Annotated in this window: 115 protein-coding genes and 1 pseudogene (2 of these 116 cut by a window edge); 64 read left to right on the top strand and 52 right to left on the bottom strand. The window is 73.4% G+C overall.

What is annotated here, in order from left to right:
• From AC2A1K_RS05205 to AC2A1K_RS05180, 6 genes are all read right to left on the bottom strand, one after another.
• Positions 1 to 273: the 5' end (the start) of a FadR/GntR family transcriptional regulator gene (locus AC2A1K_RS05205; protein WP_483895262.1), read on the bottom strand. 450 nt of this gene lie to the left of the window's left edge; only the first 273 of its 723 coding nucleotides appear in the window; the start codon lies at positions 271 to 273; its stop codon lies off the left edge, out of view.
• A gap of 4 nt (positions 274 to 277) precedes the next feature.
• Positions 278 to 1,573: an enolase C-terminal domain-like protein gene (locus AC2A1K_RS05200; protein WP_483895261.1), complete on the bottom strand. Its 1,296-nt coding sequence runs from the start codon at positions 1,571 to 1,573 to the stop codon at positions 278 to 280.
• 128 nt (positions 1,574 to 1,701) lie between these two features.
• Positions 1,702 to 3,258 (bottom strand): acetolactate synthase large subunit, encoded by a 1,557-nt coding sequence (locus AC2A1K_RS05195; RefSeq protein WP_483895260.1) that lies wholly within the window; start codon positions 3,256 to 3,258, stop codon positions 1,702 to 1,704.
• 102 nt (positions 3,259 to 3,360) lie between these two features.
• Positions 3,361 to 3,564 (bottom strand): hypothetical protein, encoded by a 204-nt coding sequence (locus AC2A1K_RS05190; RefSeq protein ID WP_483895259.1) that lies wholly within the window; start codon positions 3,562 to 3,564, stop codon positions 3,361 to 3,363.
• 46 nt (positions 3,565 to 3,610) lie between these two features.
• Positions 3,611 to 5,020 carry a cytochrome P450 gene (locus AC2A1K_RS05185; protein ID WP_483895258.1) on the bottom strand — a complete coding sequence of 470 codons (1,410 nt, stop codon included), beginning with the start codon at positions 5,018 to 5,020 and terminating at the stop codon, positions 3,611 to 3,613.
• Entirely contained in the window at positions 5,017 to 5,646 is a 630-nt protein-coding gene (locus tag AC2A1K_RS05180) for a TetR/AcrR family transcriptional regulator (RefSeq protein WP_483895257.1), read from the bottom strand. Before AC2A1K_RS05180 ends, AC2A1K_RS05185 begins: the two co-directional genes overlap by 4 nt.
• Before the next feature lie 118 nt (positions 5,647 to 5,764).
• Here AC2A1K_RS05180 and AC2A1K_RS05175 point away from each other — a divergent pair, with 118 nt between their 5' ends.
• Positions 5,765 to 6,034 carry a DUF2277 domain-containing protein gene (locus tag AC2A1K_RS05175; protein WP_483895256.1) on the top strand — a complete coding sequence of 90 codons (270 nt, stop codon included), beginning with the start codon at positions 5,765 to 5,767 and terminating at the stop codon, positions 6,032 to 6,034.
• A 73-nt stretch (positions 6,035 to 6,107) separates the two neighbouring features.
• Here AC2A1K_RS05175 and arr read toward each other — a convergent pair whose 3' ends face one another.
• From arr to AC2A1K_RS05160, 3 genes are all read right to left on the bottom strand, one after another.
• Positions 6,108 to 6,536, bottom strand: a complete 429-nt coding sequence (arr, locus tag AC2A1K_RS05170) for an NAD(+)--rifampin ADP-ribosyltransferase (protein WP_483895255.1) — start codon at positions 6,534 to 6,536, stop codon at positions 6,108 to 6,110.
• 14 nt (positions 6,537 to 6,550) lie between these two features.
• Positions 6,551 to 9,010 carry an ATP-dependent helicase HrpB gene (gene hrpB / locus AC2A1K_RS05165; RefSeq protein ID WP_483895254.1) on the bottom strand — a complete coding sequence of 820 codons (2,460 nt, stop codon included), beginning with the start codon at positions 9,008 to 9,010 and terminating at the stop codon, positions 6,551 to 6,553.
• Between the two features lie 425 nt (positions 9,011 to 9,435).
• Entirely contained in the window at positions 9,436 to 10,107 is a 672-nt protein-coding gene (locus AC2A1K_RS05160) for a winged helix-turn-helix transcriptional regulator (protein ID WP_483895253.1), read from the bottom strand.
• Positions 10,108 to 10,218: 111 nt separating this feature from the next.
• Here AC2A1K_RS05160 and AC2A1K_RS05155 point away from each other — a divergent pair, with 111 nt between their 5' ends.
• The gene (locus tag AC2A1K_RS05155; RefSeq protein WP_483895252.1) at positions 10,219 to 11,193 is read left to right on the top strand and encodes an ATP-binding cassette domain-containing protein; all 975 of its coding nucleotides are present in this window, start codon (positions 10,219 to 10,221) and stop codon (positions 11,191 to 11,193) included.
• A complete protein-coding gene (locus tag AC2A1K_RS05150) occupies positions 11,190 to 12,035 on the top strand; it encodes an ABC transporter permease (RefSeq protein WP_483895251.1) in 846 nt (281 codons plus the stop codon). The genes AC2A1K_RS05155 and AC2A1K_RS05150 overlap by 4 nt, the downstream gene beginning before the upstream one ends.
• 322 nt (positions 12,036 to 12,357) lie before the next feature.
• On the opposite strand, the gene AC2A1K_RS05145 is transcribed toward AC2A1K_RS05150, so the two are convergent.
• Together AC2A1K_RS05145 and AC2A1K_RS05140 are read right to left on the bottom strand one after the other, a co-directional pair.
• Positions 12,358 to 12,753, bottom strand: coding sequence for a Tn3 family transposase (locus tag AC2A1K_RS05145; protein ID WP_483895250.1), 396 nt, complete (start codon positions 12,751 to 12,753; stop codon positions 12,358 to 12,360).
• 65 nt (positions 12,754 to 12,818) lie between these two features.
• Positions 12,819 to 12,950, bottom strand: a pseudogene (locus AC2A1K_RS05140) (Tn3 family transposase); the annotation flags it as partial.
• Between the two features lie 567 nt (positions 12,951 to 13,517).
• Here AC2A1K_RS05140 and AC2A1K_RS05135 point away from each other — a divergent pair.
• Both AC2A1K_RS05135 and AC2A1K_RS05130 read left to right on the top strand, forming a co-directional pair.
• On the top strand, positions 13,518 to 13,724 hold the full coding sequence (locus tag AC2A1K_RS05135; protein ID WP_483895249.1) for a hypothetical protein: 207 nt from the start codon (positions 13,518 to 13,520) through the stop codon (positions 13,722 to 13,724).
• 686 nt (positions 13,725 to 14,410) lie between these two features.
• Complete coding sequence (locus AC2A1K_RS05130; RefSeq protein ID WP_483895248.1) at positions 14,411 to 16,762, top strand: HNH endonuclease signature motif containing protein; 2,352 nt, start codon at positions 14,411 to 14,413, stop codon at positions 16,760 to 16,762.
• A 369-nt stretch (positions 16,763 to 17,131) separates the two neighbouring features.
• Here AC2A1K_RS05130 and AC2A1K_RS05125 read toward each other — a convergent pair whose 3' ends face one another.
• From AC2A1K_RS05125 to AC2A1K_RS05100, 6 genes are all read right to left on the bottom strand, one after another.
• Positions 17,132 to 17,725 carry a dihydrofolate reductase family protein gene (locus tag AC2A1K_RS05125; RefSeq protein WP_483895247.1) on the bottom strand — a complete coding sequence of 198 codons (594 nt, stop codon included), beginning with the start codon at positions 17,723 to 17,725 and terminating at the stop codon, positions 17,132 to 17,134.
• A gap of 283 nt (positions 17,726 to 18,008) precedes the next feature.
• Positions 18,009 to 18,335 carry a YnfA family protein gene (locus AC2A1K_RS05120; RefSeq protein WP_483895246.1) on the bottom strand — a complete coding sequence of 109 codons (327 nt, stop codon included), beginning with the start codon at positions 18,333 to 18,335 and terminating at the stop codon, positions 18,009 to 18,011.
• A complete protein-coding gene (locus tag AC2A1K_RS05115; protein WP_483895245.1) occupies positions 18,332 to 19,072 on the bottom strand; it encodes a MerR family transcriptional regulator in 741 nt (246 codons plus the stop codon). The genes AC2A1K_RS05120 and AC2A1K_RS05115 overlap by 4 nt, the downstream gene beginning before the upstream one ends.
• A 35-nt stretch (positions 19,073 to 19,107) precedes the next feature.
• Positions 19,108 to 20,247 (bottom strand): MFS transporter, encoded by a 1,140-nt coding sequence (locus AC2A1K_RS05110; RefSeq protein ID WP_483895244.1) that lies wholly within the window; start codon positions 20,245 to 20,247, stop codon positions 19,108 to 19,110.
• 17 nt (positions 20,248 to 20,264) lie between these two features.
• Positions 20,265 to 20,390: a hypothetical protein gene (locus tag AC2A1K_RS05105; RefSeq protein ID WP_483895243.1), complete on the bottom strand. Its 126-nt coding sequence runs from the start codon at positions 20,388 to 20,390 to the stop codon at positions 20,265 to 20,267.
• Positions 20,383 to 20,763 carry an ArsR/SmtB family transcription factor gene (locus AC2A1K_RS05100; protein ID WP_483895242.1) on the bottom strand — a complete coding sequence of 127 codons (381 nt, stop codon included), beginning with the start codon at positions 20,761 to 20,763 and terminating at the stop codon, positions 20,383 to 20,385. The genes AC2A1K_RS05105 and AC2A1K_RS05100 overlap by 8 nt, the downstream gene beginning before the upstream one ends.
• 72 nt (positions 20,764 to 20,835) lie before the next feature.
• Here AC2A1K_RS05100 and AC2A1K_RS05095 point away from each other — a divergent pair, with 72 nt between their 5' ends.
• The 3 genes from AC2A1K_RS05095 (at position 20,836) to AC2A1K_RS05085 (ending at position 22,065) form a co-directional block, all read left to right on the top strand.
• Positions 20,836 to 21,273, top strand: a complete 438-nt coding sequence (locus AC2A1K_RS05095) for an ArsI/CadI family heavy metal resistance metalloenzyme (protein WP_483895241.1) — start codon at positions 20,836 to 20,838, stop codon at positions 21,271 to 21,273.
• Positions 21,274 to 21,364: 91 nt separating this feature from the next.
• Positions 21,365 to 21,664 (top strand): hypothetical protein, encoded by a 300-nt coding sequence (locus AC2A1K_RS05090; RefSeq protein WP_483895240.1) that lies wholly within the window; start codon positions 21,365 to 21,367, stop codon positions 21,662 to 21,664.
• The gene (locus tag AC2A1K_RS05085; RefSeq protein ID WP_483895239.1) at positions 21,631 to 22,065 is read left to right on the top strand and encodes a hypothetical protein; all 435 of its coding nucleotides are present in this window, start codon (positions 21,631 to 21,633) and stop codon (positions 22,063 to 22,065) included. Before AC2A1K_RS05090 ends, AC2A1K_RS05085 begins: the two co-directional genes overlap by 34 nt.
• 136 nt (positions 22,066 to 22,201) lie before the next feature.
• On the opposite strand, the gene AC2A1K_RS05080 is transcribed toward AC2A1K_RS05085, so the two are convergent.
• Positions 22,202 to 23,296, bottom strand: coding sequence for a CHAD domain-containing protein (locus AC2A1K_RS05080; protein ID WP_483895238.1), 1,095 nt, complete (start codon positions 23,294 to 23,296; stop codon positions 22,202 to 22,204).
• Between the two features lie 183 nt (positions 23,297 to 23,479).
• Between AC2A1K_RS05080 and AC2A1K_RS05075 the strand changes: the two genes are divergently transcribed.
• Positions 23,480 to 23,794, top strand: a complete 315-nt coding sequence (locus AC2A1K_RS05075; protein ID WP_483895237.1) for a hypothetical protein — start codon at positions 23,480 to 23,482, stop codon at positions 23,792 to 23,794.
• A 429-nt stretch (positions 23,795 to 24,223) separates the two neighbouring features.
• A complete protein-coding gene (locus AC2A1K_RS05070; protein WP_483895236.1) occupies positions 24,224 to 24,949 on the top strand; it encodes a PIG-L deacetylase family protein in 726 nt (241 codons plus the stop codon).
• A gap of 64 nt (positions 24,950 to 25,013) precedes the next feature.
• Here the strand turns inward: AC2A1K_RS05070 and AC2A1K_RS05065 are convergent, their stop codons facing one another.
• The 5 genes from AC2A1K_RS05065 to AC2A1K_RS05045 form a co-directional block, all read right to left on the bottom strand.
• Positions 25,014 to 25,916: an NADP-dependent oxidoreductase gene (locus tag AC2A1K_RS05065; RefSeq protein ID WP_483895478.1), complete on the bottom strand. Its 903-nt coding sequence runs from the start codon at positions 25,914 to 25,916 to the stop codon at positions 25,014 to 25,016.
• Positions 25,917 to 26,187: 271 nt separating this feature from the next.
• A complete protein-coding gene (locus AC2A1K_RS05060) occupies positions 26,188 to 26,547 on the bottom strand; it encodes a hypothetical protein (RefSeq protein WP_483895235.1) in 360 nt (119 codons plus the stop codon).
• Positions 26,548 to 26,604: 57 nt separating this feature from the next.
• Positions 26,605 to 27,054: a hypothetical protein gene (locus tag AC2A1K_RS05055; protein ID WP_483895234.1), complete on the bottom strand. Its 450-nt coding sequence runs from the start codon at positions 27,052 to 27,054 to the stop codon at positions 26,605 to 26,607.
• Between the two features lie 39 nt (positions 27,055 to 27,093).
• Entirely contained in the window at positions 27,094 to 29,001 is a 1,908-nt protein-coding gene (locus tag AC2A1K_RS05050; protein WP_483895477.1) for a CheR family methyltransferase, read from the bottom strand.
• 59 nt (positions 29,002 to 29,060) lie between these two features.
• Positions 29,061 to 30,086, bottom strand: a complete 1,026-nt coding sequence (locus tag AC2A1K_RS05045) for a chemotaxis protein CheB (protein ID WP_483895233.1) — start codon at positions 30,084 to 30,086, stop codon at positions 29,061 to 29,063.
• A 102-nt stretch (positions 30,087 to 30,188) separates the two neighbouring features.
• On the opposite strand from AC2A1K_RS05045, the gene AC2A1K_RS05040 reads away from it, so the two are divergent.
• The 3 genes from AC2A1K_RS05040 (at position 30,189) to AC2A1K_RS05030 (ending at position 34,476) form a co-directional block, all read left to right on the top strand.
• A complete protein-coding gene (locus tag AC2A1K_RS05040; protein WP_483895232.1) occupies positions 30,189 to 30,458 on the top strand; it encodes a hypothetical protein in 270 nt (89 codons plus the stop codon).
• Positions 30,459 to 30,556: 98 nt separating this feature from the next.
• Positions 30,557 to 33,370: a chemotaxis protein CheB gene (locus AC2A1K_RS05035; protein ID WP_483895231.1), complete on the top strand. Its 2,814-nt coding sequence runs from the start codon at positions 30,557 to 30,559 to the stop codon at positions 33,368 to 33,370.
• Between the two features lie 149 nt (positions 33,371 to 33,519).
• Positions 33,520 to 34,476 (top strand): helix-turn-helix transcriptional regulator, encoded by a 957-nt coding sequence (locus AC2A1K_RS05030; RefSeq protein ID WP_483895230.1) that lies wholly within the window; start codon positions 33,520 to 33,522, stop codon positions 34,474 to 34,476.
• Here AC2A1K_RS05030 and AC2A1K_RS05025 read toward each other — a convergent pair.
• The 3 genes from AC2A1K_RS05025 to AC2A1K_RS05015 are packed head-to-tail and all read right to left on the bottom strand — an operon-like array spanning position 34,440 to position 36,459.
• On the bottom strand, positions 34,440 to 35,660 hold the full coding sequence (locus AC2A1K_RS05025) for an RNA polymerase sigma factor (RefSeq protein ID WP_483895229.1): 1,221 nt from the start codon (positions 35,658 to 35,660) through the stop codon (positions 34,440 to 34,442). The two genes, AC2A1K_RS05030 and AC2A1K_RS05025, sit on opposite strands and share 37 nt — an antisense overlap.
• Before the next feature lie 7 nt (positions 35,661 to 35,667).
• Positions 35,668 to 36,015, bottom strand: coding sequence for a YciI family protein (locus tag AC2A1K_RS05020; RefSeq protein ID WP_483895228.1), 348 nt, complete (start codon positions 36,013 to 36,015; stop codon positions 35,668 to 35,670).
• Positions 36,016 to 36,045: 30 nt separating this feature from the next.
• Entirely contained in the window at positions 36,046 to 36,459 is a 414-nt protein-coding gene (locus tag AC2A1K_RS05015) for a DUF6069 family protein (RefSeq protein ID WP_483895227.1), read from the bottom strand.
• Positions 36,460 to 36,665: 206 nt separating this feature from the next.
• Between AC2A1K_RS05015 and AC2A1K_RS05010 the strand changes: the two genes are divergently transcribed.
• The 11 genes from AC2A1K_RS05010 (at position 36,666) to AC2A1K_RS04960 (ending at position 47,350) form a co-directional block, all read left to right on the top strand.
• Entirely contained in the window at positions 36,666 to 37,670 is a 1,005-nt protein-coding gene (locus tag AC2A1K_RS05010; protein ID WP_483895226.1) for a molybdopterin-dependent oxidoreductase, read from the top strand.
• A 101-nt stretch (positions 37,671 to 37,771) separates the two neighbouring features.
• Positions 37,772 to 37,963: a rhodanese-like domain-containing protein gene (locus AC2A1K_RS05005; RefSeq protein WP_483895225.1), complete on the top strand. Its 192-nt coding sequence runs from the start codon at positions 37,772 to 37,774 to the stop codon at positions 37,961 to 37,963.
• 144 nt (positions 37,964 to 38,107) lie between these two features.
• Entirely contained in the window at positions 38,108 to 40,480 is a 2,373-nt protein-coding gene (locus AC2A1K_RS05000) for a xanthine dehydrogenase family protein molybdopterin-binding subunit (RefSeq protein WP_483895224.1), read from the top strand.
• Between the two features lie 10 nt (positions 40,481 to 40,490).
• Positions 40,491 to 40,970 carry a (2Fe-2S)-binding protein gene (locus tag AC2A1K_RS04995; RefSeq protein WP_483895223.1) on the top strand — a complete coding sequence of 160 codons (480 nt, stop codon included), beginning with the start codon at positions 40,491 to 40,493 and terminating at the stop codon, positions 40,968 to 40,970.
• Positions 40,971 to 41,000: 30 nt separating this feature from the next.
• On the top strand, positions 41,001 to 41,318 hold the full coding sequence (locus AC2A1K_RS04990; protein ID WP_483895222.1) for a hypothetical protein: 318 nt from the start codon (positions 41,001 to 41,003) through the stop codon (positions 41,316 to 41,318).
• 145 nt (positions 41,319 to 41,463) lie between these two features.
• The gene (locus AC2A1K_RS04985; RefSeq protein WP_483895221.1) at positions 41,464 to 41,679 is read left to right on the top strand and encodes a hypothetical protein; all 216 of its coding nucleotides are present in this window, start codon (positions 41,464 to 41,466) and stop codon (positions 41,677 to 41,679) included.
• 462 nt (positions 41,680 to 42,141) lie between these two features.
• Positions 42,142 to 43,446, top strand: a complete 1,305-nt coding sequence (locus AC2A1K_RS04980; protein ID WP_483895220.1) for a PP2C family protein-serine/threonine phosphatase — start codon at positions 42,142 to 42,144, stop codon at positions 43,444 to 43,446.
• A 108-nt stretch (positions 43,447 to 43,554) separates the two neighbouring features.
• Positions 43,555 to 43,857, top strand: coding sequence for an urease subunit gamma (locus tag AC2A1K_RS04975; protein WP_483895219.1), 303 nt, complete (start codon positions 43,555 to 43,557; stop codon positions 43,855 to 43,857).
• The gene (locus tag AC2A1K_RS04970; protein ID WP_483895218.1) at positions 43,854 to 45,923 is read left to right on the top strand and encodes an urease subunit alpha; all 2,070 of its coding nucleotides are present in this window, start codon (positions 43,854 to 43,856) and stop codon (positions 45,921 to 45,923) included. Before AC2A1K_RS04975 ends, AC2A1K_RS04970 begins: the two co-directional genes overlap by 4 nt.
• 1 nt (position 45,924) lies before the next feature.
• Positions 45,925 to 46,602 (top strand): urease accessory protein UreF, encoded by a 678-nt coding sequence (locus AC2A1K_RS04965; RefSeq protein ID WP_483895217.1) that lies wholly within the window; start codon positions 45,925 to 45,927, stop codon positions 46,600 to 46,602.
• On the top strand, positions 46,592 to 47,350 hold the full coding sequence (locus AC2A1K_RS04960; RefSeq protein ID WP_483895216.1) for an urease accessory protein UreD: 759 nt from the start codon (positions 46,592 to 46,594) through the stop codon (positions 47,348 to 47,350). The genes AC2A1K_RS04965 and AC2A1K_RS04960 overlap by 11 nt, the downstream gene beginning before the upstream one ends.
• Here AC2A1K_RS04960 and AC2A1K_RS04955 read toward each other — a convergent pair.
• Positions 47,329 to 48,996, bottom strand: coding sequence for a purine-cytosine permease family protein (locus AC2A1K_RS04955; RefSeq protein WP_483895215.1), 1,668 nt, complete (start codon positions 48,994 to 48,996; stop codon positions 47,329 to 47,331). The two genes, AC2A1K_RS04960 and AC2A1K_RS04955, sit on opposite strands and share 22 nt — an antisense overlap.
• Positions 48,997 to 49,097: 101 nt before the next feature.
• Between AC2A1K_RS04955 and ureG the strand changes: the two genes are divergently transcribed.
• From ureG to AC2A1K_RS04910, 9 genes are all read left to right on the top strand, one after another.
• Positions 49,098 to 49,766, top strand: a complete 669-nt coding sequence (gene ureG / locus AC2A1K_RS04950) for an urease accessory protein UreG (RefSeq protein WP_483895214.1) — start codon at positions 49,098 to 49,100, stop codon at positions 49,764 to 49,766.
• Between the two features lie 110 nt (positions 49,767 to 49,876).
• On the top strand, positions 49,877 to 50,443 hold the full coding sequence (locus AC2A1K_RS04945; protein ID WP_483895213.1) for a dihydrofolate reductase family protein: 567 nt from the start codon (positions 49,877 to 49,879) through the stop codon (positions 50,441 to 50,443).
• A gap of 140 nt (positions 50,444 to 50,583) precedes the next feature.
• Positions 50,584 to 50,889: a hypothetical protein gene (locus tag AC2A1K_RS04940; RefSeq protein WP_483895212.1), complete on the top strand. Its 306-nt coding sequence runs from the start codon at positions 50,584 to 50,586 to the stop codon at positions 50,887 to 50,889.
• A gap of 37 nt (positions 50,890 to 50,926) precedes the next feature.
• Complete coding sequence (locus AC2A1K_RS04935; protein WP_483895476.1) at positions 50,927 to 51,553, top strand: ribonuclease H family protein; 627 nt, start codon at positions 50,927 to 50,929, stop codon at positions 51,551 to 51,553.
• Positions 51,554 to 51,777: 224 nt separating this feature from the next.
• Positions 51,778 to 51,975: a DUF7455 domain-containing protein gene (locus AC2A1K_RS04930; RefSeq protein WP_483895211.1), complete on the top strand. Its 198-nt coding sequence runs from the start codon at positions 51,778 to 51,780 to the stop codon at positions 51,973 to 51,975.
• Positions 51,976 to 52,030: 55 nt separating this feature from the next.
• Positions 52,031 to 53,260, top strand: coding sequence for an MFS transporter (locus tag AC2A1K_RS04925; protein WP_483895210.1), 1,230 nt, complete (start codon positions 52,031 to 52,033; stop codon positions 53,258 to 53,260).
• 44 nt (positions 53,261 to 53,304) lie between these two features.
• A complete protein-coding gene (locus AC2A1K_RS04920) occupies positions 53,305 to 53,793 on the top strand; it encodes a hypothetical protein (protein WP_483895209.1) in 489 nt (162 codons plus the stop codon).
• Between the two features lie 100 nt (positions 53,794 to 53,893).
• Positions 53,894 to 55,219: an MFS transporter gene (locus tag AC2A1K_RS04915; protein WP_483895208.1), complete on the top strand. Its 1,326-nt coding sequence runs from the start codon at positions 53,894 to 53,896 to the stop codon at positions 55,217 to 55,219.
• A gap of 126 nt (positions 55,220 to 55,345) precedes the next feature.
• On the top strand, positions 55,346 to 57,175 hold the full coding sequence (locus AC2A1K_RS04910; protein ID WP_483895207.1) for a glycosyltransferase: 1,830 nt from the start codon (positions 55,346 to 55,348) through the stop codon (positions 57,173 to 57,175).
• A gap of 142 nt (positions 57,176 to 57,317) precedes the next feature.
• On the opposite strand, the gene AC2A1K_RS04905 is transcribed toward AC2A1K_RS04910, so the two are convergent.
• A complete protein-coding gene (locus AC2A1K_RS04905; RefSeq protein ID WP_483895206.1) occupies positions 57,318 to 58,355 on the bottom strand; it encodes a DUF2332 domain-containing protein in 1,038 nt (345 codons plus the stop codon).
• A gap of 74 nt (positions 58,356 to 58,429) precedes the next feature.
• Entirely contained in the window at positions 58,430 to 58,564 is a 135-nt protein-coding gene (locus AC2A1K_RS04900) for a hypothetical protein (protein WP_483895205.1), read from the bottom strand.
• A 352-nt stretch (positions 58,565 to 58,916) separates the two neighbouring features.
• Between AC2A1K_RS04900 and AC2A1K_RS04895 the strand changes: the two genes are divergently transcribed.
• Together AC2A1K_RS04895 and AC2A1K_RS04890 are read left to right on the top strand one after the other, a co-directional pair.
• Positions 58,917 to 59,795, top strand: coding sequence for a bile acid:sodium symporter family protein (locus AC2A1K_RS04895; protein ID WP_483895204.1), 879 nt, complete (start codon positions 58,917 to 58,919; stop codon positions 59,793 to 59,795).
• Between the two features lie 202 nt (positions 59,796 to 59,997).
• On the top strand, positions 59,998 to 61,182 hold the full coding sequence (locus tag AC2A1K_RS04890; protein ID WP_483895203.1) for a uroporphyrinogen decarboxylase/cobalamine-independent methonine synthase family protein: 1,185 nt from the start codon (positions 59,998 to 60,000) through the stop codon (positions 61,180 to 61,182).
• Positions 61,183 to 61,588: 406 nt separating this feature from the next.
• Here AC2A1K_RS04890 and AC2A1K_RS04885 read toward each other — a convergent pair whose 3' ends face one another.
• A complete protein-coding gene (locus AC2A1K_RS04885) occupies positions 61,589 to 62,872 on the bottom strand; it encodes an alpha-amylase family protein (RefSeq protein WP_483895202.1) in 1,284 nt (427 codons plus the stop codon).
• Positions 62,873 to 63,119: 247 nt separating this feature from the next.
• Entirely contained in the window at positions 63,120 to 64,043 is a 924-nt protein-coding gene (locus tag AC2A1K_RS04880; protein WP_483895201.1) for a LysR family transcriptional regulator, read from the bottom strand.
• 72 nt (positions 64,044 to 64,115) lie between these two features.
• On the opposite strand from AC2A1K_RS04880, the gene AC2A1K_RS04875 reads away from it, so the two are divergent.
• Positions 64,116 to 66,470 carry an arylsulfatase gene (locus AC2A1K_RS04875; protein ID WP_483895200.1) on the top strand — a complete coding sequence of 785 codons (2,355 nt, stop codon included), beginning with the start codon at positions 64,116 to 64,118 and terminating at the stop codon, positions 66,468 to 66,470.
• On the opposite strand, the gene AC2A1K_RS04870 is transcribed toward AC2A1K_RS04875, so the two are convergent.
• From AC2A1K_RS04870 to AC2A1K_RS04860, 3 genes are read right to left on the bottom strand one after another with little or no spacing between them, the layout of a single operon-like run.
• A complete protein-coding gene (locus AC2A1K_RS04870; RefSeq protein WP_483895475.1) occupies positions 66,462 to 67,340 on the bottom strand; it encodes a formylglycine-generating enzyme family protein in 879 nt (292 codons plus the stop codon). The genes AC2A1K_RS04875 and AC2A1K_RS04870 overlap by 9 nt on opposite strands.
• The gene (locus tag AC2A1K_RS04865; RefSeq protein WP_483895199.1) at positions 67,340 to 68,122 is read right to left on the bottom strand and encodes an SGNH/GDSL hydrolase family protein; all 783 of its coding nucleotides are present in this window, start codon (positions 68,120 to 68,122) and stop codon (positions 67,340 to 67,342) included. The genes AC2A1K_RS04870 and AC2A1K_RS04865 overlap by 1 nt, the downstream gene beginning before the upstream one ends.
• A 10-nt stretch (positions 68,123 to 68,132) precedes the next feature.
• Positions 68,133 to 68,957, bottom strand: a complete 825-nt coding sequence (locus AC2A1K_RS04860) for a TSUP family transporter (RefSeq protein ID WP_483895198.1) — start codon at positions 68,955 to 68,957, stop codon at positions 68,133 to 68,135.
• A 146-nt stretch (positions 68,958 to 69,103) separates the two neighbouring features.
• On the opposite strand from AC2A1K_RS04860, the gene AC2A1K_RS04855 reads away from it, so the two are divergent.
• The 5 genes from AC2A1K_RS04855 to AC2A1K_RS04835 all read left to right on the top strand — a co-directional run bounded on the left by AC2A1K_RS04855 (position 69,104) and on the right by AC2A1K_RS04835 (position 73,110).
• Positions 69,104 to 70,189 (top strand): methylenetetrahydrofolate reductase, encoded by a 1,086-nt coding sequence (locus AC2A1K_RS04855; RefSeq protein ID WP_483895197.1) that lies wholly within the window; start codon positions 69,104 to 69,106, stop codon positions 70,187 to 70,189.
• A complete protein-coding gene (locus AC2A1K_RS04850) occupies positions 70,186 to 70,974 on the top strand; it encodes a methyltransferase domain-containing protein (protein WP_483895196.1) in 789 nt (262 codons plus the stop codon). The genes AC2A1K_RS04855 and AC2A1K_RS04850 overlap by 4 nt, the downstream gene beginning before the upstream one ends.
• A gap of 75 nt (positions 70,975 to 71,049) precedes the next feature.
• Positions 71,050 to 71,373 carry a putative quinol monooxygenase gene (locus tag AC2A1K_RS04845; protein WP_483895195.1) on the top strand — a complete coding sequence of 108 codons (324 nt, stop codon included), beginning with the start codon at positions 71,050 to 71,052 and terminating at the stop codon, positions 71,371 to 71,373.
• Between the two features lie 150 nt (positions 71,374 to 71,523).
• Positions 71,524 to 72,282: an ANTAR domain-containing protein gene (locus AC2A1K_RS04840; RefSeq protein WP_483895194.1), complete on the top strand. Its 759-nt coding sequence runs from the start codon at positions 71,524 to 71,526 to the stop codon at positions 72,280 to 72,282.
• A gap of 84 nt (positions 72,283 to 72,366) precedes the next feature.
• Positions 72,367 to 73,110, top strand: a complete 744-nt coding sequence (locus tag AC2A1K_RS04835) for a GAF and ANTAR domain-containing protein (RefSeq protein ID WP_483895193.1) — start codon at positions 72,367 to 72,369, stop codon at positions 73,108 to 73,110.
• A 47-nt stretch (positions 73,111 to 73,157) separates the two neighbouring features.
• Here the strand turns inward: AC2A1K_RS04835 and AC2A1K_RS04830 are convergent, their stop codons facing one another.
• A complete protein-coding gene (locus tag AC2A1K_RS04830) occupies positions 73,158 to 73,652 on the bottom strand; it encodes an N-acetyltransferase family protein (protein WP_483895192.1) in 495 nt (164 codons plus the stop codon).
• Positions 73,653 to 73,723: 71 nt separating this feature from the next.
• Here AC2A1K_RS04830 and AC2A1K_RS04825 point away from each other — a divergent pair, with 71 nt between their 5' ends.
• The 10 genes from AC2A1K_RS04825 (at position 73,724) to AC2A1K_RS04780 (ending at position 82,833) form a co-directional block, all read left to right on the top strand.
• Positions 73,724 to 74,077, top strand: coding sequence for an ArsR/SmtB family transcription factor (locus AC2A1K_RS04825; RefSeq protein WP_483895191.1), 354 nt, complete (start codon positions 73,724 to 73,726; stop codon positions 74,075 to 74,077).
• Between the two features lie 18 nt (positions 74,078 to 74,095).
• Positions 74,096 to 75,532: an ABC transporter substrate-binding protein gene (locus tag AC2A1K_RS04820; RefSeq protein ID WP_483895190.1), complete on the top strand. Its 1,437-nt coding sequence runs from the start codon at positions 74,096 to 74,098 to the stop codon at positions 75,530 to 75,532.
• 131 nt (positions 75,533 to 75,663) lie between these two features.
• Positions 75,664 to 77,208 carry an amidase gene (locus tag AC2A1K_RS04815; RefSeq protein WP_483895189.1) on the top strand — a complete coding sequence of 515 codons (1,545 nt, stop codon included), beginning with the start codon at positions 75,664 to 75,666 and terminating at the stop codon, positions 77,206 to 77,208.
• 20 nt (positions 77,209 to 77,228) lie between these two features.
• Entirely contained in the window at positions 77,229 to 77,918 is a 690-nt protein-coding gene (gene nthB, locus AC2A1K_RS04810; protein WP_483895188.1) for a nitrile hydratase subunit beta, read from the top strand.
• Between the two features lie 23 nt (positions 77,919 to 77,941).
• Positions 77,942 to 78,586, top strand: a complete 645-nt coding sequence (gene nthA / locus AC2A1K_RS04805; RefSeq protein WP_483895474.1) for a nitrile hydratase subunit alpha — start codon at positions 77,942 to 77,944, stop codon at positions 78,584 to 78,586.
• A gap of 11 nt (positions 78,587 to 78,597) precedes the next feature.
• Positions 78,598 to 79,011 (top strand): nitrile hydratase accessory protein, encoded by a 414-nt coding sequence (locus AC2A1K_RS04800; RefSeq protein WP_483895187.1) that lies wholly within the window; start codon positions 78,598 to 78,600, stop codon positions 79,009 to 79,011.
• The gene (locus AC2A1K_RS04795) at positions 79,008 to 79,211 is read left to right on the top strand and encodes a hypothetical protein (protein WP_483895186.1); all 204 of its coding nucleotides are present in this window, start codon (positions 79,008 to 79,010) and stop codon (positions 79,209 to 79,211) included. The genes AC2A1K_RS04800 and AC2A1K_RS04795 overlap by 4 nt, the downstream gene beginning before the upstream one ends.
• Positions 79,208 to 80,620, top strand: coding sequence for an amidase (locus AC2A1K_RS04790; RefSeq protein ID WP_483895185.1), 1,413 nt, complete (start codon positions 79,208 to 79,210; stop codon positions 80,618 to 80,620). The genes AC2A1K_RS04795 and AC2A1K_RS04790 overlap by 4 nt, the downstream gene beginning before the upstream one ends.
• A 57-nt stretch (positions 80,621 to 80,677) precedes the next feature.
• Positions 80,678 to 81,667 carry a hypothetical protein gene (locus AC2A1K_RS04785; RefSeq protein WP_483895184.1) on the top strand — a complete coding sequence of 330 codons (990 nt, stop codon included), beginning with the start codon at positions 80,678 to 80,680 and terminating at the stop codon, positions 81,665 to 81,667.
• 209 nt (positions 81,668 to 81,876) lie between these two features.
• A complete protein-coding gene (locus AC2A1K_RS04780) occupies positions 81,877 to 82,833 on the top strand; it encodes a helix-turn-helix transcriptional regulator (RefSeq protein ID WP_483895183.1) in 957 nt (318 codons plus the stop codon).
• On the opposite strand, the gene AC2A1K_RS04775 is transcribed toward AC2A1K_RS04780, so the two are convergent.
• From AC2A1K_RS04775 to AC2A1K_RS04755, 5 genes are all read right to left on the bottom strand, one after another.
• Complete coding sequence (locus tag AC2A1K_RS04775) at positions 82,797 to 84,389, bottom strand: FAD-dependent monooxygenase (protein WP_483895182.1); 1,593 nt, start codon at positions 84,387 to 84,389, stop codon at positions 82,797 to 82,799. The two genes, AC2A1K_RS04780 and AC2A1K_RS04775, sit on opposite strands and share 37 nt — an antisense overlap.
• 14 nt (positions 84,390 to 84,403) lie before the next feature.
• Positions 84,404 to 85,012: a VOC family protein gene (locus AC2A1K_RS04770; RefSeq protein WP_483895181.1), complete on the bottom strand. Its 609-nt coding sequence runs from the start codon at positions 85,010 to 85,012 to the stop codon at positions 84,404 to 84,406.
• Positions 85,009 to 85,995, bottom strand: a complete 987-nt coding sequence (locus AC2A1K_RS04765) for an alpha/beta fold hydrolase (protein WP_483895180.1) — start codon at positions 85,993 to 85,995, stop codon at positions 85,009 to 85,011. The genes AC2A1K_RS04770 and AC2A1K_RS04765 overlap by 4 nt, the downstream gene beginning before the upstream one ends.
• A complete protein-coding gene (locus tag AC2A1K_RS04760) occupies positions 85,992 to 86,870 on the bottom strand; it encodes a fumarylacetoacetate hydrolase family protein (RefSeq protein ID WP_483895179.1) in 879 nt (292 codons plus the stop codon). Before AC2A1K_RS04760 ends, AC2A1K_RS04765 begins: the two co-directional genes overlap by 4 nt.
• A gap of 93 nt (positions 86,871 to 86,963) precedes the next feature.
• The gene (locus tag AC2A1K_RS04755; RefSeq protein ID WP_483895178.1) at positions 86,964 to 88,271 is read right to left on the bottom strand and encodes an acyl-CoA dehydrogenase family protein; all 1,308 of its coding nucleotides are present in this window, start codon (positions 88,269 to 88,271) and stop codon (positions 86,964 to 86,966) included.
• 101 nt (positions 88,272 to 88,372) lie between these two features.
• Here AC2A1K_RS04755 and AC2A1K_RS04750 point away from each other — a divergent pair, with 101 nt between their 5' ends.
• A complete protein-coding gene (locus AC2A1K_RS04750; RefSeq protein WP_483895177.1) occupies positions 88,373 to 89,137 on the top strand; it encodes a GntR family transcriptional regulator in 765 nt (254 codons plus the stop codon).
• On the opposite strand, the gene phtC is transcribed toward AC2A1K_RS04750, so the two are convergent.
• From phtC to AC2A1K_RS04715, 7 genes are all read right to left on the bottom strand, one after another.
• The gene (phtC, locus tag AC2A1K_RS04745; RefSeq protein WP_483895176.1) at positions 89,104 to 89,835 is read right to left on the bottom strand and encodes a 3,4-dihydroxyphthalate decarboxylase; all 732 of its coding nucleotides are present in this window, start codon (positions 89,833 to 89,835) and stop codon (positions 89,104 to 89,106) included. The two genes, AC2A1K_RS04750 and phtC, sit on opposite strands and share 34 nt — an antisense overlap.
• Positions 89,832 to 90,611 carry a 3-(cis-5,6-dihydroxycyclohexa-1,3-dien-1-yl)propanoate dehydrogenase gene (gene hcaB / locus AC2A1K_RS04740; protein WP_483895175.1) on the bottom strand — a complete coding sequence of 260 codons (780 nt, stop codon included), beginning with the start codon at positions 90,609 to 90,611 and terminating at the stop codon, positions 89,832 to 89,834. Before hcaB ends, phtC begins: the two co-directional genes overlap by 4 nt.
• Positions 90,604 to 90,831: a dihydrodiol dehydrogenase gene (locus tag AC2A1K_RS04735; RefSeq protein WP_483895174.1), complete on the bottom strand. Its 228-nt coding sequence runs from the start codon at positions 90,829 to 90,831 to the stop codon at positions 90,604 to 90,606. Before AC2A1K_RS04735 ends, hcaB begins: the two co-directional genes overlap by 8 nt.
• Positions 90,828 to 91,394: a 3-phenylpropionate/cinnamic acid dioxygenase subunit beta gene (locus AC2A1K_RS04730; protein ID WP_483895173.1), complete on the bottom strand. Its 567-nt coding sequence runs from the start codon at positions 91,392 to 91,394 to the stop codon at positions 90,828 to 90,830. Before AC2A1K_RS04730 ends, AC2A1K_RS04735 begins: the two co-directional genes overlap by 4 nt.
• Entirely contained in the window at positions 91,391 to 92,782 is a 1,392-nt protein-coding gene (locus AC2A1K_RS04725) for a Rieske 2Fe-2S domain-containing protein (RefSeq protein ID WP_483895172.1), read from the bottom strand. The genes AC2A1K_RS04730 and AC2A1K_RS04725 overlap by 4 nt, the downstream gene beginning before the upstream one ends.
• A gap of 84 nt (positions 92,783 to 92,866) precedes the next feature.
• On the bottom strand, positions 92,867 to 93,652 hold the full coding sequence (locus AC2A1K_RS04720; RefSeq protein ID WP_483895171.1) for an IclR family transcriptional regulator: 786 nt from the start codon (positions 93,650 to 93,652) through the stop codon (positions 92,867 to 92,869).
• Between the two features lie 52 nt (positions 93,653 to 93,704).
• Entirely contained in the window at positions 93,705 to 95,072 is a 1,368-nt protein-coding gene (locus tag AC2A1K_RS04715) for an SLC13 family permease (protein ID WP_483895170.1), read from the bottom strand.
• A gap of 66 nt (positions 95,073 to 95,138) precedes the next feature.
• Here AC2A1K_RS04715 and AC2A1K_RS04710 point away from each other — a divergent pair, with 66 nt between their 5' ends.
• Both AC2A1K_RS04710 and AC2A1K_RS04705 read left to right on the top strand, forming a co-directional pair.
• The gene (locus AC2A1K_RS04710) at positions 95,139 to 96,824 is read left to right on the top strand and encodes a thiamine pyrophosphate-binding protein (RefSeq protein WP_483895169.1); all 1,686 of its coding nucleotides are present in this window, start codon (positions 95,139 to 95,141) and stop codon (positions 96,822 to 96,824) included.
• 19 nt (positions 96,825 to 96,843) lie between these two features.
• Positions 96,844 to 97,836, top strand: coding sequence for a substrate-binding domain-containing protein (locus AC2A1K_RS04705; protein ID WP_483895168.1), 993 nt, complete (start codon positions 96,844 to 96,846; stop codon positions 97,834 to 97,836).
• A gap of 42 nt (positions 97,837 to 97,878) precedes the next feature.
• On the opposite strand, the gene AC2A1K_RS04700 is transcribed toward AC2A1K_RS04705, so the two are convergent.
• Together AC2A1K_RS04700 and AC2A1K_RS04695 are read right to left on the bottom strand one after the other, a co-directional pair.
• The gene (locus AC2A1K_RS04700; RefSeq protein ID WP_483895473.1) at positions 97,879 to 98,286 is read right to left on the bottom strand and encodes a MarR family winged helix-turn-helix transcriptional regulator; all 408 of its coding nucleotides are present in this window, start codon (positions 98,284 to 98,286) and stop codon (positions 97,879 to 97,881) included.
• Positions 98,287 to 98,430: 144 nt separating this feature from the next.
• Positions 98,431 to 99,936, bottom strand: a complete 1,506-nt coding sequence (locus AC2A1K_RS04695; RefSeq protein WP_483895167.1) for a S10 family peptidase — start codon at positions 99,934 to 99,936, stop codon at positions 98,431 to 98,433.
• Between the two features lie 170 nt (positions 99,937 to 100,106).
• Here AC2A1K_RS04695 and AC2A1K_RS04690 point away from each other — a divergent pair, with 170 nt between their 5' ends.
• The 10 genes from AC2A1K_RS04690 to AC2A1K_RS04645 all read left to right on the top strand — a co-directional run bounded on the left by AC2A1K_RS04690 (position 100,107) and on the right by AC2A1K_RS04645 (position 108,393).
• Positions 100,107 to 100,523, top strand: coding sequence for a cupin domain-containing protein (locus tag AC2A1K_RS04690; protein ID WP_483895166.1), 417 nt, complete (start codon positions 100,107 to 100,109; stop codon positions 100,521 to 100,523).
• A gap of 309 nt (positions 100,524 to 100,832) precedes the next feature.
• On the top strand, positions 100,833 to 101,612 hold the full coding sequence (locus tag AC2A1K_RS04685; protein WP_483895165.1) for a FadR/GntR family transcriptional regulator: 780 nt from the start codon (positions 100,833 to 100,835) through the stop codon (positions 101,610 to 101,612).
• Between the two features lie 33 nt (positions 101,613 to 101,645).
• Positions 101,646 to 102,167: a MaoC family dehydratase gene (locus AC2A1K_RS04680; protein WP_483895164.1), complete on the top strand. Its 522-nt coding sequence runs from the start codon at positions 101,646 to 101,648 to the stop codon at positions 102,165 to 102,167.
• 66 nt (positions 102,168 to 102,233) lie between these two features.
• Complete coding sequence (locus AC2A1K_RS04675; protein ID WP_483895163.1) at positions 102,234 to 103,433, top strand: CaiB/BaiF CoA transferase family protein; 1,200 nt, start codon at positions 102,234 to 102,236, stop codon at positions 103,431 to 103,433.
• Positions 103,434 to 103,443: 10 nt separating this feature from the next.
• The gene (locus AC2A1K_RS04670) at positions 103,444 to 104,310 is read left to right on the top strand and encodes an SDR family NAD(P)-dependent oxidoreductase (protein ID WP_483895162.1); all 867 of its coding nucleotides are present in this window, start codon (positions 103,444 to 103,446) and stop codon (positions 104,308 to 104,310) included.
• Between the two features lie 70 nt (positions 104,311 to 104,380).
• Positions 104,381 to 105,487 (top strand): amidohydrolase family protein, encoded by a 1,107-nt coding sequence (locus AC2A1K_RS04665; RefSeq protein WP_483895161.1) that lies wholly within the window; start codon positions 104,381 to 104,383, stop codon positions 105,485 to 105,487.
• A 36-nt stretch (positions 105,488 to 105,523) separates the two neighbouring features.
• The gene (locus AC2A1K_RS04660; protein WP_483895160.1) at positions 105,524 to 106,546 is read left to right on the top strand and encodes an amidohydrolase family protein; all 1,023 of its coding nucleotides are present in this window, start codon (positions 105,524 to 105,526) and stop codon (positions 106,544 to 106,546) included.
• On the top strand, positions 106,543 to 106,950 hold the full coding sequence (locus AC2A1K_RS04655) for a Rieske (2Fe-2S) protein (RefSeq protein WP_483895159.1): 408 nt from the start codon (positions 106,543 to 106,545) through the stop codon (positions 106,948 to 106,950). Before AC2A1K_RS04660 ends, AC2A1K_RS04655 begins: the two co-directional genes overlap by 4 nt.
• Complete coding sequence (locus AC2A1K_RS04650; protein WP_483895158.1) at positions 106,947 to 107,189, top strand: ferredoxin; 243 nt, start codon at positions 106,947 to 106,949, stop codon at positions 107,187 to 107,189. The genes AC2A1K_RS04655 and AC2A1K_RS04650 overlap by 4 nt, the downstream gene beginning before the upstream one ends.
• Positions 107,190 to 107,217: 28 nt before the next feature.
• Positions 107,218 to 108,393, top strand: coding sequence for an acyl-CoA dehydrogenase family protein (locus AC2A1K_RS04645; protein ID WP_483895157.1), 1,176 nt, complete (start codon positions 107,218 to 107,220; stop codon positions 108,391 to 108,393).
• 78 nt (positions 108,394 to 108,471) lie between these two features.
• On the opposite strand, the gene AC2A1K_RS04640 is transcribed toward AC2A1K_RS04645, so the two are convergent.
• From AC2A1K_RS04640 to AC2A1K_RS04630, 3 genes are all read right to left on the bottom strand, one after another.
• Positions 108,472 to 109,746 (bottom strand): acetyl-CoA hydrolase/transferase C-terminal domain-containing protein, encoded by a 1,275-nt coding sequence (locus tag AC2A1K_RS04640; RefSeq protein WP_483895156.1) that lies wholly within the window; start codon positions 109,744 to 109,746, stop codon positions 108,472 to 108,474.
• Positions 109,747 to 109,825: 79 nt separating this feature from the next.
• Positions 109,826 to 111,310 (bottom strand): aldehyde dehydrogenase family protein, encoded by a 1,485-nt coding sequence (locus AC2A1K_RS04635; protein ID WP_483895155.1) that lies wholly within the window; start codon positions 111,308 to 111,310, stop codon positions 109,826 to 109,828.
• Positions 111,311 to 111,352: 42 nt separating this feature from the next.
• A protein-coding gene (locus tag AC2A1K_RS04630) for a mycofactocin-coupled SDR family oxidoreductase (RefSeq protein ID WP_483895154.1) crosses the window boundary here: on the bottom strand, positions 111,353 to 111,932 show its 3' portion. It continues 233 nt past the right edge of the window; only the last 580 of its 813 coding nucleotides appear in the window; its start codon lies beyond the right edge, outside the window; the stop codon is at positions 111,353 to 111,355.

Here is a 111,932-nt window from a genome sequence, read left to right as displayed (position 1 = left end):
AAACGTCCCGGTGGCCCGGACGAGCCGGTCGGGGCGGAGGTCGGAGACGAACGTGCCGTCCCCCCGGCGCACCTCGAGCACGCCTGCCCCGGCGAGGGCGCGCACGGCCTCGCGCAGCGACAGGCGGGACACGTCGAGCTGAGCCGCCAGGTCCGCCTCCGGCGGCAGCCGCTCCCCCGCCGAGAACTCCCCGTTCTCCACGCGGGCGACCAGTGCCCCGATCACCCGGTCGACGACGCTGTCGGTCCGGTCGGGCCTCGCTGTCCGTGTCACGGGCTCACCCCGTCCAGGCCGAGCCGTGGGGGAAGGAGTACGCGGCCCGGGACTCCGGGAGGATCTCCGCGCTGTAGCCCGGCCGGCTCGGCGGGAGGTAGGACGCGCCACGCATCCGGACCGGGTCCACGAAGTGCTCGTGGAGGTGATCGACGTACTCGATCATCCGGTCCTCACGGGAGCCGCTGACGGCGACGTAGTCGACCATCGACAGGTGCTGCACCAGCTCGCACAGCCCGACGCCCCCGGCGTGCGGGCAGACGGGGACGTCGTGCGCGGCGGCGAGCAGCAGGACCGCGACGGCCTCGTCGACACCGCCCGGCCGTGCCGCGTCCAGCTGGCAGACCCCCATGGCGCCCGCGGCGAGGAACTGCTTGAACATGACCGCGTTGTGCGCGTGCTCGCCGGTGGCGACCCGGGTGGGAGCGATCGCGCGGGCGATCGCCGCGTGGGCGAGGACGTCGTCGGGACTCGTCGGTTCCTCGAACCACCAGATGTCGTAGGGCGCGAGCGCCTCGGACCAGCGCACCGCGTCGGCGGCTCCGAGCATCTGATTGGCGTCGATCATCAGGCGGCGTCCGGGCCCGATCACCTCGCGCGCGAGTGCGCAGCGCCGCACGTCGTCGGCGAGGTCCTTGCCGACCTTGAGCTTGACCGCGTCCCACCCTGCCTCCACGACCTCCTTGCACAGGCGGGCCAGCTTGTCGTCGTCGTAGCCGAGCCAGCCTGCGCTGGTCGTGTAGGCCGGGTAGCCCTCCTCGCGGAGCCGGACCTCGCGCTCCCCGCGGCCGGGGACCTGCTTCTCGAGCATCTCGATCGCGGCCTCCGGGGTGAGCACGTCGCGCAGGTAGCGCCAGTCGACGAGGTCGACCAGCTGCTGCGGGGTCATGTCGGCGAGGACCTTCCACACCGGCTCGCCGACGACCTTGCCGATGAGGTCCCACGCGGCGTTGACGACCGCGGCGAGCCCGAGCTGGATGGTGCCCTTGGCCGGCCCGAGCCAGCGCAACTGGCTGTCGGCCTGCAGGTGCCGGGAGAAGCCGCCCGGGTCGGCGACGAGCTCGTCGATCGACCATCCCCGCGCCCGGTGGCCGATCGCGTCCGCCGCGGCGACCGCGAGCTCGTTGCCGCGACCGATCGTGAACGTGAACCCGTGCCCCTCCAGCCCGACATCGGTGTGCAGCACGACGTAGGCCGCCGAGTAGTCCGGCGCCTCGTTCATGGCGTCGGACCCGTCGAGCGCGCGTGAGGTCGGAAAGCGGAGATCGACGGTCTCCACGTCAACGATGACGCCGGACATCTCGGTCCTCTGATCTCTCGACCCTGAAGCGGCGCGCCGAGTCAAGCGATCGGCGCGAATCTCACCGTGCCAGGGCGAGACGTCAGATGTCTAGCCGCGGCTGCGGGGCAACGTCCGGCGTCCCGGCGCTACCCCAGCGCCGGGACGATCGCCTCGATCAGGTGCGGGCCCGGCTCGCGCCGTGCCCACCGCAGGGCGTCCAGCAGGCCCTCGGTCGTGTCCACCCGCCGCGCCGGCACGCCGTACCCGGTCGCCAGGGCGACGAAGTCCGGCGTCGGGTCGGTCAGGGTCAGCATCCGTCCCGCCCGTCCCGAGTGGGCGGTTTCGCCCGCCCCGGTGCGGGCCAGCTCCACCCGCAGGATCGCGTACGCCGAGTTGTTGATCAGCACCGTCGTCACGTCGAGCTGCTCACGGGCCTGGGTCCACAGCGCCTGCAGGGTGTAGAGCGCGCTGCCGTCGGCCTGCACGGCGATCACCGGACGGTCCGGCGCCGCGATCGCCGCGCCCAGGGCGGCGGGCGGGCCCTGCCCGATCGCGCCCCCGGTCAGCGCGAGCTGGGTGTGCGGGGCCGCCGTCTGCAGCGCGGGCGCCAGCAGGGCGGCGGCGGTCAGCGACTCGTCGACCACGATCGCGTCCTCGGGCAGCGTCGCCGCGACCGCGGCGCACAGCGACCGCACGTCCAGCGGCCCCGGCGGGGGCACGGGCGCGTCCCACGGTGCCGGGACGGGCACGGAGTCCGGGGCCACCTCCTCGGCCAGGGCCTCCAGGGCGGCGGCCGCGTCGGACGCCGCGTCGGCCAGCCCGACGACCGCGCACTTCTCCGGCACGAGGTCGCCGGGGACCCCGGGGTAGCCGAAGAACGACACCGGCGAGCGGGCGCCCGCCAGCACCAGCGACGACGCCCCGTCGAGCTGCTCGAGCGCCTGCTCCGCGAAGTAGGCCAGCTTGTCCGCCCGCGGGCGGCCGGCGCCGGTGTCCCACGTGCGCGGGAACGTCTCCACCAGCAGCCGGGCCCCGGTGGCGGCGGCGACGCGGCCGGCGGCGTCCATCGCCGCCGCGGTGAGCGCCGGGCCGCCCAGCAGGATCACCGCGCCGGGCTCGCGCACGGCCGCCGCGGCCGCGGCCACTCGCGAGGCCGCCGGCGCGAACGGTGTCGCGACCGGCAGCGCGGGGGCGGGCGCACCGCCCTCGGACCACGACACGTCCGCCGGCAGCACCAGGGTCGCCACCTGCCCGCCGCGCTCGGAGGTCGCCGCCACCGCGCGCACCGCGTCGTCGGCGACGTCCCGGACGTCACCGCAGACGTGCACCCATCCCGAGACGGTCCGCGCGAGCGCCGTGATGTCGGACTCGAGCGGCGCGTCGTGGCGGACGTGGTCGGTGGCGTGGGCACCGACCACGCACAGCAGCGGGCTCCGGGCACGGCGGGCGTTGTGCAGGTTCGCCATCCCGTTGCCCAGCCCCGGCCCCAGGTGCAGCAGCACCGCCGCCGGCCCGCCGGCGAGGCGGGCGTAGGCGTCGGCGGCACCGGTCGCGACCCCCTCGAACAGGGTCAGCACACCGCGCATCTCCGGCACCGAGTCGAGCGCCTGCACGAAGTGCATCTCGGAAGTGCCGGGGTTCATGAAGCACACGTCGACGCCCGCCCCGACCAGGGAGCCGACCAGCGCCTCGGCGCCCCTCACGCGAGGCCTCCGAGCGGCGACGACGGACCGGGCGGGGAGAACGACGAGGTCGGCATGGTCCCACTCCACACGGTCGGACCGGGTGGGCGCGACGCGGGGCGGCTACTCCGGCCCGTGGAGGAAGACGCCGAGGGACGTGCTGCCGCTGTCGTCCCCGGACAGGGTGTGCCCGAGCACGACCTCGATCCCGGTGATCAGCAACAGGGCCAGCAGGAAGATGGCGAGGGCCGTGAGGACCGCGTGCGCGAGGGCGACCGTCCGGCCGCGCGGACGACCGTGCGGGGGCTCGCGTGTCGTCCGGTCCATACCAGGGATTACCCCCGTCGCCCCGCGACGACTCCCCGTCCCCTCGTCAGAGCCGATCGAGGCGCAGCGGCAGGTGGTCGGCCGGCGTCGGGCCCGTCGTCAGGCCGATCGGCATCACGTAGTCCGCCGGGACCGACCAGCGGAAACGCCGCAGCATCGCGTGCATGATCGCCTTGACCTCCATGCCGCCGAAGTGCAGGCCGATGCACTTGTGCACCCCGCCGCCGAACGGCATCCAGGCGAACCGGTGCGACTTGTCCTCGGCGCGCTCGGGGGCGAAGCGGTCGGGGTCGAACTCGTCGGGGCGGGCCCACCACGGCTCCATGCGCTGCGACGCGTGGATGCCCAGCGACATCAGGGTGCCGGCGGGGATGTGGAAGCCCTGCAGGTCCGCGTCGCGCACCGTGATGCGCGCGAGCTGGCCCACCGGCGCGTACATCCGCAGGGTCTCGCGCATCGCCAGGTCCAGTGAGACCAGCGAGTCGAGCTCCTGGTTCGTCAGCTCGTCGCCGTCGAGGGCCAGCGACTCCGCGCGCAGCTTCTCCTGCCACTCCGGGTGCTTCGCCAGCAGGTAGCACATCATCGACAGCGTGATCGTCGACGTGTCGTGCGCCGCCATGAGCAGGAAGATCATGTGGTTGACGACGTCGTCGTCGGAGAACGTCTCCCCCTCGTCGCTGCGGGCCCGGCACAGCACGCTGAACATGTCGCGCCCGGCGCCCGCGCGCTTGGCGGGGATCTGCTCGGCGAAGTAGCGCTCGAGGACCTTGCGGGAGTCGAGCCCGCGCTTCCAGGAGCCGCCGGGCACCGGCGCGCGCACCACCGCGACGCCGGCGTGCACGGTGTCGACGAAGGCGCGGTTGACGCGGTCGGCGCGCGGGCCGAGCTCGTCGCCGACGAACACCTCGGTGCCGATGTCGAGGGTCATCTGCTTGATGCGGTCGTAGATGCGGATGCCGTCGCCGGTGGACCAGTCGTCGAGGCTGCGCCGGATGCGCGGGTTCATGACCTCGAGGTACTCGGCGAGCCGGTCGCGGGTGAACGCCTCCTGCAGGATGCGCCGGTGGGTTCGGTGCTCCTCGAAGTCGAGCAGCATCACGCCGCGGCGGAAGAACGGCCCGATGAAGAAGCCCCAGCCGTCGGCGCTGCCGAAGTACTTGTCCTTGTTGACGAGCACCTGGCCCAGCGCCTCGGGCCCGAGCACCGCGACCATGGGCCGGCCGAACGCCCCGGTCCACGACACCGGCCCGTACTTCTCGTACCGCTGGCGGGCGAACCCGAGCATGTCGGCCGCGAACTCCAGGGACCGCCCGACCAGCGGTGCGCCGAAGTCGCCCCGCACCGGCGCCAGGTCGCTGCCCGGGGGCGGCGGGGCGAGCGGCCCGGACCGCGCCGGCACCCGGCCGATGGCGTTCGCGAGGTACTGCTGGACGCGGTGCTGCAGCAGGGACGTCATCGTTCCCCCGTCTCGGTGTGGTGCTGGTCGGCGGCGGCCACCACGAGGCGGGCGCAGCGGGTCAGGAGCGCGTCGACGTCCGCGTCCAGGCGGCCGTCGAGCCAGAAGCCGACGGCGTCGATCACGCCGCCGGTGAGCACGACCGTGCTGAGCTGCAGATCCTCGGCGCGCAGCGGGGGACGGGCGTCGGTGATCAGGCGCCCCAGGAGCGCGGCGAAGGACGCGATCGTGTCCTGGCGGCGCCCGGCGAGCTCGGGGTGACCGATCGCCTCCCGGTAGAGGCGGGCGACCCGCGGGTCCTCGCCGAGCAGCGTGGTCGTCGCGCCGATCGCCGCGCGGGCCCGGGCCTCGAGGTCTGCCGGTGGGACGGCGTCGGCGGCGCGGACGGCGAGGGCGAGCGCGTCGCCGGCGACGGTGTCGAAGAGCGCCTCGAGCAGGTCCTCGCGGCGGGCGAACGACTCGTAGAAGTAGCGCTCGGTGAGCCCCGCCGCGCGGCACACCGCGGTCATCGTGAAGTCCCGGACCCCCCGCTCGCCGACCACGTCGAGCGCCGCCGCGAGTAGGCGCGTCCGCCGCTCGGCGACGCGCTCCGCCGCGCTCGCGCCCTGCACGGTCCGGGTGACCACACCCGCATCCTGACAGGACGTCCTGTCAGAAAGGAAGAGCTGCGGACCGGACCACCTGTCAGGAGGGCGCCGTGCGGCGGGCTCCCCTCGATGGGACACGGTGGGGCACGATCGCAGCATGTGCCGCAACATCCGGGTCCTCCACAACTTCGAGCCCCCGGCCACCGACCACGAGGTGCACGAGGCCGCGCTGCAGTTCGTGCGCAAGATCAGCGGTGCGGCGAAGCCGTCGAAGGCCAACGAGGACGCCTTCGCCCGGGCCGTCGCCGAGATCACCGCGAGCACCCGCACGCTCCTCGACGAGCTGGTCACCACCGCTCCGCCCAAGGACCGCGAGGTCGAGGCGGAGAAGGCGCGAGAGCGGGCCCGCGAGCGCTACGCCCGCTGACGCCCGCTGACGCCCGCTGACCGGCGCAACCGCCGCGGCCAGCGCAGCTCGCCACCGGTCAGGTCGGATCACGCTAGTCGTAGATCACCGCGGCGCCGCGACGCCGGAGGTCGGCCAGGCCGTCGGTCATCGCCTGCAGCTGGTCGGGGGTGTGCCCCGTCCAGTCCTCCAGCTCGCCGACCACGCGGACGGGCTCGCGGGTCCGATACGACCGGGTCGGGTTGCCGGGCATCTTCTTGTCGGTGACGTTGGGGTCGTCCTCGATCGGACCGGTCGGCTCCACGATGTAGATGCGGCCGGGGCCGTCGCCGGCGGCCAGCTCGGCGCCCCAGGTCGCGGCGTCGAGCGTCTCGGTGACGTAGACGTGGTTCATCACCCGCCCCTCCTCGAAGTTGGAGAGGCGGCCGGGCACCAGCAGGTCGCCCACGGCGAGGTCCGCCTTGGTCCCGTGCAGCAGGACTCCCGGCTCGTAGACCTCGTACGGCGTCGGTCCGGTCGTCATGTCCTCTCCTCCTGTCACGGTCCCGTGGGACGTCGGCGTCGCGGGTCCTCCGGCCACGCGTGCTTCGGGTACCGGCCCCGCAGCTCCGCACGCACCTGCGGGTAGCCCGTGTCCCAGAACGACGCCAGGTCGGCGGTCACCGCCGCCGGGCGCCCCGCCGGCGAGAGCAGGTGGACGACGACGGGGACCCCGGCCAGGACGGGCGCCCGCTCCCAGCCGAACGCCTGCTGGACCGTCAGCGCGACGACCGGCGCCGCGGGGTCGGTGTAGTCGACGCGGACGCGGCGCCCCGACGGGGCCGTGACTGCGGGCGGCGCCAGCTCGTCCAGCCGGCCGGCCTCCGACCACGGCACGAGGTGGCGCAGCGCGGAGGCGACCGTCACCCGCGCGAGGTCGGCCCGGCGGCGGACCCGCGAGAGGTCGAGCCACTCGTCGAGACGTGAGAGCAGGGCCTCGTCGTCGACCGCGGGCCACGGCTCGCCGCGCGCCAGGTGCAGGAACGCCAGCCGGGCGCGCAGCGTCGTCGCCGCGTCGTCCCAGCGCAGCAGCCCGAGCCCGTCGGTGGCGAGGCCGTCGCGCACCGCGGCCGCGACCGCCGCCGGGTCGGGGTGGGCCAACGGCCGGCGGGCCAGCACGATCGCGCCGAGGCGCTCGCGGCGCTCCGCCACCACGTCGCCCTCCTCCCAGGCCACCACCGCGTCGTCGTGCCACCAGCCGGCGGCGGCCTCCCGGGCCCGGTCCTCGTCGACGGGCACGGCGAGCCGCACGCGCGCCACCCGGTCGCCCGGACCGCGCACGGCGTCGGCGACCGCGATCCACGGGCTGCCCCGCAGCCGCGACCCCGCGGCGAGCTCGACCCCGGTGCCACCGGTCGTCAGGTACTCGCGGGCGTCGTCGCCCCGGGCCCGCGCGATCCGGTCGGGGTACGCGAGGGCCACGACCGTCGCCGCGTCCTGCGTACCCGGACCCCCACGAGGGGTCACCTGACGGAGCCTGCGCACCTCCGCCCGCCACCGCGGGTCGTTCGACGCCCGGGCCGCGCGCCGGCGTTCCTCGAGGTCGTCGGAGTCGCCCGGGACGTCGGCGGTGAGCAGCGCCACGACCTCGGTGGCGGTGTCCGCCCCGACGGTCTCCGCGCCGTCGAGCAGCGCGCGCCCGAGCCGGGGGTGCACACCGGCCGTCGCCACGGACCGTCCCCGCTCGCTGATGTGCCCGCCGTCGTCCGGACTTCCTCCCGTCGCTGCGCTCGCCCCGATCAGCCCGAGCCCCCACAGCACCGTCCGTGCAGCATCGAACGCCGCGACCGGCGGCGGGTCGAGCAGGGCGAGCCCCGCGGCGGCCGGCGTGCCCCACCGCGCGAGCTGCAGCGCGAAGCCCGCGAGGTCGGCGTGCGCCACCTCCGGAGCGTCGACGCGGTCGCGGTGCGTGTGCTCGGCCTCCGACCAGCAGCGGAACACCGTCCCGGGCGCCTCGCGACCGGCGCGTCCGGCGCGCTGGGTCGCCGACGCCTGGGAGGCGACCACGGTGACCAGGGCGTCCAGCCCGCGGGCGTGGTCGGTCCACGGCCGCCGCGAGAGCCCCGCGTCGACGACGACCCGCACACCGGGCACCGTCAGGCTCGTCTCGGCGATCGCGGTCGTCAGGACGACACGGCGGCCGTCAGCGGACCCACCCAGCACCCGGTCCTGCTGCGCCGCGTCCTGCCCGCCGTGCAGCGTGAGGACCTCGGCGTCGACGGCACCGAGCCGCCGGGCGACGTCGTCGATCTCCCGGCGTCCGGGCAGGAACACCAGGACGTCACCGGCGGCCTCGGCCAGCGCCCGGCGCACCACCGCGCCCACGTGGTCGAGCAGGTCCGGCTCCACCCGCATCCCGCGTGGTGGCGGGACCGGACGCGGCGGCGGGCTCCAGACGACGTCGACGGGGTGCAGCGGGTCGGGGGCCGTGACCACGGGGCCGTCGAGGGCGACCGCCAGGTCGTCGGCGGCGGCCGTGGCCGAGGTCGCCAGCAGCCGCAGGTCCGGGCGCAGCGCGGCGCGCGCGTCGACGGCGAAGGCCAGCGCGAGGTCGGTGTCGAGGTGGCGCTCGTGGCACTCGTCGAGGACGACGGCGTCGACACCCACGAGCTCCGGATCGCGCTGCAGCCGCGCCACGAGCAGCCCCGTCGTGACGACCTCGACCCGCGTGTCCGGACCGGTGCGCCGCTCGCCGCGGATCGCGTACCCGACCCGCCCGCCCACCGGCTCGCCGAGCAGCCACGCCATCCGGGCGGCCGCGGCGCGCACGGCGACGCGGCGCGGCTCGGCGACGAGGACCCGTCCGCCGACCGTCCCGGCGAGCGCGAGCGGCACCAGGGTCGTCTTGCCGGTGCCGGGCGGGGCGACGAGGACCGCCGCCCCTCGCTCGCCCAGCACCGCCTCGAGCTCCGGCAGCGCCGCGCGCACCGGAAGGTCGAGGTCGACCTCGTCGATCACACCTGTCGGTCTACCAGTCGCACAGCCCTCACCGGATCATGGCGGTCACCCGGATCTCGACCCGCATCGACTCGTGCCCGAGCACCGTCATCCCGGTCTCCGTGCTCCCTCGACGCCGAGCTGGCGACCGCCGTCGGGCGTCTCCAGCGGGCCCGCGCGGAGCTCCGCACCATCCGGCCGCACGCGGTCGCGACCGGCCGCCGCGATGGCCGCGTCCTCGACACACCGCGGCCTCCGGCCCGTTCACGAACGAGGAACCCCCACCGCGTGCCGGCACCCGGCACGACGAGACGCGGACACGCCTGGTCAGGACCTCACGGTCCCGCGGTGGTTCGACCGGGCACCAGGGCCATCAGCACCGCACCGATCACGGCCGGTGGAAGTGCACGGCGTGGCCGCTCCCGAGGGGAGGTGCGGCGCGCTGCTCAGGGCCCCTGAGTCGTGTTGACCGGGGCGGGACGGGGGAAGCAGTTCAGCACGCGGGCGGCCGTCTCGTCGTCACCGTAGAGCGTTGCCTCCCCTTCGGCGATGGTGGTGTGAAGTGAGCGCCCCGCGAAGACCAGTGCTCGGAGGATGTGCGGTTCAGTGGTGAGCACGGCGGTGGGCTCCTTGGCCGGTCCGCGTTGGATGGTGACCTGCTGCTCATCGACCGTGAGCGTGTACGCCTCAGGGGGGAGCCGTAGCTCGACCCGGGCGTTGAGGGCGTGGGCACGGTCCGGCGCGAACGTGGTCCGCAGTGCGAGCATGAGTGCGTCGGTGCTGAGTTCGCCGGCGACGGCGGGCGGGGTGCGACTGCCCCAACTTGCGAGGGCGAGCAGGACGGGTTCGAGCGCGGCGCCATCGCTGGTGAGCTCGTAGACCCGGCTACTGGCGGGAGGGCCGAGCGCGCGGCGACGCAGGACGCCGGCGGCCTCAAGCTCACGCAGCCGTGCGGACAGCACGTTCTCGCTCATCCCGGGCAGTCCGCGGACCAGGTCGCGGAAGCGTTTCGACCCCAATAGCAGCTCGCGGACCACGAGCAGCGCCCATCGGTCCCCGACCATGTCCAGCGCCCGTGCGACACCGCACGGGTCGTCGTAGCTGCGCTTCACCGGCACGACCACAGTCTAGCACTCGGACTTGCTCTTTCGCAGCTAACACTCCTATATTAGGAGAATTCGATAGACGGAGCTGGCCACCGTCACGACTGGACACACAGGAGAGCGTTCATGTGCTCGAGTACGGAGCTCGCGATCGAGACCAGAGGTTTGAAGAAGAGCTTCGGCAAGACCCGCGCGGTCGCCGGTGTGGACCTGGCCGTGAGCGCCGGGAGCGTGTACGGCGTGCTCGGTCCGAACGGGGCGGGCAAGACCACCGCGATCCGCATGCTGGCCACGTTGCTGCGCCCCGACGGCGGAGAGGCGCGAGTGCTCGGCTACGACGTCGTGCGTGATGCGCGTTCGGTACGGAGCCGGGTGGGCCTGACCGGACAGTTCGCGTCGGTCGATGAGGACCTCACCGGGGTGGAGAACCTCATGCTCCTCGCCAGGCTGCTCGGCTACTCGCGCCTGCGGGCCAAGCGGCGGGCAGCCGACCTGCTCGGCGCGTTCGGCCTTGCCGATGCCGCCGACCGGCAGGTCAAGAAGTACTCGGGCGGGATGCGCCGGCGCATCGACATCGCGGCCAGCCTCGTCGTCACCCCGGAACTGATCTTCCTCGACGAGCCGACGACCGGGCTCGACCCGCGCAGCAGGAACCAGGTCTGGGAGATCGTCCGCGGCATGGTCGCCGAAGGCACCACCGTGTTGCTCACCACGCAGTACCTCGACGAGGCCGACCAGCTGGCCGACCGCATCGCGGTGATCGACCACGGTAGGGTCATCGCCGAGGGCTCGAGCGGCCAGCTCAAGGCATCGGTCGGTGCCGGCTCGCTGGATGTACGCCTGCGTGCGCCCGAGCAGCGGGCCGAGGCCGTGCGTGCACTCGCCAGCGTTCTCGAGGTGCCGGTCGAACCGTCTGCGGACCCGGTCGCGCTCTCCGCGCGGATCTCCGACCCCGAACGGGTCGCCCGGTCCCTGGCCGAGCTGTCCCGCTGCGGCATAGACGTCGCCGAGTTCGCGCTCGGCCAGCCGAGCCTGGACGAGGTGTTCCTCGCCCTGACCGGGCACCCGGCCGAGGGGACACCCGAGGAGGATGCCGCATGACGGCCACGTCCGCGGAGCAAGCGCCGGCGCCGGTCACCGAGGACGCGCTGCGCGGTGTGCTGTTGGCCGGCGAGCGGCCGTCACAACCCGGTCCGGTGCGCACCTCGTTGACCTTCGGCTGGCGGGCGCTGCTGAAGATCAAGCACGTGCCCGAACAGCTCGTCGACGTGACCATGTTCCCGATCATGTTCACGCTGATGTTCACCTACCTGTTCGGCGGGGCGCTCGCCGGGTCGACACAGGCGTACCTGCAGTTCCTGCTGCCCGGCATCTTGGTGCAGGCGAACGTCATGATCACCATGAACACTGGCATTACGCTGAACACGGACATTCAGAAGGGCGTGTTCGACAGATTCAGGTCACTTCCGGTGTGGCGACCATCCCCGCTGGTCGGCGCCCTGCTCGGCGATGTGATGCGCTACTCGATCGGGTCGGTGATCGTCATCGCGCTCGGCCTGGTCCTCGGGTTCCGGCCGGAGGGTGGCGCCGTCGGGGTGGTGCTGTCGGTGGCGCTACTGCTGGTGTTCTCGTTCTGCCTGTCGTGGCTGTGGACGATGCTCAGCCTGATCCTGCGCACGCCGAACTCGGTGGCGGGGGTCAGCATGATGCTGATGTTCCCGCTGACGTTCGTGAGCAACATCTTCGTGGACCCGAAGACGATGCCCGGGTGGTTGCAGGCGGTCGTCGAGGTCAACCCGATCACCCACCTGGCAACCGTGGTACGCGGCCTGATACACGGCTCGGTGCCCAGCGGGGAAATCGGCTGGGTGCTGGTGTCGTCCGTACTTCTCGTCGCGGTGTTCGGTCCCATCACCATGGTCCTCTACCGCAACAAGAAGTAGACGCCGCTACAGTTCGCGCTGGACCGCGAGCACTTGGTCGATATCAACTCCGATAATCCGGCCTGCTCGGCCAGCGCCATCACCGGTACCAGGCCGGACACGACACCAGGCTCTCGTCATCGAACAGTGGCTGCGCTCGCGACCAACCATCAGATGGCGTCATTCTCAGTGGTTTTCTGGATCGCGTGAATCGGAATGTAGACAACCCCGTTCTCTTGATCCAGAAGGCACTCCCTCGTTCAACGCACCGCCCCTCGCCCTACCAGTCCATTGGTAGTCAGGGGGCGCGGTGCCCGGGGTGCGGGTCCGTTTCCCCATCCGCTTACGGGACGGTCTCGTCCGGGACCGTGGTGGGGGCGGCGAGGTCAAGGCGGGTGTCCATGTCGAGGCTGAACCGGCCGTACGGGTTGATGTTCGACCAGCACAGCGGAGACAGGCCGCGCTGGTCGTCGACCCCGAGCCGGGCGGCCCAGATCGGGTCGTCGAGCACACGTTGGAGCAGCAGGGTGTTGACATGCACCAGCGCGGGTTGGAGCAGGTGTAGCGCGAGCATCGACACCTCGGCGTGCTCGCGGTCGGGTCCGGCGAGGTCGCCGTCGTTGCCGTAGCGGATGACCCCGTTACCGGAGTTCCACTGCTCGACGACCTGCAGCCCGCCGTGGACCTCGTGCCGCAGGTCGGGGTCGGCGAGGTAGTCGCAGGCGAAGATGGTGCGCACCGCCCCCGGCCGAGCTCCTCGAGCGCGGCGTAGGTGGGGTGCTTGGGCCCGCCCCGGGTGAACCGACGCAGGATCGACTCCGACTCCGCGGTCCCAAGCCGCAGCGCGGTGGCGTACGTGACCATCTGGTCGTACTGCTGGGCGATCAGCTCCCAGCGGATCGGGCGGGTCACCACGTCCCCGAGATGCGCGTACATGGCGGTGTCGTCGGGGCGGTAGAGCCGGACAGAGCCGATGTTCTTGAGCCACCGAGCCCGACCGCTCCGGAGGGCCCGACCGCTCCGGAGGGAAGGACATCTGCGGATCATGCGGCACCTCGGGCGAGGACGAGTCGAGAAGCACCGAGGTCGACCGCACCAGGCCCAGCTGGGTCGTCTGCCGGCCCAGGACGGCGTCGTGGAGCCAGCCCGAGGCCGTGCGCACGCGGTCCCGGGCATCGAGAGCAGGTGGTGACCGCGCGTGATCACCTTCGCAGGGGAGGCCGGCGAGACGCAGGCACAGTGGGTTGGCCGCGGCGTCGGTGCTGCCGAGGTCCCGCGCCGGTAGGAGCGAGGCCTGCCGCGCCCGAGCGACGCGGTGACGTTGCGCCCCGCGAGCCTGCCCCGGCGGTCGGCGTGCTGGGCGGTCATCGCCGTGTGGCGATCCGGCTGCTTCGGGTCGGGGACGGCGGCGGCGTCGGCAAGCGCTTACGGCGTCACCCAGCACGCGTTGCTCGATGGTATTGAGGTGGTTCGCCGGATACGCAGCGTGCATGCTTCTCCACCATGACCGCAGCGCCGCACGACGCCGAGGTCCCTCGCGAGCAGGGCTCGGAGGCCGCTCGCCCGCAGGTCCATCTCGACGGGACGTACGACAACCCGGTCCTGCGGGTCTTCCGCACCGCCGAGTGGGTGCCGCCGGCGTACCGGCAGGCCTACCTCGACGGCGCCGCGGCCGTCCTCGGCACCGAGCGCTTCAGCAGCGACGGCTGACGCGGCGGGCGTACGCGGTCCGGGCGACGACGGTTCTCACGATCTGACGCGAACGGGCAGGGCCCGTCCCCATCGGTCCACTCGAGGGGAGACGCCGAGGGCCCGTCCCGACCGAGCGGCCCTCGCCCTGGGGCGAGCGCAGGCGGTGACTACGGCCGCCCGGGCCGCCCGCGAGCGCAGCGTGGAGGGACGGCTGCGGCGGTGGCGGCAGCGACGGGACGAGCGCCGGTCACCGAGATCTCCCCCGAGACCGAGGCGGTCCTGCGGGAGCGCCTCGTCACCCCGCGGGGTGCCGTCGACGCCCGTCCGGGCCGATACTGAGGTGGGTGGAGCCCCTCCACGGCGGCGGAGACCCGGGCGCCGACCGGTTCGCCACGCTGCAACGCGCCCGGCCGGTTCTGGCCCGGGCCGGGGCGACGCGGGAGCGGGCCCGCGAGCTGCAGGCCCAGGCGATGCTCCGCTCCCTGCTCGGCTGGGTCGCCGGGTGCGACCGGCATGGTCGGCATGGTCGGCGTGGTCGGCATGGTCGGCATGGCGCGGGTGTGTCGGCGTGGCGGTCGCTCCGGTGTCGAACCTCGGGATCGCCACCAGCTCGGTTGCGCGACAGGCCGGGGCCGCGATCGTGGTCGTGACCTGGGGTTCTTGATCCACTAAGGCTGTCGGGGGTCGGGTCTAGCGTGCAACTCGTGAGCATCGAGGAGCGCCGCACCGGCCCGTCGGTGCCGTCCGACGTCCTCGATGCGGTCGAGCTCGCCGATCTGACCGGGGCCGAGGTCGTGGAGCACGCGCGGGCGTGTTTCCGGTCCCGCAACCGCGCCACCGCCCGGTTGCTGGTCGCGCTGCACGAGACCGGTCGCGCGGTCGAGGGGCGCAAGGGCCGCCGGGCGCTGCTCGACGAGTTCTCCGCCGACGAGCCCGCCGCGGCGTTGGGCTGGTCGCGGGCGATGGCGACGCGCTGGCTCGACCTGGCCGACGACCTGCTGGGCCGGCTGCCCGAGGTCCACGCCGCCCTGCGCGGCGGCGACCTCGACGACACCAAGGCCCGAGTGATCAGCGACTGGACCCGCGACCTGACCGACGACCACGCCCACCGCGTGTGCGAGGTGGTGCTGCCCGAGGCGCCCGAGCTGCCGGTGGGGGCGCTGATCGAGCGACTCCAGCAGGTCGCGGGCGCGCTGGACCCGGAATGGGCCGCGCGGCGCGAGAGCAACGCCGAGAAGCGCGCGCGGGTGCTCGCCTCGCGCAACCCCTCGGGCACCGCGAACGTGTGCGGCTACGACCTGCCCCTGGAGCGTTCCGCGGTCGCGATGGCGCGCATGGAGGCGATCGCGGCGGCGCTGCGTCGCCGCGGGGTCACGATGAAGATCGAAACGCTGCGCGCGCACGTCTACCTGGCGCTGTTCGACGGCACCGCCGCCGGCCTCGACGACGACACCCTGATCGACCTGCTCGCCGCCGACCTCCAACCCCCTGACACCGACCCCGACGGGCCAGACAACGACGGGCCCGACCACCACGGGCCGGACAGCGACGGGCCAGCCGACAGGCCGACCGACGGGCCAGACGACGGGCCGACCGACAGGCCAGCCGACAGGCCAGACAACAGGCCAGACAACAGGCCAGACAACGGCCCAGACGACGGGCCAGACGACGGGCCGACCGACGGGCCGGACGACGGGCCGGACGACGGGCCGACCGACGGGCCGACCGACGGGCCGACCGACGGGCCGACCGACGGGCCGACCGACGGGCCGACCGACGGGCTGGACGACGGGCCAGTCGGGCTCGACGGCGACCGCCCGGACAGCGAGCCGGACGAGCACACCCCGAGCGAGACCCATTGCGATGGCGACGAGCCCGACTGGCCCGGTGACGACGCCGAGGGGCAGGCGCCGCGAGCGTCGCGGGTCCGCGATGGCACCCTGGAGATCCGGCTGCGGTTGAGCACCGCGCTCGGGCTCGACGATCTGCCCGCCCAGATCCCCTTCTGGGGCACCATCACCGCCCCGACCGCCCGATCCATGATCGAGCGCTACCGCCGCGGCTCCTGGCACATCGTGCTCACCGACCCCGACGGACGCCTCGAACACATCCTGCTCGCCCGCCGCCGACCCACGCCAGCCCCACCACCAGCCCCGCCGCCAGCCCAGCCGCTCGGGATCGGTCGACCACCCGGCCCCCGCCGCCACCAGCGGCGGGGGCGAGCCGGACCAGCCATCGTCGAACTCCAGGTTCCGACGACGCTGCTCGCCGCCCTCGACCCCGACGACCACCCCGCCTGGGCACCCCTGCTCACCGAGCTGCGCCACCGCCTGGTCGAGATCACCGACCCTGACACCGGCCGGCCCCCCGGCGCACCCGACCAGCACATCGCGCCCGCCGACGCCCGCCACCGCCGCCCCAGCGCCGAGATCGCCCGCTGGGTCCGCACCCGCGACCGCCACTGCGTCGCGCCCTGCTGCCGCCGCGCCGCCCACGGCAGCGACCTCGACCACACCATCGACCACGCCCGCGGCGGGCCCACCCTCAGCCGCTCCCTCGGCGCCTGGTGCCGCCACCACCACCGCGCCAAACACGACGCCGGCTGGCGCGTCACCCAACCCGAACCCGGCCGCTTCCTGATCACCACCCGCGCCGGCGCCCGCTACCGAACCCCACCCCGCCGCATCACCGACCCACTCCCGGCACCCTGCCCCGCCGCCACACCCCGCCCGCTACCACCCCGCGAGGTGAACCACGACCCCGACCCCGACCCCGATGGCGACCCGGACGACGACCCGTTCCTCAGCGACCTCCTGCGCGGCCACCGACCGCCCCCACCGACCGACCCCGACCCCGACGTCCACGACCACGACCACGACCACGACCACGACCACGACAAGGGCGACGACCAGAGCGACGCCGCCCCGAACCCCCCGCCGAAACCCACCACCCTGCGCGCCCTCCTGCGCCAGGCACGCGACGACGCTCAGACACGTCGCCGGACACCGACCCGCACGGCGTCGACCGAGCCCGACCTCGACCCACCGCCCTTCTGAGGCCGCGGCTGCTCCAGCTGTTGCCACTGCTCCCGGCCGTTGCCACTGCTCCCGGCCGTTGCCGCTGCTCCCGGCCGTCGCCGCTGCTCCAGGCGGTTGCCACCTCCCGCTGGCCCGTTCCTCGCTGCCCTGTGAGCGACCGACCAGACCGGCTAGGGCCACCGATCGGTAGTCGGTCGGGTCGGTCGAGGAGGCGGCGGCACGAACCGCCGCGCGTCGTCCACCGAGCAGGTAGAGGCCTCGACGGCCACCCCGCGGGCCGCCAGTGTCTCGCTGAGCTCGTCGATGCCGTCCTCGCCCTGGTCGGCGGCCACGTGGTCGGAGGGCTCGGTCCCGTTGCTGACCGGCGGGCGGTCCGGAATGCTCGTCTCAGCCGCGGCTGACGTGCAGCGTCGGCCGGTAGACCAGCTCCTGGATGTCGCCGTCGAGCGTCCGGTGCTCGAGCAGCTCGAGGTCGAAGTCGTCCGCGCCGCCGAGTACCGGACCCTCGCCTGTCCTCCCGGTGATCACGGGGAAGAGCGTCACCTGGATGCGGTCGACCAGGCCGGCGGCCATGAGCGCCCAGTTCAGCGAGAGGCTGCCATGGGACCGCAGCGGCACGTCGGACTCCTGCTTGAGCCGACGCACGATGTCGATCGCGTCGCCGCTCGCGACGGTCGCGTCGGGCCACTCGAGCGGCTCCTGCAGCGTCGACGACACCACGGTCATGGGCATGCTGCGCATCCGGTCGACCCACGGGTCGCGCACGTCGGACTCGTCGGTGCTCTCGGCCAGCATGTCCACGAACTGCCGGAACGTGGTGGCCCCTAAGACCATCCGGTGCACGATGTCGAACGAGCGCAGGCGGTGCTCGAGCAGCTCGGGGCCCTGCTTGCCCCAGTAGCCACCCCAATCGCCGTCGCCCCCGTAGGAGCCGTAGCCGTCGAGGCTGGAGAAGACGTCGAAGGTGTACGTGGCGGTCATCGGGTCCTCCGTCAGGTGCCGACCGGCCCGTTGCCGGTCCCCTCACTGCGACGACGAACGGGCCGGGCGTCGTTTCGACACCCGCTGCGGGGAACCTCCGGCTGTCGGGTCCGCGACGCCGTGCCGGCGTCCGGCCGCCGCGAACCGCCGGACCTCGCCGGAGTCACGCGCCCACATCCGGGGGGACTGTGCGCACCACCCTCGCCGCACTCGCGGCCGCCCTGCTCGCGCCGGTGCCCTGGTCGTCCTGGTCGAGCGCGGCGCCTGCGCCCTCCGTCGCCGCTCACCGCGGGGCGTACATGATGATCCCGACGCCGACCAGGCAGACGAGGGCGCCGACGACGTCGAAGCGGTCGGGCCGGTAACCGTCGAGCACCATGCCCCAGGCCAGCGATCCGGCGACGAAGACGCCGCCGTAGGCCGCGAGGATGCGACCGAACTGCGCATCGGGCTGGAACGCGGCGGCGAAGCCGTAGAGCCCCAGCGCGAGGATGCCGAGCCCCGCCCACCACCAGGCGCGCCCTTCCCGGACGGCCTGCCAGACGAGCCAGGCGCCGCCGATCTCGAGGACGGCGGCGACGACGAACAGGGCGATGGACCGCAGGGTCACGCGTCGGGCTCCCCGAACAGCTCGTGGACCAGGACCAGGGCGTCGTCGGGTGCCCGCACCTCCATGGTGGGCGGATCGGTGAAGCGCAGGCCGATGTCGAGGAAGCGGCAGCACGCGGCCTCGGCGGCGGCGAGGTCGGCCAGCTCACCGAGGCGGACACCCGCTGGGTCGAACGTCAGCGCGACGCCTCCGGAGACGGCGGCCCGGGACGTCACGGCGCCCAGCGCCGAACGCCACCGGCCCAGGCGCTCGGTACGCTCCGAGCCGTTCAGCGTGCACGCGATGACCTGGTCGTCCGAGGGAGCGAGCGGGAGTTCGTGCAGCGTCGGGCGGGCCTGGCCGAGGAAGGCGCACGAGGGATCGCAGGGGCCGTCCCGGTCGATCGCCGCGAGCTGTTGCCGGGCTCGCCGCAGCCGCGCCGCGAAGTTCCGCAGCTGCTCGATGCGTTCCTCGGTGTCCGCGAGGTGACGTTCCAGCAGGGGGCCCAGCTCGCCCTGCACGTCGACGCACAGGCCGTGCTCCCACGGCTCGAGCAGGCGGCGGATCTCGGGCAGCGGCAGGCCGAGGCTCTTGGCGGTGCCGATGAAGGTCAGCCGCTCCACGGCCGTGTCGTCGAAGAGCCGGTAGCCCGAGGCCGATCGGCGCGCCGGGAGCAGGCCCTCGGTGTCGTAGTACCGCACGGTGCTCGCCGGCACGCCGGTGCGGGCCGCGAGCTCGGAGACCTTCAACCCGTCCACGCCCGAGAAGGTAGACCTGGCAGTGGGCTCGAAGGTCAAGCGCGCGAGCGGATGAGCACGGTGAAGGTACCGACGGACGCCCACGCCACGATCCCGACGGCGATGAAGGCGGCGTAGACCCCGGTGAAGCCGAGGGCCGGGGCGAGCGCGGCGGCGGCGACCGGGGCGAGCAGACCGGCGAGGCCCCACCCGGTGAAGACCAGCCCGAAGGTGGCGCCGAAGCACTCGGGCGGGGTGACGTCGGCGGTCGCGGCCGGTGTCAGCGTGGACAGAGCCCCGTACTGGGTCCCGAGCACGAGCAGGGCGACGAGGGCGACGGGACCGTCGACGCCGAGGGCGAGCGGGAGGCAGGCCAGGACCAGGAGCGCGGCGTTCGCGTGGAGGGCGGCCGGGCGGCCGATGCGGTCGGAGACCGGACCGGCGATCAGACGTCCGGCGAAGTTGCCGACGTTGAGGAGGGTGACGGCGAGCGCGACGCTCGAGGCCGTCCCCGCGAGCGCCCCCGCCTGGGCGAACGCGGCGAGCGCCGGCGCGCTCCCCAGCCCGAACGCCAGCCACAGGGCCACGGTCGGCGCCCTGCGAGGCCGGACTCCGTCGGACGCCGTGGCGGCCGCCCTCCGTTCGGGAGCGGCGCCGGGGACGAGGACCGCGGCGACGACCAGGAGGGCACCGAGGGCGACGGCGAGCAGGGCGAAGGTCGCCGGACGTCCCACGTCGTCGAGAAGGGTCGAGGCGACCGGCGCGAGCACGGCCGTACCGACCGCGTAGGCGCTGACCACGAGCCCCAGGGCGAGACCGCGTCCGGTCGCGACCGTGCCGGCCACGCGGACGGCGGTCACGTAGCCGACGCCGCTCGAAGCCCCGACGAGGACGCCGAACGCGAGCACCAGCGTCGCGACCGAGCCCGAGGCCGCGCTGCCGCACAGGCCGGCGACCATGCCGATCGCCGCCGCCACCGCGAGCCGGCGTGGCGGCACGCGATCCGCGACACGACCTCCGAGGACCACCGCCGTCATGAAGGCGACCAGACCGACGGAGAAGACCCCGGCCAGGGCGGTGTCGGTCGCGCCGAGCTCGCGGCCCAGGGCGTCGGTGAACACGTCCCACGCGAAGAGCGGGCTGACGGCGAGGTCGAGCAGCACCGCGCCCGTCAGCGCACGCTTCGTGCTGACCATCGCTCCGCCCGGACCGGCTACCGGGTCACACGGTGGTAGCCGCGACGAGCTCGCCGCGCACGGTCGGACTCGGTGCGGTCGACCTCCTCGGCGGGCGCGCAGCGCCCGCGGACGAACAGGACCTCGGGGCGATGGTCAGCCATGGCGGGCCTTCTCGGGCACGAGCACCGCGGACATCGCCGCGAGCAGTTCGGGACGGACCCGGTAGTAGACCCAGGTGCCGCGCCGCTCGCCGGTGATCAGGCCCGCCTCGCGCAGCACCTTGAGATGGTGCGAGATCGTCGGGCCGGACAGGTCGAACACGTCGGTCAGGTCGCAGACGCACGCCTCACCGCCGGCGTGGGAGGCGATCAGCGAGAGCAGGCGCAGGCGGACGGGGTCGCCCATCGCCTTGAACACCCGTGCCAGCTCGATCGACTGCTGCGCCGAGAGCGGCTCACGCGCCAGCGGTTCACCGCAGCCCACCAGCTCCGCGAGCTGGGTCGGCACCCGCTCCCCGCCCGCCTGATTCGACATACTTCTACCTTGACACTCGTCGAATCACGGAGCAACCTCTGTTTCGAGAAGCGTCGAAACAAGGAGGACGTCATGTCTCGTGTGCAGCTCGCCCTGCGGGTCTCCGACCTGGAGGGATCGATCCGCTTCTACTCCCGGCTCCTCGGCGTGGACCCGGCCAAGCGCCGACCCGGGTACGCCAATTTCGCGGTCGCCGAGCCGCCGCTGAAACTGGTCCTGCTCGAGGGCGAGCCCGACCGGCCGACGGTGATGGACCACCTGGGGGTCGAGGTCGAGACCACCGACGAGGTCGGCGACGCCACGGCGCGCCTGTCCGAGCTGGGACTGGTCACCCGGGTCGAGGACGACACCACCTGCTGCTACGCGCGTCAGGACAAGGTGTGGGTCCAAGGCCCGGGCCACGAGCCGTGGGAGGTCTACACCGTCACGGCGGACTCCCCGGTCTTCGGCCCCGAGGGGGTCGTCACGCCCCGGGCGGCGGTCGACGACGGGCCCACGGCACGCTGCTGATCGCCACCTCGAGGTGACCCCGAGGCGAACACCCGACGACGACACGCGCGCCGCACGACACGGGCATCGCGCGGGCCGCCATGCTCGGGCCGTGGTGCACCTGGTGCGCGTTCCGCACTCGGCCTCCGACAAGGTCCTGGTCTCGCTGCGCGCCGAGGAGGACGACGAGGAGACGATCGTCGCCGTGCGCGGACGGGTGCGCGTCGCCGAACCGGACGTGGCCGACCGTCTGGAGCAGCTGCTCCACGCCACCGTGGCCCACCGACGGGCCGCGGGGCTCCCGGTGACAGCAGATCTCGACGCACTGCTCGAGCGCGCGACGGGCGACGTGGCGGGGCGGCGGCCGCGACGCGAGAGGTGCCCGAGGAGACCGGGGTCGCCATCAGCGTGACCGCGGTCGCCTGGGTCGATCTCGACGACCGTGGACCGACCGGCCTGGTTGATCGACTCGGTGTGACCGACGAGGCCGTGCGGGGGCGGCGGATCGCCGGCCACGGCGAACTAGGCTCGGCAACCGTGAACGACACAGCGGTCGATCGGGAACGGCTCGCGATCACGGCTCGGTCCGTCGTGGCGAACCTGGAGCAGCTGGAGGACGGCCGGCTCGACGCCGACGGTCGCGCCCGGGTCGCGCGGCTGGCGGAGCAGCTGGCCGGCGAACCCGGTGGGGCGGACGAGTCCTCGGTGTCCGCGGCCGCCGGTGAGCTCCGGACCCTGCTGGCGTCCAGCGACGGGGACACCGAGCACACGTGGGTCGTGTGGCTCGACGACGCCCTCGCCGGGGGCGAGTGATCACGTGACCCGGCGTCGACGCCGTCCCGTTCCGCGCACGCTCGTCGGCCCGGTCAGCGCGACGACGGCGGTCGGCCGTGGAGTCGCCGCGGGCCGGGGAGCCCGGCTACCTCGAGGCGAGCTCGCCCGGGCCTGATCAGGCGGCGTCCGCCAGCCCCTTGCGCAGCTTGGGTCGGGTGTAGACCGCGACGGCAGCCGTCAGTGCCTCGTCGGCGATCACGCGGCGGGCGCCGGCCTCCGCGTGCAGTACGCCGTAGGTGAAGCTCGGCTCGCCGGCGCGATGGGCCAGGTCGGCCAGGTCGACCAGCCAGTGCGCGACGGCCTCGCTGCGGCGCCGCTGTTCGAGGGCGCCGGCCAGCGCGTCCGCCGCGTCGGCCAGCTTGCGGGCCTGCTTGCCCAGCACCGCGCGGGAGACCCGGGCGGTCGTCGCGACCGTGTGCGCCGCCGTCGCGACCGGGCCCAGCTCCGGGTCCTTCGCCTCGACGACGGCGTCGGCGGCCTCGCGCGCCGCGACGTCGGCGTCGGCGAGCACGCGGGCCAGGACGCGGACCGTCTGCTTCGGCTTGCGGCCGCCGATCGGCGCGGTGAGCACGAGCTGGTCGGCGTGCGCGAGCAGGCTCGTCCACTCGGGGCGGGTGAGCATCGCGGCGACGGCCTCACGGCGCTCGGTGGTGCGCGACGCGACGACGATCCCGACCCGTGCCTCCACCGGCCCCTGGCGCAGGGTGGGGTCGAGGTCTTCGAGGAGCTCGTCGAGCACGTCGACCGTGCCGTCGAGCGCCCGGGCCTCCTCGACCGTCGACCGCGCCCACGCGAGCTCCGCGCGCAGCGCCGGGAGCTCGCCGCCCTCGATGAGCGGCGCGAACCCGGTGACGACGGCCTCGAGGTCGGCCAGCGCCTCCGCGAGGCGCTCCACGTCCGGCTCGTCGGAACCGCGCCGCGGGACGACGGGCTCGTCGCCGTCCGGCGTCTCGTCCTCCGCGGCCGGCACCGTCACCGAGGTGCCGCCGGCGTCGCGGTTCTCGCCGTCGGTGTCGTCCTGTGTCTCCACCGCCTCGTCCACCGCCTCGTCCACGGCCTCGTCCACCGCCTCCTCCACGGCCTCCTCCACGGCCTCCTCCACGGCCTCGGCCGACGGCGTGGTCTCCGGTTCGACGGCCGCGTGGAGAGCGGCGACGCGGTCACGGATCGCGGCGAGGACGACGGTGGAAGCGGAGACGGTGTTCGACACGGCCCAGACATACCCCAACTGCTCGTGACCATCCCGGTCGACTCGACGGCGGCCCGACACACACCTGCAGCCCAGGATCGCGATCCTCGGCGGCCGGAGCGGTGGGTCGCCACGTTGCGGTGCCTGACAGGGTGGCGGCCGCACCGGGGTACTCCCCTGGTCCCGACGGCCCGAAGGAGCACCGTGTACCTCGATATCGCCACCGACGGAGTCGAGCTGCGCCAGCCCGAGAACGTGAAGGACCTGTACGCGTCCTACTGGGAGCGTCTCGGCCCGGACACGATCACCCGGCTGCTCGCCGAGAACGACGCGGGCGAGCTGTCCGAGGACCGCCAGCACATCATGATCCCCGTGGCGACACTGCGGCGGATGGCCGCCGGGCGCGTCCCCGAGGGCTGGGACGCCGAGTTCGACGGCATGCTCGAGAAGGCCCGGGAGCGCGGCTGGCTCAACGAGGCCGGCGACGCCGTCCAGGCGCACCTCGAGCGGGAGCGCTAGCGTCGGCGAGCGGTTCGAGAGCTGCTGCTGGCCCTGCCGCCCGTCGACCGTGCCGGAGAAGACCGTGGACGCGTCGACCCGCGCGGGCAGGTGCCGGCCCGGTCGCCTCCGCGGGCTCCTGCGCGGGCAGCTCCGCGGGCAGCTCCGCCGGCTCGGAGACGGACGATCGAGAGGAGCGCCATCGGGGTGTGGTCCCCGACCGCCCGTCCCGCCACGGCGGTGGCGGCCCGGAGGTCGCCGACGGGCGCAGCGTGACCGTCGGTGCATCGTCGTGCTGGTACGGCGGCTGCTGGCTCTTGCGCGGCGTCCTCGGCGGGAGCGATGTGGGCGGAGCGAACGCTACGACCGCGACGATCACCGGCAGAGGTCGGCGTGAGGGATGCAGGAGCGCGCCGGTCGGAAGCAGTAGTCGTGATCTAGGCTTCGGCCGTGACCGAGCCCGTGAGCCGCGCCCTGGCCGTCGTCGCGCATCCCGACGACGTCGACTTCGGTTCGGCCGGCACCGTCGCCGCCTGGACCGCGGCCGGGATCGCCGTGTCCTACTGCCTGGTGACCAGCGGGGACGCCGGCGGGTTCGACGACACCCCGCGCGATCAGATGGCCGGGCTGCGCGAGGACGAGCAGCGCGCCGCCGCCGCGGAGCTCGGCGTCACCGACCTGACCTTCCTGCGCTACGCGGACGGGGAGGTGACGCCGAGCCTCGCGCTGCGCCGCGACGTCAGCCGGGTGATCCGCCGGGTGCGCCCGCAGCGGGTGCTCACCCAGTCGCCCGAGTACTTCTGGGAGCGGCTCGGCGTCTCGCACCCGGACCATCGCGCGACGGGCGAGGCCGCCCTGGCCGCGGTCTACCCCGACGCGCGGAACCCGTTCGCGCACCCGGAGCTGCTCGCCGACGAGGGCCTCGAGGCGTGGACGGTGCCCGAGACCTGGCTCATGGGGTGCCCGCCGGAGCGCGTGAACCAGGTGGTCGACGTCGGCCCCACCCTGCCGTCCAAGATCGCCGCCCTGCGCGCGCACCGGTCCCAGACCGCCCACCGCGACGACCTCGAGACGTTGATCAGCGGCCTGCTCGCCCGCAACGCCGAGCGCTTCGCGTCCCTCGCCACCGGCGGCGAGAAGTACGTCGAGGCGTTCCAGGTGGTCGACACCGCCTGACTCCGGTCCGGTGCGGCGGCACCGGCTCGGCGTCGAGCAGCGGGCGCAGTCCGGACGGACACGCTCAGACAGCGGGCGCCAGGACCACGACCTTGCCGCGCAGGGTGCCCGCGTCCGCCTCGGCGTGGACCGCGCCCAGGTCGGCCAGCGGCACCCGCCGATCGACACCGATGCGGAGCTCACCGCGGTCGACCATCGTCACCAGCCGCGCGAGCTGCTCGGCGTCGCTGCGGACGAAGACGTCGACGGCACGCACGCCCCGGGCCTCGTCGGCGGGCGCGGGCGTGCGGGGCACCGTGTTCACGACGACGCCGCCGTCCCGCACCAGGGTGACGAGCGCGTTCAGCTGCTCCGGGGTGATCGTGGCCAGGTTGAGCAGCACGTCGACCGGCTCCCCCACCGCGGCGAGCACGTCCGTGGCGGTGTGGTCGACGACCTCGTCGGCACCGAGCGCCGTCAGCCGCTCGCGGCTGCCCGACCCGCCGACGGCGACGACGTGGGCGCCGGCGTTCTTCGCGAGCTGCACGGCGTACCCGCCGACCCCGCCGCTCGCGCCGTTGATCAGCACGCGCTGCCCGGTGGTCAGCTTCGCGTCGTCGACGAGCGCCTGCCACGCCGTGAGCCCCACCATCGGCAGCGCGGCGGCGTCGGCGAGCGGGACGCGGCGCGGCGCCGTCGCGAGGGTCTCCGCCGGCGCGACGACGTACTCCGCGGCCGCGCCGTCGGCCCGCATCGGGAGGAACCCGACGACCTGGTCGCCGACCTGGAAGGCGTCGACGCCCTCGCCCAGCGCGTCGACCGTGCCGGCGACCTCGACGCCGGGGGTGTGCGGCAGCGTCACCGGGAACGGGCCCTGCAGCCAGCCACCGCGGATGCCGTCGTCGACGAGGTTGAACGCCGACGCCGCGACGCGGACGCGCACCTGGCCGGCGGCGGGGACCGGCTGCTCGACGTCCTCGTACCGCAGGACCTCGGGGCCGCCGTACTCGTGCGCCCGACGACGACCGCAGCGTCACCGTCACCATCACCGATGCCGGGCGCGCGCTCATCGCGAAGGTCCTCCCCGGCCACGAGGAGGTCGTCAGCCAGCAGCTCTTCGAGCCGCTCTCACGTGACGACACCCGCACCCTCGCCGGCCTGCTCGAGCCGGTCCGCGACCACATGCGCGCGGCCCCGCCCCGGTCCGCGGCGACCCGTCGCCGCCGGACCACCCCCTAGCCGAGGCCGCCGCGGCTGACTCACGCCGTGGCCCGCGGCTCCCCGAGGTCGAGCTCCAGGATCTGCTGACAGCGCTGCCGGATGCGCTCGAGGTCCTCGCGGCCGCGGCCGGCCGCGGCCCGGAGCCGGTCCTGTCGCGGACCCGGCGAGACGGCGAGGGTCATGCGGTCCAGCTCCGCCACCGTCCGCTCGTAGTGGCGGCGCAGGTCGGTGAGCACCTGCAGGGTCTGGTCGCGCAGCGCACACGCCTCGCAGACCAGCGAGTTCTTGAAGTTGAGCTCCTCGCACACGAGCTCCAGCGCGCCCTTCGTCACGCGCGGCCGGGGGGAGCTGTCCGCGGAGCCGGTGCCGGCCGGCTCTCGCGGCGGGTCGTCGTCCACGGTGCACAGCATGGCCCGTCACGTCCTGCCGCCACCAGGTCGGTCCCGGGCACGGGATCAGGACCCGCCCTCGTCGTGCTCCGCGCTGGTCAGCGCGCTGGCGCCGGCCTGGCGGTCCACGTCGTGCTGCTCCCGCTGCTCCAGGGTCGTGAAGCGGCGCAGCGCGTCACGGGACCGTGCGATCCGTTCGCGCGCCCGCTCGATGGCCTGCTGGTCCCGGTCGAGCGCCCGCTCGGCCCGCTCGACGACGCCCGGAACGTTCGCGCCGAGCGTCCGGGCCGTGGCGTCCATCCGGGCCTCTCGCTCGTCGGCCCGCGCCTCCCGGGCGTCGGCGGCCCGCTCCCGACGGTCGGCCCGGGCCTCCCGGTGGTCGGCATCGACGTCACGACGATCGGCGGCCTCGTCCCGGGCGTCGGCCCGCGCCTCCTGCTCGGACAGGAGCTCGCGCCGCCGCGTCAGTGGGCCGTCCGCACCACCGCCGGGCCCCGCCGCAGACGTGTCACCCATGCACCGACTGTAGGACCCCGGACCACGTCACGTCACTGCTCAGGACGTCGACGGCAGGCCCTCCGGACCGACCCCGTCGCCCTGCTCCACCGCCTCCGCCGGATCCGCAGCCCCGTCCGCCTGGTCCGCCTGGTCCGCCTGGTCCATCAGCACGATCGCACCCGTCGGGCCTCTGTTGCGCAGCCGCAGCGGCGACGCCGACAGCGCGAGCTGCACCGTCCGGCCACGCCGGTTGATCGCCTCGAGACGCAGCGTGTCGTCGGACCCGCCGTTGAGCGCTCCGCGCACGAGCGGGCGGAGGCGTTCGGTGGGCAGTCCGATGTCGAGGTTGAGCAGGTGCTGGCCGATCGTCTCGTCGGCGCGCAGGCCCCAGAGGTCGTCGGCCTGCCCGTTCCAGGCCCGGACGATCAGCTCGGTGTCCACCACGACGACCGCGGTGCGCAGGCTGCCCAGCACCGATTCGAGGAAGTCGTTGGCCTCGTCGAGCTGGCTGGTGCGTTCGCGGAGCTCGTCGTTCATGGACTGGAGCTCGTCGTTGGTCGACTGCAGCTCCTCGTTGGTGGTCTCCAGCTCCTCCACCGTCGACTGGAGCTCCTCGTTGGTGGTCTCCAGCTCCTCCACCGTCGACTGCAGCTCCTCGTTGGTGGTCTCCAGCTCCTCCACCGTCGACTGCAGCTCCTCGTAGGCCGTCTCCACCTGCCGGTGCGCGGCCTGGAGCTCGCCGTTGAGGCGCTGGTAGCGGGTGACGTCGGAGAAGAACGCGGCGACCGCCGGGCCGCCGCCGTTCGCCTCGCTCTCCAGCGGCACGAGCTGGACGTCGAAGTAGAGCGTCTCGGTGGCCGAGCGGGAGAACTGCACCTCGTGCAGCCACATGGAGTTCCGGCTGCGGCGCACGTCGTCGTAGGCGCTGCGCAGCCCACCCACGCGCTGACAGAGGTCCAGGTCGGTGAAGTTGCGGCCGATCTCACGCTTGGTGACCCCGAGCTGGGCCTCGGCACGCTGGTTGGTCGTCGCCACGATCTGGTCGGAGTTGACGACGATCGTCGCCAGCGGGCTGTGCAGCAGCGTCTCGTCCTCGAGGCGCACCTCGCGGCCGTTGCGGCTCTCGTCGAGGCGAGCGGCGACGGCGAACCGCTGACCGGGGTCGACCTGCTCGGCCTTGCGGAAGAACCGCCGCTTGAGGTCGATCGGCAGGAACAGCCGGGCGTGGCTGAGCAGCATCTCGGCCTTCCCGAGGAACAGCACACCGGTCGGGTTGAGGGCGAAGTGGAAGCGGCGGAGCACCTGGGCCTGGGTCTCGGCGTTCAGGTACATCAGGGTGTTGCGGCAGACCAGCAGGTCCAGGCGCCCGATGGGCGCGTCCTGCACGAGGTCGTTGCGGCCGAAGATGACGCTGTGCCGCAGGTCGCCGCGGAAGGTGAAGCGGGAACCGTTGCGCTCGAAGTACTTGTCCCGCAGGTCCTCGGGCAGGGACTGGAGGTCCTTCTCGACGTAGGTCGCCTGCCGGGCCGTGGACAGGGCGTCCTCGTCGACGTCGGTCGCGTAGACCTTCACCCGCCGGCGGAACTCCTCGATGCCGACCTGCTCGGCGAGCAGGATCGCCAAGGCGTAAGCCTCCTCACCGCTCGCGCAACCCGCCGACCACACCCGGATGCTCTCGCCCCGCGTCTTGGGCGCCAGGAGGGCAGGCACCACCTCCTGCTGCAGCTCCCGCCACGCCTCCGGGTCCCGGAAGAACCCCGTGACGTTGATGAGGATGGTGTTGAAGAGCTGGGTGAACTCGTTCTGGTCCACCTGGAGGCGGTCGAGGTACTCCGTGAAGCTCTCGACCTCGACCTGCTGCATCCGTCGCTCGACGCGGCGTTGCACGCTGGAGCGCTTGTAGCCGGTGAAGTCGAAGCCCCGGCTCTCCTTGATGAACTCGAGCAGGTTCTCGAAGTCGGTGATGCCCTTGCTCGTGCCCTCGCCGCCGCCCTCGCCACGGCCCTCGGAGTTCTCCTCCGTGCTCACCGCACGCTCCCGTCGTCACCGTCGGTCTCGTCCCCCGGGTGGGCGCCCCCGCCGGTCAGCAGGCGGCGCAGGACGGTCGCCGAGCGCAGGGCCTCCCGCGCCTTGTGCCGCGACCGATCGGCCACCCTGTCGGCGCCACTGCCCTCCGCGGACGTGGCCATCCGGCGGGCGAGCGCCATCTTGTCCTCCAGCGCCCGCAGTGCGGCATAGAGGGCACGCTCGACCGCCTCGTCCTGCTGCGCACCGAGGCTCACCGCGGACCAGGCGTGCCCCGTCCGGCACCGGTACCGCGGGCGGTCCTCGCTGCCCAGGTCGAACAGCGGCCCCGAGCAGTCGGGGCAGCTCAGCGCCGCCGGCTTGCCCGGGGGATCCTGCTCGGTCATCTCGGGCTCCTCGCCCCGGCTGATCCGCACCTCGTAGGTCAGCTGGGCGGACGGGCGCGCGGCCCCGAGCGGCGGCCGCGCGCTGATCTCGGCGAGCACCGGACCGATGTCGCGGGCCCGCCGCACGAGGGCCCCCGGCACCTGCCCGAGCGCGGCGGTCGGCATCCCGTCGTACAGGGCCTCGGTCGGCTCCTGCACGACCGCCGTCCCGCCGTGCCGGACGATGTCGAGCAGGCCCGCCGCGCCGTCGTCGAGCATGCCGCTGAGCACGACCCCGGTGGCCCGGGGTCCCGCCGCCAGCGCCAGCGACCGGAACAGCGGGTCGATCCCGGGACGGTGCCCGTTCTCCTTCGGACCCCGCGCCAGCCGGGCGTGACCGTCGACGACGTGCAGATGGCTGCCCGGCAGCGCTACGAGCACGCGTCCCGGCGCGAGCGCTTCGCCGTCCCGCGCGCCCGTCACCGGGAGAACGCACCGCGCGTCCAGCAGGCCCGCCAGCACGGTCGGAGCATCCGGAGCCTGGTGCACCACCACCAGCACGGTGGCGTCCAGGTCGGCGTCGAGCCCGGCGACCAGGTCGAACAGCGCCTCGATGCCTCCGGCCGAGGCGCCGATCCCGATCAGGCGCAGGTCGTTCATCGGAGGCCCCCAGGACCTGTGTGTCGTCGCGACCCGGTCGCCGCTGTGCGAGGGTAGCGGCAGGACCGCGGCAATCTCACTTCGCCGGTTCGGGAGGTCGTGGTGCACGAGGACGTCGACGCCGGGGCCGCCACGCGACGGGCGCACCGTCACAGCGCCGAGCTCACCGATCGACTCGCCCGGCTCGCCGACGAGGTGGCCGACTCGGAGGAGAAGGTGGCGGCGGCGTACGAGGAGGCCGCCCGCGTACGGCCCCATGCCGCGGAGCGCCTGCACGGCGCCGCGCAGGAGGCGCGCGACTTCGCCGAGCGGGAGCGCGAGCACGCCCGCCGGGTGCGCGAGCAGCACGAGAGCACCGACCAGGGGGCTTGAGCAGGCGCCGGACGCTGGTGGTCGGCCTCCCGCGGGGCCACAGTGGTGCGGTGGGTGGCTCGGCCCCGGATCGACCCCTCGCCAGGGTCGTGGTCCTCGTGGCGTCGGCGGGAGGCTTCGACGCGATCATCCGGGTGCTGGCCGGACTGCGCGCCGAGGCCCGCGTTCCCGTGGTCGTCGCCCAGCACCTCTCCGGACCGCACGAGAAGTACGTCGGCGTGCTCTCCCGGCGCGTCGGGCGTGTCTGCGTCTGGGCGGCGGAGGGCGACGCCCTGCAGGACGACCGGGTGACCGTCTGCCCACCCGGCTGCGCGCTGGAGGTGCTGCCGGACGGCTCGTGCAGTGTGCACCCGCTTGACGGTGCGCCCGGTCACCAGCGGTTCAACACCCTGCTCACCTCCACGGCCGACTCGTTCGGCTCGGGCACCGTCGCCGCCGTCCTGTCCGGCATGGGCAGCGACGGGACCACCGGCGCGCTCGCGGTCCGCGCGGCCGGCGGTGTCGTCCTGGCCCAGGACGAGGACAGCGCCGAGCAGTTCTCGATGCCGGGCTCGGTGGTCGGCGCCGACGCCGCCGACCGGGTCCTGCCGGTGGACGAGATCGGTGCCGTCATCGGCAACCTCGTCGGCGGGTTCGGGCTGCCGCCGTCCCGCGCGGAGCTCGACGCGGTGCGGACGGTCTTCGCCGGCCGGAGCGAGGTGGCGCGCCTCGCGCGGGGGACGGACTGGGAGTCGACGGCGCTCGGCGCGGTGAGCGGCTGGCCGTCCGTCCTGCAGACGATGGTGCGCCTCGCGCTCGGGTCACCCCTGGCGATGTGTCTTCGGTGGGGGCCGGACCGGGCCCGGATCGACAACGACGCCTACCGCCTGGTCATGGGCGACGCGCACCCGGCCGCGCTCGGTCGTCCGGACCGCGAGCTCGACGCGGACATCGAGCGGCGCGTCCACGCGGGCGAGTCCGTCGAGGTCCGCGAGGCGCGGTACGCCGTCACCCGGGACGGCGCCCCGCAGGACGCCTGGTTCGACCTGTTCTTCGTCCCGGTCGAGGACGCCGGCACGACCCGCGGGATCCTCGGCACAGCCGTGGAGCGCACGACGGAGGTGCTGGCGGCCCGCCGGCTGCGGACCCTGCACGAGCTCGCCGACCGCACGGCGGGCGCCGATGGCTGGCCCGAGGTCTTCGAGCGGACGATCGAGGTCCTCTCCCGCAACGACGGGGACGTCCCGTTCGCCCTCGGGTACCGGATCGACCCTCTCGAGGCGGTCGCCCGGCTGGTGGCGGGCACCGGCGCCGACGGGGTCCTCGCGCCGCCGCGGATGCCGATCGGGGAACGGTGGGGCTGGCCGCTCGCGCAGGCCGAGGCCATCGGGGAGCCGGTCCTCGTCGACGACGTCGGGGCGCGGTTCGGGGCGTCCGTCCGCGACGAGGACCGACCCTGCCGGCAGGCCCTGGTGCTCCCGCTCGCGCATCCGGACGGGGAGAGCAGCGCCCTCGTGCTCGGACTGTCGCCCCGGCTGCGGCGGGACGCACATTACGAGGAGTTCCTGCGGCTGGTGGGCACCGAGGTGGCGTTGCGTCTCGGGGCGGCGCGCACGCGGGAGAAGGACCGCGAGCGCATCGAGCGGGTCGCGGCCCTCGACCGGGCGAGGACGACCTTCTTCGCCAACGTGTCCCACGAGTTCCGGACACCCCTGACCCTGGTGCTCGCCCCGACCGAGGAAGTCCTCGCGCGCCGGGACCTTCCCGCGGACCTGCGCGCCGACGTCGAGCTGGTCCGGCGCAACGCGCGGCGCCTGCTTCGGCTGGTCGGGAGCCTGCTGGACCTCTCCCAGGTCCGGGCGGGCCGGCTCCGCGCCCGGTTCGAGCCCGCCGATCTCCCCGCGCTCACCGAGCGGATCGTCGCGGTCTTCCACGGAGCCGCCGAGCGCGCCGGCCTCGCGCTGCGGGTCGACGCCGCACCCCTGCCCGAACCCTTGTGGCTCGACCCGGAGCTGTGGGAGAAGATCCTCGCGAACCTGATCTCGAACGCCCTGAAGTTCACCTTCGAGGGGACGATCGACGTCCGCGTCCGAGCGCTGCCCCACCACGCCGAGGTCCAGGTCGCCGACACCGGGGTCGGCATCCCGAAGACCGAGCTGCCGCACGTGTTCCAGCGGTTCCACCGCGTCGCCACGACCGCTGCCCGCACGCACGACGGCGCCGGGATCGGCCTGTCGCTGACCGAGGAGCTCGTCCGTCGCCACCGCGGCCGGATCCGGGTGCGCAGCGAGGAGAAGGCCGGCACCACCGTCACGGTGTGGCTGCCCATGGGTTCCCGCGCCGACAGGGAGCAGACGGTCCCCGAGCGCTCGGACCACCCGCTCGACGTCGCGGAGGCGCTCGCGCAGGAGGCGGCGGCCTGGGTGCCGGTCGGCGGCGAGCAGGCCCTGCTGCACGAGACGACGCTGGCCGACGAGCCCCCGGGCGCGGGCGGCGATCCGGTCCGCAGCGGCCGCGTCCCGGGGGCGCGCGTGCTGGTGGTCGAGGACCACCCCGACCTGCGGCGCTACCTGCACCGCCTGCTCGGCGCGACGTGGGACGTCCGGACGGTGGCCGACGGCGCCGACGCCCTCGACGCCGCGCGCGATCACCGTCCCCACGCGGTGCTCGCCGACGTGACCTCGCCGGACGGCCCGGCGCTCGTGCGCCGCTTCCGGGCGGACCCGCAGCTCCGGGTGACGCCGGTCGTCCTGCTGACCACGCCGGCCGGTGAGGTTCCGGCCGTCGACGAGGCGCTCGCCGGGGCCGACGCCCTGCTCGCCAAGCCGTTCTCCGGCCGCGAGCTGGTCGGGCTGCTGGCGGCGCAGATCGAACTCGCCGGGGAGCGGTCTCGCGCTCCGGCCGCCGACCGGCGTCGAGAGGGCACCGACTGACCGGCCGGCACCCTCCTTGCCACCGGCCGGGTCCCGTGAAATGTTCGTGATGGACAGCAGTGCCTTTCCCGAAACAGATCCTTCGCGATTCCCGCCCGGGGGTAGTGGTGGTGGCCGAACTCCACACATCGGCGCCCGCGCCGTCCCCGGTGCAACGTGTCCGGTTCACGTCGACCGACCTCGACGAGGCGACCGCGCTGCTGCGTTCCCGGTACGCCGAGCACTCGCCGGAGTTCCACGGCTCGCGGGAGCGGTTCGCGTTCGAGCTCGCGGCCACCGCGGTCGCCGCGCCGTCCGGCACCGTGAGCGTGGACGGTCTCCGCCACAGCATGCGGGCGTCGGCGCTGGTCGAACCGTTCGCGGTGCCGACGGTCGTCGTCCCGCTCCGCGGGCGGGTGCGCCATGTGTGCGGGCGGCAGGAGGCCGGTACCGCGCCGACGCTCTGCCCCACCTGGGACCGGTTCCGGGTGGACTGGGACGACGTCGAGCTCGCCGTCGGCAGCGTCGACGCCGACGGGCTGGCCCGTGTCGCCGCCGAGATCCACGGCATCGAGCCCGACTCGGTCGCCTTCACCGGGATGACCGCGATCTCGGCGAGCCGGGCCCGCTACATCCACGCCCTGCTGCGCCACCTCGAACAGATCCTGCGCAGCCACGACGAGGTCATGGAGAGCCCGTTGGCGCGCGCGGAGACCTTCCGCCAGCTCGCCGTCGGCCTGCTGCAGGTCTTCCCGAACACCACCCACACCGCGGACGCCCCGCGCAGCCCCGGCGCCCCCGGCCCGGCCACGGTGCGCCGGGCGATCGCGTTCATCGACGGCCACGCCCACGAGGACATCAGCCTCACCGAGATCGCCCGGGCCGCCCGCCTCGGCCCCCGGGGCCTGCAGAGCGCGTTCCACCGCCATCTCGGGACGACCCCGCTGACCTACCTGCGCAAGGCGCGGATGGCGGGCGCCCACGCCGACCTGCAGGCCGGCGACCCGACCCGCGGCGACACGGTGGGCGCGATCGCCGCACGGTGGGGCTTCGCCAACGCCGGGCGGTTCTCGGTCGAGTACCGGCAGATCTACGCCCGCTCCCCCCGCGAGACGCTGCGGTCCTGATCGAGCTCCTCGCGCCGTCCCCGCAGGAACGCCCGCTCGGTGTCGTTGCCGACCAGCGCGAGGGCCTCGTCGTAGGCGTCGCGGGCCTCGTCGGTGCGGCCCAGCCGGGCCAGCAGGTCGGCGCGGGTGGCGGGCAGCAGGTGGTAGCCCGGGATGTCGAGCTCCTCGACGGCCGCGAGCGCCACCGCCGGCCCGCGCACCTCGGCGAGGGCGACGGCGCGGTTGAGCGCGACGATCGGTGTCGGCGAATGCGCCAGCAGCTGGTCGTAGAGCGCCAGCACCTGCGCCCAGTCGGTGGCGTCGCCGTCGGTGTGCACGGCGTTGATGGCGGCCTGGAGCTGGTACGGGCCGGGGCGGTCGCGGCGCAGGCAGCGGCGGACGAGCTCGTGGCCCTCGGCGACGAGCTCCCGGTCCCACCGGTCGCGGTCCTGCTCGGCCAGGGTCACCAGCTCGCCGCCCGGACCCACCCGGGCCGCGCGCCGCGCCTCGGTGAGCAGCAGCAGCGCGAGCAGGCCGAGCACCTCGGGCTCGTCGGGCATGAGATCGGCGAGCGCCCGGGCCAGACGCACCGCCTCCGCCGACAGGTCGATGCGCAACAACGGGCCGGTCGTCGCCGCGTAGCCCTCGTTGAAGATCAGGTACAGCACCGTGAGCACCGGCGGCAGCCGGTCGGGCAGCTCCGCCTCGCCCGGCACCCGGTACGGGATGGCGGCGTCACGGATCTTCTTCTTGGCACGCACGATGCGCTGGGAGATCGTGGCCTCGGGCACGACGTACGCCCGGGCGATCTCGGGCACCTCGAGCCCGCCGAGCAGGCGCAGCGTCAGCGCGGTCTGCGCGAGCGGGGAGAGCGCCGGGTGGCAGCAGGTGAAGATCAGGCGCAGCTGGTCGTCGCGCACCGGCCCGACCTCCTCGGTCTCGTCTGGCCCGTACAGCAGCAGGGCCTGCGCGTGGCGGGCCTCGCGGGTCGACTCCCGGCGCAGGCGGTCGAGGGCCCGGTTCCGCGCGGTGGTGACGATCCAGGCGCCCGGGTTGCGCGGCCGGCCGTCCGCGTCCCACCTCTCCAGGGCCACCGCGAACGCGTCCTGGACGGCCTCCTCGGCGAGCCCGATGTCGCCGAGGAGGCGCGTCAGGGTCGCGACGCAGCGGACGTACTCGTCGCGGTAGACGCTCGTCAGGTCCACCGGCGCGTCAGGCGATGCCGCCGAACGGGCGCACCTCGATCGGCACCTGGCAGGCCTCCGCGGCCTTCGCCGCCCAGTACAGCGCCGCGTCGAGGTCGTCGACCTCGATGACGTAGAAGCCGCCGAGCTGCTCTTTCGTCTCCGCGAACGGCCCGTCGGTCATGGCGGTGCTGCCGTTCTCCACGCGGACGACGGTGGCGCTGTCCGACGGCAGGAGCCCGCCGCCGAACACCCACACGCCTGCGGCCTTCATCTCGTCGTTGACCTTCCCGACCCGGGCGAAGCCGGCCTCCGTCTCCTCGTCGGAGGACGGGGGCACGCTCTCGTCGATCCGGACACCCATGAGGTAGTGCACGGCAGTGGTCCCTTCGGCTCGTGGTGTCGGTCAGGCCAGCTTGCGGGCGACGGCGGGGATCACGATCGCGGCGGCGACGACGTGGGTCAGCATCAGCAGCACCCTCGTCGCCACGGTGGCGTCCGCGAGCACGTCCGGGACGAAGGACAGCACGGTCAGGACGACGGTGGTGCGGATCCACGTCGTGCGCGGGGTCCGGGCGAACCGGCGCAGTCCGGTGGCGATGACCAGTCCGACGACGGAGAAGATCGCGGTCAGGACGGCGAAGCCGGACGCCGGGATCGTCGCGCCGGACACGGCGGTGCCGATGCCGACGGCCTGGCCGGCGGCGGCCACGGCGGCGGTGGCGACGGCCGCGGCGGCCGTGGCCGCGGCGCCGGTACGCAGGAGCGAACCGACGGTCGCGGTGTGCGTCGAGGCGGTGGGGACGGCGATCGTGGTCACGGGAACCTCCGGTGGTGCGGAGACCGGCTCGGTGCCGCTCTCTCATCCTGGCGACGAACGGGGACCGCACCGTTTCGACATGCTGCGCGACATTCTTCGGGGGACGTTTCCGGCGTCCGGACGGGACTCGGTCCCGGAGGCTGACGTGCACGTGGTCCCCGTGGCCACCGGTGTCGGATCCGGGTCGGTCCGGGCACGATGCCCCTGTGGCGCGTGCCGTACGGATGTCGCCGTCCGCGACGACGAAGTGGCAGCCCGCGCCCGCGCGTCTGACCTCGCCCACCACCGCGGTCGACGACCTCTACGTCATCGGCCACTTCGGCATCGCGCACGTCCCCGCCGAGGGCTGGCGCCTGCGGGTCGGCGGCCTCGTCGACCGGTCCCTGGAGCTGGACCTCGAGCAGCTGCGCGCGCTGCCGAGCGTCACCGTGACCGCGGTCCTCGAGTGCTTCGGCAACCCGCTGCACCCCGACGTCCCCACGCGGCGCGCGGGCAACGTCGTGTGGCGGGGCGCCCCGGTCGCCGCGGTGCTGGATCTCGCCGGCGCCTCCGACGCTCCCGTTCTGTGCGCCGAGGGGTCCGACTCCGGCGTCTTCGACGACACCCGCTGCAGCGCGTACCTCAAGGACCTGCCGACCGACGTGGTCCGCGAGCGCGGCCTGCTCGCCTACGAGATGAACGGCGCGCCGCTGACCGCCGAGCACGGCCACCCCGTGCGGCTGTTCGTCCCGGGCTACTTCGGCACCAACAACGTGAAGTGGCTGCGCTCGCTCACCGTCGCGGACCGGCGGCCCGAGCACCTGTTCACCACCACGCTCTACCAGCGCATCGCGCCGGGGACCGGGACACTCGCCCCGGTGCGCGACCTCGACGTCACCAGCCTCGTCACCGAGGTCCGCCGCGAGGGCGACGGCCTCCGCGTCGCGGGGTGGGCGTGGGGATCGTCGCCGGTCGTCGGCGTCGAGGTGGGGTCCGGGCCCGAGGACCTCCGGCACTGGGTGGAGGCCGCGCTCGACGCGCCCGTCGGCGGCGACCACGGGTGGCGGGGCTTCGCCGCCGCCGTGAGGGCGGCGCCGGACGTGGGTGTCGTCGGCGCCCGCGCCCGTGACGCGGCCGGCCGGCGGCAACCGCTGCGCGACGCGCGCAACGCCTGCCACGTCGTCGCGGTCGATCGGGAGACACCACCGCGCTCGAGCTCGACCGCCCGCTGACGATCGCGGCGTGGGTCGACGACGCCCTCCACATCGCGGACCACGGCCTGCAGGTGGTCACGGCGGATCCGGCGGAGGGCGGCGGCTGAGCCGGGTGCGGCATGGACCAGGAGCTCTCGGTGGCCGAGCTGGCCGTCGAGCTCGAGACGCGGAAGATCCTCCTCGTCCTCGACGTCCGCACCGGTGAGGACGTCGCCGCGGGCCACATCTCCGGCGCCTGGCCCGTAAGCCTGAGCGCGCTGCGCCTGCGTGGCGCTCGTGGCCGGCCACCGCACTCGTTCTACAGACGGTGAACGGAACGTTACCGACATTTGGTCCTTGTTAACCGAACGAGCTAATAGTCCGTGCGTGATCGGATCGTTACTCCACTGAGACCACCACCTCTCGGGCTGTCGGCTTACGACGCGACCCCCGGGTGCTCCCCACCGGAGGCAACGATGCCCACTCACCGCATGGCCCCCGCGCCGTCACGGCGCCCGCATCGCCCGAAGAAGCGGGCCGACACCGGTCCCGCCGACCCGGGACGGCGCCGGTTCCTCGGCATCGTCGTCGCGGCGCCGGTGCTCGTCGCCGCGGCCGAGCTGGGCCGGCAGACGCTCTTCGACTCGGTGCCGAGCGCGTCGGCGGACGCGCTGCCCTCCGCGCCCCAGACGCCGGAGCTCTACGACCTGCTCGACGCGCTGCGCGACGCGGCCCGCCCGACCGCGAACCTCATCCAGGTCACGGTCGATCAGGACGGCACCGTGTCGTTCGCCCTCCCCCGCTCCGACAACGGGCAGGGGATCATCACGTCGACGCAGATGATCATCGCGGAGGAGATGGGCCTCGACCCGGACCAGGTGAACGTCACCCTGGCCGACGCTCGCCCGGAGCTGGTGTTCAACCAGCTCACCGGCGGCTCGTCCACGACGTTCACCACCTTCACCCCGATCCGGGTGGCCGCCGCGCTGGCCGCCGGGCGGCTGCTCGACGCGGCCGCCGCCCAGCTCGGCCAGGAGAGCAGCGTGCTCACCAGCCGCGGTGGCGCGATCATCGGGCAGAACGGCGAGTCGCTGCCGTTCGGCGAGCTGACCGAGGCCGCCGCGAGCCCGGTGACCGAGGCCGTCGAGGTCGCGCTGAAGCCGCGCGAGGAGTTCACGGTCATCGGCACGTCGCGGACGAAGTCCGACGCCCGCGCCATGGTCACCGGCAAGAAGAAGTTCGTGACCGACCTCCAGGTGCCGGACGCGCTGCCGACGGTGATCTGCCGCGCGCCCGACCTCAACGGCGCCCCGGACGACGTCGAGAACCTCGACGAGGTCCGGACCATGCCCGGCGTCACCGACGTCGTGCAGGTCAGCACCGGTGTGGCGGTGCGCGCGAGGACGTTCGGGCAGGCCGTCGACGCGGTGAACGCCCTGCAGGTCACCTGGGAGGCGGGCACGGTCGCCGGCGAGGACGACGACTCGATCCTCGAGCAGGTGCGCGGGGGCGAGCTGCCGCTGGCCGTCCCGGACGTCGGCGGGACCACCGTCGAGGGCGAGTTCACCTTCTACTTCCGCAGCGGCTCCCCGCTGGAGACCAACGCGGCGATCGCCGACGTCCGCGAGGATTCCGCCGAGATCTGGAGCCCGTCGAAGAGCCCGATCGCGGCCCAGGCCGAGATCGCCCGGATCCTCGACATGCCCACCAACGCGGTGACCTTCCGCGTCATCGAGGGCGGCGGCTCGTTCGGACGCAAGCTGTTCTTCGACGCCGCGCTCGAGGCCGCCGAGGTCTCGAAGGAGATGGGCAAGCCGGTCAAGCTCATGTGGACCCGGGCCGACGACTCCCGGCAGGGCCGCACCCATCCGATGTGCACCTCACGGGTGCGCGCCGTCGTCGCCGGCGACGCGGTGGCGAGCTTCGAGCTCCGCCACACCAGCGTCGCGACCGAGGGCAACCCGGGGCTGTCCGAGCCGATCACCGCCGCGGCGGTCAAGGCGCCGCTGGGCAACCTGACGCTCTCGGAGAGCCTGTTCGAGCTGACGCAGGTCACCCCCTACAACTTCGGGGCGAGCACGCGGCTGCTCAACGAGGTCGAGATGGGCTTCAACACCAGCTCGACGCGCAACATCTACTCCCCGGACGTGGCCACCGCCCGCGAGCTGATGGTGGACAAGATCGCGGAGGTGATGGGCAAGGACCCCTACGAGTTCCGCTCGGAGTTCATCAAGCTCGACCGCTGGAAGAACGTCCTGGACCGGGCCGCCGAGGAGGCGGACTGGGGGAGGTCGATGCCCGACGGCACGGCCCAGGGCATCGCCTTCCACACCGAGTACAAGGGCGCCGCCGCGGCCGTCGTCGAGATCGACTGCCGCCCGGAGACGGTCGACCGCCGGATCCGCTCCGCACGCACCGGGCCCCGCGTCACCAAGGTGACCTACGTCGTCGACGTCGGGATCGTGATCAACCCGCGCGGTCTCAAGGCCCAGATGCAGGGCGGGATCATGGACGCGATCGGCAACACCCTGACCGCGGGGCTGCACCTGCGCGACGGGCACTTCGTCGAGGCCAGCTGGGACAACTACTTCTACACCCGGCAGTGGAACACCCCGGACGAGATCGACGTCGTGATCATCGAGGACTCCGACTCCCCGGAGCCGGGCGGGGCCGGCGAGTTCGGTGTCGCGGCGACCAGCGGCGCGATCGCCTGCGCCTACGCCCGCGCGACCGGCACGACCCCGGAGTTCTTCCCGATCCTGCACAAGGAGCCGCTCCCCTTCGAGCCGTACCCGACCGTCCCGCCGATCCCGCCGTCGCCCCTCGACGGCCTCGAGAAGACGAGCTGAGGACCACCACATGCCCACCCACACGTTCACGCTCAACGGCGAGCAGGTGTCGGTCGACGTCGAGGACGACGTCCGACTGCTCTGGGTGATCCGCGATCTGCTCGGGGTCACCGGCCCGAAGTACGGCTGCGGCATCAACGTCTGCAAGGCCTGCACCAGCCACATCAACGGCAAGGGCTTCAACCCCTGCTCGGTGCCGGTCGGCGCGATCGAGCCCACCGACGAGGTCACCACCATCGAGGGCCTCGCCGACACCACCCCCGGCGGCGGGCTGCACCCCATGCAGCAGGCCTGGATCGACAACGACGTGGCGCAGTGCGGCTTCTGCCAGCCCGGTCAGATCATGGCCGCCGTGGCCAAGGTCGAGCAGGCGCGCGCCGAGGGTCGCGACATCGACGACTCCGTGCTCGACGAGATCCGCAACATCTGCCGGTGCGGCACCTACTACCGCATCCGCGAGGCCATCCAGGCCGGCGCCGAGAACATGTGATCACCGCTCCCTACCCGAAGGAACCTGCTCATGACGAACCCGATGCGCCGCCGCGGCACCGCCGCCGCCCTGGGCCTCGCCGCCAGCGTCCTGCCCGTCCTGCCCGTGCTGGCCGCCGGCACCGCCCAGGCCGAGGAGACCGGCTACCCCAGCACGCAGAGCCCGATCCAGGCCGTCGACGCCGTGCTCGGCACCGGGGCCACCACCGCCGAGTCGTCCGCGGACGCGGCCGACGGCGAGGACCGCGCGCCCGGCGTGGACGGCACCGAGACCGAGCTCCCCGAGGCCGACCCCCGCTACGTGGAGGGGCCGCTCGGCGGCCTGCTGGTGAACGGGCCGCTCTCCTAACGCGACACGGCACCGGCGAGCCGCGTCCTCGACCGGGGGCGCGGCTCGCGGGTGTTCGGGGCCGGGCGGTGCGCGCGGGGTGTGGGCAACGGGTACGTTCCGTGGACGAGGACCACCGCCCCGACGACGGCAGGCAGGGGTGCGCATGCAGCTTCCCGAGGACGCCTCGGACCCGGACCAGGGCACGGATCACGCCGTCGAGAGCGGGGCCGCCCGGCGCAGCGTGGAGCGCGCCGAGCACGCGGCCGAGCGCGCCCGACGCGCCGTCGAGGTCGCGAAGGAGAAGCAGCTGCACGCGGTCCGCGCGGCGTCGCGGCGCGGGGAGCACCCGACGGAGATCGGTCCGGCGGCGAACCCCTGAGGGGTCGCCCGGGTCGCCGCCCGCCGCCCCGCCGCGCGTCCCAGTCGGGCACCGCCCGCAGCGAGGTGACCTGCAGGTCGACAGCCGCCGGCTGCCGTCACCGAGGCCCGTCGCCGTGGGCTGCTGGACCTCACCCGAGACGGATGGGGCGACACGATCCCGTAGGAGCGGTCGGCGGCGGCACGACCAGGACCGGCGCGGGGCTGTGGTGCACCCACGAAGTCCGAGACGCTGCCGAGCACCGCGGCGACGCCGCTCGTGCCCCGCGAACCGACGACGACCGCCGCCGGCCGCATCTCCTCCGCGAGCCGGGCGAGCACGACGTCCCTCGAGCCGTCGAAGCCGACCACGACGAGGTCGCCGCGCGGGTCCATCGCCTTCCCTCTCCGAGAGATCGTGCAGGTGCCTCCCAGCATGCTCGTCGGCTCCTCCCGGCGGAACGTGCCACGTAGGGTCGCCCGCGTGACGACCGACGGGCTGACGTGGGGAGACGTGTTCACCGCGCTCACCGATCACTCCCACCTGGTCGTGGGTGAGGGCCTCTCGGCGATGGTGGACGAGTACGTTGCTCCGCTCGGCCTGCACGCGGACGTCCTGCTGGTCGACCTCGGTCAGCAGGTACTGACCTCGGTGCGCCCGGACCCGCCGCCGCCGATTCCCGTGGACGGCACGCTGGCCGGACGGGCGTTCCAGCACGGCGAGTTCGTCGCCGGCCTCGCCGACTCCGGGCGGCGCGTGCTGTGGATCCCGATGCTCGACGGCACCGAGCGCGCCGGGATCGTGCGCCTCGAGCTCGACGCGGACGTGGTCGACGACCTGGAGTTCCGCCGCCGCTGCTGGACGCTCGCCGGGCTGATGGGCCACATCGCCATCGGCAAGCTGCCCTACAGCGACCGCATCCGCCGGATCCGGGCACCGCGACCCCTGTCGGTCGCCGCCGAGCTGCTGTGGCACCTCGTCCCGCCGCGCACCTTCGCCACCGACACCGTCGTGGTCACCGCCCTGCTCGAGCCCTACGACCAGGTCGCCGGCGACGCGTACGACTACGTCGTCGACACCGAGACCGCCTACGTGGCGGTCTTCGACGGCGTCGGACACGACCTCGCCGCGGGCAGCGCTACCGCCCTGGCCGTCAGCGCGCTCCGCAACGCCCGCCGGCGAGGCGTGGAGGACCTGGCCGACCTCGCCGCCGACGCGGACACCCAGATGCAGGAGGCCGGGGTCCGCCCGCGGTTCGTCACCGCGGTCCTGGCGCGCCTGGACCTGCGCACCGGCGAGCTCCGGTACGTCGTGGCCGGCCATCCGCCGCCGCTCCTGCTGCGCCGCGGGCACCTCGTCGACGCCTTCGGTGCGCCGCCACGGCCGCCGCTGGGTCTCGGCGCGGGCACCGCCCGGCCCGACGTGGCCGTCGAGTGGCTCGAACCCGGCGACCGCGTGGTGTTCTACTCCGACGGGATCACCGAGGCCCGCGACGCGGACGGGACGTTCTTCGGCGAGCGCCGCCTGGCCGACCTCAGCGAGCGCGCCGAGCTCGACGAGGTCTCGGCACCCGAGACCCTGCGCCGCCTCGCCGCCGCCGTGCTCGAGCACCAGGGCGGCGAGCTCCAGGACGACGCGACCCTGCTGATGCTGGACTGGTCGACCACCGGCCACGAGCGGATGCTGCCCTCGCTCGCCCGCGAGGTCAGCGCATCGGAGCCGCCGGGCTCGCGCCCCGAGCAGGTGCCCACGGCCGCGGTGGAGGGCTTCCGCTCCCCCACGGTGTGAGGGGCCGACTGTTACATCGGTGGGTCGGTCGGGGCCGCGCCGTCCCGCGGCGGCGGCCCGCTCATTAGCCTGCCGGACACGATCCCGTGACCGGCAGGAGAATCCCGAGTGCTGCTGACACCGCACGAGCAGGAGCGGTTACTGGTCCACGTGGCGGCCAACCTCGCCCACGAGCGCCGAGCGCGTGGCCTGCGGCTCAATCACCCCGAGGCCACCGCGCTGCTGACCTCCTGGATCCTCGAGGGCGCCCGTGACGGCCGGTCGGTCGCCGACCTCATGGCCGACGGCCAGCACGTGCTCACGCGCGACGACGTCATGGAGGGCGTGCCGGAGATGCTGCCCACCGTCGCCGTCGAGGCGACGTTCCCCGACGGGACGAAGCTCGTCACCGTGCACGACCCGATCACGTGAGCGAGCCCGGGAAGAGGATGCAGCCCGGGCAGGTCACGCCCGCCGGCGGGGAGCTGCGCTCGGGCGAGGGCGCCGCCACCGCCACCGTCCATGTCCTCAACGGCGGCGACCGGCCGATCCAGGTCGGCTCGCACGTCCACTTCGCCGCCGCCAACCCGGCCCTCGAGTTCGACCGGGAGGCCGCCGTCGGCATGCGCCTGGCGATCCAGGCCGGCACGAGCGTGCGCTTCGAGCCCGGCGTGGAGCAGGACGTCACGCTCGTCGCCCTCGGCGGGGCCGCGGTCGTGCCCGGCCTGCGCCTCGACGTCGCCGACCCGGCCGGCCGCCGCGGCGGCACCCCGGGGCCGGGCTGGACGGTGACCCGCGAGGCCTACGCGGACCTGTTCGGCCCGACGGAGGGCGACCTGGTGCGCCTGGCCGACACCGACCTGCGCATCCGCGTCGAGGCCGACCGCTGCCGCGGCCCGCGCGGCGGCGACGAGGCGGTGTTCGGGGGCGGCAAGGTCATCCGCGAGTCGATGGGGCAGGCCCGGACGACGCGCGCCGAGGGTGCTCCGGACCTCGTGATCACCGGGGCACTGGTCCTGGACCACTGGGGCGTGGTGAAGGCCGACGTCGGGGTCCGGGACGGGCGTATCGTCGCCCTGGGGAAGGCCGGCAACCCCGACACGATGGACGGGGTGGACCCGGGGCTGGTCGTCGGGCCGGGCACCGAGGTCCTGGCCGGCAACGGCAAGATCCTCACTGCGGGCGCGGTCGACTGCCACGTCCACTTCATCAGCCCCCAGCAGCTGCCCGAGGCCCTCGGCTCGGGTGTCACCACCATGGTCGGTGGCGGCACCGGGCCCGCCGAGGGCACCAAGGCGACCACCGTGACGCCCGGGCCCTGGTACCTGGCCCGGATGTTCGAGGCGCTCGACGGCGTGCCGATGAACTTCTCGCTGCTCGGCAAGGGCAACACCGTCGGTGTCGGCGCGCTGCGCGAGCAGGTCCGCGCGGGGGCGAGCGGGTTCAAGGTCCACGAGGACTGGGGCGCCACCCCGGCGGCGATCGACGCGGCCCTGCGCATCGCCGACGAGACCGGCGTCCAGGTCGCGCTGCACACCGACACCCTCAACGAGGCCGGCTACGTCGACGCGACGCTCGACGCCGTCGCCGGGCGGAGCATCCACGCGTACCACACCGAGGGGGCCGGGGGCGGCCACGCGCCGGACATCATCACCGTCGCCGGGCAGCCGCACGTGCTGCCGTCCTCGACCAACCCGACCCGCCCGCACACCGTCAACACCGTCGACGAGCACCTCGACATGCTGATGGTCTGCCACCACCTGTCACCGTCGATCCCCGAGGACCTCGCCTTCGCCGAGTCGCGCATCCGGGCCTCGACGATCGCCGCGGAGGACCTGCTCCACGACCTCGGGGCCATCTCGATGATCGGGTCGGACTCGCAGGCGATGGGCCGGGTCGGCGAGGTCGTCCTGCGCACGTGGCAGACCGCCCACGCCGCGCGGCGCCGCGTGCTGGGCACGGGTGGCACGACCGCGGACGACAACGACCGGGCCCGCCGCTACGTCGCCAAGTACACGATCTGCCCGGCCGTGGCCCACGGGCTCGACGGCGAGGTCGGGTCGGTCGAGGTCGGCAAGCTCGCCGACCTCGTGCTGTGGGATCCCGCGTTCTTCGGGGTGCGCCCCCACGTCGTGCTCAAGGGCGGCCTGATCGCCTGGGGCCGCATGGGCGACGCCAACGCGTCCATCCCCACTCCGCAGCCCGAGCTCTCCCGCCCGATGTTCGGCGCCGCGCCCGCCGCGGCGGCGGCCACCTCGGTGCACTTCGTCACCGAGCAGGCGCTGGCCGACGGTCTCGCCGAGCGGGTCGACGTCCGCCGGCGGTTCGCTCCGATCCGATCGACGCGCGCCGTGGGCAAGGCCGACATGCCCGAGAACGCGGCCACCCCGGACATCGGCGTCGACCCGGACACCTTCACGGTGCGCATCGACGGCTCGGTGGTCGAGCCCGACCCGGTCCGCGAGCTGCCCATGGCCCAGCGCTACTTCCTGTTCTGACGTGCACCCCGCGCTGCTCCTGCTCGCCGACTCACGCCTGCCCACCGGCGGCCACGCCCACTCCGCCGGCCTCGAGGCGGCCGCCACCCGAGACCTCGTCCGGACCCCCGACGACGTCGCGGCCTACCTCGCCGCGCGCGTGCCAAGCACCGGCCTCGTGACCGCCGCCGCCGCGGCCGCGGCGTGCCGGACGCGCGCGACGACACAGGAGGCCTGGGAGCGCTGGGACGCCGCCATGTCCGCGCGCACCCCGGTGGCCGCGCTCCGCGAGGTCTCACGGGCCCAGGGGCGCGCGCTGCTGCGCACCGCGCGCGGCACCTGGCCCTCGCCGACCTACGACGCGCTCGGCCCGCGCCCGCACCAGGCGCTCGCGCTCGGCGTCGTCGTCGCGGCGGCCGGCGGCGCGCCCCACGACGCGGCGGCGCTCGCCGTCCACCACCTCGTCGGACAGGTCTGCTCGGCGGCGGTCCGGTTGCTGGGCCTCGACCCCCTGGCGCTCGCCGGGGTGCACGCCCGGGCGCTCGGCGACGGCGCGGCCACCGTCGCCGAGGCCGTGGCCGCCGGAGTCGCCGCGGCCGCCGGCGACGACCCCGCGCTGCTGCCCGCGGCCACCACGCCGCTGCCCGAGGTGCTCGCGGCCCGGCACGCCCAGGCGGACGGGGCCCTCTTTGCGTCCTGAGACCGCCCCGGCCGATCTCCGGGCGCACGCTCGCCTCTCCCGACGGGACGGGCGCCTGACCTGGGCGTCCGACCCGCCGCTCGTCCTGCGCCGCACCGGGCGGGGGCGGGTGCACCTCGTCCAGGTCGGCGGCGGGCCGCTCGGCGGTGACCGTCTCCGGCTCGACGTCGACCTCGGCCCCGGCGAGCGTCTCGAGCTCCGCACCGCGGCCGCGACCGTCGTGCAGCCCGGACGCGAGGGCGGCACCGCCCGGTTCGCGGTGCACGCCCGTCTCGGCGACGGGGCCGTGCTCGACTGGCGCCCGGAACCGACCGTGGTCACCGACGGCGCCGACTGGTGGGCGAGCCTGGACCTGCACGTCGCCGACGGCGCGTTGACGACCGTGACCGAGCAGGTCGTGCTCGGGCGCGCCGGGCAGCGCGGCGGGCGCGTCCGCAGCGACCTGGCCGCCACGGTCGACGGGCGCCCCGTGCTCGTGTCCTCGACCCGCCTCGACGGCGCCGACCCGGTGCTCGGCGGGCCGGGCGGGACCGCCGGGGCGCGCTCCGTCGGCACCCTGCTGGTGTGCGGCCGTGCCGGCGGGGAGGCCGAACCCACCGGCGGCGAGGAGGGCGGGGTGCGATGGGCCCGGAGCGCCCTCGACGGCCCGGGCACCCTCACCACCGCGCTCGGCGCGACCGCGGCCGTCACCCGGCTCCTCGCCACCGAGCGCGAGGCGCTGCGCGGTCAGTCCACCGGGAGCACGTGACGCCCCTCGCGGTCGGTGGACAGGCACAGGGAGCACACGTACCCCGAGCCGGTACCCGACGCCGTCATGTCGGGACGCTCGAAGTCCTGGTCGCACACCTGGCAGTGCAGCGTCGCGCCCGAGGGGTTGCCGTGCTCGTCGAACATCGGCACGTCGATGCCGTCCTCGGTGCGCCGCAGGTAGTACCGACCTCTCGTCGCCAGCGCGAGGATCGGCGGTAGCACGAACGCCAGCCCGATCGCGACCAGCGGCGAGTACGACGCCAGCGTCTCCCCCAGCAGCCCGAAGAACGCGAGGATCGAGACGCCGGCGGCGACGAGCATCGAGCCGAAGCCGACCGGGTTGACCGCGTAGAGCATGCCGCGCCGGAACTCCGGGACCTTCGGTGAGATGCCGAGCAGGTACTTGTTGATCGCGATGTCGGAGGCGACGACGACCACCCACGCCATGCCGCAGTTGGCGTAGAAGCCGAGGATCGTGTTGAGGAAGTCGAACATGTTCGCCTCCATCAGCACCAGCGCGATGAGCAGGTTGACGCCGAGGAAGACCAGCCGACCCGGGTAGTGCTTGGTGACGCGGGTGTAGGAGTTGGTCCAGGCCAACGAGCCGGAGTAGGCGTTCGTGACATTGATCTTGATCTGGCTGATCACGACCAGGATCACGGCCAGCGTGAGCGCGAGCCACGCCGGCATGATGTTCGTGTAGATCTCCAGGAACTGGCGCACCGGCTCGTTGGCGAACTCCGAGGCGCCGGGGATCGTGCCGAGCAGGTACACCGCGAGGAAGAGCCCCACCGCCTGCTTGATCGCACCGAAGATGACCCAGCCCGGGCCCGCGAGGACCGTCGCGGCCCACCAGCGCCGCGAGTTCTCCGGGGTCTTCGGCGGCATAAAGCGCAGGTAGTCGATCTGCTCGGCGATCTGGGCGATCAGCGAGAGGCACACGCCCGCCGCGAGCATCACCGCGCCGAGGCTCGGCGTGCCCTGGCCCTCCTCGCCCTGGTAGGCGAAGAACGTCTGCACCGACTCGGGGTGGCTGACGAGCAGGTAGACGAACGGCAGGACCATGAGGACCAGCCACAGCGGTGTCGTCCAGAGCTGGAGCTTCGACAGCAGGCTCATCCCGTACACGACGAGCGGGAAGATGATGATCGTCGAGACCGCGTAGCCGAGCCAGAGCGGCATGCCCAGCCCGAGCTCGAGGCCCTGGGCCATGATCGAGCCCTCGAGGGCGAAGAAGATGAACGTGAACGTCGCGAAGATGATGTTCGTGACGACCGACCCGTAGTAGCCGAAGCCGCTGCCGCGGGTGATGAGATCGAGATCCAGGTTGTACCGGGCCGCGTAGTACGCGAGCGGGAAGCCCGACAGGAAGATCACGACCGCGAAGACCGCGATGCCCCACAGCGCGTTGACGGTGCCGTAGGAGATCCCGATGTTGGCGCCGATCGCGAAGTCGGCGAGGTAGGCGATGCCCCCGAGGGCCGACGTGGCGACCACTCCCGTCGACCACTTGCGGTAGCTGCGGGGCGCGAACCGCAGCGTGTAGTCCTCCAGTGTCTCGCGTGCGGCGCCGGCCCGGGAGGCCGTGGCTCCTGTCGGCGGCGTGGTGCTCGAGTCCGGGGGGCTCGTGGCGTCCTGGGTCACGGTGCGAGCGTGAGATCGGTGTGTGTTCGCGACGCAACGACCGAGCGACACTCGTGTTTCCGGGAGGGACATCGAGGTCTCGGGGGGCGGATGATCCGGGGGTGCACCGACTCGACACCGAGGATCTCAACGGCGGAGCCCCGGACGATCACCACCGTCACGGCCGGGCCGTCCGCGTCGGCATCGGCGGACCGGTGGGCTGCGGGAAGACCGCCCTCGTCGCGGCGCTGTGCCGCGCGCTGCGCCACGAGCTCTCGCTGGCGGTGGTGACCAACGACATCTACACCACCGAGGACGCCGACTTCCTGCGCCGCGAGGCGGTCCTGCCCGACGACCGGATCGTCGCCGTGCGCACGGGATGCTGCCCGCACACGGCCATCCGAGACGACATCACCGCCAACCTCGACGCGGTCGAGGACCTCGTCGAGCGTCACGACCCCGAGCTCGTCCTCGTCGAGTCCGGCGGCGACAACCTCACCGCGACCTTCAGCTACGGCCTCGTCGACCGCCAGATCTTCGTCCTCGACACCGCGGGCGGCGACGACGTCGCGCGCAAGGGCGGCCCGGGCGTGGCGGGCGCCGATCTGCTGGTGGTCAACAAGGTCGACCTCGCGCCGCTGGTCGGCGCCGACGTCGACCGCATGGCCGTCGACGCCGCCCGGGTGCGCGAGGGCCGCCCGACGATCCTCACGTCGGTCCGCACCGCGCCGGCCGTCGCCGAGGTGGCGGGCTGGGTCCGGGAGCAGGTGCGGGCGGCGGTGCGGGTCTGACGCGGCCGCTCGGCTCGCGGGGCGGCGACTCCGAGGGCTTCTGAGGGCTTGCTGCTCAACCTCTTCGTTGAATACAGTTTCAGGACTGTTTGCAGCGAAAGGAGGACGCCATGCCGACCCTCATGGTCGACTTCATCATCACCCTCGACGGCTACGGCGAGGGCGAGGGCTGGCCCGGGTTCTGGGGCATGGAGGGCCCGGAGTACCTGCAGTGGCTCGAGAACGAGCCGGAGCACACCGCCCTGCTGGGGGCCACCACCTACCGTCTGATGGCGGGGTACGCGGAGGACATGCCCGACGAGCTGGCGGGGATGACCGCCCAGCCCAAGGTCGTGTTCTCGTCGACGCTCGGGGAGCCGCCGACCTGGGCGAACACCGAGCTCGTCCGCGGCGACCCGGTCGAGGCCGTGCGCGCCATGAAGCAGGACCACCCGCGACCGCTGCACACGGTCGGGAGCCTGTCCCTGACGCGCGCGCTGCTCGGCGCCGGCCTGGTGGACCGCTTCAGGGTGGTCGTCTTCCCGGTGATCACCGGGATCACCGGGCGGAACCGCATCTTCGACGGCTACCCCGACGTCGCCCTCGAGCTGGTCGAGAGCCGGACGATCGACGGGCGGCTGCAACTGCTCGAGTACGTCCCGACGGTGATCGACGGACCGCCGACCGGCAGCCGGTGAGGCGCTGCGCGCCGTGCGGATCGTGATCGGCGGCGCCCGCGGGGGTGCCCGGGCCGGAACATCTTGGTGGCGAGCACCACCGTAGTCACACTCGGAGGCGAGGAGGATTCTCGGTCCACCGACCCGGCCCGAGGTGGTCCATGTCCGCATCCTCACCGCGCCCGCCCTGGGACGACGCACGCCCGCTCGACGCCCGGGAGACCCGCGAGTTCGACCGTCTCGTGGCCGCCTACGGCCGCACCGCGCGGTGCCCCTCCTCGACCGAGCCGGTGCTCCGGTGGCGCACGGTCGTCCTGGTCCTGGCGGCGAGCGCGGTGTTCGCGTTCCTCAGCGCACTGCTGCCCGCCCCGGCGAACCTGTGGTCACCGGTCGCCCTGCTCGTCGCGGTGGCGCTCGCGAGCCTGGCATGGGCGGTCCGGTCCGCGCGCAGGGGTCACGGCCACTGATCGCCGCCCGCGCGCTGGCTAGCCTGGTTCCGTGCCGATGACCGCGAAGTACGCCACCACGTGCGGGGTCTGCGCCTCCGCCGTCACCCCCGGCGAGGAGATCGCGCGCTCCGGGGAGCGCTGGGCGCACGCGGACTGCGCCGGCTCGTCCGGCACGGGGGCGGCGCCGAAGAAGGCGACCGGTGGGACCAGCCGGGCGAAGAAGCCGCCGCGCCCGGACATGCCTGCCGTCGAGGGCGCCCTGGAGGTGTGGACCGACGGCGCGTGCTCGGGGAACCCGGGCCCCGGCGGCTGGGCGTGGGCCACCCGTGACGGCCGCCAGGACAGCGGCGGCGAAGCCGGCACCACCAACCAGCGCATGGAGATCCGCGCCGCCCTCGAGGCGGTGCGCGCCCTCGAGGGCCCGCTCGTCGTCGTCAGCGACTCGACCTACGTCGTGAACTGCTTCCGCGACGGGTGGTGGAAGGGCTGGATCGCGCGCGGCTGGACGACGAGCGCCAAGAAGCCCGTGGTCAGCCGGGACCTCTGGGAGCCGCTGATCACCATGGTCGACGAGCGCGGGGACGTGTCCTTCCGGTGGACCAAGGGCCACTCGGGTGACGAGATGAACGACCTCGTCGACCGCCTCGCCGTCGAGCAGTCGAAGGCCGTGTCGACCTCGTAGGTGACGCCACCGGACGTCCTGTCCCAGCCGACCGCGACGCGCCGGCTCAACCGCACCCGGGACATTCCCTTCGGCCACCCGGGTCCTGCGGGCCGACGAGTCGGGTTGGCCCCCGGCGGTCGGCGGGCGCACACCCTGCCGACACCGGCGCCGCCGGAGCAGTCTCGGTGTCCTCATCGGAGAACGTGTCCCATCGGAGAACGAGGACGAAGGAGGCGAGCGCCATGACCGCCGGTGCCATCACCAGCGCCGTTGCCCGTGACGTGACCACCATGCGGGAGACCTGCGACCGGTGCGGGGTGCGCGCCGCGTCGATCGTCCTCCTGCCCGCCGGCGGGGAGCTCGCCTTCTGCGGCCACCACGGCCGCGCCCACCGGGATCGACTCCTCGAGGCCGGGGCGCACATCATGCCGCTGGGCTGAGGAGGTCGGCCTACGCTGCTGTCGTGTCGTTGCGCGCCGGAACGGTCTGAGGCCGGTGCTGCGTACCCGCACCCACGGCCGCTTCGCGACCTTCACCGTCGCCTCCGTCGCCTCCGTCGCCACCTCCGCCGCGGCGGGTGTCCCGGCGCCCCTCTACGTCGTCTACCAGCAGACCTACGGGCTCTCGACGGTCGTGCTCACCGGCGCCTTCGCGATCTACATCCTGCCTCTGCTCGCCGCGCTGCTCTGCTGTGGCGGCCTCTCCGACCACCTCGGACGGCGTCGGGTGGCCGTGCCGGCCCTGCTCGCCGGCGCGGCCGGCTCCCTGGTCCTCGCCACCGTGGACTCCGCGGCGCCCCTTCTCGTCGGGCGGGCGATCCAAGGGGTCTCGGTGGGGCTCGCGCTCAGCGCGCTCGGGGCGTTCGTCGTGGACCTCGAGCCCCCGGCACACCGCGGCCTCGCCGGCGCCGTGACCAGCGGGGCACCGCCCGGGGGCATCGCGATCGGCGCGCTCGCCTCCGGGACCGCCGTCGCCCTCGCTCCGGCGGCCGCCCCCGTCCTGGCGTTCGTGGTGACCGCCGCCGTGCTCGCCGCCGCCGCGGTGGCCGTGCTCTTCTTGCCGGAGACCGTGACACGGCGGCCGGGCGACGACGCGGAGCGGAGCTCGACCACGAGGTCGTGCGCGCTGCGGTCGCTGCGCCCGGTCGTGCGCGTCCCTCCGACGGCACGGCCCGTCTTTCCCGCCGTGTGCGTGCTCGTCGCGGGCACCTACGTCCTCGGCGGCTTCACCCAAGCGCTCGCGCCGTCGCTGGCGGTATCGGTGCTGGACGGGAACGGTCCGTTCAGCGGCGCGCTCGCGGTCGCCGTCTACCACCTGGTCGGCCCGGTCGCCGGGCTCGCCGCGAACCGGATGCGCGCCGCGCGGGCGCTCACCGGCGGCGCCGCCGGGCTCGTGGTGGGCATCGCGGGCTACGTCGCCGCGATCGCCGTCGGGAGCTTCGCGCTGTACCTGGTCGCCGCGGTCGTGGCCGGCGCCGGGTTCGGTGTCGCGTTCGCCGGCGCCATGCGGATCCTGCTCGAGCGCAGCCCGGAGGGCACGCAGGCCGGCACCCTGGCCGCGATCTACCTGTACTGCTACCTCGCCGCCGCCGTCGCGAGCCTCCTCGCGGGCACGGCGGTCGAGGTCTGGGGCCTGGCCCCCGTCGCCGTCGGCGTCTGCGGCGCGGTCGTCGCGACGATCGTGGCCGGTGCGGTCGGATCGGTGCTGCGCATGCGCCCCGCCTGATCGCACCCTGGACGCCCCTCCCCGGCCCCGGCAATCTCTCGACCATGGCCGAGGACGAGGACACCGGGAGCACCGTCGCCGGCGCGGCGACCGAGGACAGCATCGCCGTCGCCGCCGGCCTCGACACCTCGCACAGCGTCGCGGTGGCCGGGAGCGTGGCGACCGCCGGCAGCGTCGGCGTCGCCCACAGCACGGGCACCGCCGGCAGCATCGGGGTCGCGGGCAGTGCGGCCACCGCCGGCAGCGTGGCGGTCGCCGGCAGCGCCGCCACCGCGGGCAGCGTCGCCGTCGCGGGCAGCGCGGGCACGGCCGGCAGCGTCGCGATCCTGGCCAGCGTGCTCACCCTGGTCGGCGTGCGACTGCGGCTCTGCCTGGCCACGATCGCCTGCGTCGACTGCGTGCGCTGCGTGGGCTGCATCGGGTGCGTGGACTGCGTCGACTGCGTGGGGTGCATCGGCTGCGTCGGCCTGCGCGGCGCGGTCGGGCAGCGCGGTGTCACGGCCGCTGAGTGGCGAGGTCGACCCGGCGCGTAGCTCGTCGCTCGCACGTGCTGGTGATCCCGCGAAGCGCTCCGTATGGTACCGGTCACACACGGCGACCGATTCCGCATGGCGGAAAGGCAGGGGTCCACCGATGCATCCTGCTCCGAGTTCACCGCACCCGCCGACGGCCCAGGAGACCCGCCGTGTCGCGGGCGCGACGCTGATCGGCACGTCCATCGAGTGGTTCGACTTCTTCGTCTACGGCGCCGCCGCGGCACTGGTGTTCGGCAAGCTCTTCTTCCCCACCGCGGACCCGCTCACCGGCACGCTGCTCGCGCTGTCGACGTTCGGCGTCGGCTTCGTGGCCCGGCCGTTCGGCGGCGTGATCTTCGCGCACTTCGGGGACCGCATCGGACGGAAGTCGATGCTGGTCCTGTCGGTGGTGATGATGGGCGGTGGCACGTTCGTCGTCGGCCTGCTGCCGACCTACGCGACGATCGGGATCACCGCACCGATCCTGCTCGTGCTGCTGCGGATCGTGCAGGGCATCGGCCTCGGCGGTGAGTGGGGCGCCGCCGCGGTGATGGCGGTCGAGTACGCACCGCCGAAACGCCGCGGGTTCTTCGGGAGCTTCCCGCAGATCGGTGTGCCGGCGGGCATGCTCACCGCGAACCTCTCGCTGCTGGTCATGTCGTCGCTGATGTCCGACGAGGCGTTCCTGTCCTGGGGCTGGCGGGTGCCGTTCCTGGCCTCGATCGTGCTCGTCGTCGTCGGCATCGTGATCCGGCTGAAGGTGGCCGAGTCGCCGGTCTTCGAGGCGGCCCGGTCGGCCGGGAAGATCGAGCGCCAGCCGGTGCTCGCCGTGCTGCGCCGCCAGCCGCTGAACGTGCTGCGCGCGGCGGGCCTGCGGTTCGCCGAGAACAGCACGTTCTACATCCACACCACGTTCGTCCTGACCTACGGCACCGTCGTGCTCGGGCTGGCCCGCAGCGACCTGCTGCTCGCCGTGATCGTGTCGTCGGCGCTGGGGTTGCTCAGCATCCCGTTCTACGGGTGGGCCGCCGACCGCTTCGGGCGCCGTCCGGTCGTGCTCTGGGGCTCGCTGGTGCTGCTGCTCATGAGCTGGCCGTACTTCTGGGCGCTGGACACGCGCTCGCTGCCGTGGATCGTGCTCGCCACGGTGGTCGCGGTGAACATCGGCAACTCGGCGGTCTACGCGCCGCAGCCCGCCTGGTTCTCCGAGCTCTTCGAGCCGGAGGTCCGCTACAGCGGGGCGTCGATCGGCGCGCAGGGCGCGAGCGTCTTCGCCGGCGGCCTGGCCCCCGTGATCGCCACCGCGCTGCTCGACGCGACCGGCGGCTGGGGCTGGATCGCGGTCTACATGTCGGCGATGGTGCTGATCACGATCATCGCCGCGCTGTTCTCCCCCGACCCGTACCGCGCGTCGACGCGGGAACCGGAGGCGGTCGCCGCCTGATCACGACCTCCCGAGCGACACCCTTCCGGGTCCTCCTCGTTGGACTCTGCGGGGCGCTGCCCTGTACCGCGCGTGACCGGGAGACCCTCGGTCACCGACGGGGTGGACGCTCCTCGGGAGGACAGCATGTCGGTGGGGTTCGCGACCTGCCCGCAGGATCGACCGGACACGGTGCTCCGGGTCCTGCTGCCGGTCGTTGCCGTGGTGGGCACGGTGCCGCCGGCGCTGATCGGACCGGTCGTGCCGCCGCCGGCCTCGCCCGAGCTCGTGCTGGCCGCCGGGGCCGTGGCGCTCGCCGGGGTCGGGATGACCACGGTGGGTGTCTGGCGGCTCCTCGCGTGGGGGACCCGGGTCGCGCCGGCGGTCGGGCTCCTCGGCGCCGGGGTCCTGCTCGGCGAGGGCCTCGCCATCGGCGCCGAGGTGGCACCGGCCGGGTCCACGGGGCTCGTGGTCGGGGCCGCCGGCGGCGCGATCGCCGGGGCCGGGCTGCTCGGCGTGCTCGTGCGCTGGCGGCGCGGGTCGCTCACCGGCGAGCCCGCTCCGCGGAACGTGCGCGGCCCGCTGGCCGGTGCGGGCCTCGCGCTCCTCATCCTCCTGGTGGCGCGAGTGTCGGTGCCCGCCTGGCTCGTCGCGGTCGGCGTCGTCGCGCTCGTGCTCGCCGGGCTCCCGCTGGTGGCCGCCCACGTCCGCGCCGGGACGCCGCGCGCCGCGCTGGCGGCCGACCCCGTACTGCGCCCGGCCGCCGAGGTCGCGGCTCCGGTGCCGGACGACCCGTACGCGACGCTCGAGGTGGAGCCGCCCGCACCGAACGTCCCGTCGGGACCGCACCTGCGGGTCCTGCACCTCGCGGGCGCCGACCCCGACGGGGCCGCCGCGCTGCACCGCCACCTCGCCGCCGCCGGGCACGAGGTCACCGTGCTGAGCCCACGGTCGCCCGGCGTCCACGACCGGATCGAGCAGCACGGGCCCGGGATGGTGCGCTGGACCCACCCCGTGCGGCGTGGGTGGACCCGGCCCGGGCGCCTGCTGGCCTACGTCGCCGCCGCGGTCGTCGCCGCCCGCCACACCCGTGCCGACGTGGTCGTCGAGGAGATCGCCGCGTCGCCGGGCCCGCTCGCGGTGCCGCGCTGGACGACACGGCCGGCGGTGGCGCTCGCGACCCGACTGCCCGATCCGGAGCCCGCCGATCGGTCGGCGTCGCTGTTGCGCCTGCGCTGGTGGGCGGTCCGCGCCCACCGCTCGGTGGTCGTCCGCGCGCCGGGCGATGCGGAGATGCTCACCGCCGCGCGCTGCCGCGCCGACGTCGCGGTGATCGGCGACGGGATCGACCCGGCCGCCGTGCGGACCGCGCCCCGTCATCGCGAGCCCGACGTCGTCGTCCGCGCCGGGCGCCTGGGCGCCGACCCGGACGTCGTGCGCCCCCTGCTCTACGCCTGGGCGCGCGTGGTGCCGTCGTCACCGTCGTCACCGTCGTCACCGTCGTCCGGCGGCCGGCTGGTGGTGCTGGGCTGCGGCGCGCGCGAGGGCGCGCTGCGGGCGTGCGCGGCGCAGCTGGGTCTCACCCAGCAGGTCGAGTTCGCCGAGGAGAGGGACGAGCACGCCCGAGTGGCGTCGGCACGCGTCGCCGTCGTGCCGCCGGGGGCGCCGGCGACGGCGTCGCGGACCGTCGCGCTCGAGGCGCTCGCCGTCGGCACGCCGGTGCTGGGCCCGGACACCGCGGCGCTGCGCGAGGTCGTGCCGCCGGCCGTCGGGGTCCTGGTGCCCGAGCACCTCGGTCCTGCCGCGCTCGCCGACGCTCTCCAGGCTCTGCACGCCGACAGGCCGCGCCGGGCAGCCGCGGCGAGCCGGGGTCCGCGGCTCGCACGGGCCCACGACCTCGACGTGCTGGCCGGCCAGCTGGAGGACGTCTACCTGGCGGCGGTCACGCGCGGCGCGATGCCTCTCGTGCGCCGCTGACCCGCTCGACGAGCCGGAGGTCGTGCGGTGCATGGCGCTGGTCCGCGGCGAGGTCGCGTCACCCGCGGCCGACCTGCTCCTCGCCGACCTGCTCCTCGCCGGACGCGACCGGCCGGCGCTGCCCGTGTTCGCGTCGTGGCTCTTAGTCGTCGGCCAGCCAGGACAGGAGGCGGCCGCGGGACCAGCAGCGACCGACGGCGTCGGCGCGCAAGGTCCCGTGCCCGAGGATCACGAGGCCGAGGATGCTGTGGCCGGAGGCGGGCCGGTCTCCCATCGTCGGGACCGCCGGCGCGACCCCGACGCCCTCCGCCGACACCCACGCCACCGGGCGGTCGGTCGCCGCGGCGTCGAGGCGCTGGACGAAGCGCAAGCGACCCTCGAGCGTGAGGGTCGAGAGCGTCCAGGTGGTGGTGACGACGGGGAGCGCCGCGGCGGGGATGCGGGCGAGCGCGTCCGGGAGCAGGTCGACGGGGTCGCCGGAGAGCAGGGTCATGTCGGTCTCCTGCGCCAGCGCGATCTCCGCGGCTCGCCGTGGGGCGTCCTCGTGGTCCGGGGGCAGGCAGGCGCGCAGCCAGCGGGCGTCGTCGGGGCCGGTGACGTCGACCGGGTCGGGGTCGACGCCGAAGCGGGCGACGATCTCGGGCAGCGTTCGTACCGGGACGGGCCGGTCGCCGACGACCCGGGCGGTGTGCTGGACGGTGCTCGCCGCGTCGCCCCGCGTCGGCCCGTCGTCGTAGGTGACGCCGACGCGGTCGAGGGTCAGGTTCAGGCCCGCGCAGCAGCCGACGTCGACCAGCCCGGTCGCCGCGGCGCCGACGCGGTGCGCGGCCTCGGCGACGAGCGGCCGGAGCACCGTGGCGCGGCCGGTCCCGTCGGGTCGCGGGGTGCGGGAGAGGACGAGGATGTGGTGGTGCAGGACCTCGAGCGCCGCCTGGGCTGCAGCGTCGGCGTCGCGGTCGGCGTAGGCTTTCGCCAGTGCCGGCGCGCGCTCGGCGAGGGCGAGATCGTGCAGGGCGGCGAGGACCCGGGCGGGGTGCCGGTGCCGCGCGGGCGCTCGCTCGATGGCGCGCAGCGCGGCGTCGGATCGGCTGATGGCGCCGGCCACGGTCTCGTACAGCGGCGACACCGCGGCGACGTCCTCGCCGAACCGACGGTACCGCTCCGCGAGCGTGCTCCCCACGGCCTCAGTCGTACCGCAAAGGCGCCCGCCGGTTCCGCCCGAAGGGCCCCTTCGCTCGAATAGACCGGCGAGGGTCACCTTTCGCCGGAACGCTGACCGGTGAGGCGCTCGCGCGACCGGGCCCGGCACGCATGATCGAAAAGCGCGTCCGCCGACGGGAGGTGCCGCTCGCCGGCCTCTTCCGCGAGCGGCACGTTCGGCATGGTCATCGGCGGATCGAGCTGTCGACGGTGCTGATCGTGTCCTTGCCCGGGCAGGCCTCGGCGTCATGACCCCGCCGGACCGCAGGTGTCCCACCCCGCTCGGCGGCTGCGTCGCGGCGACGATCCGGGGCCGAACGAGGGCCGGAACGCGATGCGGAGCGCGCCGCGCCCACACCTCGTCGTGAACGAGCCTCGACGGCATCATCGAGCAGCACTCCCCGGGGAGCGAGACCTCGCGGAGCGTGCGGGAACGGTGGGCGTCGCCCGACCCCGCTCCCGGTTTGCCGCCGAGGTTGTCCGGAGCGTCCGAACTGCCCGAATATGAGCGCACATCCGCCGCCGGCGCCCGGGAGAGCCCATGGACACCGCGTTGACGACCGTCGGCCTGCCCCTCGCCCTGGCCGTGGTGATGTTCGGGCTCGGGCTCTCGCTCACCGTCGGCGACTTCGCGCGGATCGCGAAGGAGCCCCGCGCCGTCGGGGTCGCGCTCGCGACGCAGATCCTCCTGCTCCCGGCGGTCTGCTTCGCGCTGGTCGTGGCCCTCGGCCTCGACCCGGTGCTCGCGGTGGGCATGATGCTGCTGGCCGCCTCCCCCGGCGGCACCACGGCGAACCTGTTCAGCCACCTCTTCCGCGGCGACGTCGCCCTGAACATCACGCTCACCGCCGTCAACTCGGTGATCGCCGTGCTGACCCTGCCGCTCGTGGTCAACCTGGCCCTCGGCTGGTTCGCGCCGCCGCTCGGGTCGTCGGTCGGACTGCAGTTCGACAAGATCCTGCAGGTCTTCGCGATCGTCCTGGTGCCCGTCGTCCTCGGGATGCTGGTGCGACGCCTGTCGCCGACCACGGCGGAGCGCGCCGAGCGTCCCGTGCGCATCCTCTCGGCGGTGGTCCTCGTCCTCGTGATCGCCGGCGCGCTGCTCGCCGAGCGCGAGAACCTCGGGACGTACCTCGCCGACGTCGGCGTGGTCACCACGCTGTTCTGCCTGATCAGCCTGGCCGCGGGGTTCTTCGTGCCGCGACTGTTCCGGGTGGGCTACCGGCAGTCGGTGGCGTCCGCCTTCGAGATCGGCATCCACAACAGCACCCTCGCGATCGCGGTGGCGCTGACGGTGCTCGGCGACGAGCGGCTCGCGGTACCGGCGGCGGTCTACGGCGTGATCATGTTCCCGCTCGCCGCGGGCGCGGGCTACCTGCTCTCGCGCCGCGCCCCGACCCGCGAGCGGACCCCAGCCTGACCGGCGTGGACGATCCGGCAGCGGCCCTTCCGATCGACGTCAGGGCGACCCAGATGTCGCCGGGCACTGCGATCGGGCCGGGACGGGGACGTCCGCATCGGTACGGGCGACAAGAAGCTCGAGTACGACGTTGACGTGATCTAGATCACAGCCTAGGTTCGGCGCCGGCTCCCCTGTCGCGACGACGAACCGGAGCACCGCCATGCCCGACCAGACGGCCGTCTACGACCCCCGCACCGCCACCGGGATCCCGACCGAGCCGGTGGGCTCGATGCCACGTCCCGCGAAGCTCCAGGAGGCGTACGCCGCGTACGACGAGGGGAAGATCGACAAGGCGGCGCTCGAGGCCGAGCAGGAGGCCGCCGTCGACGACACCCTCGCCCGCTACGAGGCGACCGGCGCCCCGATCATCTCCGACGGCGAGCAGCGGTGGTCGTCGTTCGCCACCTATCCGATCACCGACACGCTCGCCGGCACCGGCCTCGCGCCCTCGCTCGGACCCGGCGGCCAGTTCTTCGCGATCTTCGCCGACGGCCACGGCCGTCAGCTGCCGAAGCTCGTGAAAGGCCCGTTCGAGTACGTCAACTACGCCGCCGACTCGCTGAGGAAGTCGATCGGGAAGACGTCGACGCCGATGAAGCAGGCGGTGATCGCGCCGTCCATGCTCGCCCTGCTCTACCCGCTGCGCGACCCGGTGGAGGGCTACAGCCGCGAGGACTTCGAGGCGAAGCTGATCGACGAGTGCGAGAAGGACATCCGCCTCGCCTTCGACGCCGGCGCCGCGCGGGTGTCGGTCGACTTCACCGAGGGGCGCCTCGCGACGCGCGAGGACCCGCGCAATCCGTGGACGGGCGCGGGCCTGCTCCCCCACTTCGTCGAGCTGATCAACGGCGTGATGGCGCGCTTCACGCCGGAGGAGCGCACGCGGATCGGCATCCACACCTGCCCGGGCGGCGACCGCGACTCGGTGCACTCCGCCGACGTGCCCTACAACAACCTGCTGCCCGAGATGTTCAAGATCGACGCCGGCTACTTCCTCATCCAGCTCGCCAGCGAGCGGGAGAAGGATCCCGTCTACGAGTCCATCGGCAAGCACCTGCGCACCGACGCCGACGGCGTGACGCAGATGGCCTACCTGGGCGTGATCAACCCGGGCAACCCGCGGGTGGAGAGCGCCGAGGAGGTCGCCGACCGGCTCGTCCGCGCCGCCGACTTCATCGACCGCCGGCAGATCGGCTCCACCGACGACTGCGGCTTCTCGCCCTTCTCGATCGACGAGAAGCCCAACCACGGCTCGCCCGACTTCGCCCGCGAGGTGGCGTTCCAGAAGATCACCAACCGCGTGGCCGGGACGCGGATGGCGGCGGAACGGCTGGGAGTGTCCTGACGCTCGCGTTCCGTGCCGTCCTGGCCCTCGAGCCCGCGGGTCAGCGCCTCGGTGACGCGCGCGATCCCGACGGCGGCCATGAGGCACGCGCGGTCGTGGGGGTGGCCGCGGCGGCACGAGCTCGTCGACGAAGAGCTGCTGCACCCGGGCGTGCTTCATGCCGTCGCGGGCCTGCCGCGCCGGCGTGCGGGCGATCATCCGCGCACGCCGGGCCGGGCGTCGCGCGGTCGGGCCCGTGGACACCGGCACGCCGCCCGCGACGCCACCGTGGGAGCGCGCGACGGAGGTTCGGGCGCCGTGCGCCGAGTGCTGTGCCGCGAGTTCGGGCCGACCGATCAGCTCGAGCCCGACCCCGGCCCCGGGCCGGGGCAGGTCGTCGTCGGCGCCGTGACGGGGAGGATCGCGCTCATCCCCGGAGCACGCGCCAGGTGTGCGGCGGGAGCAGGAGGGGGTCGTCGGTCGCCTCGGACTCCGCGAGCGTCGCGCCGCGGGGCAGGTCCGGGAACCGCTGCGGGTCGTCGTCGGTGGAGAGCAGGACGAGGATCGACTCGTCGGGGCCGGTGCTGCGCAGCGCGAGGGTCGTGTTGGTGAGGTGCTCGACGGTCGTGCGGGCGCGGGTGAGCCAGGGGTGGCGCCGGCGCAGCCCGATGAGGCGTTGGTGGAGCTCGCGGGTCGGGGCGCCGAACGGGGCGAGCCCGGCGGGGTCGTCGGGGAACGGCGGGCGTACCGCGTCGTCACCGAACTCGTGCTCCTCCTTGACGCCGGTGAACGCCTGCTCGTCGCCGGCGTAGATCGTCGGGATTCCGCCGACGCCCATCAGCACCGCGAGCGCGTGCCCGAGGTGCTCGTCGTCGTCGAGGCGGCTCGCGATGCGCGTGACGTCGTGGTTGCCGAGGAAGGTCTGCGGGACGAAGGTGTCGAGCATCGCCGTGTGCCGCTCCACCGCGTGCGCGAGCTCGTAGAAGTTGCGGTCGTTGAGCGCGCTCCAGACGGCCTTCCACAGCTCGTACTGGGTCACCGCGTCGAGGCCGGCCTGGGTGACGAACGCGGCGTAGTCGCCGTGGATCACCTCGCCGACGAACCAGGCGTCGGGGTGTTCGGCGCGCACACCCGGCAGCACGGCGCGCCAGAACGCGTGCGGCACCTGGTAGGCCGCGTCCAGCCGCCACCCGTCCGCGCCGCGGCGCAGCCAGTGCCGCAGGACCGCGCCGACGTGCTCCTGGACGGCCGGTTCGTCGTGGTTCAGGGCGACGAGCAGGTCGTGGCCCTCGAAGGACTCGGGGCGCTCCCCGTGCCACCGGAACCAGCGGTGCGCCTCGGGGTCGCCCAGCTCGGCGCGGCGGAAGACCTCGAAGCCGCGGCCGACGTGGTTGAACACGCCGTCGAGCAGCACGCGGATGCCCCGGGACCGGCAGGCGTCGACGAGACGGTCGACGTCCGCGTCGTCGCCGAGGCGGGGGTCGACGCGGAAGAAGTCGGTGGTGTCGTAGCCGTGGCTGCCCGACGCGAACACCGGACCCAGAGCGAGCCCGGAGCAGCCGAGCTCGAGCAGGTAGTCGAGCCAGGGCTCGAGCCGCCCGAGGCGGTGGTGCGGAGCGTCGCCGGGCGGCAGCGCCTCGCGCTCGGCGCCCACGAAGCCCAAGGGGTGGACCTGCCACCAGATGACATGGTCGGTCCACGGCGCACTCATGGGAGAGCAGCATGCAGGTTCGTCGCGACATGATCGACCCGGAGCTGCGCCGGCGCGGCGCGCTCATGGGCCGGATGCTCGCCGCGCGGTCGGAGGAGCAGCTGCGTCGCGGGATGCGCGTGTCCCGAGGGCCGCGGTCAGCGTCGCGGCGCGAGCGTTCCGCGACCAGCGGTTGGGGTACGCGGCGCGGACGTTCGTGGCGCCGCCGCCCTGACGCTCGCCGGCGTCGGTGCCGACGAGCCCGGGTTCAGGCCTCGTCGACGGGGCCGAGGCCCTGGGCGGACGCGGCGCGGGTCAGGGCGTCGATCACCGCGCGGACGGTCGGGCGGTCGTCGGCGTGCGGAAGGTGCGCGACGACGATGGCCCGGCGCAGCGGTTGTTCGAACGGCACGACGCGTACGCCGTCGGCCGGGGCGAAGACGCGCCCGAGGTCGCTGGCGAGCGTGACACCGAGGCCGGCGGCGACCATCGCCAGCGCGGTGGCCAGGCCGTCGACGTGGTGTCGCACGACGGGGTCGAAGCCCGCGCGGCGGCAGGCGCTGCGCACCGCCCGCCCGTAGTAGGTCCGCGGCCCCGAGATGATCCAGTGCTCGTGGGCCAGCTCGGCGAGGTCCACGCCGGGTTCGTACGGGCTGTCGGCCGGGGCGGCGAGGTGGATGCGGTCGAGGCCGAGCGGGACGACGGCGAGGTCGCCGGACCAGGGCTCGGGGGCGTCGGGGTAGTCGAGCAGGAGCGCGAGGTCGAGCTGGCCGTGGCGCAGGTCGGTGACGGCGTCGTCGGTGTCGATCTCGTAGCTGTCGAGGGTGATGCCCGGGTGGTGGGCGGCGAGGTCGGCGATCACGACCGGCAGCAGGGAGGCGGCCGCCGCGGCGAACACCCCGACCTCGAGGCGCGCCGTGAGGGTGTGACGCGCCTCCTCCACCGCCGCGCACGCGCGCTGCTCGGCGCCCAGCAGGACGTCGGCGTGCTCGGTGAGCACGCGCCCGACCGGGGTGAGCCGCACGCCGCGGCCGCGCCGCTCGAGCACCGGGGCGCCGACCTCCGCGCTCAGCGCCTCGAGCTGCTGCGACACCGCGGACGGCGAATAGTGCAGTGACGCCGCGGCCGCGTTGACCCCTCCCCGGCGGGCCACCTCGCGCAGCGTCCGCAGCCGGCGCAGCGACAGCTCCATGCAGAAGAGCTGAACACCTCTGTGCGACGACGTCCAGTGGACACGAATGATCCACCGACGGAGAGTGGGGACGTGAGCATCCCGGACGGCCGCCGTGTCCTGCCCGAGCCCGACGCCCGTCAGCACGTGGTGACCGCGTTGGGCGTCGACGAGCAGCAGGGCGCGTTCGACCCCGTCCGCCCGACCGCCGCGCCCGCCGGTGCTCCGAACGTCGTGCTCGTGGTGCTCGACGACCTCGGCTTCGGCAGCTCCAGCGCCTTCGGCGGCCCCTGCCGGATGCCGACCGCCGACCGTCTCGCCGCCGACGGCCTGCGGTACACGCGGTTCCACGTCACCGCGCTGTGCTCGCCGACCCGCCAGTCCCTGATGACCGGCCGCAACCACCACTCGGTCGGCATGGGTGCCACCACCGAGATGGCGACCTCCGCGCCCGGCTACACCGGCTTCCGTCCGCGCAGCGCGGCGACGCTCGCGCGCACGCTGCGGGGCAACGGCTACAGCACCGCCGCGTTCGGCAAGTGGCACCAGACCCCGCCAGCCGAGATCAGCCCGGTCGGCCCGTTCGACCGCTGGCCGACCGGCGAGGGGTTCGACCACTTCTACGGCTTCATGGCCTGCGAGATGAACCACTGGTACCCGCTGCTCTACCAGGGCACGACGCCCGTCGAGCCCACCCGGAGCCCCGAGGACGGCTACCACCTCTCCGAGGACCTGGTCGACCGCGCGATCGACTGGGTGCACACCCAGCGGACCATGACCCCCGACCGCCCGTTCTTCACCTACCTCGCCTTCGGGGCCTCGCACGCGCCGCTGCACGTCGCCCCGGGCTGGCAGGAGCGCTACCGCGGCGAGTTCGACGGCGGCTGGGACGAGCTGCGCGACAGGACCCTCAAGCAGCAGAAGGCGCTCGGGGTCGTGCCCGAGCACGCCGAGCTGTCCCCGTGGCCCGACGGCGTGCCGCACTGGGACGACCTCGACGACGACCGCCGGCGCCTCGGCGCCCGGTTCATGGAGACGTTCGCGGGGTTCACCGAGCACGCCGACACCCAGCTCGGGCGGTTCGTCGCCGAGCTCGAGGCGCTCGGCGAACTGGAGAACACGCTGTTCCTCTACCTGCTCGGCGACAACGGCGCCTCGGGCGAGGGCGGGATCGAGGGCACGCACGTCGAGCACCGCCTCGGGCACGGCGTGGTCGACGACCCCGCCGCCATGATCGGCCACCTCGACGAGATCGGGGGGCCGGCGAGCTACCCCATCGCCCCGGTGGGGTGGGCGCTGGCGATGAACACGCCCTACCGGTGGACCAAGCAGGTCGCCTCGCACTTCGGCGGCACCCGCGACGGGCTGGTCGTGCACTGGCCGCGGGGCATCACCGACGGCGGCGGCCTGCGCCACCAGTTCCACCACGTCATCGACGTGTTGCCCACGATCCTCGACTGCGCCGGTATCGCGCCGCCGACCAGCGTCGACGGCGTCGCGCAGCAGCCGATCGAGGGCACGAGCATGCGCTACACGTTCGGCGACCCGGACGCCCCCGACCGCCGCCGCACCCAGTACTTCGAGATGTGCGGCAACCGCGGCATCTACCACGAGGGCTGGACCGCGGTGACCCGGCACGGCATCCCGTGGGAGATGGTGCCGACGCGGCGCGGCGCGTTCCGCGAGGACGTCTGGGAGCTCTACGACACCACCGTCGACCCGAGCCAGGCCCACGACGTCGCCGCCGAGCACCCCGAGACGCTCGCCCGGCTGCGCGACCTGTTCCTCGTCGAGGCCGCGACGTACCAGGTCCTCCCCCTCGACGACCGGGTCACCGAGCGCGAGAACCCGCAGCTCGCGGGACGGCTCGACCTCGTCGGCGGCCGCACGTCGGTCACCTACCGGGGAGCGACGCGCCGGCTCATCGAGGAGACCACCCCGAACGTCAAGAACCGCTCCCATGCGGTGGTGGCGGACATCGAGACGCCGGGTGACGGCGTGATCGTCGCCCAGGGCGGGCGGTTCGGGGGCTGGGCGCTCTACGTCCTCGACGGTCGCGCCTGCTACGTCTACAACTACTTCGGGCTGCGCCGGCACACGATCCACGCCGACCACGCGATGGACGCCGGCCGCCACGAGGTGCGGATGGACTTCGGGTACGAGTACGACGAGGCCGGGGGCGGCGTGGGCCGGGGCGGCGTCGCGACGCTGCGGGTCGACGGGCGCGAGGTCGGTGCGGTGCGGGTCGACGCGACGATCCCGTACTACTTCTCCTTCGACGAGACCTTCGACGTCGGCGTCGACCTCGGGACCCCGGTCACCGACGACTACCCCGCGCGCGCCAACGCGTTCACCGGCCGGGTCCGCACGGTGCGCGTCGACCTCGCGCCGGCGGCCCCGGAGCAGGATCCCCAGGGGCTGCACCGTCGGGTCATGGCGTCACAGTGACTCCCCGGCGCACTCCCCGGCGCACCGGAAACCCAGGTTCCCCGAGCTCGACTCCGGGGTGTTCGAGGTGCGCGCCGCGACCCGGTAGCGGTTGCAGTACGAGTCGTGGCACAGGTACGAGCCGCCGCGCATGACGCGTGCGGTGCCGTGCGTCGGGCCGACCGGATCCTGGTCCGGTGAGCGGCCGTACCAGTCGGCGGCGAACCAGTCGGCACACCATTCCCAGACGTTGCCGACGGCCTGCCACAGCCCGTACCCGCCGGGCCGGTAGGTCTTGACCGGCGCCGTGGTCAGGTAGCCGTCCTCGCGGGTGTTCTCGGTGGGGAAGCGGCCCTGCCAGATGTTGAGCGACCACCGCTTCGGCCCACGATCGGGAACCAGCGTGTCGCCCCACGGGAACCGTGCGCCCTCGAGCCCGCCGCGGGCGGCGTACTCCCACTCCGCCTCGGTCGGCAGGCGCCTGCCGGCCCACGCGCAGTAGGCGGCCGCGTCGTTCCACGACACGTGCACCACGGGGTGGTTCGCGCGGTCGCCGATCGACGACCCGGGCCCCTCGGGCCGCCGCCAGCAGGCATCCCGCACATCGAGCCACCAGCCGGCGCCCTCCACGCTGCCCAGGACGTCGGACCGGTCGCCGGTGAAGGCGAGGTGGAACACGGCCGAGGAGCCCCAGCGCTCGGCGTCGGTGACGAAGTCGGTCTCCTTGACGAACCGCGCGAACGCCGCGTTCGTGACCGTGGTGGCGTCCATCGCGAACGGCGACACGGTCACCCGGTGCAGCGGGCGCTCGCCGTCGGCGGGGTCGCCGTCGCCGAGGTGGTCGCCCATGACGAACGAGCCCCCGGGGATCGGCACCTGGCCGCGAGCCATCAGACCGACGTCCACTCGGTGACGTCCCCCGGCGGCACCGCCACCCACGTGACGTGCTTGCCGTCGCGGCCGTCGCCCGACGAGTGCCCCCGCAGCCGCCGGCCCACCCACGGGATCACGTGCTCGCGGTAGTAGCGCAGCTCGTCGAGCGGGCTGCGACGCGCGGGGTCCACGGCGCCCACGGCGCCCACGGTGGGCGCCGGCCCCTCCCCCAGCGCCGCGAGGATCAGCCCGGCGACCCGCCGGTGCCCCGCCGGGCCCAGGTGCAGTCGGTCGGCCGACCAGTAGCCGGGCCGGCGGATCTCGGTGTCGTGGAAGACGTCGACGAAGTCGGTCCCGTACCGCGTCGCGAGCTCGGCGATCCCCGCGGTGAGGGCCACGCCGCGCCGGTGCACGACCCCGCCGAGCGGGAGGCGCGCCGACGGGTCGGCCCCCGAGATCAGCACGATGCGCACGCCGGCGTCGGCGCAGCGCCGCACGGCCCGCTCGGTGAGCGCGACCAGGTCGGCGGCCTCGATGTGCCGGCGCAGCATGTCGTTGCCGCCCCCGTTGAGGGTCAGCAACGTCGGCGCCGGGTCGAGGGCCAGCGCGGCGTCGAGCTGCTCGGTGACGATCGGCGCGAGCAGGCGCCCGCGCACGGCCAGGTTCGCGTACCCGACGGGCTCGCCCCGCGTCCGCGCCAGCCCGGCTGCCACGAGGTCCGCCCAGCCCCGGGTCGAGCCGTCCGGCTGCTCGTCGCCCACGCCCTCGGTGAAGCTGTCGCCGATCGCCGCGTAGTGCACGGGATCGTTTCTACGTGCCCGGCCGTCGGCGGGCCACCGCGACGATCTCCCGGACGGCCATGAGCAGCGCGAACGCGCCGAACACCAGCCCGAGCACCTCGGTGTCCAGGGCGAGCCCGAGCAGGGCGCCGGTGACCACGCCCGGCACGGAGGCCAGCCCGAGCAGCCAGCCCCACCGGCCGGACGCGGTGCCCTGGCGGACGTGCACCCAGGAACCGACCACCGAGTTCGGGATGAACATCAGCAGCGAGGTCCCGGCCGCGACGTGCAGCTCGACCCCGAACAGGAGCACCATCGCCGGCACGGCGAGCAGCCCGCCACCCAGCCCCATGGCCCCCGCCCAGGCCCCGACCACGAGGCCGACCACGACCGCCGTCGGCACGAGGAACCACGGGTCGGCGCCCAGCCCGGGGGACACGAGCGCGCGGGTGAACAGCGGCGGGCCGACGGCGTCGATCGCGAACTTGATGGCGGTGAGCACCAGGATCGCGATCAGCAGCACGCGCAGCACGGTCTCGCTGCTGCGGGCGAGCAGCCACGGGCCGAGGATCCCGCCGAGCATCCCGCCGATCATCATCGGGATCCCGACGCGCAGGTCGATCGCCCCGCCGCCGACGGCGTACGCGGCGACCCCGGCCACGCAGAGCGCGATCTGCGCGATCGTCGAGGTGCCGTGCACGCGGGCCCGGCTCATCGACGTGAAGCGGTCGAGCGCCGGGACGTAGAGCACGCCGGCGCCGCCGCCGATCAGGCCGCCGACCACACCCCCGACCGCGCCGATGGTCGCGATCCCGATGGTCGAGCCCCGCTCCGTCGCCCGATCCGTTGCTCTCACCCGGAGGAGGTTGCCCTACTCCGCGGGGCTGAGCGGGTCGGCGCGGGTCGGCGCGGGTCGGCGCGGGTCGGCGCGGGTCGGCGCGGGTCGGCGTCGAGGAACCCCGGCACTGACGACGCGTGCCAGGTCCTCGCACCGCCCGCCGGGTGACCGTTTGCCGGGCGCCGCGGATCGGGCAACGCGCAGCGGTGAACGTCGACGGCTCCACCATCGAGGGCTGCCCCAAGCGCATGGTGTTCGGGCCCTGCGGCGGGGTCCGCCGCGGCGGCGGCTGCGAGCTCGACGCCGCGCTCGCCTGCCCCTGGGCCGACGCCCGCGACCCGGCGCCGGTGCGCACCTGGCCCGACGCGGCCGTGGCGGCACGGCGGTCGACGGCACCCGACGGGCTCCTCGCGCGGTCGCGGGAGGCACCGGTGGTGCTCACCGACCTCAGCGTGCCCTCGTTCGACCTCGAGGCCCTGACGGCGGCCGCGGAGATCGTCGGCCGGGTGTCGGACGCGGTGCTCTCCGGCGACATCCACCACCAGCCGACCTTCCCCCCGACGTTCGTGGCCGCGCAGCTGCGGGCGGTCGGCGCGCACCCGTGGATGACCCTGACCTGCCGGGACCGCAACCGCGTCGTGCTCGAGCAGGAGCTCGCCGGGCTGGCCGCGCTCGGCGTCGAGGGGGCGCTGTGCGTCACCGGCGACATCCGGGGTCCCGACGTCCGGCCCGGGGTCACGCAGGTCTTCGACCTCGACGCCACCCGTCTGACCCACCTCGCCGCGACCACCGGGCTCGCCGCGACGGTCGCGATCACGCCGTCCGCGCCGCCCCGCGAGGCCCGGGTCCGGGTCCTCGCCGAGAAGCAGCGGGCGGGCGCCTCGCTCGCGGTGTCCAACCACGTCGCCGAGCCCGCCCAGCTCGACGGCTTCCTGCGCGACGCCCGCCGTCACGGCGCCGACCTGCCGGTGCTCGGCGCGGTGGCCGTGTTCACCGACGAGGCGACGGCCGACGCGCTGCTCGCCTTCCCGGGGCTCGCGATGGATCCCGCCCGGGTCGCGGCGGTCCTCGACTCCCCCGACCCCGTCGCGGCCGGCATCGACGCCGCCGTCGACGAGGCCGAGGCGCTGCTCGCGGTACCCGGTGTCGTCGGGGTCAACCTGTCCGGCCGGGCGTCCTCGGCCGGTCACGTCGCGGCCGCCGAGGTGCAGGCCGAGATCGCGCGGCGCGTCCGGAAGGCGGTTCGGTGAGCGAGACGACGGGCGAGACGACCCCGATGGTGGCCGAGTTCGACACGGTCGCCGCGTGGACCGAGCAGGCGGTCGCCGAGCTGGGCCGGTCCCACGCCATCCCGGCGGCCTGCCGCGGCAGCGGGTCGCCGCCGGAGCTCGCCTGGCTCGCCGAGGGCCTCGGCCTCTCCGGCGACGACCCGTTCCTGGACGCGGGCGCGGGGCTCGGCGGGCCCGCCGCCTGGCTGACCGGCTACCTGCACGACCGGTGGCGCGGCGCCGCCCTGCTCGCCGAGCCCATGATCCACGCCGCCGCGGCGGCCCGGCGGCTCTTCGACCTGCCCAGCCTGGCCGCCTGGTCCCAGGACCTCCCGCTGCCCGACCGGTCCCTGGCGGCGGCGTGGCTGCTCGGGGTGCTGTGCACGACGCCGGACAAGCGGGAGGTGCTCGCCGAGCTGCACCGCGTGCTGCGCCCGGGGGGCCGGCTGGGCCTGCTGGTCCTCGTCGCCGACCGTCCCCTCTCCGAGTCCCCCGCGGGCAACGACTTCCCCACCCGCGACTCGCTGCGCGCCGACCTGGCCGCCACCGGTTTCCGGATCGACGACGAGGTCGACGGCGCGATGCTGCCCGGCGCGCCGGAGGACTGGGTCGCGCGCGCCGACGCGGTCGAGGAGGTCGTGCGCCGCGACCACGACGACCACCCGCAGTGGCGGCAGGCGCGGGACCAGGAGGACGTCCTGGGCCGGCTGATGGAACGCGGCGACGTCGCGACCGTGCTGCTGCACGCCACCGCGATCTGCACCTGACGAGCCGATCTTGACCCGGGGTCGCGGGCATCACGACGATGGCGGCGCCGACGTCGAACCCCGAGGAGCGCGCTCATGATCGTCATCAACCTCATCATGAAGATCCGCCCGGAGAAGATGGGCGAGTGGCTGGCGCTCGCCGACTCCTACGCCCGGGACGTCAACGCCGAGCCGGGCTGCCTGCACTTCAAGTTCTCCCGCAGCCTGACCGACGAGAACGAGTTCATCTGCATCGAGGGCTTCAAGGACGCCGAGGCGGGCGCGACCCACGTGGCGCAGCCGCACGTGAAGAACTTCTTCGACCGCGCCCCCGACCTCGTCTCGGCGCAGCCGCAGATCCTCTACATCGACACCCCGCACGACGGCTTCGGCCCGATGGGGGAGATCCAGCCGCGCTGACCCGCGCCGGAGATCCTCTCGACGCCCACCGCGTTGAGACGATGTGCGAGCGCCTTGTACGCTCCCGTCGGGTCAACCAGTCGCCCTCGTGCTGTACGGCGCGTGCCGCCGGATCGTCGGCGCTGGACACCCCCGAAGGGCGCTGCCCCCATGACCTCGGACGGCCTGCGGGCCCACGAGAACGACCTCCTCGTGGCGCTGCGCGCGGCCTCGCAGGACCTGATCGGCAAGCGCAGCATCCGCGACCGGGAGGCGCTGCTCTCTCAGCTCGTCGTCTCGGCGGTGAGCCTCGTCCGGCCCGCTGTCGGCGGCGGGATCTCCCGGACGTCGGACCGTGACGTGCGCTCCGGTCACGCGACCCACCCCGCCGTCGAGGAGCTCGACGCGCTCCAGAGCCGCCTCGACGAGGGCCCGTGCATCGAGGCCGCGGATCGTCCGCCCGAGAACGGCGTGATGCTGGCCCGGGACCTCGAGGGCCCCGACGCCGAGCGCTGGCCCCGGTTCGCGCCGCGGGCGGTCGAGGCCGGGTTCCGCTCGATGCTCTCGCTGTCCCTCAGCGCACCACGGGACGGCTCCCGGGCGGCGCTCAACCTGTACGCCGCCACGACCGACGGGTTCGACTCCACCGCGATCATCACCGGGGGGCTCTTCGCCGCCCAGGCGGCCGCGCTGCTCTACGGCGCCGACCACGCCCACGACCTCGGGGTCGCCCTCGCGAGCCGGGACGTGATCGGACAGGCCAAGGGCATCCTCGTGGAGCGCTTCGCCGTCGACGGCGACGAGGCGTTCGCGATGCTGGTCCGGTCGTCGCAGGACACGAACCTCAAGCTGAACGACGTGGCCCGCTGGCTCGTCGAGGAGACCGAGCGCCACGGGCAGGACGGACAGTCCGACGCAGCGCGTCGGTAGACAATCAGCGCACGGCTTGTACCGTGGACGACTCAGGCCGACGCTCCGTCCTGCCCTCCGACCGCCGACCGCTGAGGACCCGGCATGTACGACCCCGACCACGAGCGGCTGGTGAAATCGCTGCGCACCGCCGCCGAGCAGCTCACCGAGAACCGCAGCATCCGCGACCTCGAGACGACGCTCGGCAAGCTGGTCCACGCCGCGGTCGACACCATCCCCGGGGCCGACGGCGGCGGCATCACACGGACCGAGCAGGGCACGGTGCGCTCCAGCCACGCCACGGACGACCAGGTGTACGCGCTCGATCAGCTGCAGTCCGAGCTCGGCCAGGGCCCCTGCATCACCGCTGCCGACGATCCGCCCGAGGACGGCATCGTCATCGCCGAGGATCTCGCGGGCGCGGACGGGGAACGCTGGCCCGCGTTCTCGCCGCGGTGCGTGCAGACCGGCTACCGCTCGATGCTGTCGGTGCAACTGTCCCTGAACGGTCGTCGGCGCTCGGCACTGAACCTGTACAGCCCGCACCCGGGCACGTTCGACGCCTCGGCCGAGCTGACCGCCGGCCTGTTCGGAGTCCAGGCGGCGACACTGCTCCACGGCGCCGACCACGCCGCCGACCTCGGCCGTGCGCTGGCGAGCCGGGACGTGATCGGGCAGGCCAAGGGCATCCTCATGGAACGCTTCACCGTCGACGACGACGAGGCGTTCCAGATGCTGGTCGAGTCCTCCCAGGACACGAACGTCAAGCTCGTCGACGTCGCCGAGTGGCTCACCGGTGAGGCCCGGACCCGGCGCGCCGAGGCGGGGCCCCGCGCGCGCCGCTCCTGACCGTCGGGGCGTGCGCCCGACCCCACCCGCGGTGCGGCGCGCCTCGGTCAGCTCGAGGGATCGGCCTGAGCCCGCGCCGCCAGCGCCGCCAGCGGCGCACCCGACACGCGGTAGACGACCCACTCGTCCATCGCCTCGGCGCCCAGCGACCGGTAGAACTCGATCGCCGGGGTGTTCCAGTCGAGCACCCACCACTGCAGCCGGGAGTACCCCTGCCGCTCGCACTCGGCGGCGAGCTCGACCAGCAGGGCCTTCCCGTGACCGCCGCCGCGCCGGTCGGCGCGGACGATCAGGTCCTCGAGGTGGATCCCGTGCACGCCGTCCCACGTCGAGTAGTTGAGGAACCAGAGCGCGCAGCCGACGACCTCGCCGTCCTGCTCGGCGACGTGCCCGAACAGGTGCGGATGCTCGCCGAACAGCGCCGTCGCGAGCTGATCGGGCGCGAGCCGGCACTGGTCGGCGGCCTTCTCGTAGCGGGCCAGGTCGTGCACCAGCGCGGTGACCGTCGGAACGTCGGCAGGGGCGATCCGTCGCACGCTCACGGGCGGCAATCTACGGCCCGACACGGTGCGCTCAGATGTCGACAACCGTCGACCGGTGCTACGGTCCCGGGGTGGACCCGAAGGAGGACCTCGCGTTCGACGCCCTCTCCGACCGGGTGCGGCGGCGAATCCTCAGCGTGCTGGGCGAGGAGGGTGAGCTCTCGGTCAACCGGCTCGCCGAGCGCGTCGGCACGGTCGGGCGCACCACCGTGTCCAGCCATCTGCGGCTCCTGCGCACGTCGGGGATCGTGCGGGAGCGTCGCGAGGGTCGGAATCGCTACTATTCGCTCGACACCGACGGCGCCGTGCGCGACGCCTTCGTGTACCTGCAATCGATCATGCGGCAGGCCGTCGACGACATCGACGACGCCCCGGCCCCCGCCTCGAACGCAGAGCCGGGGGAGCGCGAGCGCGACACCGGCTAGAAGCGGAGCCGGACCTCGATGCACACGACCGTGGCGGCCGAGCGGACGGTGGCCCTCGCTCCGCCCGAGGCGTTCGCGCTGTTCGGGTCGGCCCGCGGCGAGGGATGGCTGTTCGGTGCGCGCTGCGACAGCGTCACGCCCGGCGCGGTCGTGTCGATGCGGCTGCCGCTGGACGAGCGGGGCGGCATGCGGGGTGTCGACGTCCTCGGCCGGATCACGCGCGTCGTTCCGGCGGCGGCCGTCGAGATCGAGCACACCCAGCCCTGGCGCGGGCGGCTGAGCCTGCGGTTCGCGCCCGCCGGTTCCCGCGGCACCCGGGTCCAGGTGCGGGCGAGCGTGCCCCCGGAGGGCGTGGAGTGGCTGCTGCACCGCCGCGGCATGCCGCTGCCCGAGCCGCCGGACGACGGCGCGGTGCGCCTCGGGGCGATCACCACCGCGTCCGGTCCGGGCGCGGTCTACTCGATGTCCGCCGAGCTCATGGCGCGGCTCGCCGTCGACGAGATCAACGCCGACGGCGGCGTGGCGGGACGCCGCGTGCAGCTCCTCACCGCCGACGACGCCACCGACGCCGAGCAGGCGGGCATCGAGGCCGAGCGGATGGTGCGGCTGGGGTGCCGGGCGGTGTTCGTCAACGCCACCTCGGCGAGCTTCGACGCGGTGCGCCGGGTGCTCGACGGGCGCGGCGTGCTCGTCGTCCACACCGTCATCAACGAGGGCGGGGGCGACTCCCCCACCGCCGTGCGCTTCGGGGAACGCCCGCAGGCGCAGGTCGACGCGCTCGTCGCGCCGGCGATGCGCCGCGCCGACGCCCGGCGCTGGTTCCTCGTCGGGCAGAGCTACGTGTGGTCCCACGGTGCCCACGCGTCCGCGCGACGGGCGGTGGCCGAGGCCGGCGGCCACGTCGCGGGCGAGGCGCTCACGCCGCTGGGCACCACGGACTTCACCGACACCATCGAGCGCATCCGGCACTCCGGCGCCGACCTCGTCCTGAGCTCGCTCGTCGGGGCCGACGAGGTCGCGTTCGAGCGCGAGAGCGAGGCCGCGGGACTGCGCCGGTCGGTCCGCACGGTCTCGCTGGTGCTCGAAGAGTCCACGCTCGCCCACATCGGCCCGCGTGCGGCCACCGGCCTGCAGACCGCCCTGGGCTACTTCGAGGACAACCCGCTCGCCGGCAACGACGGCCTGCTCGCGCGCTACCGCGAGGCGTACGGCTCCTGGGCGCCGCCGGTCACGGCGCTCTCGGAACCGATCTACGAGGCCATCCACCGCTACGCCCGCGTGCTGCACACCGACCCCGAGGGACGCGCGGCCGACCACGGTGTCGCCCTCACCCGGCGGATCCCCGCCCCGCGCGACGACACCGTCGGCTCCCGCGACCTCGTCGCCCCGCGCCTCTACGTCGCCGAAGTCGGGCCGGGAGGGCTGGAGATCGTCGACGCGGTCGCCGGGCACTGACCCGCGCGACCACGCATGAACCGTTCGTCACGGGATCGAAACACGTGGATACGTCGCTGAGTGTTGACGTGTTTTACCCGGCGTTCCTACGGTCGTGCTCCGTCACCCGGACCGACCCGAGGAGCTCCCCCATGACGCTGCCCGTCCCCGACCACGACGCCCTCGCGGGCGTGGCCGCGGGCTACCGCCTCGGCCTGACGCCGGAGAAGATCGACGAGTTCCTCCCGGCCGTCACCGGGCTGCTCGGCTCGTGGGACGCCGTCGCGGAGCTCTATGCGGCCGACGCCCCGGCGGTGCCGGAGCGCGCCTGGACCCGCCCCGAGCCCGCGGAGAACCCGTACAACGCGTGGTACGCGCAGACGTCGATCACCGGGGCCGAGGACGGCCCGCTCGCCGGGCGCACCGTCGCGATCAAGGACAACACCGCCGTCGCGGGCGTCCCGATGACCAACGGCTCGGCGACCGTGGAGGGCTACGTCCCGGCGACCGACGCCACGATCGTCACGCGCCTGCTCGCCGCCGGCGCCACGATCGCGGGCAAGGCGGTGTGCGAGGACCTCTGCTTCGCGGGCGCCTCGATCACCGCCGCGAGCGGCGACGTCGAGAACCCCTGGGACACCACTCGCAGCGCGGGCGGCTCCTCCAGCGGGAGCGGCGCGCTGGTCGCGGGCGGCGTCGTCGACATGGCGACCGGTGGCGACCAGGGCGGCTCGATCCGCATCCCGGCGGCGAACTGCGGGCTCGTCGGGCACAAGCCGACCTGGGGCCTCGTGCCCTACACCGGCGCGTTCCCCATCGAGTACACCGTCGACCACGTCGGCCCGATGACCCGGACGGTCTCGGACGCGGCGCTGATGCTCTCGGTGATCGCCGGCCCCGACGGCCACGACCCGCGCCAGCCGCGTGACCTCGTGCCCCAGGACTATCTCGTCGCGCTGGGCGCCGGCGCCGAAGGGCTGAAGGTCGGCGTCCTGCGCGAGGGCTTCGGTCTGCCCGAGTCCGAGCCCGCCGTCGACGACACCGTGCGCGCGGCGGTCGACACCCTCGCCGGGGCGGGCCTCGCGGTCTCGGAGGTGTCGGTGCCCTGGCACCGGCACGGGCCGAAGATCTGGGACGTCGTCGCCACCGAGGGCGCCGCCGCCCAGATGATCGACACCTACGGGTACGGCCTGAACCGGAAGGGCCTCTACGACCCGGAGGTCATGGACCACTACGGCGCCCGGTGGACCGAGGACGGCAGTCGCTTCGCCGACACGGTCAAGCTGGTGCTGCTCGCCGGGAAGTACGGACTCGGCACCACCCACGGCCGGCACTACGCGATGGCCCAGAACCTGGCGCCGAAGCTCGCCGCCGCCTACGACGCCGCGCTGGCCGACGTCGACGTGCTGGTGCTGCCGACGCTGCCGATGCGCGCGACCGTGCGGCCCGACCGCGCCTCGGCGTCGACCACCGAGGTCCTCGGTCGCGCGCTCGAGATGCTCGCCAACACCGCCCCGTTCGACGTCACCGGCCACCCCGCCTGCTCGGTGCCCGCGGGCCTCGCCGACGGCCTGCCCGTCGGGATGATGATCGTCGGCCGGCCGTTCGACGACGCAGGAGTGCTGCGCGTCGCCCACGCCCTCGAGCAGACCGTCGGCGGCTTCCCCTCCCCCGCCGCGGTCTCCGTTCCGGCCTAGACCCTCCCGAAAGGATCCCCATGGACGGCATCCACGACCTCGGCGGCAAGCAGGGCCACGGCCCGGTGACCCACCCCGACGACGAGCCGGTGTTCGGCTCGGAGTGGGAGAAGTCGGTGCTGACGATGTTTCCGGCGATGGCCATGGCCGGCGCGTTCAACCTGGACAGCTTCCGCTCCGGGATGGAGCAGATCCCGGCCGCCGAGTACCTGACCTCGCGCTACTACGAGCACTGGATGCATTCGATGGTGCTCCACGGCACCGCCGCCGGGATCTTCGACCTCGACGACCTCGAGCAGCGCACGCAGCACTACCTCGCCCACCCCGACAAGGAGGCACCCAAGGCGTCGAAGCCCGAGCTGGTCGACGCGCTCAAGGGGCTCATCAGCGGCGGGGACGACTACCGCCGCGAGGTCGAGGCCGCGCCGAGGTTCGCGGTCGGCGACACGGTGCGTGTGCGCCCCGACGCGTCGACCACCCACACCCGGCGGGCCTCCTACGTCCGCGGGCACGCCGGCGTGATCACCCACGCGCACGGCGCCTACGTCTACCCCGACACCCACGCCACCGGTGAGGGCGAGAACCCCGAGCACCTCTACACCGTGCGCTTCACCGCCGAGGAGCTCTGGGGCTCCGAGGCCGGCAGCACGAACACGGTCGTGCACATCGACCTGTGGGAGCCGTACCTCACCAACCCCGACGCGAGCTGAAGGGACCCCGCACGGCCATGACGATGTCTGCCGAGCACAAGATCCACCCCGTCGAGGGCCTGACGAAGCACAGCGACGCGGAGCTCGCGGCGCGCGCGAAGGCCATGGAGGCGATCCTCGTCGAGAAGGGCCTCATCGGGTCCGACGCGATCGACTACATGTCCTCGGTCTACGAGAACGAGGTCGGCCCGCAGATCGGCGCCTCGATCGTCGCCAAGGCCTGGACCGACCCGGAGTTCAAGGCGCGCCTGCTCGCCGACGCCACCGAGGCCTGCCGGGAGCTGGGCTTCGGGGGCATGCAGGGCGAGGAGATGACCGTCCTCGAGAACACCCCGGACGTCCACCACATGGTCGTCTGCACCCTGTGCTCCTGCTACCCGTGGCCGGTCCTCGGGCTGCCGCCGAACTGGTACAAGTACCCCGCCTACCGCTCGCGTGCCGTCCGCGACCCCCGCGGCGTCATGAAGGAGTTCGGCCTCGACCTCCCCGACAGCGTCGAGATCCGCGTCTGGGACTCCAGCGCCGAGCTGCGCTACTGGGTGCTCCCGATGCGCCCCGAGGGCACCGACGGCTGGACCGAGGAGCAGCTCGCCGAGCTGGTCACCCGCGACGCGCTGATCGGTGTCGGCGACGTGCAGAAGCCCGCCACGACTTCTGCGGGGGCCTGAACGTGCAGACGATGAACGAACGTCCCGCGCCGGAGACCAAGCCGCGCGTCGACTCCCTGGTCGACGTGCTGCCGAGGGGCGACCGGATCCCCCGCAACGACGGCGAGATGGCGTTCGACAAAGCCTGGGAGATCCGCGCGTTCGCGATGACCGTTGCGCTGCACGAGGAGCTGGGGTTCCCCTGGGAGGACTTCCAGGCCGAGCTCGTCGCCGCGATCCTGCGCTGGGAGGCCACGCAGGTGGACCTGTCGGGGTGGAGCTACTACGAGCGGTGGCTGGCCGCCCTCGGCGAGCTCGCCCGGAGCAAGGGCTGGCTGACCGACGACGAGCTCGCATCCCGCACACAGGAGATCCTCGACCAGCCGCCGACGACCGACCACCACCACGCGGTGCTGGAGCCGGTGGCCGTGGTGCCGGGCACGTGAACGTCACACCGATCACGGGCGACGACGTGGCCGCGGCCGCGGTCCTCGCCGGGCTCCCGCTCGGCGAGGACCGCGTCGCGGCGGTCGCCGAGCTGCTCGGCGCGTGGGTGCCGGCCGCGAACGCGCTCAGCGCGCGGATGCAGGCCGAGGAGGTGCGGGACCTGGCGCCCGCGACGGTGTACGGGCAGGTCGGCCGATGAGCGAGCTGCTGGACCGCACCCTGACCGACTCGGCCGACCTCATCGCCGCGCGGGAGCTCTCGCCGGTGGCGCTGATGGAGGCGACCCTCGAGCGGATCGCGGCGATCGAGGGGACGCACGCCTACATCTCGGTGGCCGGGGACCAGGCCCTCGAGGTCGCCCGGGCCAGCCGGACGATGATCGACGCGGGCCACCGTATCGGCCCGCTGCACGGCGTACCGATCGCGCTCAAGGACAACATCGACGTCGCGGGCGAGATCACCACGGCGGGCAGCAAGGTGCTCGCCGACCACCGCCCCGCCGCCGACGCCGCGGTCGTGCGCCGGCTCCGCGCGGCGGGCGCGATCATCGTCGGCAAGACGAACATGCACGAGTTCGCCTGGGGTGGGACCTCGGCGAACCCGCACCACGGGTTCGTCACCAACCCCTGGGACACCTCACGGATGCCGGGCGGCTCGAGTGGCGGTTCCGGCGTCGCCGTCGCCACGCGCGCCTGCGCCGCCGCGCTCGGCACCGACACCGGCGGGTCGGTGCGGCTGCCCTCGGCGCTCAACGGCGTCACGGGCCTGCGGCCGACGATCGGCCGGGTCAGCAACGCGGGCGTCGTGCCGCTGGCGTGGAGCATGGACACCGTCGGCCCGATGGCGCGGACGGCCGCCGACTGCGCGCTGCTGCTCTCCGTGCTCGCGGGCTTCGACCCCGACGACGCCGGCTCGGTCGACCGCCCCACCGCCGACGACGCCGGGGAGCTCGCCCGCGGGGTCGACGGGATGCGCCTCGGGATCATCGAGGGCTACTCGCTGCACCACCTCCAGCCCGCGGTGGACAAGGCGGTGCGGGAGGCCCTCGGAGTGTTCTCCTCGCTCGGCGCACGCGCAGTCGACGTCGTCGTCGACGACATCGAGGGCAACATCTCCGCGCAGCTCACCGTCGAGGCGGCCGAGCCGAGCACCTACCACCAGCGCTGGCTGCGGGAGCGTCCCGACGACTACGGCGAGGACGTGCGCCTGCTGCTCGAGGCGGGCGAGCTGCTGCTGGCCACCCAGTACCTGCAGGCCCAGCGCTACCGGGCGCTCCTGCGCCGCCGGACGCTGGCGGCGCTCGCGCACGCCGACGTGCTCGTGTGCCCGACGCTGCCGTTCACGGCCACGCCACTGGGCGAGGTCACCGTGGAGATCGATCCGGGCGCCCGGGAGGACATGCTCTCGGCGATCATGCAGTTCACCGGGCTGCCGTCGCTGACCGGCCTCCCGGCGATCAGCGTGCCGTGCGGGTTCGACCCCGACGGTCTCCCGGTCGGCCTGCAGCTCATCGGACGGCCGTTCGAGGAAGCGACGCTGCTGCGCGCGGCGGCCGCCTTCCAGGGCGCGACCGCGTTCCACGAGCAGGTCCCGCCGCTGGTCGGCTGATTCCCTCCACGCCGTCGGACCGGTAAGCAGGACCGACAGCGCGGAGGGGGGGCCATCGTGTTCACGACACGCCGGGTTCTCGCCGTGGTCCTGGGGCTCGGTCTCACCGTGGAGGCCGTCCACCAGATCTCCGCCCACGGGACCGGCGGCCGCGCCACCGACCTGCCGATCGTCGACGACTGGCTGCACTCCGCACTCATCCTCGCCGCCGCCGGCTTCTGCGCCTGGGGCTCCCGCCTCCGGCGTCCGGGCCCGGCCCGCGCCGCGTGGTGGTGCTTCGCCGCCGCGCTGCTGGTCTTCGCCGCCGCCGAGATCACGTGGAGCGTGCTCTACTCCGGTGGCGGCGACGTGCCGACGCCGAACCCCACCGACCCGCTCTACCTCGCGACGTACCCGCTGTTCATGGCCGGTCTCGTGTGCATGGTGCGCGCCCGGGTGATGGACGTGCCCTGGCACCGCTGGCTCGACGGCTTCGTGCTCGTCCTCATCGTGGCGACCCCGGGCGTCCTGGTGGTGATCGTGCCGGTGGCCGCGAGCGCGCCGATCGATCCCCTGGGCCAGGTCATCACCGTCGCCTACCCCCTCGGCGACATCCTGTTGCTCGGCGGGCTGCTCGGCACCCTGCCGCTGATGTCCTGGCGCCTGCACGGCAGCTGGCCGTGGGTCGGTCTCGGGCTGATCTGCCTCACCGTCGCCGACTCCGCCTACAGCCTCACCGCGACCGACGTGGTGTCCCACGACGGGCCCTACGACTTCCTGTGGAGCGCGGGCGCGCTCGCGTTCGCCGTCGGCGCGACCCGACCGCCGTCGGGAGCCCACCCGTCGCGGGAGATCACCGGGTTCCCCGCGATCCTGCTGCCGCTCGGTGCCCAGGTGGTGGCCCTCGCGACCCAGGTCTACGGCTGGTACCGCCCGTTGCCACCGGTCGAAAGGCTGCTGACCATCGCCGTCCTCGCGGTCGGCATCGCCCAGATCATCGTCTCCCGGCCGCGTCCCACCGTGCCCGAGCCCGACCCGGAGCCCGAGCCGGTCGTCCCCTCCCCGTGACCACCACGATGCGTGTACCCGGAGCGCCGGGGCCTGCTGCTGGAGGACGACGCGCCGACGAGACCGTGACGGGGGGGCTCGTGCGGTGGGTACGCACGCTGCGTCCGGAGATCGACGCAGTCGGTGGACGCTGAACGAAGGACACGGGTGAGCTGCCCGGGTGATGGGCACCCGACCGGTGTGGACCCTCGGGAGGGAGAGAGCGGGCGATGACCGTCTCCCACGGAGCCGTCCAGCGCCACCGGGTGCACACCACCGACCCGGACGAGGCCGTCGAGCACCAGCAGGCGTACACACGCTTCCGCACCGGCCCGATCCGGTGCGAGGGCTTCGAGTTCACCCTGGAGACGGCGTCGGTCGAGACGATGAGCGTCGGCCACATGCGCCACGCCGCCCGGATGGAGGCGCAGGCCGAACCCACCACCGCGCTCATCGCGGTCGAGGCCCTCGACGGACAGGTCGACGTGCGTGAGGGGCGCGGTCACGAGGCCGCGACCGGCGTCGTCCTGGCCCCGCACTGGGCGCGCTACGCCTCCCGCTGGGCCGGCTACCTGCGGGTGACGTCCCTCGACCTCGGCGAGGTCGCACGGGTCGGTGCCGAGCAGAGCGGCCTCCATGCCCACGACGTCCGGTTCGACACGATGACCCCGCGCTCGACCGGCCACGCCCGCTACTGGGCGCGGCTCGTCGACCACGTCGACCGCGACCTGCTCGCGCACGACGACCTGATGGCGCTCCCGCTGCTGCGCCAGGAGGCCGTGCACCGGCTCGTCGCCGGTGCGCTCGTCGTGTTCCCGAACAGCACCCTCGCCCCGGCACCCACCGGTCGGGACTCCGGCGAGCCCGCGACGGTGCGGCGGGCGATGGCGTACATCGACGCCCACGCCGACGAGGACATCACCGTCACCGAGGTCGCCGACGCCGCCCGGATGGGCCCGCGCGGCCTGCAGGCGGCGTTCCGCCGGCACCGCGGCGAGACGCCGCTGGCGTACCTGCGCCAGGTGCGCATGGAGCGCGCGCACCGCGACCTGCTGGCCGCCGACCCCGCCGGCGCCGTCACCGTCGCCGACGTGGCCGCCCGGTGGGGCTTCTCGAACGCGGGCCGGTTCTCGGCCGCCTACCGCCAGGCCTACGGGTGCTCGCCGCGGGAGACGTTGGGCCGGTAGGCCTCACCCCGCGGCGGTGATCCGCCGAGCACCGTCACGCCGCACGCTCGCGCGACGACGCCGGCCGCGTCGTCGGGGACGGCCTGGCCTCGCCACGCGACGTGCTGGTCGGGGCGGACGAGGAGGAGGTCGTCCGCCCCGGGTCGGTGGAGCACCCGCAGGTCCACCCCCCGGTCACCTGCGGCGATGGCGAACGCCGTGGCGTCGGCCCCCGGGGGCACCACCAGCGTCAGCTCGGGGCCGAGGTCGTCGTAGAGCGAGTGACCGGGGGCGAGCCAGGCGTGCGGCAGGCGGTCGCCGGCCCCCTCGGCGATCACCGGTGAGCGGTCGTGGACGACGTCGAGCACCAGGTCGAGCGCGTGGAACTCGGCCGCCTTGGTCTCCTGGATCCGCCGGTGCGCCGCCTCCCGCGCGCGGTCGCCGCGGGCGTCGTCGCGATCGAGGTCGTCGTCGAGCAGGTCGGTCGAGAGCGTCTTCATGTTGTCCTCGGCGGCACGGATCACCCGCTCCTGCACGGGCCGGCGCTCGGCCTCGTAGCTCTCGAGCAGCCCGGGCCCGCCCCAGCCCCGCAGCACCGCCGCCAGCTTCCAGCCGAGGTCGACCCCGTCGCCGACGCCCGTGTTGAGCCCGTGCCCGCCGAAGGGCGGGTTGAGGTGCGCGGCGTCCCCGGCGAGGAACACCCGCCCCCGTCGCGCGGTGTCGACGAGCTGCATGCGTGCCGTCCACGGGTCGGTGGACAGGATCTCGGCGTCGACGGGGACGCCCGCGATCGCGTCGACGATCTCACCGGCCCGCGTGTGCCCGGCCTCGCGCTCGACGCCGAACGCGATCACCCACCACGTCCCGTCCCGGTCGAGCGGGCCCATCAGCGCCGGGGCGACGGGGTTGACCGTCCAGTACTGCACCGCGGGGCCGTGCCGCACGTGCGGCCACAGGCCGGGCGCACGCACCACCATCCCGAAGTTCGGGCGCAGCGCGTGCTCGCCGAGGTAGTCGGCGCCGATCTGCTCGCGCACCCTGCTGCGCGACCCGTCGCAGCCGACGACGTGATCGGCGACGATCGTGCGCGGGGAGCCGGGGTCGTCGGCCACCTCGACGCGGACGGCCTGCTCCTCCTGCGTCAGCGCGACCACCCGCTGCCCGGTGAGCAGCGTGCAGGTGTCGAGCTCGCCGACGACCTCGCGCAGCAGCTCCTCGAGCACGTACTGGGGCGCCTGCTGCCCGGGCTCGGCGCAGCACCCCTCCGCCGGCGCCAGGCCGAGCACCCCGTGGAAGCGGGAGAGCTCGTGCCCGGCCAGGGAGGTGCAGAACACGACGTCCTGCGACCACGCCACCGGCAGCGGGGCCCGCTCCCGTAGCCGGTCCGCGATCCCCCAGCGCCGCAGGTGCTCCATCGTGCGGACGTTGACGGTCTTGCCGCGCGGGCGGCTGTGTGAGACCTCGCGGCGCGGTTCGACGACGACGACGTCGATCCCGCGCCGGCCGAGCTCGACGGCGGTGGCGAGCCCGACCGGCCCGCCGCCGGCGACGAGGACCTGGCACCGATCAGGGGGCACGGACTCCATCGTGGTCAGTAGACCTCGGGCAGCAGGAGGTCGGTGGGCGGGTTCTCCGGCTTGTACTTGCCGGCCCGGGCCCCCTCGTGGATGTCGTCCTGCGACACGCCCTGCGCGCGGGCCTCGAGGAGCTGCTCCGGGTCGAACCACTCGCCGATCGGGTTCTCGGCGAACTCGCGCGAGGCCCAGATCCACTCCTTGGACACGGCCCAGTCGCCGAACGCGTCGAACTGGATCTCCACGCCGTTGCCCTCGGGGTCGGCGTAGTACATCGACATCGTGATGCCGTGGTCGAGGCACATGAAGGGCGTGATGCCGTGGTCGCGCAGCCGCTCGTAGTTGTCGAGCCACTGGTCGAACCGGTCGTACTCGAACGCCGTGTGGTGCAGGCCCGCGCTGGTCGGCTTGTTCACCGGCGGGTGCACCGCGGGGTGCTTGATCAGCGCGATCCGGTGGTTGGCCTCGTCGTTGGTCAGCCACGCCGCGGACTCGGCGTAGTGCACCGGGTAGAGCCCGCAGACCAGCCCGTACCAGCGGACCATCTCGTCCAGCTTCAGGGTCAGGAACGTCGCGTGGTGCAGCTTCGGCGGGATGATGGGGCTCTGACGGTGGTCGACGGTCATGACGGGGTCTCCGGTCGGTCGAGGGTCGCGACGAAGTCGAGGACGGCCTCGACGTACTGCTTCGGCTCGTGCTCGTGCATCGAGTGGGGCGCCTCCGGGAACGAGCGGTACTCGATGCGCTGCCCGGCCTCGGCGACGAGCTCGCAGGCTCGACGGGCCTGGTCGTCGGTGGACGCGCCGACGAGACGGCCGGTCCGCTCGTCGACGGTCCGGAAGTGGTGGGTGAACAGCACCGGCACGCGGACGCGGCGCAGCAGGCTCTCGTGGTCGCACGACGCCGTGGCGGCGCCGCTGACGAACGCGCGGCCCCACTCGGGGTCGTACTCGCGCAGGTTCTGGCCCGGCGGCGGGTCGGCGTCCGGGGCGGGCGGCGGGATCATCGACCCCATCGCGCGCAGGATCTCCGGCGGCAGGGCGGTGGGCATCGCGCGCATCAGGCCCTGGAGGTCACCGACCGTCCACTGGTCGCCGAGCCAGGTGTTCCATGCGGTGAACACGGGCCCGATGGCCTGTCGGATGCCCGGCCCGATCGCCGGCGTCGTCTGGCTCGCGAAGATCGGCGGGTCCTCCCACACCGCGGCCCGGACCTGGCCGGGCTTCGCGAACGCCGACAGCCAGGCCGACAGGACCCCGCCGGACGACATCCCGCTGACCAGCGTCGGGCGGCCGATGACGAGGTCGATGAAGCGGACGAGGTCGTTGCCGAAGTTGTCGATCGTGTAGCGGCCCGGGGTCCAGGTGGAGCGGCCCTGCCCGCGCAGGTCGACGGCGTGGACCCGGAAGTGCTCGGCGAGCAGCGGCATCACCGGCTCGTAGCCCCACCACGACTCCGACTGCCCCGGGATCAGCAGCAGCGCGGGCGACGAGGGGTCGCCGGCGGTCGCGTAGTTCATGCGGATCTCGCCGAGGTCGACGAGGTGCTCGTCGAAGGAGTGCGGGACGAAGGTGTCGGCGCGGTCCGCGGCCTCGAGGTACCCGGTCATGACACGAACCGGTGCTGCATCTGGCCGATCCCGGCACACCACGTGACCAGTTCGTCGCCGGGCCCGAGGAACCGCGGCGGAGTCCGCCCGGCACCGATGCCGGCCGGGGTCCCGGTGAACACGACGTCGCCGGGCAGCAGCGTGACGATCGCGGAGACCCGGGCGATCAGCTCGGGCACCGTGAAGACCATGGCGCCGGTCCGGCTCTTCTGGACGCTCTCGCCGTTGACGAGGCAGCCCAGCTCGAGGTCGTCGGGGTCGAGGCCCGCGGCCCGCAGCTCGTCGACGGTGACGAGCTGCGGACCCGTCGGCGAGAAGCCGGGGTACGACTTGCCCATCCCGAACTGCGCGGGCGGCGCCGCGAACTGCGTGACGCGGTCCGAGACGTCCTGGCCGACGGTGAGGCCGGCGACGTGCTCCCAGCCCTGCGCGGCCGGGACGTCGCGTCCGCCCCTGCCGACGACGGCGACGAGCTCGACCTCCCAGTCGACCTGGCCCGGGGACAGGCGGATGTCGCCGCGGGGGCCCGCGAAGCTCGAGGCGTACTTGGTGAACACGAGCGGCTCGGACGGCAGCTCGAACCCGGACTCCTCGGCGTGGTCGCGATAGTTCAGGCCCACGGCGAAGACCTGCGGGGGGCGGGGGGCGACGGGCCCCAGGTCTCCGGGGGCGATCGACGTCGCGGCCGCGAGCGACGCGGACCCGGCCCACGCGCGGAACTCGTCCCACCGGTCGTAGACGGCCTGCGGGTCGGCGGCGAAGCGGCCGTCGGAGGCCCGCTCCACGTCGATGCCCCGGAACCCGGTGGGCGGCTCGTGGGGGCTCGATCCCGGTTCCAGCAGGACCAGCCGGCCGGAGTGGTTGGCGATGCGCACGTAAGACGTCCTCTCTCAGTGGTCCGTGGCGTGCCGGAGATCGCAGGACGGCGCGACGCAGGAGCGCCGGCCTGCGCATCTCCTCGGCGTCGATCAAACGAGCGCGGTGACGCCGTCGGTGAGGCCGAGCAGGGCCCGCCCGTACACCTCGGTGGAGATCGCCGGGCTGATGACCGCGTGACGCGAGGCGACCTCGGAGTCGCGCCAGATCCGCTGCAGGGGGCTCGCCTCGGCGAAGGAGCCGGCGCCGTGGGCCGAGACGAGCGTCCGGATCGCCTCGCGCGCGTTCTCGATCGCGGCGCCGGTGTCCATCCGCACGCGGGCCCGGGCCACGTAGTCGGGGTACACGCCGTCGGCGGCCGCCTGGTCGATGTCGGCGGCGGCGCGATAGGCGAACAGGTGGGCCGCGTCGACCAGCGAGGCCGCCTTGGCCACGGCGAGCTGGAAGGTCGGGGCCTCGGTCTGGACGTCGTAGAAGGTGTAGGAGACCGAGCGCTTCGGTGCCTTCTCGATGACGAGGTCGAGCGCGGCCTGGGCGAGGCCGAGCTGCGGGCCGGCGAGCACGAGCGCGGCGACCGGGATGAACGCCGAGCGGTAGAGCGCCTCGTCGGTGTGCTCGGTGCCGTAGCGCCCGCCGATGGCGGCCGGGATGGAGATGACCCGGTGCTCGGGAACGAGGACGTCGCGCGCGACCAGGGTGTTCGAGCCGGTGCCGCGCATGCCCGCGACGAACCACGTGTCCTCGATGGTCAGGTCGGTCATCGGCACCAGCGCCAGGCCCTGGTCGACGACCTCGCCGTGCTCGTCCGCCCATCCCGTCACTTCGCTCGCCCCGGCGGGCACCGGGAACCCGACCACGGCCCACTGCGCGTGCAGGCAGCCCGACGCCCAGCCCCACGTCCCGGTCACCCGGTAGCCGCCGTCGACCTTCGTCGCCTCCGCCGACGGCGCGAGCACACCGGCGACGCGCGCGCCCGGCGATCCACCGCCCCCCGTCGCTCCGCTCGCCCCGGCCTCCCACAGGTCGCGCTGCGCCTGGTCGGGGAAGAGGCCCGCGAAGAACGCGCAGACGTTCATCAGCGTCGTGACCCACGCGGTCGACCCGCACCCGCGGGCGAGCTCGCGGGACACCTCGAGCTTCGTGCGGATGTCGGTCTCGAGGCCGCCGAGGCGTCGCGGCTTCATGATCGAGAAGAGGCCCGCCTCGTCGATCAGCGCGATGCTCTCGTCCGCGACCCGGCGGTCCTCCTCGGTGCGCGCCGCGTGGCGGGCCAGCACCGGGACGATCTCGCGCGCCCGTCCGACCAGGTCGGCCCGCAGGGCGCGGGCGGCGTCGGTCGTGCCGGGGCGGTCGAGCGAACATTCCGCCGCAGAAGTTGTGACGGTGGACGGTGACGTCATTCGGAGCACCTCCGCTTCCCGGCCACGTCGGCGTGACCTGTGCCACGAGCGAACGCTAGAGCGCTAAGTTATAAGATGTCAATGCGGCTATGCTGCCGCACGTGCCGGACCAGATGGGGGTGGCCGTGGACGGGGGCGTGCGCTCGGTGGCGTCGCGCAAGGCGTCGGCGGTCGACCTCGTGCTGCACGAGATCCGCCGCTCGATCCTGTCCGGGGAGCTGCCGCCGGGGCGCCCGTTCACGGTCCCGGCGCTCACCGCGCAGCTCGGGGTGAGCCACGTGCCGGTGCGCGAGGCACTGCGCCAGCTCGAGGCCCAGGGCCTGATCACGCTGAGCCCCTCGCGCAGCGCGATCGTGACCCCGCTCGACCCCGACGACCTGTGTGCCATCTACCGGCTGCGGATCCTGGTCGAGCCCGAGCTGGCCGCGCTCTCGGCGCCCGACCGCACCGACGAGCAGATCGCGTCCCTGGACGCCCTGGTGCGCGAGACGTTCGGCGAGGTGCTGCAGGAGGCGTTCTGGGCGCCGCACCGCGCGTTCCACGCCGCGATGATCGAGCCGGCCGCGAGCGAGTGGGACCGGCGGATGCTCGCCCCGCTCTGGGACGCCTCCGAGCGCTACACCCGGCTCGTCTTCGACCCGGTCGAGGCGCCCGAGTCGTTCGCCGAGCACCGCGCGCACGCGCACGACGAGATCGTCGACGCGGCCCGCTCGCGGGACCCGCAGCGCGTGCGCGACGCGGTGCGCGAGCACCTCGAGAACAACCTCGCCACGATGCGCCGCGAGATGCGCACGCTCGACGCCGCACGCCGGCGGCGCTGGAGCGGCGGCGATCAGGAGACCGGGGGCAGGCTCGCCACCTCGTGACGCCAGGCGGTGTCGTGGGTGAAGCCGCCGCCGAGGTCGGGGAGCTCGGCGAGATCCTCCGGCGGCAGGTCGCGCGGGATGCCGCCGGCGCGGGCGACGGCGAGCGTCATCGCCGCGAGCGCGTCGACGCTGCGGGCGCGCAGCACGGCCTCCTCGACCGAGGCGCCGGTCGCGGTCAGGCCGTGGCCGCGCAGCAGGACGACGGGCCGGTCGCCGAGGGCCGCGACCATCTCGCCCGAGAGCGCGCGGTTGCGCACGAGCACCGCGCGCGGGTACACCGGCACTCCCCCGGCGGCGAGGTGGGCGCCGGGGATGTCGAAGGCGCCGACGATCGGGCGCAGTGTCAGGCCGGCGAGGTCGGCGGCGACCGTGTCGGGTGGGTGGGCGTGCACGACGGCGTGGACGTCGGGCCGCGCGCGCAGCACCTCGGTGTGCAGCGGCAGCTCGTTCGGCACGGTCCAGCCCTGGTCGGGGCCGTCGGCGAGCTCCCCGTCGAGGGTCACCAGCCGCACGTCGGCGAGCGTGGTGAACGCCAGCCCGCGCTCCTGCGGGCCGCGGCAGCGCACGAGGCAACGGTCGGCTCCGTCACCACGAGGGACGCGCAGGCTGACGTGCCCGAGCACCCCCGGCGCGAGCCCGCGGTGGGCGAGGACGCGGCACGCGGTGGCGATCAGCGCGCGCTGCTCGCTGAGCGTCATCCCTTGACCCCGATCCCACCGTCGGGGTGCACGACGTCGCCGGTGATGCCCCGCGAGCGCTCCGAGGCGAGCGCGACGTAGCTCCAGGCGTGGTCCTGCGCGGTGAGCGCCACCTGCAGCGGCACACGGGCGGCGAGCTCGGCGGCCCGGTCCGGCGTGTCGGCCAGGCGCCGGTCGGCCTGCCCGAGGCTCGCCGCGCCGCGCAGGTCGGTGTGCACGGTGCCGCCGGGGGCCACGGCGTTCACCCGGACCTCGGGGGCGAGCTCGTGCGCGAGCGCGGTGACGAGCCCGCGCACCGCGAACTTCGAGCCGACGTAGAGGACGCCGCCGCGCCCGGGGTGGAACGACGACGTCGAGGCAGTGAGCACGACCGTGCCGCGGTGCGCGCGGAGCTGGTCCAGCGCCGCCCGCACGCCGTGCAGGTGGCTCTTGACGTTGACGGCGAACACCTCGTCGAAGGCGGCGTCGAGCACGTCCGCGTCGATGTCGCCCAGACCGCGGTAGAAGTCGAAGATCCCGACGCAGCTGACGAACAGGTCCAGGCCACCGAACGCCTCGACCGTGGCGGCGACGGCGCGCTCGTTGTCCGCCCGGGTGGTGGCGTCGCCGGTGACGACGGGGACACCGCCGTCCCGCAGCGCCGCCGCCTTGTCGGGGTCCTTCTCCAGCGCCGCGACCCGGGCACCCTCGACGTGGAACGCGTCGACCACGGCCCGCCCGATGCCCGACCCCGCGCCGACCACGAGGGCGCGGCGTCCGGCGAGCCAGTCAGTCATCGCTCACCGGGAGCGGCCCGTACGGGTTGCCGATCATCGCCGAGAACACGTCGTCGGACTGCCAGGTCAGCGCCTCGAGCTCCAGCGGGCACAGCGCCACCCACTGCCCCGACCGCGGCGAGGAGATCAGCAGCCGGGCACCGTTGCGCGTCTCGACCTTGCGCACGCGCACCTCGGCGAACTCGTTGCCCAGGGTGATGCCCTCGTCCCCGCCGCTCACAGGAAGATCGCCAGGTTCTGGGTCCGCAGCACGGACTCGTCGACGGACACGGTGCGCCGGGCGAGCATCCAGTGCCCCGCCGACGGCGCGGTGCCCGTGGGGTCGCGGCGCAGCAGGTCCTCGCGGCCGGCCGAGATCAGCGAGGGCTCACGGACGTCGCCGCGGCTGCGGAAGAGCAGCACCGCGGACTCCACGATCACCTCGTCCTCCGTGCCGTCCACGGGGAACGTCCGCACGTTGCCGACGTGGTGGCGCAGGCGCGAGGGCGGGTCCTCGGTCCAGGCGTGCTCGGTGGCGAACCGCGCCACGCGCCGCGACAGCGAGTAGTGGTCCTCGTCGAAGTGCGCCATCCCCGGGGCGGTGTCGAAGCCCGCGCTGCGCGCCGTCGAGACCCGCACGGGCATGAGGTAGCGGACGTCGGCGGTCATCAGCGACATCCAGGTGTCGTAGTCCTGGGTGTCGAGCAGCGCGGCCTCGTCGACGAGGAACTGGTGGGCCTCGAGGTGGCGCGGGTCGCCGAACGAGAGGCAGCGGGCGATCGTGCGCGGGGCCGGCGCGGTCACGGCGTCCCCCCGACGTCCCCAGAGCCGAGATTCACCGTGCCGGGGCCCGGCGCCGGGGCGTCGAGCGCGTCGGCCCAGGCCCGCAGCATCGCGCGCTGGTTGTACTCGCCGAACCCGACGTACGCGACACCCGGCCCGGAGAAGTGGGCGAGCGGCGGCGAGACGGGCTTGTCGTCGGCGAGCAGGCCCATCCGGCTGTTGAGGCGCAGGCGCCGCGCCATCGAGCCCGCGGCCGTCGACGTGATCGACACCCAGTTCTCGACGTCGTCCTGCTCGAACATTCCCGTCGAGCCGAAGCACATCAGGTAGGCCTTGTAGGACAGCTCCTTGAACCGCGGCGGCGCGTTCCGGTCCACCGCGAACCACGACAGCACCTCGGTCTCGTCGGCCGACACCGGCTGCCACTGGCGCAGCGAGATGAAGGGGACGACGTCGTCGGACGCTCCGTCTCCAGCGTCTTCGACCTTCGGCCAGTTGTGCACCAGCGAGAGGTTCGGGAACGCCGACGCCGCCGACACCATGAATCCGTCGTCGCCGACCATCGCCCGGTGAGCGTCGCTCCACGTCGCGCGCATCCGCGCGATCATCTCGTCGGGGTAACCGACGTAGCGCAGGCGCTCGTCGAGGGTGCCGGGCGGCAGCTTGTAGGTCGTCCCGCCGCCGCGGCCCGCCCAGTAGAGCGCGCCCTCCTTGCGCTTCGAGGCCTTCGGCTCCCGGAAGAGCCCGATCTCCACGACGCTCGAGTGCGTGTGCGGCGTGTGGTAGCTGTCGCCGGCGAAGTTCTCCGCGCCGATCTTCCAGTTCGCCTTCACCCGCCAGCGCTGCGGCCCGACGAGCTCGATGCCCTCGGGGCTCTGCCGCGTGTAGAAGTCCAGGTAGAACGTGAAGTCGCCGAGGTACTCGCGCAACGGCGGCGCCGCCGGGTCGAGGCTGACGAAGATCAGGCCGTTGTAGGTGTCGAGCGACGGGGCCGGCAGCAGCGTCTGGCCCTTGCGCCGGAACCCCTCCTCGCCGCCGTAGGCCTCGGCGTGGAACGGCAGGCCGACCAGGCGACCGTCGTTCTTGTACGACCACCCGTGGTAGGGGCAGCGGAAGTGCGACGCGTTGCCCATCTCGGCGCGGCAGACCTGCATCCCGCGGTGCAGGCACATGTTGAACATCGCCCGCACGGCGCCGGACTCGTCACGGCTGACGATGAACGAGTCGTCGACGACCCGGCGCACGACGTAGTCGCCCGCGCGCGGGATCTCCGACTCGTGCGCCAGGAACATCCACGAGCGCCCGAAGACCCGCTCCTTCTCGAGGGCGAAGATCTCGTCGTCGTTGTAGATGTGCGCGGGGATCATCCCCTGCCGGACGTCCTCGAGGACGGCGCCCTGATCCCGCATCCGGAGCTCCCGATTCTGCTCAGCAGATAGCTTCTCCTTCAGGGAGAGAGTGCGGGACCACTGCGGGCACGTCAAGACGCGGGGTCAGAGCAGGAGGTCGTCGATCTCGCGGGCGGCGTCGCGCACGGCCTCGAGCATCGTCGACCACCGCGGTTCACCGAGGCGGCTGACGGGTCCCGACGCGTTGACGGCGTGCCGCGGCGTCCGCGCGCCGGCGAGCGCGACGGCGATCGAACCGACCCCGTCCTCGCTCTCCTCCCGGCTGGTCGCGTAGCCGTCCCGGCGGATCGCGGCGAGGTGTTCGAGCAGCTCGGTGCGCGTGCCGATCGAGTGCTCCGTCATGCGCTCGAGCTCCTCGGACGGGTAGAGCGCCCGCACCTCGGCGTCGGTCAGCGTCGCCAGCATCGCCTTGCCGTTCGACGTGCAGTGCGCCGGCACCGATCGGCCGAGACGCCCGCCGACCCGCAGCGCCCGGCTGCTCTCCAGCGAGTCGATGAAGTGCACCTGGTCGCCCTCGAGACGGCCGAGGTGCACGGTCTCCTCGAGCGTCGCGTTGAGCTTCTCCAGGACCGGGCGAGCCTGGGTGCGCACGTCCTGCCGGCGCAGGATGCCCAGCGCGACGTCGTCGAGCGACGGGCCGGGCACGTAGCTGCGCGTCGCGGCGTCCTGCCGCACGAAACCGCGGTACTGCAGCATCGCGAGCAGCCGGTGCGCGGTCGAGGTGGCGACCCCGAGGTACTGGCTGACGTCGGTCAGCCGCAACCGCGGCCTGCTGCCCAGCAGCAGCAGCACCTTGAGCGCGTTGTCCACCGAGTCGATCGGGTACTGCGGCGTCGACCCGAACTCGGGTACCGGCGCGGCCGGGTCCATCCCGCGAGCCTACGGACTGTCTGGTGTGCAGAAGACGATCGGCAGGGGTGACTCATGAGGCCGGCAGGATGAACGCCACCCAGCACAGCACCGGGGCGACGAGGATGAGGGTGAGCCCCCAGGCCAGCAGGGTCCGGAACACCTGCGCCCGGCCCTCCTCCGGGGCGTTGGCGAGCGTCAGGGCGCCGACCGAGGAGAACGGCGTCGAGTCGACGACGGTCGCGGAGACCGCGAGCGCGACGATCACGCCGGCGGCGCCGACCTGCCCGCTGACCAGGAACGGCGCGGCCAGCGGGATGAGCACGCCGAGCAGGCCGGCGCTGGACGCGAACGCCGAGGTGGCTGCGCCGACCAGGCACAGCAGGAACGCCACGAGCAGCGGCACACCGAGACCGGAGATACCGCGGCCGACGGCGTCGATGGTGCCGTAGCGCTCGAGCGCCTCGACGTAGGTGACGACGCCGCAGATCAGCAGCACGACGGTCCAGACGATGCGCTTGTCGGCGCCCTTGACCCGCTCCGGGAACGCCAGGTGCAGCAACGCCGCGCCGAGCAGCGCGAGGAAGCCGATCTCGGCGCCGAACACCAGGGCGCCGACGGCCACCCCGACGACCACGACCAGCGAGATCCACTGGTCGGCGCGCAGCGCGGTGCGGGGTTCGATCGCTGTCGTCGTGGTGGTGGTCACCGGCGCCGCGACCGTGGTGCCCGACGACCCGGCCGGCACCGGCGTCCCCGCGGGCGGCGAGGACGGCGCGTCGACGGTGGTCGGTGCGCCGCCGGCCGGGAGCTCGCCGGGCGCATCGGCCGGCCGCCGACGCAGCCGCAGCCCGCCGAACAGGAGGTACGCGGCGGCGCCGAGCACCAGGTTCGCGATCAGGTTGCCGAAGAAGAGCTGGGCCGGGGCGACGTCCAGGCCGGCGGCTCCGGCCGCCCGGTTGACGATCACGGCGAGCCCGTTGAGCGGCGAGAAGTTCCCGGCCGACGAGCCGTGGATGACCATGAGCGCGGACAGCCGGCGGTCGATGCCGTAGCGCTCCCCCAGCCCCATGCACAGCGGGGCGAGCATGGCCACACCGGCCGGGCCGAGGGCGCCGGCCATGGTCGGGATCGCCGCGAACAGGAAGATCAGCCAGGGCACGAGCGCCGGCCGGTCGCCGAGCAGCCCGCAGGCGCGGTCGAGCAGCCAGGACAGCGTGCCGTTCACCGTGACCAGCCCGAAGAGGTAGGTCACGCCGACCAGCAGCACGAACAGGTCGGGCGGGAAGCCGGACAGGACGTCGTCGACGCTCTCGTGCGCCACCAGGGTCCCGACGAGGAACGTGGCGATGAGGGCGAGGACACCGATGTTGACCGGGCGCAGCGTGCCGATCACGAAGACCAGCACGAGCCCGATGACCCCGATGACGTGGACGGACACGGTGACCACTCCCGTTCAGCAGAAGTCTTCTCTGCGGTGAAGAAGAGTGTCTGCCAGGCTCGCGCCGTGTCAACCGTCACAGGGCGCACCGCCTCGACCACCCCCCGCACCGGCGCCGACCTCGTCGTCGCCTGCCTGGCCGCCGAGGGCGTCGACGTCGTGGCCGGCGTCCCCGGCACGACGGTGATGGAGGTGATCGACGCGATGGCCCGCCGCGACGACGTCCGCTACCTGGCCACGCGCCACGAGCAGGTCGCCGGGTTCCTCGCCGACGGCCTCTCCCGGGGCGGCGGGCTGGGTGCCTGCCTGGTGTCCCGCGGGCCCGGGGCGGCGAACGCGGCGATCGCCGTGCAGAACGCCTACGACGAGTCGGTGCCGATGCTGCTGCTCGTCGGCCAGGTCGCCGACCGCATCGTCGAGCGCCGGGCGTTCGAGGAGGCCGACGTCGTGGCGACCTTCCGCCCGATGAGCAAGTGGGCGGTGGAGGTCCGGCGCGCCGACCGCATCCCCGAGCTGCTCCAGCGCGCCGTGCGCACCGCCGTCACCGGGCGGCCCGGGCCGGTGGTCGTGTCGCTCCCCCTCGACGTCCTGCAGGACACGGTCGACGCCGAGCCGGCCGCTCGTTTCCGCGCCTGCCCGCCCGCACCGGATCCCGGCGGGGTCGCCGCGGCGGCCGCCCTCCTCGCGCGGGCCGCCCGACCGCTGGTGATCGCGGGCGGCGGCGCCGCCGGGGCCCCCGAGGTCCTCACCACGCTCGCCGACCGCGCCGGCGCGACCCTCGTCACCACCTGGCTGCGCCAGGGCGCGGTGTCCCACGACCATCCTGCCTACCTCGGGTCGCTGGGCTACGGCGTCCACGACGTCACCTGGCGCGCGGCCGCCGAGGCCGACGTCGTCGTGGCGCTGGGCTGCCGGTTCTCGGAGTTCAGCACCCGGCGCTGGACGCTGCTCGCCGACGACGTCCGCCTCGTCCACGTCGACGTCGATCCCGTCGAGCTCGGGCGGGTGTACGTGCCGGAGGTCGGGCTCGTCGCCGACGCCGCGGCCACCGCGCGAGCACTCACCGCCGCACTCCCCGAGGCCCCCGGCGACCGCATCGAGCGGCGAGGACGGTTGCGCGCCGAGTACGAGACCGCGACCGCGCCCGACTCCCCGGTACTCGACACCGACGACCCCCGCGGCGGGGTCAGCAGCCGCGCCGCCGTCGCCGCCCTGGCGCCGCTGGTGAAGCGCGACGACCTCGTGCTCGTGCAGGACGCGCCGAGCTTCGGGCCGTGGACCCACCGCTACCTGCGCCTGCCCGAGCCCGGGCGGTTCTTCGGCTCCGCCGGTGGCGCGATGGCCTGGGGCCTGCCCGCCGCCATGGGCCTGACCCTCGCCGACCCCGCGCGGCGGGCGATGTGCGTCAGCGGCGACGGCAGCTTCTGGATGGTCGCCCAGGATCTCGAGACCTGCGTGCGCGAGCGGCTGCCCGTCGTGAACGTCGTCATGAACAACAACGCCTACGGGAACACCCGCGACCGGCAGCGGCTCGCGCACGAGGAGCGCTACCTCGGGGTGTTCTACGACAACGCCGACCTCGCGGCGTTCGCGCGGTCGCTGGGCGGCTTCGGGGTGCGCGTCGAGCGCGACGAGGAGCTCGCCCCCGCCCTGCAGGCCGCCCTCGACCAGGACCTCCCCGCGGTCGTCGACGTCATCCAGGATCCGATGTACGGGCTGCCGCCGGGACTGGTCCCGCCGGCATCGAGATGACGAGTCGGTGAGGAGTCCCGTGCCCCGCGTCCCGATCACCCTCGCCTGCTGGGACTACGACCGCACCCGCGCGCTCGAGGACGGCACCGTCGCGGTTGACGGCGTCGACCTCACCTACCTGCGCCTCCCGGTCGAGGAGACCTTCTTCCGCATGCTGCGCCACGGCGAGTTCGACGCGGCGGAGATGTCGCTCGCCTCGTACGTCACGCGGCTCGCGACCGGCGACGAGTCGCTCGTCGCCATCCCCGTCTTCCCGTCGCGGGCGTTCCGCCACCACGGCATCTACGTCCACACCGGCGCCGGGATCCGCGAGCCCGCCGACCTGGCCGGGCGCATCGTCGGCGTGCCCGAGTACCAGCTGACGGCGTGCGTGTGGATCCGCGGGATCCTGGCCGACCACCACCGCGTGCCGGTGGCGTCGGTGCGCTACCGCACCGGCGGCATGCACGCACCCGGCCGCGTCGAGAAGCAGGCGCTGGCCCTCCCCCCGGAGATCGACGTCGCCCCGATCGCGTCGGATCGCACGCTCGCCGACATGCTCGTCAGCGGGGAGGTCGACGCGCTCTACGCGCCCCGCACCCCGCGGCCGTTGCGCGAGGGCGACCCGGCCGTCGCCCGCCTGTTCGCCGACCCCCGCGCCGCCGAGGAGCGCTACGCCGCGGAGACCGGGATCTTCCCGATCATGCACGTGATCGTGCTGCGCGCCGACGTCCACGCACGCCTGCCGTGGCTCGCGCGCTCGCTGCTCGACGCCTTCACCCGCGCCAAGGCAGTGACCGAGAACCGGCTCGACGAGGTCGCGGCGAATCCGACGATGCTGCCGTGGCTCTACGACGACATCGCCGGCGTCCGGGGCCTGCTCGGACGCGACTTCTGGCCCTACGGCCTCGAGCCCAACCGGCACGTGCTGACGACGTTCCTGCGCTACGCCCACCAGCAGGGGCTGACGTCGCGGCTCCTCACGCCCGACGAGCTCTTCGTCGCGTCGACGCGGGAGGACCACGTGGTCTAGGGCCGCTGTCCGACGTCGGATACCCCGGCGACCGCGCGGCGATCAGCCCGTAGGTCGGCCCTCGACCTGCGCGAGCACCGCGTCGGCGATCTCCGCCCAGGCCTGCACCTGCGCGTCGTCGAGGCCGTCGAACACGAGCGACCGGACCACCTCGACGTGCGCCGGCGCCGCCGCCTCGATGGTGCGACGACCGGCGGCGCTCAGCACGACGAAGGCCCCGCGGGCATCGTCCGGGCAGTCCTGGCGCTCGAGCAGGCCGCGGCGCTCCATCCGCGAGAGCTGGTGGGACAGGCGGCTCTTCTCCCACTGCAGGTGGTCGGCGAGCTCCTGGACGCGCAGGGGCCCGTGCTGCCTCTCGCTCAGCGCGACGAGCACGTCGAAGTCGGCCAGCGACAGCCCCGAATCGGCCTGGAGACGCCGGTTGAGCCGGGCATGCACCCGCGCCTGCATCGCGAGGTGGCCGCGCCACGCGCGCTGCTGGCGGTCGTCGAGCCACCGGGTCCGCGTCACACCCGCGACTCTAGTTGACACGTCACCAAAATGCGAGAAGGGTAGGTGACCTGTCAACGATTACCGAGGCCCGCGACCGCGTCCTCACCGCTCCGGCGCCGCCTCGGCCACGAACCGCGCGATCGCCGCCGTGAACTCGCGCCGGCTCTCGGTCCAGGCGTAGAACATGTGCCCGCCCTCGAAGTGATGCACCGTGAGGCGCTCGGCCGTGCCCGGGTCGAGGCGCATGAGGTTGCACAGGCGGTCGGTCGCGAAGTACGGCGTCTGCAGGTCGTGGCGGCCGTGGGTGATGAACGCGCGCGTGTGCGGGTTGAGCGCCATGCCGTACCGGAAGTCGTCGGTCGCGCCGGGGATCGGCTGGAGGTAGACGACCGAGGCATCGTTCTTCCAGCTCATCACCACGTCGGTGTTGAGGAGCTTGTACTCGCGGTCGGTGTCGACGCCGATCTCCGAGCGCAGGACGCGGTTGACCCCGGCGGTGAACACCGGGCCGATGCCGGTGAGCGTGGGGTCGCCACCGGTGAAGACCTCGCGGTCCGGGAACGGGTCGGTGGTCGTCACCGTCGCGTCGTAGCGGCCGATCACCCGGCCCTCGTCGCGGAGCAGCTCGCGGGTGAACGTGGCGACCCGCACCCGCCCGGCCATGCGCGTGACGAAGGCGAGCGACATGCCGAGAAGGTCGGCGAGGCGCTGCATCACGCGCTCGCGCTCCTCGACCGGCATCGAGGCGCCACGGGTGAGGAACACGGCGTACTCGCCGGTCGCGAACTCCTCGGCCGTGCGGCGGACCTCGGCGAGCGGGGTCTCCGGCGCGAACGCCCGGGAACGTCCGTGATGGTGGGCGGCGAGCACCATCGTCGGCAGGACGTCGACCCACGGCACCACGTCGTAGTCGCCGCCACCCAGCGCCCCGACCGCGAGCCCGGCGAACTCGAGGGCCGGCGAGATCAGGATCGACCCGGCGATCCCGATCCCGGCGCTCTCCTGCAGCACGCGCGTGAGCCGACCGACGCGGTAGCCGCCGTAGCTCTCGCCGGCGAGGAGCACCGGCGAGCTCCAGCGCCCGTTCTCGGACAGCCACCGCCCGATGAACTCCGACATCGCCGCGAGGTCGCTGTCGGTGCCGAAGTAGGCGTGGGGGTCGGCGTCCTTCGCCTCGCCGTCCTTGCCCTCCTTCTCGATCATGCGGCTGAACCCGGTGCCGACGGGGTCGACGAACACGAGGTCGGTGAACGCGAGCCACGAGTCCTCGTTGGTGACGAGCCGCGGCGGCGGGGCGGGCATCGTGCCGTCGCCGGGGACGTCGACGCGCAGCGGGCCGAGCGCGCCGACGTGCAGGTACGCCGACGACGCGCCCGGACCGCCGTTGAAGACGAAGGTCACCGGCCGCTCCTCGCCGGAGCCCGCGACGTAGGCGACCGAGAACACCTCCGCGGTGGGCTTCTCCTCCTTGCGCAGCACGAGCCAGCGCGCGGTCGCCTCGTACTCGACGCCGTTCCAGGTGCCGGTGGTCGAGGCGCCCTCCGGCGGCTCGTGGGTCGGCCCGCCGCTGGTCGGGGCCGGCTTCTCGGTGGCCTCGCCGCCGTTCATCGGTCATTCCTCCTGCCGGGTCGGTGACTCCCGGGCAATCGAAGGGCATGCCGCCGCGGCACGGTCAACCCGGTGCGGGCACGGACAGAGATCCTCGGGAAGGCCGGCGAGGGCGGGGCGGACCTCGCGGGGGTAGAGGCGGCGAGCACGTACGCCGCACGCTGGTCCCCATGAACGAAGCGAGCATCGAGCGCGCCGACGACGGCGCCTTCCCCTACCTGCTGCACGAGGGGGAAGCGCCGGTGCAGGCGCAGTGGTACTTCCGCACCCAGACGCGGCTGCCGGTCGCCGTGCACCGGTGGGTCTTCCCGCCCGGCGCGACCGAGGGCAACCATGTCCACGGCCACGACCACGCCCTCGACGAGCTCTACCTGCTCGTGTCGGGTCGGGCGACGATGACCCTCGGCGAGCGCCGCGTCGAGATGGTCGCCGGCGACGCGCTGCTCGCGCCGGCAGGCGTCGACCACGGCGTGCGCAACGACGGGACCGAGCCCGCCGAGTTCGTCGTCGTGTGGGGCGAGCCGGGCGCGGGATTCGACTGGAGCCGGTACGGCACGGGGCGGGCGGCGGAGGCGGCCAGCCCGTGACCCCGGCCGCGACCCTCGGCAGGCAGATGGCGGCACGACCACCCGCGGCGAGGCTCGGCCGCCCTGGCCGATCGCGAGCCGGGCCGGGAGCCGACTCGGCCGGGATACCCATGAAGTAGCCAGGCGATCAGCTGTGCGCACCCACACCGGCCCCCCGGCGACGTCCCGGACGTCCGCGCCCGATGCCGGCAACCGTTCCCGGCCCCACCGATTCGCGATCACCGACGACGTGATGGATGTCGTGACCGATCCAGCATCCTCCGTCTGTAGGGTTGATATGGACCAACAGCCGGGAAGGGGGCCTGTGCCGTGAGCGTGAACCAGGAGGCGAGCAGTTCTCCGTTCGCCCGCATGGTGCCGTCGTCGGGCGGGTTCAGCCGCGGGTCGAAGACGTCGGAGCGCATCGCGAGCACCCTCGTCGAGGACATCATCAACGGTGGCCTCGCGCCCGGTGACCGCCTCCCGAACGAGGCGAGCATGGCCGAGAGGTTCCAGGTCGGACGCGGGTCCGTGCGAGAGGCGCTACGCCTGCTCGAGGTGCACGGGATGATCAGCCTTCGGTCCGGACCGAAGGGCGGCCCCGTGATGATCGCCGTCGATCCGCGAGCCGTGGGCCGCACCCTGTCGCTCTATCTGAGTCTTCGCGGCGCCACGATGGAGGAGCTCGTCGAGACCCGCCTGATCCTCGAGCCCAACGTGGCTCGTCTCGCGGCGGAGCACCGGTCGGAGGAGTCCACGAACCGCCTGAGGGCCGCGCTCGACGCCGAGGCCGAGGGAGGTGAGTCCGGCTACATCGACGCAGCCAACGAGTTCCACTACGTCCTCGCGACGATGACCGGCAACCGGGTCCTGGACCTCGTCGCCACGTCGCTCAAGGACCTCTACACCACGCGCGTGGTCGGTGCCGGCTTCGCCCAGCAGACCACCGACCCGAGCATCAAGCTCGAGCACCGCGAGATCGGAGAAGCGATCCTCCGCGGGGACGCCGAGGCGGCCGAGAACCTGATGAGGGCTCACATGAGCTACTACACGCAGAAGATCCGAGAGATCGCGCCCCACTTCCCGGCGAGTCGCATCCACTGGGAGTAGCTCGGATCTATGCGCATGGTAATATTGATTGCCATGGTGATCCACAAGGCGGAGCTCGGGCGCTACCTCGACGACTTCGCCGAGGGCGACGTCTACCAGCACCCCCTCGGTCGAACCATCAGCGAAGCCGACTGCACGTGGATGACGCTGCTCACCTGCAACACCAACCAGAACCACTTCAACGCGGACCTCGCTCGCCAGAACCCGGTCTCCGACGGGCGCATCCTCGTGAACTCGGGCTTGACGATCGCGCTCGTCCTCGGCCTGACCGTCCTGGACATGAGCCAGAACGCCGTGGCGAACCTCGGGCTCACCGACCTCCGCCTGACGCATCCGGTCCACGTCGGCGACACCCTCTACGCCGAGAGCCTGTGCACCGAGGTGCGATCCAGCAGCTCCCGACCGGAGGTCGGCATCGTCTCGATGCGCTCGCGGGGCCTGAACCAGGACGGCGACGAGGTCATGTCGTGGCACCGCTCCGTCATGGTCCCGACCCGGGCCAGCGGCGTCGGTCAGAACTACTTCCCCGTGGCGAAGGCGGGCCCGATGGCCTGACACGTCCTTGTCGGGCGCCCTATCTATATGTATGGTTCGTATAGAAGCAGCGTTCGAGGGAGGCTCATGGACGTCCGACAGGGCGCACTCGCCGGATTGAAGGTCGTCGAGTTCGCGCACGTCATCGCGGGACCGCTCGCCGGCACCCTCCTGGCGGACCTCGGGGCCGAGGTCGTCCATGTCGAGGACCCAGGCGCAGGGGACCCGCAGCGCAACGCCGGGCCCGCGCGGAACGGCGCCCACCTGTGGTGGAAGGTCTCCGCACGCAACAAGCGCTCGGTGACGCTGAACCTCCGTACGGAGGAAGGACGTTCACTGGCCCGCGAGCTCGCGGCCTGGGCGGACGTCGTGATCACCAACTTCCGGGTGGCCACCCTCGAGAAGTGGGGCCTGGACTACCGCTCCCTCCAGAACGTCAACGCCAAGATCATCATGCTGCAGGTGACGGGCTACGGGGCAACCTCGAGCCGGCGCAATCAGCCGGGCTTCGGCAAGGTGGGCGAGGCGATGAGCGGCGTCGTGAACATCACCGGCTTCGCCGACGGCCCTCCCGTCCACACCGGCTTCTCACACGGCGACTCGGTGACGGGTCTGATGGGCGCGTTCGCCATCCAGGCGGCGCTGTACCGTCGCGCTCACGATCCGCAGTTCGACGGCGAGTGGATCGACCTCGCCCTCTACGACGGGCTGTTCCGACTCATCGAGTGGCAGGTCGTGTTCTACGACCAGCTGGGCGAGGTGCCGGAGCGTGTGGGCAACCGGCTCGCGGCGGCTCCCGCCGCTGTCATCAACACCTTCCGGACGGTCGACGATCGCTGGATCACCGTCACCTCTGGCACACCCCGGTCGGTCCGCAACGTCGCCGAGTTGGTCGGCGAGGACGTCACTCTGTACGCGACCCCGGCACAGCAGGTCGAACGTCGCGAACACCTCGACGGCCTGCTGGCGGACTGGATCGCACACCGCACGCTCGCGGAGTGCCTCGAGGTCATGGGCAGGCTGGAGGTCGTGGCCTCGACGATCTACACCGTCGAGGACATCCTCAAGGACGACACCTTCCGCGAGCGCGACAACATCGTCGAGATCGAGGACCCGGATCTGGGGCCGCTCCGGATGCAGGGGGTCGTTCCCCGGATGACCAACCACCCCGGAGAGGTGTGGCGCACCGCGCCCGCGCTGGGTGAGGACAACGAGCGGGTCTACGGCGACTACCTCGGCAAGTCCGGTGAGGACCTCGCGGAGCTCGCCTCGACCCGGACGATCTGAGCGGACGGGCGTGAACCGGGAGCAAGAGCGCGACGGCGCGCTCGAGGTACCGCATCTCGCCCGCCGAGGACGGCTGGAAGGGCGCGTCGCCGTCGTGACCGGCGCCGGCTCCGCCGGCGCGATGCCCGGCACGGGTGCTGCGATGGCGATCACCTTCGCCGCCGAGGGCGCCGCGGTCGCGGTGCTCGACCGGGACGGCGACCGGGCCGAGCACACCCTGCGTGCCATCGGCCGGGATGACCGCGCCGTCACGGTCACAGCAGACATCACCGATCCCGCCGCGTGTGCGCGTGCCGTCGAGGAGGTCTCGGAGCGGTTCGGAGCCGTGGACGTCCTCGTCAACAACGCGGCGATCGCTCCGGACGAGGGATCCTCCAGCGACGGGACCTGGATCGACGTCATGGACGTCAACCTGCGGGGCGCCAAGCTCATGACCGATGCCGTGATTCCCGGGATGGGCGAAGCCGGCCAGGGGTCGATCATCATGATCAGTTCGGTGGCGGGGATCCGCGGGGGCGCCGGACCGGCCTACTCGGCAGCCAAGGCCGGCATGATCGGGCTGGCGAAGGCCCTCGCGTTCACGCATGGCCGCGAGGGCATCCGCGCCAACGTGGTCGCGCCCGGCCACGTCGCCGTCCCGATGGGACTGGGCTACTCGGGTGGAGGGTGGGACGGCGACGTCAACCGTCGTCGCCTGCGCGCGAAGGCGAGCCTCCTCGGCACCGAGGGCACGGCCTGGGACGTCGCGAACTCCGCGTTGTTCTTCGCGAGCGACGACTCCCGGTACGTCACCGGATCGGTGCTCGCCGTCGACGGAGGGACCACGGAGGTGATGCCGATCGTCATGCATCCCCTGCTCTCGGACGGCGCGAACTGACCCATCCGTCACCGCGGCATCGGGCGCGTCCTTCGTCCCGCAGGCTGCCGATCGGACTTCAGGAGCCACCATGACCACCATCGCCACGACCGACCGGTTGCCGATCGTCGACTGCGACGTCCATCCGCTCGTCAAGGACGTGACGTCGCTGTATCCGTACCTCTCCTCGACGTGGCGTCGCCGCTTCGACGAGCGCGGCGCACGGATGTACGCCCGGGCACGTGACCGGTACAACCACCCGAATCGCACCTATCGCCTCGACGCCGTCTCGGACAACGGTGGTCCCGCGGGCTCCGACCGCGATCACACCCTCGAGACCCACATCCACCCCTTCGGGATCGCCGCTGCCCTGCTGCTTCCCCAGGAGCCCTACGGCACCACGGTGTGGAGTGATCCCGAGGCCGCGGCGGTGTTCTGCCGCGCGACGAACGACTACTTCCTGCAGGACTGGGTCGACTACGACTCCCGTTTCGCGCTCGCCGTCACCGTCTCGTCGCAGGACCCTGTCGCCGCGGCAGCGGAGATCCGACGGCACGCGGCCACGCCTGGGGTCGTGGCGATCCAGCTGTTGCTCAACGAGCAGATGCTGGGCTCGCGGTGGTTCGACCCGATCTACGAGGCCGCGTGCGAGACGGGGCTGCCGATCGCGTATCACCAGAGCGGGAACGAGGGCTGTTACGTCTCGTCCCAGGGGCCGGCCGGTGGGGTTCCGCGGTCCTACGGCGAGCGGCACGTCGTGCTCACCCAGGTCGGCGCCGCGAACGTCGTGGACATGGTCACGCAGGGCACCTTGGAACGGTTCCCGCAGCTCAAGCTGGTCATGGTTGAGTGGGGCTTCAGCTGGCTCGCCAGCCTTCTCGCCCGGATGGACCATCTCTGGGCCCTCGACCCCGAGGCCAGCCCGGCTGTGCGACGTCGTCCGAGCGAGTACGTCGCCGAGCACGTCACGTTCACCACCCAGCCTCTCGACGAGCCGGATACGCCCGCCGAGGTCCGGTCGCTCTTCGACGTGCCGAACATCGACCGGATGCTGCTGTTCAGCTCGGACTACCCCCACTACGACACAGACGATCCGGATTTCGTGATCCGCCGCATTCCGGCGGAAATGCGATCCCGGGTCTGCTACGAGAATGCCGTCGACGTCTTCGGAAGTTCCGTTCTCCGCTCCCTCAAGTAACTCTCCCCCGCGGCGGCGGCGAGGAAGGATCTCGACATGGTGTTCGACGTCGACTCACACATCACGGTACGTCGCTACGAGGATCTGTTCGACCACATGTCGTTGTCGTGGCGCAAACACTTCGAGCGGGACGAATGGCTCGGCGCGGTGACACTGGGCGCGAACCACGTGCGGGTGTCCGACCGGAGCCGCCACGACCCGGTCGCCCCGGTCGAGCCCGTTCCCACCGATGGCTCGTCGCGGCTCCTCCTTCCCCACCAGGCACTGACCGTCAACGGCTGGTCCGACCACGTCGCGGTCAAGGCCTTCCTCCACGCCCTCAACGGATGGGCCGAGCAGACTGCGGCCGCGGCGACCGATCGTCCTGTCGTGGTCGTCTCTCCCCAGGACCCGGTCTGGTCGGCCGAGGAGGTGCGCACCCGGGTCGCCGAAGGGGACCCGGGTGCGGTGGCTCTTCCCCTCGCCGGGCCGATGCTCGGGGCCCCGACCTGGGACCCCGTGTACGAAGCCTGCGTGGAGACCGGGCTCCCCCTGGTCGTCCACTTCTCGGGGGTCGAGGGCCACTACCTCGGGGCGCCTCCGCTGTCAGGTGGTGTGCACACCTCCGCCCTCTCTCGGATGACTCTCATGCCGCACCTGGCCGAGTCGAACATCGCCAGCCTCACCTTCGAGGGGGCCCTGGTGCGTCACCCGGAGCTCCGGCTGCTGTTCACCGGCTTCGGCTTCACGTGGCTGCCCTCGGTGCTGTGGCGTCTGGACCGCGAATGGCGCACCTTCCGCCACGACGTGCCGTGGGTGGCGGAGCCCCCGAGCCGACGCGTGCTGAACAACATGTGGTTCAGCACCTGGCCGGTGGCGGAGGCTGCCGATACGGCCGTCTGGGAGCGCAGCTTCACGACCGAGCTGCTCGGTCGGGTCGTGTTCGGGTCACACCAGCCGCACGGTGGCGACACCGTCGAGGACGTCGAGCGTGTCCTCGGCCTCGGCTGGCCGGCGCGCCTGGACGAGAACGCCGGCGCGGCCCTCTCCGTACCGGTGGTGGCCGGAGCGAGCTCGTGACGGCCGGAGCGCAGGCCGATCCGGCCACCTGGCACCTGGTCGGTGCGACCGAGGACTTCCCGCTCAACCAGATCCGCCTCGTGAGCGTCGAGGGCCGCGATGTCGGGATCGTGCGGACCTCCGCCGGCATCTACGCGATCGGGAACCGCTGTCCGCACCAAGGAGGTCCGCTCTGTCGGGGACGGATCACCGGCACGATGGTGTCGTCCGGGCCCGACGAGTACGTCTACGACCACGACGGACTCGTGGTGCAGTGCCCGTGGCACGCCTATGAGTTCAGGCTCGACACCGGCCGCAGCGTCGGCGACGCCGTGCGCGGACGGGTTCCCGTGTACACGGTCGACATCCGTGACGGCCGAGTGTTCTGCAGCCTCGTCCGCACTCATATCGGAGGCGGGACATGAAGGTGCGTATCGATCAACCCGCGTGCACCGGAGCCGGGTACTGCCAGGACGTCGCCGAGACCGTCTTCGTCCTGACGGAGACGGGCCTGGCGACCGTGCGCGACGCGAACGGGGAGCCGGTGCCCGACGGAGGGGCCGATCAGGGGGTCCAGGTCGCCGCCGAGCACGAAGGGGCCGTGCAGGACGCCGTGGCCATGTGCCCGGGCGCGTGCATCCACACCCACGAGGCTTCGGACTAGTCCGCCCCGCTACCTGAAGAGGACGAGAATGCAACTCACCGGAGAGCAGCGGGACCTCGTCAAGGTCATCCGGGACTTCGTCGATCGCGACGTCCTGCCGGATGCGTCGAGGTTCGATCACGCCGACGAGTTCCCGCAGGAGATGGTCGACACCCTTCACGAGCTAGGTCTCTTCGGGATCACCATTCCCGAGGAGTACGGCGGTCTGGGCCTCGACCTGGTCACCTACGCACTGGTGATCAAGGAGCTGTCGCGGGGCTGGATCTCTCTGGCCGGGGTGGTCAACACCCACTTCATGGCCGCGTGGATGATCGAGCGATTCGGCACGGCTGAGCAGCGGGAGCACTACCTCCCGCGCATGGCCACCGGGGATCTCCGCGCCGCCTACTCGATGACCGAGCCGCACGCCGGATCGGATGTGCAGTCGATCCGGACACGGGCGACGGAGGTCGAGGACGGGTTCCGGATCGATGGACAGAAGATGTGGGCGACGAACGGCCTCCGCGCGAGCATGATCATGCTGCTGGCCGTCACCGACCCGGCCGCCGAACCGAGGCACCGCGGCATGTCCGCCTTCATCGTGGAGAAGGACCCCGCGGTCGCCGACCAGCCGGGGCTGACCGTTCCACCGCAGCTCAAGAAGCTCGGCTACAAGGGTGTCGAGTCCACTGAGCTGGTCTTCGACGGGTTCTCGGTACCGCGGTCCGCAGTACTCGGGGGCGAGGACGGCTTGGGGCGGGGTTTCAAGCAGTTCATGGCGGCCGTGGAGCTGGGTCGGGTGAACGTGGGCGCGCGCGCCGTCGGGCTGGCCACCGCGGCGTTCGACGCGGCCGTGCGCTACGCCCAGCAGCGAGAGACCTTCGGAAAGCCCATCAGCGAGCACCAAGCGATCCAACTCAAGATCGCCCAGATGGGCACGAGGATTCGCGCCGCCGAGCTGATGGTCATGAGCGCCGCGGAGCGGAAGGCCAGCGGCCAACGCGCGGACCTCGACGCCGGGATGGCGAAGCTGTTCGCCACGGAGACCGCACAGGAGTGCGTGCTCGAAGCGATGCGCATCCACGGCGGATACGGCTACTCCCAGGAGTTCGTCGTCGAACGGCTCTACCGCGACGCTCCCCTGCTCATCCTGGGCGAGGGCACGAACGAGGTTCAGCAGTTGCTGATCGCTCGTCGGCTGCTCGAGCAGAACCGAGTCGGCTGACGGGCCGGTACCGGCGCCGCCATCGTCCCCCAACGCGTCGAGGCCCTCCCCCGCCCGTACCGGGAGGGCTTCGGCGCCTCAGGTCGGTCGCTCATGCGTCGCTCGTCGCAGCTCCTCGCGGTCGTCGGGATGTGCCACGCCGATGATCGCCTCCGCCCGTTCCCTTGCGGTACGGCCACGCAGGTCAGCAGTTCCGTGCTCGGTCACCACGAGGTCGATCTCGGTGCCCGGCGAGGTGGGGACGTGCGGGGCCGGGAGCGCCGGCACGATGCGAGGTCGTCCGCGCCGTGATCGCGCGGGCAGGGCGAGCACGGCGGCACCGCCCGGGCTCGCGTGTGCACCGCGGACGAAATCCGCCTGACCCCCGCCGGAGGCCACGCGTACACCGTCGACGAACTCCGCGTTCGCCTGACCGGCCAGGTCGATCTCGAACGCCGAGTTGACGGCCCACAGGTTCTCGAGGGCCAGCAACGATGCGGGAGCGTGTGTCTCGTTCACCGCGCGCAACGACAGCCGGGCATACGCCTCGTTCCCGTCGTCGAGGACGCCCGTGGCCACGTGGACGCCGGGGTCGCGGGTCTTGCGGCGACCGTTGACCGCGCCGGCCACGATCAGTTCGCGAAGGAGTGGCGTGAGAATGCCCGAGTGCAGGCCGAGATCAGCCTTGTCCCGGAGGAACGGCGCCACCGCCTCCGGGACGGCACCGAGCCCCACCTGGAGCGTTGCTCCGTCGGGGATCAGCTGGGCCACCGTCCGACCGACCGCGGCCTGCTCCGGTGTCGGGGTTCGGCGCGGACGGGGAGGGGGTGGACGGCCGGTGACGATGGTCTCCGCCCGGTCGAACGGCACGGCCGGGCCGGTCGCGCGCGACACACCCGCAACGACCTCGAGGCCTACGCGGCACCCCGTACCGAGTGCCGTCGGCGTGTATCCGATCATGTCGCCGAGCAGGCCGGACTTTGCGAGCACCGCCTGACTGGTCACTCGGGCCACCAGGACGTCGACAGGCAGCCGACCCGAGCCGATGAGGCGGTCGACGTCCCACAACGACTGCGGGACGTAGTCGACGAACGGACCGAGGCGTCGAGGCACTCCGCCGGCGATCGAGACCAGTCGCAGCCGTCCCTCGCGGAGATCCAGCTCGCCGCGCTCGTCGAGGAAGCCGAGCCGGCCGTCCAGGTCGGCGAACAGGATGGTCAGCCCGACATCGGTGTGCCGAGCCCGTTCGATCAGAGCGGCGAGCAGGTCGTCGGGCTGCTGAGGCGACATCGCCGAGAGCACGACGGCCCCCGAGTGGCCCGCGAGCAGACGCGCGGCCGCCGCTTCGTGGTCGGGCACGGGTGTCGTGGTCATCCTCGACGTGGTCCTCCGGTCCGAGCGCCGTCCGGACGCTCCGGACGAGGCGCTCCGAGCGTCCGGACGGGGGCCTGGTCTAGCTCTGGAGGAAGCTGGCGCCGCCGGCGACGAGGATCTGCTTGATGTCGGTGAACTCGAGAATCCCCTCCGCCCCGCACTCGCGACCCCACCCCGAGGCCCGGACGCCGCCGAATGGCTGGGTCAACGACATGCCGGCCGTGTTGACCGCGACGGTGCCGGACCGGATTCGGCGAGCGATGTCGAGCGCGGTGTCGTTGGACCCCGAGTAGACCGACGCGGCGAGCCCGAAGGCGGTGTCGTTGGCGATCCGCACGGCGTCCTCGACGCCGTCGTACGCGATCACGGTGGTGACCGGCGCAAAGATCTCCTCCTGGGCCACCGCCATGTCGTTGGTGACGTCGGCGAGCAGGGTCGGCTCGTAGTACCATCCGCGGTCAAGGTGAGGGGGCCTCCGACCCCCGACGACCACTCTTGCTCCCTGGGCCAACGCCCCCTCGACAGCGGCCTCGGCGCGGATGCGCGCCCGCTCCACCGCCAGTGGGCCTCTCTGCACGGAGCGGTCGAGCGGGTCCCCGATCCGGAGCCCGGTATAGTACGAGGCGAGGCGGTCGACGACCTCGTCGTAGCGGCTCCGCGGCGCGAGGATTCGCGACAGGCTCACGCAGATCTGCCCGAGGAACGAGCTGGCGCCCTCGGCCAGGGACTCCATGACCGAGTCCATGTCGACGTCCTCACCGATGATCGCCGGTGACTTCCCCCCGAGCTCGAGGACCGTTCGGGCCAGCCGGTCGGCGGTGCGCTTGACGATGTCGACCCCGATGGCGGTGCCGCCGGTCACGGTGACGAGGTCGATGCCACGGTGACCGACGAGATGACGGGTCGCATCAGTGCCCGCGGCCAGGAAGCTCAGCACACCTTCGGGGAGGTCGGCCTCGTGTGCCGCCTCGGCGAGCAGTCGCGACGTCAGCTGCGACTCGGGCGCGTGCTTGACGACGACGGGGCATCCGGCCAGGAGAGCCGGAATGACCTTCATCCCCATGAGGACGACAGGCCCGTTGTAGGTGAGGATCGCCAGGACCGGGCCCGTCGGCTCCCGACGCACCAGGGCGTCGCCGCGGCTCTCCTCCCAAGCGAGGTCGGGTGCGATGTCGATCGCGTGTCGCCACACAGCGGTCGCGGCGCCCCCGTTCATCATCTCGCAGTGCGAGAGCGGAGCACCGGACTCGACCGCCCAGGCCAGGTCGAGATCGCTCATCCGCTTCTCGAAGGCCTCGCAGAGCCGCGTCACGGCTCGCGCCCGCTCGCCGGGGCTCATCCGGGGCCACGGCCCCGCGTCGAAGGCTCGTCGAGCGGCGCTCACGGCCCGGTCGGCATCCGCCGGCGAGGGGTCCGCGACCTCGGCGATGACCTGTTCGGTCACGGGCGAGACGACGGGCACGGTCGACTCGGTCGCGGCGGACACCCACTGGCCGCCGATCGAGAACTCGCCGGGATGCAGGGGCACGGCGACCGTGCTCGGGTCAGGGGCGGACAGAGTCATGACATCTCCTCGTCGAGGTCGGGCTCGTGACAGGGGCCGGGCTCACCGGTTGCAGTTGCCGGCGTCGACCTTGAGCTGGAGGCCGGTGACGTACCGCGACTCGTCCGACGCCAGGAAGAGCACGGCGTTGCTGATGTCGCGCGCTTCGAGCAGCTCCACGGGGAGGGCATTGACGAACATCGGCCCCAGCGCCGGATCGCGTTCGATCAGGAAGTTCATGTCGCCCATCCCCGCGGTCACGAACTTGGTGTTCACGCCCGTCGGGTGCACCGTGTTCGCCCGGATGGAGTGCTTGGCGAGCTCGTTCGCCATCATGTTGACGATGCCGACGACGCCGTGCTTCGCCGCGACGTAGGGCCCGAGGAACGGGGTGCCCTTGAGCCCCGCCGTCGAGCTCGTGGCGATGATCGAGCCACCGCTGGCGTTGATCAGGTGCGGAGCTCCGGCGACCATCGTGTTCCAGACGCCGGTGAGGTTGATGTCGATGACCTCCTGCCACGCCTCGGCAGAGGTCTCGTCCCAGTTCTGCCAGGTACAGACGCCCGCGTTGGCGACGACGACATCGAGTCGACCGAGCCGGCCGACTCCGTCGTCGATCGCGGCCTTGAGGCCCGAAGCGTCG

Source organism: Actinomycetospora sp. 2LY8.5 (assembly GCF_057180585.1).
Note: the sequence above shows the minus strand (reverse complement) of the source record. Positions and strands in the feature narration are given on the sequence as shown.

What these genes read in the sequence shown, in the direction of transcription:
- AC2A1K_RS05200 (WP_483895261.1), bottom strand. Translation starts at nt 1,573, where the DNA reads ATGTCCGGCGTCATCGTTGACGTGGAGACCGTCGATCTCCGCTTTCCG.
- AC2A1K_RS05190 (WP_483895259.1), bottom strand. Translation starts at nt 3,564, where the DNA reads ATGGACCGGACGACACGCGAGCCCCCGCACGGTCGTCCGCGCGGCCGG.
- AC2A1K_RS05185 (WP_483895258.1), bottom strand. Translation starts at nt 5,020, where the DNA reads ATGACGTCCCTGCTGCAGCACCGCGTCCAGCAGTACCTCGCGAACGCC.
- AC2A1K_RS05175 (WP_483895256.1), top strand. Translation starts at nt 5,765, where the DNA reads ATGTGCCGCAACATCCGGGTCCTCCACAACTTCGAGCCCCCGGCCACC.
- arr (WP_483895255.1), bottom strand. Translation starts at nt 6,536, where the DNA reads ATGACGACCGGACCGACGCCGTACGAGGTCTACGAGCCGGGAGTCCTG.
- AC2A1K_RS05155 (WP_483895252.1), top strand. Translation starts at nt 10,219, where the DNA reads ATGTGCTCGAGTACGGAGCTCGCGATCGAGACCAGAGGTTTGAAGAAG.
- AC2A1K_RS05150 (WP_483895251.1), top strand. Translation starts at nt 11,190, where the DNA reads ATGACGGCCACGTCCGCGGAGCAAGCGCCGGCGCCGGTCACCGAGGAC.
- AC2A1K_RS05135 (WP_483895249.1), top strand. Translation starts at nt 13,518, where the DNA reads ATGACCGCAGCGCCGCACGACGCCGAGGTCCCTCGCGAGCAGGGCTCG.
- AC2A1K_RS05125 (WP_483895247.1), bottom strand. Translation starts at nt 17,725, where the DNA reads ATGACCGCCACGTACACCTTCGACGTCTTCTCCAGCCTCGACGGCTAC.
- AC2A1K_RS05110 (WP_483895244.1), bottom strand. Translation starts at nt 20,247, where the DNA reads ATGGTCAGCACGAAGCGTGCGCTGACGGGCGCGGTGCTGCTCGACCTC.
- AC2A1K_RS05105 (WP_483895243.1), bottom strand. Translation starts at nt 20,390, where the DNA reads ATGGCTGACCATCGCCCCGAGGTCCTGTTCGTCCGCGGGCGCTGCGCG.
- AC2A1K_RS05100 (WP_483895242.1), bottom strand. Translation starts at nt 20,763, where the DNA reads ATGTCGAATCAGGCGGGCGGGGAGCGGGTGCCGACCCAGCTCGCGGAG.
- AC2A1K_RS05095 (WP_483895241.1), top strand. Translation starts at nt 20,836, where the DNA reads ATGTCTCGTGTGCAGCTCGCCCTGCGGGTCTCCGACCTGGAGGGATCG.
- AC2A1K_RS05055 (WP_483895234.1), bottom strand. Translation starts at nt 27,054, where the DNA reads ATGGGTGACACGTCTGCGGCGGGGCCCGGCGGTGGTGCGGACGGCCCA.
- AC2A1K_RS05045 (WP_483895233.1), bottom strand. Translation starts at nt 30,086, where the DNA reads ATGAACGACCTGCGCCTGATCGGGATCGGCGCCTCGGCCGGAGGCATC.
- AC2A1K_RS05005 (WP_483895225.1), top strand. Translation starts at nt 37,772, where the DNA reads ATGGACCAGGAGCTCTCGGTGGCCGAGCTGGCCGTCGAGCTCGAGACG.
- AC2A1K_RS05000 (WP_483895224.1), top strand. Translation starts at nt 38,108, where the DNA reads ATGCCCACTCACCGCATGGCCCCCGCGCCGTCACGGCGCCCGCATCGC.
- AC2A1K_RS04995 (WP_483895223.1), top strand. Translation starts at nt 40,491, where the DNA reads ATGCCCACCCACACGTTCACGCTCAACGGCGAGCAGGTGTCGGTCGAC.
- AC2A1K_RS04990 (WP_483895222.1), top strand. Translation starts at nt 41,001, where the DNA reads ATGACGAACCCGATGCGCCGCCGCGGCACCGCCGCCGCCCTGGGCCTC.
- AC2A1K_RS04985 (WP_483895221.1), top strand. Translation starts at nt 41,464, where the DNA reads ATGCAGCTTCCCGAGGACGCCTCGGACCCGGACCAGGGCACGGATCAC.
- AC2A1K_RS04945 (WP_483895213.1), top strand. Translation starts at nt 49,877, where the DNA reads ATGCCGACCCTCATGGTCGACTTCATCATCACCCTCGACGGCTACGGC.
- AC2A1K_RS04940 (WP_483895212.1), top strand. Translation starts at nt 50,584, where the DNA reads ATGTCCGCATCCTCACCGCGCCCGCCCTGGGACGACGCACGCCCGCTC.
- AC2A1K_RS04935 (WP_483895476.1), top strand. Translation starts at nt 50,927, where the DNA reads ATGACCGCGAAGTACGCCACCACGTGCGGGGTCTGCGCCTCCGCCGTC.
- AC2A1K_RS04930 (WP_483895211.1), top strand. Translation starts at nt 51,778, where the DNA reads ATGACCGCCGGTGCCATCACCAGCGCCGTTGCCCGTGACGTGACCACC.
- AC2A1K_RS04920 (WP_483895209.1), top strand. Translation starts at nt 53,305, where the DNA reads ATGGCCGAGGACGAGGACACCGGGAGCACCGTCGCCGGCGCGGCGACC.
- AC2A1K_RS04915 (WP_483895208.1), top strand. Translation starts at nt 53,894, where the DNA reads ATGCATCCTGCTCCGAGTTCACCGCACCCGCCGACGGCCCAGGAGACC.
- AC2A1K_RS04910 (WP_483895207.1), top strand. Translation starts at nt 55,346, where the DNA reads ATGTCGGTGGGGTTCGCGACCTGCCCGCAGGATCGACCGGACACGGTG.
- AC2A1K_RS04900 (WP_483895205.1), bottom strand. Translation starts at nt 58,564, where the DNA reads ATGACCATGCCGAACGTGCCGCTCGCGGAAGAGGCCGGCGAGCGGCAC.
- AC2A1K_RS04895 (WP_483895204.1), top strand. Translation starts at nt 58,917, where the DNA reads ATGGACACCGCGTTGACGACCGTCGGCCTGCCCCTCGCCCTGGCCGTG.
- AC2A1K_RS04890 (WP_483895203.1), top strand. Translation starts at nt 59,998, where the DNA reads ATGCCCGACCAGACGGCCGTCTACGACCCCCGCACCGCCACCGGGATC.
- AC2A1K_RS04885 (WP_483895202.1), bottom strand. Translation starts at nt 62,872, where the DNA reads ATGAGTGCGCCGTGGACCGACCATGTCATCTGGTGGCAGGTCCACCCC.
- AC2A1K_RS04880 (WP_483895201.1), bottom strand. Translation starts at nt 64,043, where the DNA reads ATGGAGCTGTCGCTGCGCCGGCTGCGGACGCTGCGCGAGGTGGCCCGC.
- AC2A1K_RS04870 (WP_483895475.1), bottom strand. Translation starts at nt 67,340, where the DNA reads ATGGCTCGCGGCCAGGTGCCGATCCCCGGGGGCTCGTTCGTCATGGGC.
- AC2A1K_RS04845 (WP_483895195.1), top strand. Translation starts at nt 71,050, where the DNA reads ATGATCGTCATCAACCTCATCATGAAGATCCGCCCGGAGAAGATGGGC.
- AC2A1K_RS04840 (WP_483895194.1), top strand. Translation starts at nt 71,524, where the DNA reads ATGACCTCGGACGGCCTGCGGGCCCACGAGAACGACCTCCTCGTGGCG.
- AC2A1K_RS04835 (WP_483895193.1), top strand. Translation starts at nt 72,367, where the DNA reads ATGTACGACCCCGACCACGAGCGGCTGGTGAAATCGCTGCGCACCGCC.
- AC2A1K_RS04820 (WP_483895190.1), top strand. Translation starts at nt 74,096, where the DNA reads ATGCACACGACCGTGGCGGCCGAGCGGACGGTGGCCCTCGCTCCGCCC.
- AC2A1K_RS04815 (WP_483895189.1), top strand. Translation starts at nt 75,664, where the DNA reads ATGACGCTGCCCGTCCCCGACCACGACGCCCTCGCGGGCGTGGCCGCG.
- nthB (WP_483895188.1), top strand. Translation starts at nt 77,229, where the DNA reads ATGGACGGCATCCACGACCTCGGCGGCAAGCAGGGCCACGGCCCGGTG.
- nthA (WP_483895474.1), top strand. Translation starts at nt 77,942, where the DNA reads ATGTCTGCCGAGCACAAGATCCACCCCGTCGAGGGCCTGACGAAGCAC.
- AC2A1K_RS04800 (WP_483895187.1), top strand. Translation starts at nt 78,598, where the DNA reads ATGAACGAACGTCCCGCGCCGGAGACCAAGCCGCGCGTCGACTCCCTG.
- AC2A1K_RS04790 (WP_483895185.1), top strand. Translation starts at nt 79,208, where the DNA reads ATGAGCGAGCTGCTGGACCGCACCCTGACCGACTCGGCCGACCTCATC.
- AC2A1K_RS04780 (WP_483895183.1), top strand. Translation starts at nt 81,877, where the DNA reads ATGACCGTCTCCCACGGAGCCGTCCAGCGCCACCGGGTGCACACCACC.
- AC2A1K_RS04770 (WP_483895181.1), bottom strand. Translation starts at nt 85,012, where the DNA reads ATGACCGTCGACCACCGTCAGAGCCCCATCATCCCGCCGAAGCTGCAC.
- AC2A1K_RS04765 (WP_483895180.1), bottom strand. Translation starts at nt 85,995, where the DNA reads ATGACCGGGTACCTCGAGGCCGCGGACCGCGCCGACACCTTCGTCCCG.
- AC2A1K_RS04755 (WP_483895178.1), bottom strand. Translation starts at nt 88,271, where the DNA reads ATGACGTCACCGTCCACCGTCACAACTTCTGCGGCGGAATGTTCGCTC.
- phtC (WP_483895176.1), bottom strand. Translation starts at nt 89,835, where the DNA reads ATGACGCTCAGCGAGCAGCGCGCGCTGATCGCCACCGCGTGCCGCGTC.
- hcaB (WP_483895175.1), bottom strand. Translation starts at nt 90,611, where the DNA reads ATGACTGACTGGCTCGCCGGACGCCGCGCCCTCGTGGTCGGCGCGGGG.
- AC2A1K_RS04725 (WP_483895172.1), bottom strand. Translation starts at nt 92,782, where the DNA reads ATGCGGGATCAGGGCGCCGTCCTCGAGGACGTCCGGCAGGGGATGATC.
- AC2A1K_RS04720 (WP_483895171.1), bottom strand. Translation starts at nt 93,652, where the DNA reads ATGGACCCGGCCGCGCCGGTACCCGAGTTCGGGTCGACGCCGCAGTAC.
- AC2A1K_RS04700 (WP_483895473.1), bottom strand. Translation starts at nt 98,286, where the DNA reads ATGCAGGCGCGGGTGCATGCCCGGCTCAACCGGCGTCTCCAGGCCGAT.
- AC2A1K_RS04695 (WP_483895167.1), bottom strand. Translation starts at nt 99,936, where the DNA reads ATGAACGGCGGCGAGGCCACCGAGAAGCCGGCCCCGACCAGCGGCGGG.
- AC2A1K_RS04690 (WP_483895166.1), top strand. Translation starts at nt 100,107, where the DNA reads ATGAACGAAGCGAGCATCGAGCGCGCCGACGACGGCGCCTTCCCCTAC.
- AC2A1K_RS04680 (WP_483895164.1), top strand. Translation starts at nt 101,646, where the DNA reads ATGGTGATCCACAAGGCGGAGCTCGGGCGCTACCTCGACGACTTCGCC.
- AC2A1K_RS04675 (WP_483895163.1), top strand. Translation starts at nt 102,234, where the DNA reads ATGGACGTCCGACAGGGCGCACTCGCCGGATTGAAGGTCGTCGAGTTC.
- AC2A1K_RS04665 (WP_483895161.1), top strand. Translation starts at nt 104,381, where the DNA reads ATGACCACCATCGCCACGACCGACCGGTTGCCGATCGTCGACTGCGAC.
- AC2A1K_RS04660 (WP_483895160.1), top strand. Translation starts at nt 105,524, where the DNA reads ATGGTGTTCGACGTCGACTCACACATCACGGTACGTCGCTACGAGGAT.
- AC2A1K_RS04650 (WP_483895158.1), top strand. Translation starts at nt 106,947, where the DNA reads ATGAAGGTGCGTATCGATCAACCCGCGTGCACCGGAGCCGGGTACTGC.
- AC2A1K_RS04645 (WP_483895157.1), top strand. Translation starts at nt 107,218, where the DNA reads ATGCAACTCACCGGAGAGCAGCGGGACCTCGTCAAGGTCATCCGGGAC.
- AC2A1K_RS04640 (WP_483895156.1), bottom strand. Translation starts at nt 109,746, where the DNA reads ATGACCACGACACCCGTGCCCGACCACGAAGCGGCGGCCGCGCGTCTG.
- AC2A1K_RS04635 (WP_483895155.1), bottom strand. Translation starts at nt 111,310, where the DNA reads ATGACTCTGTCCGCCCCTGACCCGAGCACGGTCGCCGTGCCCCTGCAT.